Origin of the sequence: Porphyromonas sp. COT-108 OH1349, from assembly GCF_000768755.1 — a bacterium.
Lineage (GTDB): Bacteria > Bacteroidota > Bacteroidia > Bacteroidales > Porphyromonadaceae > Porphyromonas_A > Porphyromonas_A canoris.
This window is the reverse complement of record NZ_JRAH01000013.1, coordinates 1-115,343: the sequence shown is the minus strand read 5'-3', so window position 1 is coordinate 115,343 and position 115,343 is coordinate 1. Positions and strand designations below refer to the sequence as shown.

Sequence of the window (115,343 nt, the reverse complement as noted above, 5' to 3'; positions counted from 1 at the left end):
CGGAAGAAGATATCTACCTCATGGACAAGACCACACTGGACGATCTTCTCACTGAAGAGAAGCAAAAGCTGATGTACGTCTTCGACATGATGGGCAATAGAGCATTCTTTGTAGAGCTGAGAGAGATCATCTTCGAGAAAGAAAAAGGTCTGCCCAAAGTGGTACGCTCCGAAGGAGAACCTCCTCGACAGGGCGAAGATATAGAAGCGCTTCTTGCCGAAGAACCCACCAAGAAGGGAGCCAAAGCATCACGAGAAGATGAGTTTGGCTTTAATGATGAGTTCGACGACTTTGAAGGCACCGAGTTTGCATCACTTGACGAGCTGGACGAAGCCGGTTTCGGATTGGATGAAGACTCGCTCTACTGATAAACATTTGCCTGCTCTCATCGTCCTTTTAGGACCGACAGGAGTGGGCAAAACAGCTTTATCCATAGCCCTTGCCAAGTGGTTGGGGAGCGGTGTGGAGATATTCTCGTCCGACTCTCGCCAGATCTACAAAGAGATGACCATAGGCACGGCAGCTCCCACACCCGAAGAGTTGGCAGTCGTACCGCATCACTTCATCGGGTTCAAGAGCGTAACGGACTATTTCAGTGCCTCTGCATTCGAGGCTTTGGCGATGGAGAAGCTCTCCTCTTATTTCAAGCAGACACCCGTGGCTATCCTTTGCGGAGGTTCCATGATGTACACGGATGCACTCTGTTTCGGGATAGACGAGATCCCCGATGTAGATCCGGACATCCGCCGAGAGCTGTATGAACGATACGACAACGAGGGTATCGGATTTGCCTTAAAGCAACTCGAAAAAGCAGATCCGGAGTATCTGACCAAAGTGGATCGGAACAACTACAAACGCATCCTCCACGCCTTGGAAGTCTATCTCACCACAGGTCTCCCCTTCTCCTCGTTTCATCGCCGGAGTGCCAAGCAACGCCCTTTCCGAATCATCCGTATAGGGCTCAACCGGGACAGGGCAGAACTCTACGACAGAATCAATCGGAGGGTGGACGAAATGGTTCGGAGCGGACTGGTAGACGAGGTCAAAGCTCTTTTGCCCTACCGCACACTCAATGCCCTGAACACGGTCGGGTATAAAGAGATATTCGAGTATCTCGATGGGATATGTACATTGGAAGAGGCTGTGGCAAAGATGAAGAAAAACACCCGAACCTATGCCCGAAAACAGCTGACATGGTACAGAAAAGCAGAAGATATAGTATGGTTTTCTCCGGAAGACTTGGAGGAGATAAAATGTTACCTCTCTTCCCGGCTCGAAATAGAAGTATAAAAGAAAACTGAAAGAGAATATGAAGATTTTGACAGCAGAATTTGTTAAGAGCTGCAGCGCTCCATCACAAACGCCCAACAGCGACGGCAGACCGGAGTATGCCTTCATCGGCAGATCGAATGTGGGAAAGTCCACACTGATCAATATGCTCACCGGAAGAAAAGGGCTTGCCAAGACTTCACAAAAACCCGGAAAGACACAGCTTCTCAACTATTTCAACATCAACGACAGCTTCTACATCGTAGACCTTCCGGGCTACGGCTATGCCAAGACACCCAAAAACATCCGAGAGGGATTTCGTAAACTGATAGAAGGCTACATCTTAGGCTCGGAAGATCTTACCAATCTCTTCATCCTCATAGACTGTCGTCACGAACCGCAGAGTATAGACATCGCTTTCATAGAGCAGATGGGCGAGCATGGCATACCATTCTCCATCGTCTTCACAAAGAGCGACAAACTCTCCGAGACCAAGCTCCGGCAAAACATAGAGAACTACAAAAACGAACTGCTGAAAAGCTGGGAAGACCTCCCTCCCATCTTCATCACATCCGGCGAAAAGCTAAGAGGAGCGGACGAACTTTTGGAGTATATCGAAGAGATCAATCAAAGCATAAAGCAGAGGTAAAAAAGGGCGCTTCGGAGCGCACTTTTATATAAAAACGGACTCCCTGAAAATGCCTCCGAAATCCTCTTCTCCGAACCGGTTTCAGCTCGGAAAAATTTCTTTATTCTCCTAAATCTTTACATCTCAACCGAATACGAGAAATCGCGAATTCGGAAAAAATTTTTTCTCAGTCCGTTTCATGGGCGTTTTTCGCGTTAATTGGTGTAAATTTTAGCACCCAAACCTGTAAACGTTTCCTAATAAAGAAATCTTCCTTTTCAGGTGCTTTTTAGGGTAAAAACAGGTAATCGGTTGACATTTAGCGTTTTGATGATTTCGACTAAACACTTTAATCGAATCCGGTAAACGTATTAAATGAAATCAGTAAACGTGTTCATTGAAAAATTAAACACGTTAAGCCGAAACAATATGCTCGTTTAGCGTTTTGGGTGAATATGTGTCAAAAATAATGTTAATAAAACGGGGTGATTTAACAAATTCGGCACCCCTCTGAAAACACCACCTTCAATCAAAATAGAGAGAGCATTTCGAGAGGGGAAGCGATCGGGATGGAATATATAAAAATGAGCAAGAGGAGGTTGAATGAAAAAGGAAGAAAAGGAGGGGAACAGGATCGTATGGCTAATTGAAAAAAAAGTCGTACATTTGCAAGCCGATTATTATCAACCGGGACCCTATGGGTCTCTTTGTATGAACCGTTAGACCGGAGCAGATTTGCACAATGAGTGTGTCCGCTCGATGGCAAGAGAGCAAAGGTCGAACATTTTATTTACCAACAAAAAAGTTTATAGAAAGTGGATACTTTAAGTTTCAAGACCATTTCTGCAAACAAGGCAACTGTGACAAAAGAGTGGGTCGTTGTAGATGCAACAGGCCAATCTCTCGGAAGACTATGCTCTAAGGTAGCAAAGCTACTGCGTGGCAAGTACAAGCCGAACTTCACTCCACACGTTGATTGTGGTGATAACGTTATCGTTATCAATGCAGACAAAGTAGTTCTGACCGGAAACAAATGGACAGGTAGAGAGTACCTATCACACACCGGATACCCGGGAGGACAGAGAGTAACGACTCCAAAACGCCTCATGGATAAGGGTGCGGACAGACTTTTCAGAAAAGTAGTAAAAGGTATGTTGCCTAAGAACCGTCTTGGCGACAAGATTATTAAGAACCTTTATGTGTATAGCGGAGAGGAGCATGCTCATCAAGCTCAACAACCTAAAAGCATAGACATCAACACTCTTAAGTAATTATGGAACAGATAAATGCTATAGGCCGTAGAAAAGCTGCAGTGGCACGTGTTTACGTAAAAGCAGGCAGTGGAAAGATTGTTATCAACAAGAAAGAGCTGGAACGCTATTTCCCTTCTTCTATACTACAATTCGTAGTAAAGCAGCCATTGGCTAAGTTGGAGGCTCTGGACAAGTACGACATCAAAATCAACCTTAAGGGTGGTGGTTTCAAAGGTCAAAGCGAAGCAGCTCGTCTGGCTATCGCAAGAGCTTTGGTGAAGATCAACCCGGAAGACAAACCAGCACTACGTGCAGAAGGATTCATGACTCGCGACCCACGTTCTGTAGAACGTAAAAAACCGGGACAACCTAAAGCTCGTAAGAAATTCCAGTTCAGCAAGCGTTAATATTACGGTACATTTTCCGAATATCAACCTTGGAAAACGAACTATTCAGTACAAAAATTATTTATTCAACCGTTTAGTATCTAAACTTGCAAGACATCGACCGAAAGGCAATCTACTTGCATGTTGAAAGTGTTAAACACAAAAAGAAAGTAAACGCAATGTCAAGAGTAACATTTGACCAACTATTAGAGGCAGGTTCGCACTTCGGACACCTCACAAGAAAGTGGAATCCTGCTATGGCGCCCTATATCTTTATGGAGCGCAACGGTATTCATATAATCGACCTACACAAAACAGTTGCCAAAATAGACGAGGCTGCTGAAGCCTTGAAAAAGATGGCTGCACAAGGCAAAACAATCCTTTTTGTAGCCACAAAGAAGCAAGCCAAAGAGACCGTAGCTCAATACGCTGAGTCTGTAGAGATGCCATACGTAGTAGAAAGATGGCCGGGCGGTATGCTTACCAACTTCCTTACTATCCGCAAGGCTGTAAAGAAGATGGACTCTATAGATAAGATGACAAAGGACGGTACCTTTGACAACCTTTCTAAGAGAGAAAAGCTCCAAGTGGAAAGACAACGCGCAAAGTTGGAACGCACTTTGGGTTCTATCTCAAACATGAGACGTCTTCCTTCCGCTCTATTTGTAATAGACGTTCTTAAAGAGCACATTGCCATACGTGAAGCTCAACGCTTGGGTATTCCTGTATTTGCAATCGTGGATACTAACTCCAATCCCGGAAACATCGACTACGTAATCCCCGCGAATGACGATGCTAAAGACTCTATCAGTGTTATCCTCAATGCAGTTTGCGAGGCTATCAAGGAAGGAAGTCTTGAGCGTAAGATCGAAAAGGCAGACGAGAAAAACGAAGAAGAAGCAACTCCGGTAAAAAGAGAAAGACGCACTCGTAGCGGAGCTCGTAGAGAGCGCACAAAACAAGAAGATAGCGAAGCACTTAACGCTCGCTTGGTAGATAAGTACGCTAAGAACAACGACGAAGAGTAATTTCAGACCCTTTCGCAGCAAAGCTGCAAGACTTAGACACTAAATAATCTTTATGATAGACGTACCTTTTCTACCGCCAACCGAGCAACAGAAAGGTACGTCTATCTTTTTCAAATAACGCTAAGAGCTTCCCCTATGCTCTTACGCAACAAAAACTTAAACGTATAACCCTTAATAATAAAGAGACAATGGCAGTTACAATGGCAGATATCGCCAAGCTCCGCAAAATGAGCGGTGCTGGTATGATGGACTGTAAGAAGGCACTCGAAGAAGCCAACAACGACTTCGACAAAGCGATGGAAATCATCAGAAAGAAAGGTCAGGCTGTGGCAGCAAAACGTTCGGACAGAGAAGCATCGGAAGGTTGCGTTCTCTCTAAAACAGAAAAAGGCTTTGCCGCTATCGTTGCTCTAAAGTGCGAAACAGACTTCGTGGCTAAGAACGAAGAGTTTATTAAACTGACAGAAGCAATACTCGACTGCGCTATGACCAATAAGCCAAAGACAATGGAAGAACTTGCTGCTCTTCCTATGACCGATGGTAGAAGCGTTGCAGAGCATATAACAGATAGAATCGGTGTTACAGGAGAGAAGATGGAGATCGGTTTCTACGAGTTTGTAGAAGCTACCGGCGTATCTTCTTACATCCACCCGGGTAACATGTTGGCTACCATCGTTGGTTTCAACGAAGAGGTAGAGTACCAGGTTGGACGCAACATCGCTATGCAGGTAGCTGCAATGAACCCTGTGGGTATCACTGCAGAAGATGTTCCTGCTAAGATTGTTGAGACAGAAAAAGAGATTGCTCGTGAAAAGGCAATAGAGTCCGGCAAGCCGGAAAACATCATCGACAAGATCGTTGAAGGTTCTCTGCAAAAGTATTTCAAGGAAAACACTCTTCTTTCTCAAGATAATATCAAGGACAACAAGCAGACTGTAGAGCAGTATCTTAAGTCTGAAAGCGCAACTCTTACGGTAACAAACTTCAAGCGCGTTACTTTGAACGTAGAGTAAGCACAGTCTGACATCATAACATCGGTGGCAATACTTCTTGCTCCGATCCTGAAACAAAAAAATCCTCTGCTCTTTCCGAGCGGAGGATTTTTTTGTTTACTATTCTATGCGAACAGCTTTAGAAGTTATGTTATACAGCTTTACTTCTTGTGTTAAACGTGTATAAAATTGGGAACCAAGGTTTGATCGGGACAAATCAAGAGCCGACTGCCACAAATCAAGCCTTAAAGTTCAAGAATCAGACCTCGATTTATAGCAGTGAAAAGGTTTACCAAAACTTCTTACAGTGTATAAATCGTTTTCCAAACAGCTTCAATGAAACTTTCATTCCGGCTTACCTTATAACCATAGAGCAGAGAAAAGGTCTCGTAAACAGAAAACGGGTGTGGCAGAAACCATATCCGCCACACCCGCTAACGTTATTTGCAATCAATTTTACTACCTCACCACGGCAGTGATATGCTTTTCTCTTGCAGGAATATCACCATCTTTTCCATACTCCGGAGAGTATCGTCCGAAAGGCATATCGGCAAGGATAAACCGGTTTGCCTTTCTGGCAGCGACGATCTTATCCGTTACGGCTGTGGAGATAGCACCGGCAAGCAGATCCACCAATCCGTTACCGGAATTGACGCTAAGGTCTACCGTTACATTGGCACTCTTTTGGAAGATGATCTCATCCGTCTTGGCGGACTTCAAGATATACTCCACCTCCACATACATCTGAGATAGAAGACTCGCCTTCTCCCACTTTTTTATTCGGGTGAACAGCACTGCATCCGTTCCGAAAAAGTCAAGAAACGGTTTCATGGAGCCTTCTACAAAAACCTCTGCATCGTTTGCGCTCTCTTGTTGGAGCAGTTCCATCGAGAGAAATGGAGAGAATACGTAGTAGCCTCTCTCTGCCAAAGGCTGTGCAAGAGAGGTGAAGAAAAACTCCTTTGCTTCCACATGATTGGTCTCGTTGATAGGAGGCATGATAAGGATGGAAGCAGGTCGCTCTTCGTACATCTTCGGATAAGCGGTGCGTCTGGTAGTGGTGGTAACGCTGCAGGAGAGCATCAGCCAAGCCATCATGAGCAGTGCGGAGGCTCTTGCCATCCGCTTCGGAGAGAGGGTTATATGCTTTTTCATCTCTTCTTGTACTGTTCTACGATTCTACTTATATACTTCTTGCTCTCCGGGTATAGCTCCATCTCTTTTTCAAACATCTCTATCCCCTCCTCCACCTTATTCTGCTTGATGAGTACAAGAGCATACTCAGCATATATTCCGGGCGGCACTGTCCGACGAGATCCAAGCTGTCTCTCTATGATCTTTTTGTAGGTTGCGATCAGGGCATTCGTATCTTCTTCGGAGCGTGTCTTCATTGCCCTGTAAGAGGCATCCTCATAAGAGTACCAGCTGTAAAGGGCTCTCGATGCCTCGCAAGAGGATAGCAGAAGCACCGTTCCTGCCACGCCTGCCATGAGAGCCGGCATTTTCTTTGTCTTCATTTCGTTCGGCGGAGATTAAGGGAGCAATACGGTCTTGGAGCTTTGGGCTGAAACAAAGATTTGAAGCTCTTTGATCACCCTGCCGGAAGAAAGTGCACGCAACACCAACGTGTGTCTTCCGGGCTTGATGGCTATTCCGGCTTTTTTCTTGCCCACGTGCTTCTCTTTGAGAACCTCGACATTGCCCACGTGAACGCCATCCACCTCTACAACAACCGTCTCTCCCACATAGTTTTGAGCCGCAGCCACCACGACGTATGCCACATCGGCACGTCCGCCATGTATGGAAGAGGTAGAGCCGCAACCCGATAAACCCAATGCTGCCACTGCTACGAAAAGAGTGGCAAAAAGAAGTCTTATACTTTTCATCATCTTTGATATTTACTCTTTATCCTGTTCCTGAACGTAATATTTATCGAGGGAGTTGAAGTCGAATGCGCCCTCCACGATGGTTACAATGGCAAACTCCGTCATCGGCGTATCTCCTGCAACCATCTCCACCTTTATAACGGCTGTCTTCTTGCCCGGAAGCTCGAACTCCACACCCGTTTGAGGGTTCTTGACTCTCTTACCACGAGTATAGACATCAAACTTATCGTTCACCTTCAGACCCTGAGAAGCTCCGCCGGCAATAACGATGGCTTCGTTGTCCGCACTGATGAGATAGGTCTTCCAAGGCTTATCGGTACACTTGTTGATGATGTTCTCGACCAACTGATCTATGGCTCCGGATATTGCCTTGTCGCTAAGAGTGGCATCGTATCCGGCTTTCCCTCCAAATCCGAGCGTGGTCTTGGCTGTGGTTTCTGCGTACCCCTTGCCCTCTTCGGAGTAGATCACCATTCCTGTGGAGACGTCCACAATCCTGATACTTACGCCTGCCTCCACGATCTGACTCTTTTCGTTGGAAAACACCCCATCTTTACCGGTTACTTTACGACCAAACTCCGTGATGGAACCAAGTATCAGATAGTCCGCCCCAATCTTATGAGAGATGTTTCCCTTCTCTATCTCCGCCTGCACTTTGTCTATATCGGAGCGTTCGAGTAAGATGAACTTTTCGGAAGCCGTGAGCTTTGTGCTGAGGATGTCGAGCGCTTGCTTCGCCATGGGATCGTTCTCACGATTGTAGAAGATGCCCTTGCCGTACTGCGTTTCATTGGAAAAACGACCGATGGCAACCTTCCACTTGAGGCTTCTTTCCGGCTTTTCCATACTCTTTTCACGGGTTGTCTCCTGCACTTGTGCCGCAAGAGGCATTATACTGCTCCCGAACATGGGGATCAACATCAGTGATACCCACAAGACTAATTTCTTCATGATATTATCGGTATAAAAGTTAAGTGGGAATATACAGCGGTCTGCATATTCCCTGCTTGGTAAAAAACTTAAACGTTTACTGTTTCAACATCAATAGATATGAGCGTCTTTGTCTTTCATCTCATCCTTTGTGATCTTGTGGAAGTCCAGCTGTCTCCATGCGTAGAAGATGTACGCAAAGACAAAAGGAACCGCTATGGAAACATAAGCCATCACTTTCAGAGTGAACTCCGATGACGAACTATTGCCCAAATGAAGCGAGCTTTGACGATTCGCCAAAGAGGGATAATAGGCTGTATTGTTCCATCCGGCAAGCAAGAAAAGAACGAGCACCGTCAGCACCACACCCACTCCCTGATACCAGATACCCTTGTTGAAGCTCTTATCAAGTGCAGAACGACCGATGCCGTAAAGCACCAAGACCACTCCGATAAGGAGAGCAACGATCAAGGCAGGTAGGTCCAACAGGTTGTGAAGATACTTATACTCTTCGGGTTTAACAACTCCCGTCGTCGGATCCACAGCCCATCCTGTCGTTGTAAGAAGGAATGCAAGGAATGCAAGGAACGTGGCAAGGAAGATGACTGCATTGGGCAAGATGCTCTTGCGAGCACGAGCACGGAGAGCGTCATCGTCGATATTGTTGATGAAATAAAGCAATCCCGTAACGCGTGAAAGGAACAGCACCGCAATACCAAGGATGATATTCCATGGGGAACTCCAGATCGCCTCTATTCCATGAAAGCTATTGGTCCAGTAGGAAATGGTCGAGTTACCGATATTAACAAGATTACCCTTTTCCACTATAAAGTTTGCTCCGGTAAAGAATGTACCCACAGCAGTACCGATAAGCAATGGTCCCATAACGCCATTGATGAACAGGAAGATCTGGAAAGTCTTAGATCCCCAGACATTACCCCGCTTGTTCTGATACTCATACGATACCGCCTGAATCACAAAACAGAGCAAGATGAGACTCCAAACCCAATACGCACCACCAAAACTTGTGGAGTAGAACAGAGGGAAAGAGGCAAAAAACGCTCCTCCGAAAGTTACCAACGTAGTAAATGTAAACTCCCACTTGCGTCCGACAGAGTTAATCAGCATACGTCTGTTGATAGGTTCTTTGCCTATCGTGAATATGAACGACTGCCCACCTTGAACGAACATAAGGAAGACAAGAAGTGCTGCAAGAAGCGAGATTACAAGCCACCAATAGTGTTGAAGAAATATATAAGAATCCATATTAGTCCTTTTTTCTGAATGATACGATAGGGTTTACTTGTTCTCTTGCTTATCTTCCAAGTTTGGTCCTTGCTTTATCGCCTTGAACATGATACCGAGTTCGGCAATGAGCAAGATACTGAAAAGGACAAGGAAGAGCGTAAACGTAACCTGAACAGATGTGGTAGAGAGTTTGGATACTGCGGCTTTCACCGGCAAGATATCCTGTATCGCCCAAGGCTGTCTTCCCAGTTCGGCTACGATCCATCCTGCTTGAGAGCAGAGATAAACCAAAGGAACGGAAATGATGGCTGCGTATCCGTACCACTTCACATGCTGCAAACGATTCTTCCGAATCATCCACAAAGAGAATGCAAACAGCAACAGGAACACAAATCCGAGTGTTACCATCACACGGAAGCTGTAATACAACAACGGAACATGTGGGATAAGCTCACTCGGAGAGTCGAAATAGCCATATCCGAAATGCTTGAAGTTCTCTTCCAAAACAGCTCTATGCTCTGCCGCAGCGGCATCATCACGCTTTGCTTTTGCCTCTTTGTAGTGAGCCAAAGCGGTGATAGCCATCTTGCCTCTCTCTATACGTTCTGCCGCGGACGGGATCACCTCTCCGGTGTTGGAGGTATATCCTTCTATAATATCCTTAATGCCCGGAACGTAGCCGGAAGCAGTATGTGTACCGAGAATGGAGAGTCCGTAAGGTATCTCTATATTGAAAAGGAAGGGATCCACATTATCGTTATAAGCTTTCTTGTTCGGATTTACGATTCCAACGGCACTGAGAGGCGCTTCGGTACGACCTTCATAATAGTTTTCCATGGCTGCCAACTTCATCGGCTGGTATGTTCCGACCTGAACAGCGGATGTATGACCGGTGATAACGGTAAGAATCACAGCCAATGAACCGAACCACGAAGCGATGCGGATGCTCTCTATCGCAAAACGTTGCTGACGCTTGCGAAGAAGATACCAGCCCGAAATACCCACTACAACAATAGCACCCAATATCCAGGAAGATATAACGGTGTGCAAGAACTTGAACACTGCAACAGGCGAAAGTGCCACAGCCCAGAAGTCGAGCATCTCATTGCGGAAAGTATCGGGATTGAAGTGCATCCCCACAGGGTATTGCATCCAGGCATTAGCCACCAAAATCCAGTAGGCGGAGAGCGTTGCTCCTATGATGGTAAGCCATGTGGAAGCGAGGTGAAACCGCTTGGAGACCTTGTCCCAACCGAAGAACATAACGGCAATAAAGGTAGCTTCCATGAAGAAAGCAAAGATCCCTTCAATAGCCAAAGGCGCTCCGAAGATGTCTCCTACGAGCCAAGAATAGTTGCTCCAGTTTGTACCGAACTGAAATTCCAGGATAAGCCCGGTAGCAACCCCGATAGCGAAATTGATTCCAAAGATTTTTTGCCAAAACTTGGCGGTTTCTTTCCAAAAGTTGTCTCCGCTTCTGTAATACTTCGTCTCGGCAATAGCCATGACAACACCCATACCCAAAGTGAGCGGAACAAACAACCAGTGATAAATGGCAGTAAGAGCAAACTGAGCCCTTGACCAGTCTATCAATGATGTGTCTATCATTTCCATAAATTAAAATATATTAAATTGATTACTATTAGTCCTTCTGATTCCGTGTCATCATCACCGTCTGTTGATAACCTCTTCGGTTACAAACTTGGCTTTTTCCTCAGGAGTCTCTGCTTTTCCGGATAGATAATTGGGGAAGAAAAACAGTTTAAGCACAAAAAACATGATGAACAGCTTGATTCCGATAATCATCCACAGGGTCTTGCCTAAGGTCATGTTTCGGAACCCATCCACATAAAACCGATACACGCGAGTGAAAATATTTCTTTGCTTTGCCTCTCTCTCTTTTTTCATTCTTTGTTTAAGCTATTGTTAGAACACAAGTGCTAATTTATAAATACTCCACCATTCCTCCAAATATTAGTGCCCTGATATTCTGCTTTTTCGCTATTATTTGACCTTCCATCCCTGCCATCGGATGCTTTAGTTGTTGCCACTCTCTATTTCAGCCCCAATGGTTAAAGGCAAAAATGCTTTTTTCGGCACACCCAGACCACCATATTTTCTCTCCGAATCTACTCCTTTTTCCGGCAAAAAGGATGGGAGTAGGGATGGGATGTTTTATATAAAAATGGAGTCCGGGAAAGTTGCCGGATGATGCTGGTTGTCAAATCCGTTTTCAAGCCACTCCGATGAGAGAAAAGAGCAACACACTAACAATCAGTAGGATATAAAAATCTCGTTTTCGGGCACAACTCTCCTCTCGATCGGTTTCACACGTTAATCGAATCCGGTAAACGTGTTTAATGAAATCGGTAAACGTGTTCATTGAAAAATTAAACACGTTAAGCCGAAAGAATATGCTCGTTTAGCTTTTTTGCTTAACAAGTATCGAAATTTATATTAATAAAATAGGGCAAATTTAACAGTTCGGTCGCGCTCTGAAAACACCCCTTCCGAGCAAGATAGAGAGCGAGAAAAAAGTGAGCATTTTTCGGGATGGAATATATAAAAATAAGATCCCCGAAAAGGAGAAATCACACTCACTTTTCGGGGATCCGTATTGCCTTAAATCTTTCGGCTCGTAGGGTTACTCTTGTGCATATTCTGCCATTCCCTGCTCGTAGCTGTTGTTGCCACGAGAGTCTATTGCCACTATCACGGGAAGCTCTTCCACGTAAAGTTCTCTAATGGCTTCCGGTCCGAGATCTTCAAAGGCAATCACTTTGGCACTCTTTACACTCTTTCCCATCAGTGCAGCCGCACCGCCTATTGCAGCGAAATAGACACCGGTATACTTCTTCATGGCATCCACCACAGAGTGATGACGAGATCCTTTGCCTATCATCACCTTGAGACCTTTGGAGATCAGGAGTGGAGAGTAAGCATCCATACGTCCGCCGGTGGTAGGACCTACCGAACCGATCGGCTGCCCCGGCTTGGCAGGACATGGACCTGCATAGTAGACGGCTTGCCCGTTAAAGTCGAACGGCATATCTTCTCCCCGATCTATCATCTCGCATAAACGCTGATGAGCAGCATCGCGTGCCGTGTAAATAGTCCCTGTAATGTAGTACATCTCTCCTGCTTTCAGGGATGCCAGAAGAGCGTCCGTAAACGGAGGTTCTATAATCTTCTTCATCGCTTTGATATATTGCCGGGTGCGTCGTACACCCTTTGGTTTCCATATATAACCCATTGCGCCCCGGAGCTATCTCACGATATCTCGCACCCAATGTCTTATCGCAGGAACAAAGGTACAATTTATCCCTCAGAGGATAACCGTAGGAGGAGACACTTTTTTTTCCTACTTTTGTGGTTGCATCTTTATACGGCAGCACAAGGTTACCCATGAACAAAGGCACACCATATATCATCTTGGTAGGTTGTATAGTCCTCGCTCTTACGCTTCTCTCCATTCCGGCAAGAGGAGCAAAGGGAAAAGAGGGCAGGCCTTATACATCCTATCGCTGGGAAGATAGTGTAAAGCAGGAGGACACAATGGCAAAGATCACGGCTCGCAAAGCGGACTCTCTGCCCGTTAAAGCCATAGAAGGCGACTCCTCTGCACGGCAGACCGCTCCGAAAGACAGCCTCCCGAAGATCTCTGTGGCAAAAGATAGCACGGGATCATCGGCTAAAGAGAAAAAAGATAGCGTGGCAGCCGGGAAAGCCGTATCTACCCGAAAGAAGAGAGGACCTCGTCCGCAGAGTGCTCCATCCGATACCACCGAGCAGTCCGAAGAGACATTCACGGCTCCGATAGAGTTTGAGGCATCGGACTCCACGATAGTATTTCCTAAAAAGAACATGGCTCGTCTGTACGGTAACGCGCAGGTGAAATACACCGAACAGGAGCTAACCGGAGACTATATCCGTATGCTCATGGACAGTGCCTCGGTCTACGCCACGTACAGAGACGTTCCCGACTCCGTGAAAACCAATACGGAGATCAACTATCCTAAGTTCAAAGATGGCGAGCAGAACTATGAAGCCAAGACAATGAACTACAACTTCCGTAGCAAAAAAGGGTACACGACAGACATCGTAACCCAACAAGGCGAAGGCTTCATCATCGCAAAGAAAACCAAGAAGCGGGAAGACGGCAGTATGTTCATGCAGGGAGCAGAGTACACAACCTGCGACAATCATGACCATCCTCACTTCTACGTCTCCATCACAAACTCCAAAGTGAGACCTCAGAAGAACCTCATCTCCGGACCGTTGTACCTTGTCATCGCAGACGTTCCGCTTCCGCTGTTTCTTCCGTTCGGGTTCTTCCCGTTCTCCAAATCGTATGCAAGCGGTATCATCATGCCCTCTCCGGGAGAAGACTCAGAGCTTGGATTCTATATGCGAAACGGGGGATACTACTGGGCTATCAACGATTACGTGGATCTCCAAGTAACGGGAGACATCTACTCGTTAGGCTCTTGGGCTGTGAATGCACAGTCCAACTATGCCAAGCGATACAGATACTCCGGCAGCTTCGACGCAAGCTATCTCAACACCGTACGTGGAGACAAGCTCTCAGGAGACTATAACAAGATCAACAACTTCCGTATATCTTGGCAGCACAGACAGGATGCCAAAGCGAATCCATACCGTACACTGAGTGCAAACGTCAACTTCTCGACCTCCACCTATAACCATAACAATCTGGATGCGCTGTATAATCAGGCAAGAATGGGAGAGAATACGAAAAGCTCCAGTATCAGTTTCACGCAACGTTTTCCCAATAGTCCCATCACCATAAGCGGGTCTATGGATATTGCTCAACGCTCGCAGGACAGTACCATATCGCTTACACTGCCCAACATATCCATAAGTATGAGCCGTATCTATCCGTTCAAGCGCAAAAAGCCGATAGGGAAAGAACGTTGGTACGAAAAGATTCAGCTCTCTTACGATGGTCGCATACGCAACTCGATCACCACGAAGGAGAATAAACTGTTCCAGTCCAGCCTGGTGAAGGATTGGAACAACAGCTTCGAGCATTCCATTCCGATAAGTGCATCATTCGACTTGTTCGATTACATTAAGATCAGTCCCTCCTTCAGCTATAAGGAGCGTTGGTTTACAAGAAGGATAGAAAAAGCATTCGATCCGGCTAAACAACGTGTCGTGGTATCCGATACAACGTATGGTTTCAATCGTGTTTACGACTTCAACACTTCGATATCCGCCTCCACAACGATATACGGATTTTGGAAGCCTCTTCCGTTCTTGGGCAAAAAGCTGGATATGATACGGCACAGGCTCGAACCCTCTATCTCTTTCTCCTGGCACCCGGATTTCGGAGATCCGTTCTTTGGATTTTGGAAACCTATACGCTATCAGACTCCGGATGGTAAGCAGATGGAGGAGTTTTATTCGCCATTTGAAGGACAGGGTGTTCCCAATAGAGGAAAGTTCGGAGGCATAAGTTTCAATCTCTCTCAAAATATTGAAGCGAAACTGCGAGACAGCAAAGACTCCACCTCTTTCTATAAACGAAGCATCATAGATAACCTGTCTACCGGAATAAGTTATAATATGGCAGCGGATTCGCTAAACTGGAGCGACATCAATGCCTCAATAGCTTTAAGGTTTACAAATACCATAGCTCTCCGTCTCGGTGGTAGCTTTGAGACTTATCTCTACGACTATGAAAAGAATGGAGATAATATCCGTCCGTACAAGACGAATAAGCTACGTATCCTCAATGGTAAAGGCTTTGGGCGTTTCAGGGGAACCAGTACTTCGTTCTCTTACAACCTGAATCAGGATACGTTCAAAAGTATTGCCGACTTCTTCTCCGGCAAGAAAAAGGACAAAGATGACGGAGATAAAAAGGGAGAGAGCGGCAGTTCGAGCTCCCGTGAAAGCGGTATGGACAGCATGGGATCGGGTATGGGTCGAGGTCAGGAACAGGATGGTTCTCTCAAGCGATCACGCTCCAACGATCTGGGCGAATACGACTCCAACGGCTATCTGAAGAGTGATATGAAGTGGAATCTCGGCTTCAACTACTCCATCAGCCTCGGTTACAGCAACGAGTTCGATACTCGGATCAAAGAGTTTAAGTATCAACTCCGGCACGACCTCTCGCTTAACGGACAGTTTAACCCGACCAAGAACTGGAACTTCAACTTCTCGGCGAACTACAATTTCGAGTTGAAGAAGATCACCAACATGTCTTGCAACATCACGAGAGACCTTCACTGTTGGTCGCTTACAGCAAGTTTCATTCCGATAGGGCCGTATAAATCGTACAACTTTACCATTCAAGTAAAATCAAGTCTATTACAAGATCTAAAATATAAACAGAGTGACACCCCAAAATTCAACACCGCAGAATCCTGGTATTAACCCGGATGAACAACTTCCTATTCAGCAAGAAGAACATCTTTATACCATTTATCCTCCCACTCCTTACCCGAAAAACAAAAACCTTGCACCCGTATGGGTGGCATTGGTTACACTTGTAGGAGTTTATCTGATACTTACTTTCCTCGCTGCTCCACTCATAGTCGGGCTGGATTTTATACTCATGGCGAGTATAACCTCAACCCTGTTGGACAATATCATTGTAGCTATCGGTTCTTTCCTTTTGCCCGCAATTGCCCTGAACTATCTTCACCTTAAAGGCTATGGCAATAAGATATTCACCGCCAAGCATGAACAGAAAAAGGGGATGCTTCGGACGGTAATCGCCGCCATAGCCTTAACGATTATTATATCCACTCTTCTGGCTCAAACGATAGAGAAGATCCCTATTCCCGAATCGCTTAAAGCCATACAAGAGTTTTTATCGGAGCCGAATAAGCTGATCTCCGAAATGGCATCAGCGGCCAAGAAGAGCCCTTTTGCCGTGGATCATATTATGTTTTTTGTACTCATTGTAGTACTGGCAGCAGTGGGAGAAGAGTTCTTCTTCAGAGGGATATTGCAGGGTTACTTATATAAAAAGAGCGGAAGAGTACACATGGCTGTCTGGGTTACGGCTGTCATTTTCAGCATCGGGCATCTCGAATATGTAGGTTTCCTCTCTCGTATATTACTCGGAGCCGTTGCGGGCTATACGGCTGTGTACGGTTCTCTGCTCCTTGCCATTCTGGTGCATGCCATCAATAACTTTATCGCATGGATGGCTCTCTATACTTTACCGGAAGATTTCGACTTCTCACCTCTACCGGAACAGCCTCTCCTCTACTACTCTCTACTGGTCGTGGCGGCTATAATATTGATGTTCCCTCTATACCGAGTGATCAAGCGAATGCAAAGAATATCGCATGATTCTTGCATTTCCGGGAAAGAAAAAGTAATTTTGTAGTACAAAGAGGTCATAGATAAACCCTTAGGGGTAAAATATAAGCTGCGTCGGGCGATCGGGAAACTCATCAATTATTACAAATTCCGAGATAAGCAGTATATCGTAATGGCGGGCCGCACCTTCGGGCATTGCTTGCAATGATAACAGCGGATTACAAAGCGTTTACTGCCCTCAAATCCTATCTTTCGGAGTTTTTACGTTATCCTCCGGCGTGGCTTTTTTATATACCAAAGGGGTGTACCGAGTCTCGGACTTGGTACACCCCTTTGTTGTATTGCGTGCGAAGGTTCGCCCACCTACTATATGTGATCTCCGTACATTCGTCGGATATAGTTCTGATACTCTCCGGATGTTATGTTGCGTAGCCATTCGGTCTGCTCCAGATACCACTCCACCGTATAGGCGATGGCTTCCTCGAAAGAGACGGAAGCACTCCACCCCAGCTCTCTTTGCAGCTTTGAGGAGTCTATTGCATATCTGGTATCGTGCCCCAACCTGTCGGGGACGTGAGTAATCAAGCCGAGCGACTCACCCTCTGCTCTTCCGAGCTTACGATCGACCAGAGCAACAAGAAGCCGAACCAGCTCTATGTTGGTCTTTTCATTCCCTCCGCCGATGTTGTATGTACTTCCGGGTTTTGCGCTGTGCAGTATCAAGTCCAACGCCTTGACATGATCCACCACAAAGAGCCAATCCCTTATCTGCTGTCCGTCACCATAGACAGGGATCTTCTTCTGCTCGACAATGTTATTGATCACAAGGGGGATAAGCTTTTCCGGAAACTGGTATGGTCCGTAGTTGTTACTGCAATTGGATATTGCCACAGGCAGACCATAAGTGTCTGCATAAGCACGGACGAAATGGTCGGAAGAGGCTTTGCTGGCAGAGTAAGGAGAGTGAGGCTCATACCTGTTCTCCTCCGAAAAAGCAGGATCCGACGGCAACAGCGAGCCGTAAACCTCATCTGTGGAGACGTGCAGAAAGAGACGGGAAGCATCCTTAATATCTTTCCACGCTTTGCGAGCGGCGTTCAGAAGCGTTACCGTTCCCAGAACATTTGTCCGGACGAATGCCAACGGGTCATGAATACTTCTGTCTACATGGCTTTCGGCAGCCATATTCACCACATGAGTGATGCCGTACCGGTCAAACAAGCTGTCAAGCAGCGAAGCATCCTCTATACTTCCATGTACGAAAGTGAGATTGGGCTGCTGCAACAGCGGCTCTATGTTCTGTAAATTTCCTGCATAGGTGAGAAGATCCAAACATACAAAATGATACCCCGGATATTTGGGTATCATGTAGTGCAGAAAATTGGATCCGATAAATCCGGCTCCACCCGTAAGGAGAATAGTCTTCTTGTCCATATTCCAAAGTTAAGCATTATCTTTGCATCCGCATATAGAACGAGCTATTTGGCAAAGCCCTTTTGCCGTGATGCTTTTCCGGCTCCGATGGTCAGAGCCGCCTGTTCTACAGTTATTCCTAACATTGCAAGAGAGAATGTCTGGTCCGAGCAAGCTAAAAGAGAAAGATCTCACAACCGGAGACAATATCGCTTCACAAATCGTACGTTTGGCTCTACCCATATTGGGTACATCTTTCGTACAGATGCTCTACAACTTTACGGACATGGCTTGGCTGGGGCGTCTCAGCAGCGAAGCAGTATCTGCTGTCGGGGCTGTGGCTCTCTATGGTTGGCTGGCAGGCTCTTTGGGACTGCTGACAAAGGTCGGAAGCGAAATCACGATAGCTTACTTCCTTGGCAAAAAGGAGTTCAAAACCGCCTCTCACTACGCCTCTACGAACAGTACCATAGCTTTCTTGTCGGGAGCGTTGGTAACGATTCTCTTCCTTCTCTTCACTCCCCCCCTTCTATCCATATACACTCTCGGAGACAGCATAGCCCGGACGGCTGCCGAGTACATGAGGATATACTCTCTCGGATTTCCGTTTTTCTTCATGACGTATGCCTTTACCGGTGCTTACAACGCTTGCGGACACAGCAAACGTCCGTTCATGATCAACTCCATAGGGCTTATAGCGAACATCATTTTAGACCCGATATTCATCTTTGTACTCGATCTCAAGACCGATGGAGCGGCTTATGCCACCATCATTTCCGAGATCTTGGTTTGGGTTCTCTTCTACTACTTCCTCCGCGAGCGGGATCACTTGCTCGGACGCTTCCCTTTCGTCACCAAGCTGAAGTGGGAAACCTGCCGGCGCATCATTAAGATAGGAGCTCCTCCATCGGCTCAGAGTGCGCTGTTTGCCTTCATCAACATGTATATGGGTCGCATTGCCTCTCTTACGGCAGGGCATATAGGGGTTCTCTCCATCACTTCCGGCGGACAGATCGAGGGTATCACTTGGAACACGGCACAAGGCTTCTCTACCGCTTTGGGGGCATTTATCTCCCAAAATTATGCGGCTCAGGCGATGGATAGAGTGAAAAAAGCGTTCCGCTCCACACTGATCATAACCTCCCTGTTCGGGGTGTTCACCACCATTCTGTACGTCTTCTTCGGAGAAGAGATCTTTGCGATAATAGTCCCCGACCCTGTTGCGTACATTGCCGGAGGGGTCTATCTGAGGATCAACGGCTTCTCGCAGCTCTTCATTATGCTGGAAATCACAACGCAGGGATTCTTTCACGGCATCGGGCGAAGCACGATACCTGCCGCCGTGAGTATCTTTGGCAATCTTGTCCGTATCCCGTTGGCATATACCATTCTCTACTTCTATCCGAGCATAGAGGGCTTATGGTACGCCATAGCGATCTCCACTACACTCAAAGGGCTAACCCTCTTCTACATCCATCTCAGAGTGCAACGCTCTCTTGTTGCACCCGAATAAACGCTCCTTTTTCCTGCTTCCCGGAGGGACTCTAACGCCATGACATCTGACGTGTTGTGTGGAAAGAAATGCGTCCGAATGCTTTTACAACATCTCCTGAACGGGATAAAAAGCTTCTCTGATGCTTTATGAAATGAGAAATCGAGGCTTGATTGGTGTGGTTCAAGATTTGATTTGTGCGGTTCAGGGCTTGATTTATAAAAATCAAGAGTCGGTTTTCACCAATCGCGCTTTGAATGAAAGTTGTCGATAGGTTTAGCGGAACTATTTAACAGGTATAGCCACTCTTTTATACCGCTTTATCCTCTGTTCCAAACAGCCTTTCGAGATTCGGACTATATATAAAAACCCCATCTTACGCTTCTCTGTCGGATGTACACAAGGTACAAGAAGTATAAGATGGGGCTTTTTGTATCGAGCTTCTAAAAGCTCATCGGAAAGCAGCATTAGGTTCTCTCCGATAAGCTCTACAAAGCCTTGTATCAGTCTTCAAGAGGTCTGAAGTCGCTCTTTTCGGCTCCACAGATAGGACATACCCAATCATCGGGAATATCTTCAAAAGGAGTGCCTGGAGCGATACCTCCGTCAGGATCACCTATCTCCGGATCATAAACCCAGTCGCAAGGCTGGCAAACATACTTTTTCATTTTCATTTTTGTTATAAAAGATTCAACATAGATGCACCGATAGTGCACTTTAGTAATACAATCAACTTTCGGCAAAGATATAGAAAATCTATTGCTTGTACAATATACAAAGAGAGACGACACCGTCGCCTCTCTCTGTGAAAATCTTTACCAAACCAATACCCTCTTCTCAGGGGCAAGATACATGGCGTCGCCCTCTTTGATTCCGAAGGCTTCGTAGAATGCCGGGATGTTTTTGAGTGTTTGGTTCACTCTCCATTTACCAAGGCTGTGAACATCGAGCTTGGTGAGCCTCAAGATCTCTTCCTTTCTGATGTTTTGTCCCCACAGACGAGCGTAAGCAATGAAGAAGCGTTGATCCGCGGTTTGTCCTTCTATGAGAGGATCTTTTTCGGGCATATTGTTCTTCATTGCCATGTGTGCCACCAAAAGTCCTCCCTGATCCGCGATGTTTTCTCCGAGGGTCAGCTGACCATTTGCACGCACATCGTCCGCAACGACAATCTCATCAAACTGCTTCACAAGCTCTACGGATGCTTCCTTGAACTTCGCTTCATCTTCCGGCTGCCACCAGTTGGAGACATTTCCATCCTTATCGAAGTTGCGTCCCTGATCGTCAAATCCGTGAGTCATTTCATGGCCGATCACAACGCCTATTGCACCATAATTCACCGCATCATCCGCTTCAAGACTGAAGAATGGAGGTTGAAGAATACCTGCCGGGAAGCATATCTCGTTTGTTGCGGGGTTGTAATAAGCGTTCACTTCATGCGGATTCATCAACCAGCGCTCCTTATCTACAGGAGTACCGAAGTCTTGATCGTTCTTTCCCTTTTCAAACATAGCTATATTCTTGATATAGCCATAAAGAGAGCCGGTATCTTCTTTTATCCCCTCATAAGTGTCCCACTTTTCGGGATAGCCTATCTTCACACGGAAGGTGCTTAGCTTTTCCAAACCCTTTTGCTTGGTCTCTTCGGTCATCCATTCGAGGTTTTGGATGCGTTGTGCAAGCGATTCTTTCAAGTCTTCCACGAGGTTAAGCATACGCTCTTTTGCCTTCGGAGGGAAGTAGGTCTTGGTGTACTCTTGAGCCACAACATGTCCGAATGAGGAGTTTACCAGCTGAACAGCACTCTTCCAACGAGGCTGCATCTCTGTACGTCCCCCCAAGATGCGTCCGTGAAACTCAAAAGAGGCTTTGCGGAAATCGTTGCTCAAGAACGAAGCAGCGTCATCCAAAAGAATCCCTTTGAGGTAAGTGATCGCTCTATCCAAAGGAAGCTCTTGGAACCACTTGTCGAAGCTGTTGAAGTAACCCTCTTGAGCCACATTGATGGTCTCGAATCCGGCAACGGCTTCACGAGGAGCAAAGTAACGCTCGAAAGGGAATTGGAAAGAGGAGATGAGCTTCTTTCTGGTGTACTTGTTGTAGTTCTTGTGAGTGTCTCTAAGCTCTATGCTGCTGTAATGCATACGTGCAAGCTCTGTCTCTACCTCCAATACCGTTTTGGCTTTCTCCTTTGCAGCTTCCGGCTCTATGCCTTCTGCCAACACGAAAAGAGAAGAGAGATAGTCTATATAAGAGTTTTGAAATTTATCCAGACTCTCTTGTTCGAGGTAGTAGTCCCTATCCCCCATTATGAGTCCGCCTTGAGTAAGATGCAGGATATTGGTGTTGCTGTCTTCATTATCCGCATAGACATAGTCCGAGAAGAACGGATTGTCGCCATGAAGATTGGCTTCTGCAAGATAGGCAACAAGATCCTCCTTGGAAGAGAGAGCATTGATCTTTTCAAGATCCTGCTGTATGGGAGCGGCACCATCGGCATTGAGCTTTGCGCTATCCATAGCCATATTGTAAAGGAGTGCCGCTTTATAAGCGTCCGTTCCGGGCTGAATATCTCCACTGCTCATACTTGTGATGATGCGGCGGACAATATTTTGCGCACTGTCTCTGAGTACATCAAACGTGCCGTAGCGACCATATTCGGGTTTAAGCGGATTTGCCTCCATCCACTCCGTATTCACGAAGGCGTAAAAGTCTTCTTGAGGTTCCGGCGTGACTTTCTTCTTGGTGCATCCTGTGAGGATAAAAGATGCAACCACTCCTGTAAAAAGAATCTGTTTAAGGTTCATGATTTTTCTGTTTAAGTTATCTGAATGTAGAAAATATATTTGTGCTCTTTTCAATATAAGCAATTTACGTTTCAAAAGTACAAAAAATAGTCGCAGGCTATAACTGGTATCTTTAAGAATAACAACCCTTTTTCAGTAATAAAATGCCATTCAAGAGAACATTTATATTTAATTACGATATTCTTTGTTAATCAAATATCTTTTTGTATATTAGGGGCATCACCAAAAGTTATCTGCTATGAAAGTGCATGAGACATCGTATAGAGAAGAGTTTCTATTGAATCATGTTTCTGTAAAGAGCCTATGGAATCAGATCTCTACATCTAAAGGATTAGCAGATTGGTTTGCGTACAATGTGGAGAGGAATGCGGATCAGTTTATATTCTTTTGGGATAAGAAGAACATGTCAACAGCATTGCTCATAGTCTCCGATCCCGAAAGATTTATCTCCTTTCAGTGGGAAGACGAAGCTCCGAACAGTCAAGAAGCGCGTTATCTGTCCTTTGAGATCATTAAGGCAGAAATATCCGGAGCGGTCTCTCTGCTCGTAAGAGATGATGCTCTTTCCACAGAAGATCCAAGTGCCGATGCTATCTGGAGCAAGCACATATCACAATTGAAGAAAAGCCTTGGCTTGATGTGATTACTCTTCGAAAGTATCTCTACCGGAGATAAAAAAGAAACAAACAAACGGCTGATAAGAGCCAAAACAGACCGCCGAGACTTTTACGAAAAAACAATGATCTTATGCAAAAAAACCGATACAGATGCAACCACATCCGTATCGGTTTTCCTATTATTCTTCGAGAAGCTTTCGCTTCCGGTCCGAATTACTTGCGAACTACTCTCTTGTAGCCATACTGAGCAAGTTCACCAAGCTCTTCTTCTATGCGAAGAAGCTGGTTGTACTTAGCCATACGGTCCGAACGGCTGAGAGATCCGGTCTTAATCTGTCCGGAGTTTGTAGCCACTGCGATGTCTGCAATGGTTGAGTCTTCAGTTTCGCCCGAACGGTGAGAAGTAACGGTAGTATAGCCGTGACGGTGTGCAAGCTCTATGGTATCCAATGTTTCGGATAGCGTTCCGATCTGGTTCACCTTAACAAGAACAGAGTTAGCGCATCCCAACTCGATACCCTTGCGTAGGAACTCTACGTTGGTAACGAACAAGTCATCACCCACAAGCTGTACCTTATCACCTATTTCGGCTGTAAGCTTAGCCCATCCGCTCCAGTCGCCTTCGTCCATACCGTCTTCGATAGAGTCGATAGGATACTTAGCCACAAGCTCTTTAAGGTATGCCACTTGTTCGTCAGAGTTACGCTTGGCGCCTTGAGGGCCTTCAAACTTAGAATAGTCATATACACCATCTTTGTAAAACTCTGAAGCCGCACAGTCCAAAGCGATACGAACATCTTCCCCCGGCTTGTAACCTGCCTTGCGGATAGCTTCCATGATAGACTCGAGAGCATCTTCCGTACCGGAAAGAGCAGGAGCAAAACCACCCTCATCACCTACTGCGGTAGAGAGGTTACGGTCATGAAGCACTTTCTTAAGGGCATGAAAGATCTCGGCACCCATACGCAAACCTTCACGGAAAGAAGGTGCGCCCACAGGACGAATCATAAACTCTTGGAATGCGATAGGCGCATCGGAGTGAGAGCCACCATTGATGATGTTCATCATAGGTACAGGCAATACATATGTGTTAGTACCACCGATGTAGCGGTACAACGGCATACCGAGATACTCTGCTGCTGCTCTGGCCACTGCAAGAGACACACCAAGCATGGCGTTTGCTCCGAGTTTAGACTTGGTCTTAGTGCCATCGAGCTCCAGCATTACGCGGTCTATCTTTCTTTGTTCAAGTACAGAGTAGCCTATAATTTCCGGTGCAATCACAGTATTGATATTCTCTACTGCCTTAAGTACACCCTTTCCGAGATAGCGGTTCTTGTCTCCGTCTCTAAGCTCAAGAGCTTCATTCTCACCTGTGGATGCTCCCGATGGAACAGCTGCACGTCCCATTACGCCGCATGCCAAGTGTACATCTACCTCTACTGTTGGGTTACCTCGCGAGTCTAACACTTCGCGTCCGATTACTTTGATTATTTCCATAAAAATGTTTTTAGTTTGAACTACGACATTTATCTCTTTTATATCTGTTCAAAGATAGTAATATTTGTCGAGACTCTCCCTATTATTTACTTTATTACACCCATCTCTTTGCCCACTTTGATGAAAGCGGCGATGGCTCTGTCCAGTTGCTCTTGAGTATGAGCAGCAGAAAGTTGCACACGGATACGTGCTTCGCCTTTCGGCACTACCGGATAGTAGAATCCTGTTACGTAGATACCCTCCTCCAACAGACGGGCTGCGTAGTCTTGCGAAAGCTTGGCATCGTACAGCATGATGGCACATATCGCACTCTGTGTAGGCTTGATGTCGAAGCCGGCATCCACCATTCTTGTGCGGAAATACTCTACATTGGACATCAGAGTGGTGTGTAGCTCATCGCTTTCGTTCAGCATCTTGAACACTTCCAAAGATGCTCCCACCACTGCGGGAGGTATAGAGTTGGAGAAGAGATAAGGACGGCTTCTCTGGCGAAGCATGTCTATGATCTCTTTAGGACCGGTTGTAAACCCTCCGATGGCACCTCCGAATGCCTTTCCGAGCGTACCGGTGTGGATGTCTATACGTCCGTAGCAGTCGTACTTCTCTGCCACACCTCTACCGGTGGCACCTACCACTCCGGCGGAATGACACTCATCCACCATCACAAGAGCATCGTACTTCTCTGCAAGATCGCATATCTTGTCCATAGGGGCTACGTTTCCATCCATCGAGAAGACACCGTCCGTAACGATGATGCGATGGCGTTGGGCTTGAGCCTGTTTGAGGCACTCTTCCAGCTCTTCCATGTTTGCATTGGCAAAGCGATACCTTTTGGCTTTACACAAGCGCACTCCGTCGATGATGGAAGCGTGGTTGAGAGAGTCGGATATGATGGCATCCTCTTCTCCGAAAAGCGGTTCGAAGACACCTCCGTTGGCATCGAAGCAGGCAGCATAAAGGATTGTGTCTTCTGTCTTGAAGTAGCGAGCGATCTCCTGTTCCAGCTCTTTGTGAAGATCTTGCGTACCGCAAATAAAACGTACGGAGCTCATACCGTAACCGTGGCTTTGGATAGCCTTGATGGCTGCATCCTCTACTCTTTTGTTGTTACTGAGTCCGAGATAGTTGTTTGCACAGAAGTTGAGTACGCTCTTTTCTGTTCCGTCCGCGCCTTGAACCTTAATTTCAGAATACTGAGGAGTGGTGATGATTCTTTCATTCTTGTACAGACCTGCAGCTTTAATCTCAGAAAGCTCACCTTGCAAGTGCTGTTTCATTTTTCCAAACATAAATCTTAGGTTATTTTAGGTAAATATTATTTTGCATCAAACTTGCTTCCCGCCTCCTGCACCTCTGCATAAGAGGGGATGGAGCGGAGCATCTCGAACGGCTCTTCCGGCGTAAGACGGCGAAAGCAGGCTATCCTCTTCCCATTGGTAATGATGATGTAGAGCACGCCCAACGTGGCATTGTACCGCAATGCCTGCTCCAAAACCTCCGGCGTAAGGGCTACGCTCTCCGCCTTATACTCTATCAAAAGAAGCGGACGAAGGGAGTTATGATACACCACCGTATCTGCCCGGCGAGAGAGTTTTCCCACCTGCAACGACACTTCATTCGCCATGAGAGCGGGCATATAGCCATAGGAGGAGATGAGCAGATGCACAAACCTCTGCCGGACATACTCTTCCGGGGTGAGAGCAACGTATCTGCCACGAAGGCGGTCAAAGATCTCTCTTTTTCCATCCCCGACCGGCCGGATTCTCGGCATTGTCTCTTCACTTCGGCTCATCTTCTTATTCTACGCTCCGCAGTTGGTAAAAAATACTCCGTTACGAGTACGAAGTTAGGAAAAAACATTGTAACAGACCTGCTTTGAGAGAGTAGATTCTTCTCTCTTGAAAGGAAAGAAAAAGCACCGGACTCAAATACCCCGAAATGGAGCAAAATAAGACCGATCAGGGTCGGTATGTTTTATATAAAAACAGTGTTTCGGAACGGTTCCGAAAGCCTCTTCTCTTTTTCCGCTTTGGAGGCTCATCTGTTCAGAGAAAAGCCATAATAACCTATCAATGAAAGAAATAGAGAAAATCTCAAATTCAGAAAAAATTTTTTCTCAGTCCATTTCATGGGGCTTTTTCGCGTTAATAGCTGTGAATTTTAACACCCCTACCTGTAAAGAAAATCTAATAAAGAAATTTGCCTTTTCAAGGTCTTTTTAGGGTAAAAATACTTAGTCGGCTGATATTGAGATCTTTAATGTTTTTGGCTAAACACTTTAATCGAATCCGGTAAACGTATTAAATGAAATCGCTAAACGTGTTCGTTGAAAAATTAAACACGTTAAGCCGACAAAATATGCTCGTTTAGCGTTTTGGCTTAACAGGTATCGGAATTTGTGTTAATAAAACAGCCCGAATTTAACAGTTCGGTCGTGCTCTGAAAACGACCCCTCCGATCAAAATAGAGAGCAAGAAAAAAGTGAGCATTTTTCGGGATGGAATATATAAAAACAGCCCTCCGAAAAGAGAGCCGAAAGAGGATATTTTTCCCCGTAAAAGGAGAAAGGGATAAAGCACAGAAGGGCAAAACGAATACGAGGTAAAGAATTTTCATCCTCTACCTCATATCGGGGGAGCGAGAGGATTGCTCCATCTCTCTCCAAGTTTTAACTTTAATCTTGACGCAAAGATAGAAATATTTTTTCACAAACACAAAATCCACAACAAAATGAATGCGCAAGATATAGACCTTTCGCACAGAGAGAAGCGGAGGTTTTCACTATATTTGTTGGGGAATAAAAGATTTATCTCAAACCTCAAGAGATATGCCATATATTGAAGATTACGAAAAAGTGATGGCTCTTATCTCCCCCGAAAAGAGTCCGAACCTCTACATACTCGGAGGAGAAGAGATCTATCTGACATCGAGAATAGAGAAAGCGATCCTGAACAATCTGCTGGACGAAGCGGAGAAGGACTTCAATCTCTCCATCCTTTACGGCGCAGACACTTCGCCGGGCGAGATTCTGAGCCATGCCCTTCGCTATCCGATGATGGCGAAACATCTGCTCGTGGTGGTGAAAGATGCCGGTAAAATGCACAGCCTTGATGGTATGGAGAGCGTGATAGAGCGACTCCCTGCAACCACGATACTGGCAATGAACTTCGAGGGAAAGAATCTGGACAGGCGAAAGGCTTGGATAAAGGCGGCGGAGAAGAGCGAAAAGAGTGTGGTGTTCAACTCTCCGAAGCTGACACCATACAAGATTCGAAAACCGCTGGAGTGGCTTATGAAAGAGGCAGGAGTGCTCCTCAGCGAGCCGGGAAAAGAGTTGCTGCTGGAGAATAGCGGTACAGACCTCACTCGCCTGTACCAAGAGCTGCAGAAGCTATCCCTGACATCGTATGCGAAAGAGGGCGTGGTGATTCCGCCCACTGCGGTAATGGAGTACATCGGTCTCTCCAGAGAGTTTACCATATTCGAGTTCCAAAAAGCTCTTGCCTCCAAAGATGCAGCAAAAGCACTTAAGATAGCCAGAGCGTATGCGGCTGATCCGAAAAATCATCCCGTACAGATGATTCTCTCGATGCTGTTCAACTTCTTTTCCAACCTGCTCATTGCTTTCGATGCGCCTTCCAAAAGGGAGGAAGACCTGGCTAAGTTTTTGGGACTCAACTCCGCTTTTCAGTCGAAAGACTACCAGTATGCCCTGCATCATTTCCGAAGACCCAAGGTGATGAACATCATCTCCCTCATCAGAAGATGCGATGCACGCAGCAAAGGGCTCTATACAAACGATACGGATCCGGCGCCGATACTTACGGATCTGGTATTCTATATTACCTCTTGAGATCTTGAGAAGCATTATGACACACGTTTTGTCTCACTTCCGGTTCTGTCCTCACTGTGGCAGCGACCGGTTTTTCCCAAATAACATCAAGAGCAAACGCTGCGATCATTGCGGATTTGTCTACTACCTGAACCCCTCTGCGGCTTGCGCTGCAATCATACGGGAGAAAGGGTCGGGGCGTATCTTGGTGGCAATAAGAGCGAACGAGCCGGCAAAAGGTATGTATGACCTGCCGGGCGGATTCTCTGACCTGAATGAGTGTTCGGAGGAGAGCATCCTGCGTGAAGTGGCAGAAGAGATCTCCCCTAAGCTGGTAGAGGATGCAGCCGACACGCTTCGCTTTCTCTTTTCACGCCCTAACCTCTACCTCTATTCCGGCATGACCATCCCGACAATGGACATGATCTATCTTCTTGAAGTGGAAGATCTCTCTCCTTATGTCGGAGAAGGAAGAGACGATGTGGAGTCCCTCATCGCTCTGCATCCCGATGAGATAGATCCGAACAAGTTTGGCTTCGACTCCATACGCCGGGCATTCGTCAAGTATCGGGATATGGAGAGACATTCATAGCAGAATGATCTCCAGGCAAAAGACTCTTACAGTAGTATAAAAGGTTCGTCAAAAGGGAAATCCTTTGACGAACCTTTTTTTTGTAGCAGAGAAGCTTCAATTAAGAGCATAAAAAGTCGCAGGACAAACCCGACTAATGTCCGAGCTGTCCTGCGAAAAATATATGCCTGACTATTCTCTATAAATATTTTACAGAATATTAGTCATTGGTTTCCGAGTAGGTTATAGTTACCGGTGGGTGTCCACTTTCAAGGTCTATTCTATAAGTTCCGTCAGAATTTCTTCTGATTATACCCACTCCGTAGTCTCCTTGACGTGACCAATGTCTTGTCCTTGAGGTAATTCTACTTCCCAAATAAACTGTATTCATGAAGAATCCCGGTGTTGATGGTCCGGAAGGATTCAAGTCACTCCGAGAAATAACCTCTCCGATACCCGGTATATTGATAGTTGCCATTGCAAAGCCATAAGTAAGCTTCAAGGCTTCTTCTTTTGAATAAAGCTTCGGATAGACATACTCTAACTGCTTTCCGCCATGACCGACAAGAGTTCCCACCAGCATGACTTCTTCCGGCATACGTGTAAAGTCCATTCCAGAGTAGTCCCATTCTCCCTTCACACCTAAGAACAGATCCGGGATGTTAGGATTTGAATTTTTCTGAACTTTGATCAGTTTGAGACTCTTTAATGTAGGTCCGATTTGGAAAGGTTCCATAAATGCAACGCCTTCCCAAGTTACCTTTGCACCATAATAAGAAGTATGCTGTGTCACAGTGAAATAGTCTTTCTGACCCGGTTGCCAATTTGTAGCATATCCAGCTTTTCTCCCAGTATGGTGGGGCATGATATATCTATTGGCACGAATCTCGAAGATTCTATCCGTACGGAAGCCCTGAGTGCTATTCCCCATGTCTATGGCTTTATTGATAGTTCCCACAGGATCCAAATGGTCGGTTACCGGATAGGGAATAAACTTTATCTCTGTTACCTTAGGCAGATAGTTCGGCAGGTCTTCCCATTGTTTACCCGGATCTACTTGTCTAAGTATTCTAAAGAACAGCCTAACATGGTCGTATATCACAGGTCTGTGGGGTGCCACACTCTCTGCCAATACGAGCTTCATCTGCATCTGATTAGGAACGTATGTATTGGTAGCAGACTGCTTTGTCATTCCACCTATAGTAACCTCTTTAACATATCCCCAACGCTTTTCAACTTCAGGAATTAGAGGAAGGTCTTCACGAGGGATCATGAATTCTCCCTTATCATTTGCTTGGAAGGTCTTGTCCGCAGGAAGACCCGGCATACCTTTCACAGTAGCAAAAGGAGCCAGGTTTCCATTATCATCATAAACCTTATAAAGCACTCCTCCATCTTCTGTACGTACATATTCTCCGAAGTCTTTTTGAGAATACTGTGCAATAACGTTTGGAATACCCTTTATGATCTTAACAATCGCTCCCGGTTGTCCCGGTTCTCCCGGTTTACCATCGGACCCATCATCACCATCACGTCCACGCAAGTATTCAAAGAAGTGATCTATGGTATCGTCCCCTTCGGGCCACTCTTCGCCTGTTCTATGGTTGCGCAAAGGATCTGCCGTACCGGCACGAGCCTTAAGTTCATCGTACCAAAGCTTATAGGCAGAGATACCGGACTTTCCATTTGGACCTGTGAGGTATCTGAAGAAGTCATGCTCACTCACTTCACTGGCAGGCCAATTTTCTCCAGGTTTATTAGGATTTTTGATCTTACCATCAAGCACGTCTCTCTTCCAAATCTCATAAGCAGAAAGACCATCTTTGCCATCGTCTCCCTGATCTCCTTTCTTTCCCTTAGCTCCACGAAGATATCTCCAGAAGTCTGCAATAGTATCTTCATTCTCAGGCCATGGATTACCGGTCTTATGATCTATGATCTTTCCCGCTTTAAGATCATCAAACCAAAGCTCGTATGCAGATTTTGCATCGCTTCCGTCCGCTCCCTTCTTACCACGTGCAGGAATACTGGTATCAACATCTCCAATCCACCAATTGCCATTCTCTCCAATGCGTGGAGAAAGCCCATCTTTGCCATTTTTACCATCCTGTCCTCTGGCTGGCACTCCGGTATCTTTATCGCCAAACCACCAGTTGCCATTCTCGCCAATGCGTGGAGAACGGCCATCAATACCGTCCTTGCCATCTTGACCTGCCGCAGGAACACCGGTGTCTTTACCGTCAAACCACCAGTTACCATTCTCTCCTATTTCCGGAGAGATACCATCTTTACCATCGGCTCCATCTTTACCATCCTGACCTTTGGCCGGTATGCCGGTGTCTTTATCACCAATCCACCAATTGCCATTCTCGCCAATGTGTGGGGTAGTACCGGCAACACCGTCCTTACCATCTTGACCTCTGGCAGGTATTCCCGTATCTTTATCACCAAACCACCAGTTGCCATTCTCACCAATATGCGGAGTGACTCCGTCTCTACCATCTTTACCATCTTTACCTTTAAGGTATTGGAAGTAGTCGACCAGTTCCACTTTATCTTTTGGCCAATCTATGGTTCCGTCAAGGACTTCTTTCTTCCATATTTCATAAGCAGAGACACCGTTCTTACCGTCTTTACCTATCGTACCATAAGCATATACTCCAGTGTCCTTGCTACCGATCCACCAATTGCCATTCTCGCCAATATGTGGAGTCTTACCATCTCGACCGATAATAAAATCCCAAAAGTCTGCTTCTGTATTTCTTTCTGCAGGCCACATCTCTTTTGGATTGTGAGGATTAGGAGTCTTACCATCCGCTATCATCTCTTTCCAAAGCTCATAGGAAGACTTACCATTTTCTCCCTTATCTCCTTTCTGACCCTTGATGTAAACAAGAAAATCTGTTACATCAATTTTATCTTTAGGCCAGTTGATTTCTCCGGCATTCACTTGTTCGACCCAGACTTCATATGCAGATCTACCGGTAGGACCTTGAGGTCCGTCGGGAAGACCAAAGTTCATATTCCCGCAAGATGATACCGATAAAGTGAACAAGAATACCCAGAAACCGAATATTGCTTTCTTGGTCATAAGCATCATTGTTATTGTTGTTTCTTTAATTATACACCAAGCACTCTCGAAGTAAACTCTTCCGAAAGAGTGCTAATACCTGTGTTTGAGATTCCAAACCTCAAAGTAAAGACCGGAGCACTTGAGAGAAGCACTCCAAGTGCTCCGTATCTTGTAATATGTCTGTTATCTCAAAACATCACTTTGTTTTCAGAGGATAGTATTACTTAAGGTAGTTCCAATAGTCCATATTGATAACTCTCTCGATAGTAACCTTACGATCACCTCTACGAGTGTTATCCGGAGCACTTTCCTTAACGTAAGCAACCTTCTTACCCACTCCTCTGAACTTAAGCATCTCACGAGGAATATTTCTCTGAATAAGAGCATCTACAACAGCTTTAGCGCGACGCTCAGATAGACCGAGATTATAGTTTGAAGAACCAACAGCATCTGTATAACCAATAATAAGATACTTGCGGTTAAGATCTCCTCTCAATATATCTGCAATTCTATCTATAACTTCCTGAGAGTCTTGTGTAATAGTAGCCTTATCAAACTCAAAGAATACATAGTTGAAGAGTTCGCAAAGAGTTTCGTCACGCTCGATTACCGGAGTAGGAACAATCTTCTCTATAATGGTAGGTTTTTCTACAATGCGCTCAATAACTCTTTCGGTATGTCTGATTTCAGGAGCAGGTTTCTTAGACTTGCCTCCGATACGCCACATCAGTCTTGCAGTTCCCTGCCAAACATTTGCAACATTTTTATGAGGCATGTAGAGATAGTCAGCCTGCAAACCTATACCAAATCCATTGGAAAGCCACATATTGATACCGGTACCAAAAGATACAGGAAAGAGTTGCTTTTGGTCTGCACCACTCTTGTTGTGGTCAAGATCAAAACCCCAATTCATTTGGGATCCGTCGTAGTTCTCAACACCATTGTACAACTGAGTAAATGTCTTATACATATAATTGGCTCCCACACGGAAGAAAGGATCAATGTATTTGGATTCAAAATATTCACCCAAGCGCCATTGAAGTCCAAGGCCTCCCATATACAAGAAACGATCTTCTGTTTTACCTTTTCCGATCGGATCCTTTGCGTATCCTACCGTCCCTTGCAAATCCAAATAGAAGTAAGGATTAAGTTCTCGGGCAATGTAAAGATTTCCTCCAAAAAGAAGATCTCTTTTATTTACCTTGATCTCATGACCTACGGGAGCCTTTTGGAAATCCAAAACGCTCATGCGAGTCATGTGCATACCTGTCCCGCCAATTCCTATTTCCCATGCTCTCTTATGCTTCTTCTCTTGTTCGGGGCGAACTTCAGACTCCGTGTATGTTTGAGCCACTACTTGAGGAGCCAAAAGCACAAACGACAACCCAAGAATATATTTAGAAAATTTATGTATCATAATTTTATTCATATCTGATTGATTCAAACAAGAAATTAGTTTTCGTAAGTGACAGTCACTTTAGGCAAACTAGCCTTTGCATTCTGTACATGGTATCCGGCAGAACCCTTCAACAAGACTCCCAACTTTGTCTCAGTTGGATGCAAATGCAAAAAGTCTTTGTCAATATCCTTGGAGTTACGAAGAGTCTTCACAAATATTGTAGAGCCTAAATATACTGTACTGGAAGTATACGATGTTTGATTTGGACCTGCAGGATTCTTATCACTACCACTTGTTTGTTTTCCCGGTATAGCCTCATAGTAGAAATATGCATAAGATGGTTTTAGTGCTTGAGCTTCAGCTTGTGGCATTTTGTCCGGAGTGACATAGTCCACATCACCAACTGCATTGTACAATAGGTTTCTTCTATAGAAGCCATCCAACTTAATATCCTCATAATTAAACTGTCCACGTACACTTGAGAAGAATACTTCATTGTGAAGATTCTTATTTTCGGTCTTCAATGTCAAACACTTGATTGTAGGAGGAGCTTGATATGGAGCCATTTCACAAACACCATTCCACTGAGGATTCTCTCCGTAGTAAGATGTCTTTAGCTTCACTGAGAAGTACTTCTTTGTTCCATCCCAATAATTCGGATAGTTGTTCTTAAACTCATACTTGTTGGTCATCACATAACGTTTTGTTGGAAGTAGCACAACATCTGTAGCACGAGCAATAGAAGCCAATTCTTGATTTGTAATGGTATTCGGATCATTTCCATTTGTTAAATAAGATGCAATGACGATATTAGTCAAATCAGGCAAATAACTTGGAAGATCCACCCAAGCTCCATTAGGATCGACTTTTCTTTGAATACGGAATCCTAAAATATGGCTATCCGACAAGATTGGTTTATTAGCCTCAGAGGCAACATTCGGATTTTCAAATATTATTCTTGTTCTAATTCTGTTAGGAACATAAGTATTAGGAGCAGATTCTGCTGCCGGTTGTCCTTGTATTGTAACGGACTTAACTTTACCCCAACGTGCTTGGACATCTTGGATCTCCGGAAGATCTTCTTTTTCTACGGTAAAGTAACCTTCATGATCGGCTGTATAGCTCTTGGTCTCAGCCATACCAGGAAGACCTGTAACGACAGCCCCCGGAGCTGGTTTCCCTTCCTTATCATACACTCTATACTGAACACTGCCATCCTTAACACTGACATATTCACTATAATTGATCTGAGTGTATTGAGCAATAACGTTAGGAGCTCCTGCCAAAATAGTTATTTCAGCACCTGGTTTACCCGGCTCACCCGGCTTACCATCTTTACCGTCTTTACCATCTTTACCACGTAGATAGTCAAAGAAGTCATCCATGCTGTTCTTTTCTTTTGGCCATTTTTCTCCTGTTCTGTAGTTCATCAATGGCTTAGGACCATCAAATCTTTCTTCCAATTCTTTCTTCCAAAGAGCGTATGCAGAAAGACCATCCACTCCGTTCTTACCTGTAAGGAATTCCCAGAAGTGATTTTCGTCCACCTTTGTCTTTGGCCAATTTTGAGTAGGATTATTAGGATCTTTTATCTGATCCTTAAGAACCATTTGCTTCCAGATTTCATAAGCAGACAATCCATCTTTTCCATCATTACCTTTCTCTCCCTTGTCTCCCTTAGCACCGCGAAGGTATTTCCAGAAGTCCGTAAGAGTAATTTTATCAACCGGCCATGGATTCCCTGTTTCAGGATCTGTTATTTTACCTGCCTTAACATCTTTAACCCACAACTGATATGCACTTAGACCATCGGCTCCATCTTTACCCTTTTCTCCTTGGGCAGGCACTCCGGTGTCTTTGTCTCCAATCCACCAATTACCGTTATGACCAATATGTGGAGACGTTCCATCTTTTCCATCCTTTCCATCTTTACCCTTGGCAGGTACGCCGGTATCTTTGTCGCCAATCCACCAGTTACCATTCTCGCCAATGTGTGGAGTAACCCCGTCTTGACCATCTTGACCATCTTTACCCTTGGCAGGTACACCGGTATCTTTGTCGCCAATCCACCAGTTACCATTTTCTCCAATATGTGGAGTAACACCATCTTGACCATCTTGGCCATCTTTACCATCTTTACCCTTGGCAGGTACACCGGTATCTTTATCACCAATCCACCAGTTACCATTCTCTCCAATATGTGGAGTAACGCCGGCAACTCCGTCTTTACCATCTTTACCCTTAGCAGGTACACCGGTATCTTCGTCTCCAAACCACCAGTTACCATTAGGACCGATATGTGGAGTAACGCCATCCTTTCCATCTTTACCATCTTTACCTTTCAGGTATTGGAAAAAATGGGAGATTTCTACTTTATCTTTTGGCCAATCTATTCTTCCTGCCAAGACCTCTTGTTTCCAAAGTTCATAAGCAGAGAGACCATTCTTGCCATCGATTCCATCCTTACCTCTTGCAAGCACTCCCGTATCTTTACCGCCGATCCACCAGTTGCCATTTTCGCCAACATACGGTGTATTACCGTCTCTACCGGTGATAAAGTCCCAAAAGTCTGCCTCTGTATTCCTTTCTACAGGCCACATTTCAGAAGGATTGTGTGGATTTGGGGTATTTCCTTTTGCTATAAGCTCTTTCCAAAGCTCGTATGCAGATTTTCCATTTTCCCCTTTATCTCCCTTTTCTCCTTTTATATAGATAAGGAAGTCAGCCATAGAAACTCTGTCCTTTGGCCACTTAACTTTTCCAAGTTCAACTTGTTCTTTCCAGATTTCATAAACAGACTTACCATCTCCTCCCTTAGGACCCGGAGGCAGATGGAAGTTCAGGTCGCTACAAGAATACACAGTCAGTGTAAGCAGCAACGCAAAGAAACCAAATAATGTTTTTCTTACCATAAATGTTTGTAAATTAAGTCGTAAAAGCTACGAGGTGTCTTGCGGAACAACCCTTTCCGCAAGATGACAGAAAAATACCTCGAAAACTCTCTACATTGAATTTATACTCTAAAATCTTATATACCCTCGAAACTATTTATAATCTTATTCTAAATCTCTACTGACGAGTGAAATAAAATAAACAATCCGGTTGCACAAAGATACGACCTTTTATAATAAACATAACAAGAAAGGGTGCTTTTAACTACCATTAAAAATAAATATACAAATCAAACAAAATACACACAAAAGAGATAAGATGCCGGAGTTATTTGAACAGCCGATTATCAGAATAATATTACCTAAACTCAGAAACAAAATAAGAAATTGATTTTATGAAAAATAAATCTCAACCATCAGACTAAAGATTCTGCTTTGATGACCTTACCATCTATTGTTTATTCTTTTTCACTTCCAATGTGGGAAGATCCCTAAAACTTATCATAAAGAAAACACTTTTAGAAAGTAAAGAACTTCTAAAGTTTGAAAACAACAATCTTTTCTAAGTAATATCAGCCCGTAGGGCATTTTCATTTTCAAGGTAAAATAAAGGAAGAAAACCTTTTCAGGGGTGCTTGATTTTACCAATACAATCAGAAGAGAGATATCCTCGAAAAGATTGCAAAAAAAGAAAGTAAAAGCCCTATCCCCGGAATAAACTTTCTGTTTACACTCTCTAAAAGTGTGCAGAATACTTTTACTTCTCCTTCTTGATATGGTTAAAACCGGAAACAAGGAGATAATTCCCTAAAAGCAAATGTTGGTTTGCAAAAAACAAAACGTGAATCCCTAAAAGCAAATCTTGGCTTACAAAAACAAAAACATGAACTCCGAAAAGCAAACCTCGATTTCAAACATTCTTAGGTATCAGCTTACTTTCGCAACAGGTTAAAAGGACTTTTTCAACAGGTTCTTTCTAAAAAATGTCTTCCTTCCGGTCGTATGTTTCAATATCACAGCTTTGTCTTATCTCCGAAAGAAAAAAGACTCCTCCCGAATAGTTCCGCAAGGGCTACCGGGAGGAGTCTCAAGTTAAACACTAACACTTATCGCTTATTTCTTTTCTTGCTGTGCCGATTTTATCTTGGCAGTAAGGATAGGTACGACCTTATGAAGATCTCCTACAACGCCTAAGTCTGCCACTTGGAATATCGGAGCATATTTGTCTTTGTTTATGGCTATGATGTATTCGCTCTCTTCCATTCCGGCCAAGTGCTGTATAGCTCCGGAAACACCTATTGCCATGTAGACATCGGGGCGAACAGTCTTTCCGGTCTGCCCTACTTGTCTTTCGTGTCCGACAAGACCGGCATCTACCATAGCGCGTGAAGAAGCGATCTCTCCATTGATAGTCTTAGCAAGTTCCGAGAGCTTGGAGAAGCCATCGTGAGTTCCCACTCCACGACCACCACAGACGATAAAGTGCGCCTCGGTAATGTCTATCATGTTCTTCTCCTCTTTTTCTCTCTTAAGTAAACGCACACGGAATTTGGATGTATCGAATGGTACGGAGATTTTTTCCACCTCCCCTGTACGATCATACTCCATGGCTTTGCGTCTCATCACTCCCGGACGAACGGTGGACATCTGTGGGCGATGATTCTTGCTGATAATCGTTGCCATGAGATTTCCTCCAAAAGCAGGACGAGTCATCAAAAGATTACGATCATCCCCTATTTCGAGAGAGGTACAGTCTGCTGTAAGTCCGGTCAAAAGGCGAGCAGAAAGACGAGGACCAAGGTCTCGCCCGATAGTTGTGGCACCAAGTAGCACAATCTCAGGCATTTTGCTGTTGATAACGTGTGTTACGGCTTGTGCATAAGGCTCTGTCACGTAGTGTTCCAGATGCTTATCATCTACAACGAGAACAGTGTCTGCACCTGCTGCTATCAACCCCTTTGCTTGGTCTGCAACATTATAACCACACAAAAGTGCTGTGACTTTTTCTCCTAAAGCCTCTGCTAATTCACGAGCCTTACCTATCAACTCGTAAGCAACATTCTGAATGACTCCTTCGCGTTGCTCTGCGAAGACCATTACTCCTTTATATTGTTCTTTATTCATTGTCTTTAGTATGAGGGGTTAGGAATCAGATGATAAATTTCTCTCTCAACTTATTAAATATGATATCTGCAGCTTCTTCCGCTGTAATATCCTCGTGCATGGCTCCCATCGCTTTTGCACCTTTGGTGAACGAACGCTTCACGTTGGTCGGAGATCCTGCCAAACCGATACGGGTAGGATCTACTTCTATCTCGTTTGTACCCCAAACTTCGATAGGCTTATCGTAAGCTTCCATAATACCTCTTACACGCATGTAGCGGGGTTTGTATGCAGAGACAAGGAATGTAAGCATACAAGGCAGATCTACTTCGAGTATCTCGTGTCCTTCTTCTGTTCCTCTACGAACGGTCAAAGTCTTGCTGCCGTCATAGTCCACACTTTCTACATAAGTAATCTGAGGAAGATCCAGCTGTTCGGCTATCTGTGGTCCTACCTGTGCAGTATCACCGTCTATCGCTTGGCGACCGGCGAAGATCACATCACACTCGATCTTTGCCAAAGCTCTTGAAAGAGTATAGCTGGTAGCCAAAGTATCGGCTCCTCCAAACTTCTTATCGCTTACAAGAATAGCCCTATCTGCTCCCATGGCATACGCTTCCCTCAAAATGGCTTCCGCTTGAGGAGGTCCCATGGTTACTACCGTTACATGTGCATTATACTTGTCCTTGAACAAAAGCGCCTGTTCCAATGCGCCCTTATCATCAGGATTCATTATACTTACCACTCCATCACGGATCAGTGTTCCTTTTACAGGATCCAGCTTTATCTCCGTAGTATTTGGCACTTGCTTTATACAAACAACTATTTTCATGATCGGCGATTATTTTAGTAGGTTAGCAGCAATAACCATGCGTTGCACTTCGCTGGTTCCTTCATATATCTCGGTAATCTTGGCATCACGCATCATGCGCTCTACTGGATATTCACGGGTGTAACCGTATCCTCCATGGAACTGTACAGCCTTTACTGTCATATCCATAGCCGTTTCTGCAGCATAAAGTTTTGCTTCTGCAGATTCCATGCTGTACGGCATGCCCATATCTTTCTTCCAGCTTGCCAAGCGCACAAGAAGACGTGCGGCATCTATGCGACATTGTAGATCTGCCAACTGGAATTGTGTGTTTTGGAACTTGGCAAGGCTCTTTCCAAACTGCTTACGCTCTTTAGTGTACTTCACGGTCTCATCCATGGCACCTTGTGCTATACCCAATGCTTGAGAAGCAATTCCGACACGACCTCCATCAAGTGTCTTCATAGCCACTTTGAATCCTCCTCCGACACGTCCCAAGAGGTTTTCTTTAGGAACGATACAGTTTTCAAATATAAGCTCGCATGTTGCAGATCCACGGATACCCAACTTCAACTCTTTCTTTCCGATAGAAAAACCGGGGGTTCCTTTCTCTACGATAAAGGCAGTGATACCTTTTGTCCCTTGCGACTTGTCTGTCATAGCAAATACGATATAGACATGTGCATACTCCGCATTTGTAATGAAGATCTTGTTACCATTAAGGACATAGTGATCACCTCTATCTTCCGCAGTAGTCTGTTGAGCTGCAGCATCTGTTCCGGCATTAGGTTCTGTAAGGCCAAATGCTCCTATCCATTCTCCGGAACATAGCTTGGGAAGATACTTGTTCTTCTGTTCTTCTGTTCCATGCTCATATATAGGAGCCACACAAAGAGAAGTGTGTGCAGAAAGGACTACACCGGTGGTAGCACATACGCGAGATAGTTCTTCTACTGCCATAGAATACATCTGATTGGTAGCTCCTGCTCCTCCGTATTCTACCGGAATGGGAATACCCATCAGCCCTATCTCTCCCATCTTTTTTACCGTTTCGATGGGGAAACGTTCTTGTTCGTCAATCTCAGCAGCCAGAGGGAGTACTTCCTTCTGAGCAAACTCTCGGATCATCTCAAGGAACATTTGTTCTTGTTTGGTTTGAGAAAAGTCCATAAATCTCTGTTTGTATTAGTTTATTTAACATTATGTCTTTCCAATATAGCTCCGATACACTTCTTTATCAGAAAAATGTATCCGGGATGCTACAGGAGTGGCGTATTGCAAGAAAAAAATCTAAGACAATGGTTCTTCGGAACAAATGTAACTCTTTTTCTCCATCTGCAAAGCCTTATTTGGGAACAAAGCTACCCGGGGCTACCACACAGAGATAGCCCCGGAACCTTACAGTATAAATTATAAAACGACGATTCTATTTATGCCCAAATCTCTTCGTCTGTTGGGACTTGGATCCTCGCAGAGATAGGAGCTACTCTTGTGATATTGAGCATGTGCTTGTAGGTAAAGTTCTCCGAAATAGAGTTATTCCCCCAAGTACCACAACCCAAAGTGTTGGTTACTGCCAAACCATTTTGGATAGAACCTCCCGCTGTTGTAGCACAAGAAGCATTGACAATAACTCTGGAAACAGAGATTTCTGAACCTGCCTTGATGATGTTTGCCTGATTATTGGAGTGAACACCGGCTGTGTGTCCGCTACCTTCCATGAAGAGGTTGGCTTTCATCATCTCGATACCTTCTTCAAAATGAGTATAGCCATAGCATCCAAGCACCGGACACATCTTTTCTTTACAGATTTCATCTTCTTGAGCTATACCGTGTGCTTGAACTATAAGTACGCGAGCATCTGCAGGCACCTTTATTCCCGCCTTCTTCGCAATGAACTCTACACTTTGACCTACGATGTCTCTCTCAAGCTTTCCATCTTTGAAGATAGCTCCGACAACAGCATCTCTGTCTTCTTCAGGAACGATATACCCACCATGACGTTGGAACGCAGCAAGCACTTCCTCTTTGTCTTTCTTCGGATATACAAAGAACTGCTCTCCGGAACATATAATACCATTATCAAATGCTCTACCGGTAACCACCTTTTCAGCAGCATCATCATAGTCGATATGACTATCCAAAATTACCTGAACATTGCCGGCTCCTACACCAAAAGAAGGCTTTCCTGAAGAATAAGCGCTATGCACCATAGGCATACCCCCGGTGGCAACAACCACGTCTGTTGAAGCCATCAACTCTTGCGTCTTCTCAATAGATGGTTCTTCTATCATTTGAATCAGATCTTCAGGAACACCAAGTGGTTTTACGGCCTCTTTGATTAGCTTTACAGCCATCCCTGAACACTCTTTACTTCTTGGGTGAGGAGCAATGATGATAGCATTCTTTGTCTTAAGAGCAAATGCAATCTTAGACATTGGTGTTACAATAGGATTGGTCATCGGAGTGATACCGGCAATAACACCGATAGGCTTAGCTATCTCAATAAGACCGGTGCGCTCATCTATACCAATAATGCCCATAGATTTCTTGTCATGAAGATTATACCAAACACCCTTAGACTTGTTACGATTCTTTGCAACCTTATGTTCATAAACACCCATTTCTGTTTCATTCACAGCCAAACGGGCCAACATTTCTGCATTATCGTAGATTGCTTTTGTCGCGGCTTTTACCGCCATGTCTGCAGCTTCTTGATTAAAAGCTTGCTCATACTGCCCCTGTGCAACACGAGCGCGCTGCACCATCGTTTTAATGTCCATGTTTTTTGTTTAATATGTTATTGTTGTGATTTTCCTATATTTCAATTCAAGATCTTACGATAAAAAGGTCAAGATCATATTAGTAAAGCTTTCTATATATCTCTTCTATCTCATCCACAGATAGCTCTACATAGTTATTAGCCAATAGACGCTGTTGTGTCTTTATAACAGCTTCTGCAAAGCCTCTCACCTCTTCATCTTTCATTCCATATTCTCGAAGCGGCTTCTTATCTATAAGACAGCCCAAAAGCTCATCCAAGCAAGGATAAACTTCTTCCGGCTGGCATCCGAGAATGCGAGAGAGCTTCCAGTTGACTTCCACTATTGCGCCAAAAGGATTTTTCTTCTGATAAGCCTTGAATACTTCTGTAAAGAATTGGTAGTTGGCCTCTCCATGTGGTACGTGATAATTTCCTCCGAGAGGATAAGAAAGGGCGTGAACAGCACCCACTCCGGCATTGCCAAAAGCTATACCTGCAAAGTTGCTTGCCATGATCATCTCTCCCATCTTTTCAAAACGATATTCAGGACCATGCTCTCTTATCTTCTTGAATACCTCTAAAACAATATTCCAAGCCTCTTCGCTAAAGATCCGAGTAAATGGAGTGGCCTTAGGCGAAACATACGCTTCTATTGCATGAATAAGAGCATCTATTGCACTGCAAGCATAAAACTTAAACGGCAGGCCACGCAAAAACTCAGGAATGATAACGGCATCATCTGCCAGGATTGCATCATCTGCCAATCCCATCTTTGTATGTCTGCTCTTGATCTCTGCGATAGAAATATTGGTAACCTCACTGCCTGTACCACAAGTAGTAGGAATAATAACCAGCTTTTTCTCTTTTATCAGAGGGATGGAGCGATCGAATGCTTGCAGAACATCTGCCATTCCTTTTAAGACAAACAACTTGGAGATATCTATCACAGTACCTCCACCTATTGCTATAACCCGATCATAATCTACACCACGAAGATCAGACAGGATGTTATTCATCATCTCATCCGAAGGTTCTCCGAGACCATACTTCTCCTGCATTACGAAATGGCAAGGAAGATTAACCTCTTTCATGAACGGTTCATACAAGAACTCATTTGTGATGACCAAGTCTCTCTCTCCAAGCTCAAATGCTTGAGCAAACTCTCTGAAAGAATCAAAGCTATGAATAGTGGTCTTTAGTTTGAAAAGTTGCATAATAGAATATAAATAAGAAATATTAATATCATCCAAATCGTTTACTGTAATAGCTCAAAAGTTCCTCACGGAAGTCGGGATGAGCAATGCTGATCAAAGCCTCCGCTCTTTCTCTTAGCGACTTCCCTTTCAGACGCGCTATACCATACTCCGTTACAATATAATCCACATCATTTCTGAGGGTCGTCACGGCAGCACCATCTGCTATCTTGGGGACAATTCTTGAAGCCGTACCCTTGCTGGCTGTAGAAGGCATAGCCATAATGCTCTTACCATTTTTAGACCAAGTAGCACCACGAACATAGTCCACTTGTCCCCCGGTTCCGCTAAACTGCTTAGGTCCTATACACTCCGAGACCACCTGTCCCATGAGATCCACCTCTATACAGCTGTTGATGCTTATCATATTGTCATTTTGTGCAATAACTCTCGGATCATTCACATAGTCCACAGAATAGAGCTCAACATCGGGATTGTTGTTGACAAAGTCGTATACATCCTGAGTTCCCATCAAGAATGTGGCAACCATCTTACCCGGATGTAAACTTTTCTTGGCTCCTGTAATCACACCCCTTCTTACCAATTCAAGGACTCCATCTGCAAACATCTCTGTGTGGATGCCCAGATCCTTTTTATCCTTCAAGAACTGAAGCACAGCATCCGGAATGGCTCCGATGCCCAGTTGAAGAGTGTCGCCATCTTTTACAAGTTCGGCACAGTTCTTCCCTATCGCCTCTTCCACTTCTCCGATCTTAGGTTGAGGTATCGTGTAAAGAGGATAATCTGCCTCTACGATAAAGTCTATATCAGAAAGATGTATAGTATTGTCTCCTCCGACAAAAGGCATTTGAGCATTTATCTCTCCGATAACAATTTTAGCCTCTTCCGCTGCCGGCTTGGTATAGTCGCAAGAAATACCAAAGCTGCAATACCCTTCTTCATTGGGAGCAGAAAGCTGTACAATCGCGACGTCCACAGGAAGAAGCCTCTGTCTCATCATGCTCGGAACTTCATAGAAAAATCCCGGAATGAAATCGGCACGATTTTCAGCCACGGCTGCACGCGAGTTAGCTCCCACAAAGTTGGTTATATGTCTGAAATGAGAAGCCATTTCAGGAGCCATGTACTTACCTTCACCAAGGCAAAGCATGTGATAGATCTTCACATCTTTGAATTTCTCTGCATTTCTTACCAATGCATCTACACACAGCCTTGGTACTGCGGCTGCATGAGAAAGAACGACTAAATCTCCGTTCTGGATATGCTTAACGGCCTCATCTGCTGTTACGACTTTAGACTTAAAAGGCGTTAGGGCATCTCTGTTCATAACTTGCTGTTTTTTCTTAATATTCTCTTAGCTTCGTTCAGAAGGTCTTCACTTACTCCACTTTCCAGACAGAGATACACGTCTTCTGTTTCCAAATGCTCTCTTAATGCAGCCTGTACCACTTTCTCAAGGGTCTCATTTGCCGCAGGACAGAATCTACATGCTCCCGTAAAACGGACATGTACCGTGCAATCATCTATCTTTACAAGCTGCAAATCGCCCCCATGACTACGCAACAAAGGACTTACCTTGTCGCGTAGTATGGGTTCGATCTCTTCTGCCAAAAGTGTCTTTACCATTTATAAATATAAAGAATATCGCTTACTTGTCTTTAGACACATCCACTTTGGCTATAGCACGAGCCAACTCTTTCTTTGCCTCCAAGTCTCCTTGTCTTGCAATCATGATGCGTTGAGCTTGAGGAGATCCGGCTCCGTGCATAGACTCTGTACGATATCCTACTGCTGCAGTACCAAGAGTGATATTCTCTATAAGGCGTAGTATTCTCATGCGATTCTCTGTGTCTTTGCCTGTTGCTCCCACAAAATACTTCTTAACGATAGGACCAAGTTCCGGATGACGGAGATCCTGTTCCGAAGGCATCGTAACCATAAGACCGCCTGCAATATCTTCGGCAAGACGTGCTATTTCGTATGGTAATCTTGTGATATTTTGTTTACATACATTCGCAAGAAGAAGATCTATCATATAGTTGCCTGCATCCATTTGAGTTCCTTCGGATGAGCAAGCTATACCACAAGAATATAGAGTTTCATTCAAGTGAATCATCTCTATCAGTTTGTCTTTGATGTGTGTTGCTTTAGGCACGCCATTATAGTCCGCAGCGAGAGCAGCAGCACCGATAAGGACATCCCCGACTCCTACCTTACAACCACCATAAGACTGTCTGTGGTAACCGGCAAATCTTTCTACCATCATACCAGCATACTTGTACTCCTTACACATGAATACGCGTTCGTTCGGTACAAATACATCGTCAAAGACAACAAGAGCTTCGTGTCCGCCGAACTCAGAGTTTCCAAGGTCAATCTCTGCTCCAGGCTCCATTTTTCTTGTATCACAAGATTGACGTCCGTATATCATTATCACACCTTCGGCATCACTTGGCACAGCAAAAGAGACTGCGTAATCCGAATCTTCTGCTTTCATTGCGATAGTAGGCATAATCAAGTGTTCGTGAGAGTTCACGGCCCCTGTTTGGTGAGCCTTAGCACCTCTTACCACAATACCATCCGGACGCACTTCTGTAATGTGTACATAGAGATCCGGATCGGGTTGCTGAGAAGGAGACAAACTTCTATCACCCTTAGGGTCAGTCATAGCACCATCCACCACAAGGTCATTCTCTTGCACAAACTCCATGTACTTCACAAAACGCTTGTGGTACTCTGTTCCCAGCTCTCTATCCATTTCAAACGTTGTAGAATAGATTGCATTGAATGCATCCATACCCACACAACGTTGGAAGCAAGAAGCTGTCTTCTGTCCCAAGAGACGTTGCATTTTCACCTTATTCTTAAGGTCTTCTGTACTTTGGTGAAGGTGGCAAAATCTATTTATTCGCTTGCCTGTAAGATTACTTGTGGCAGTCATGAGATCCTTGTACTCCTCCATTTCTGCCAGTTTGTAAGTCATTGCTACTGAGTTCATCGAAGGTCTTATCATTGGGTGATCCACAGGATTATCGATCTTTTCTCCCATAAAATAGACCTGAAGATTCATTTTTCTCAGACTTTCTACATACTGTTCGCTGGTCATCATAAGCTGTATTGAGTTTTATAAGTGATAAAACATTAGTTCCCGTAGCAGAGAAAGAAAGCTCCTTTATCTTGTTGAGTAAGTATGACTATAGGCAGTAGTCCCATAAAAGATATCTTCCATGTGGTTTTTGCTTTGCCATCCACAATCCTGCTAAAAAGTATTTCAATTCGTCTCACCTCATGCATTGGACAAAAATCATAGAGACTTTTTACTTTGGCAGGAACTTGACAAGTGTCAAAAACTCTCTTTCTGAATCTATTTTTATAATGTTAGTAATATAGTTTTCTGTTCCGGATATGGCTCTCAAAAGATTGCACGAAAAAACCACTTAAAGTCGTAACTCTAAGTGTCAATTTGTGCCAATCTGACATGGAATCTTTAGTGCTGTAAGCACCGATACTCTCTTGCATATTCCTTGAGAGCGCATATCGCATGTAGTTTTTTGTTGTAGTGTTTGAAAATGTTATTCTATTTCGCTACAAAAATATGTAATTTGTTTGAACCTACCAACAGATGACTATAAAATCCTCTTTAGAACTTGTTTTTAAGATAAAAAATCTGAAGCAGCCTCTCCTCTTTATCACAAAACGAAGTATCATGATATAAGAAAATATCAGCGCAAAATTATATTTACACTCACACTCAAAATAAAAAATCTCAACTATTTTGATAAATAATTTGGTCCCCAAACTATTTATCACTAAAATTGCAGGTTGAAAAGAAATATTTAAGAGCCTGTTACTATGAGATGTATATCTTTTAGTTACCGATACGACTCGTTAAAGATAGAATAACAGTAAGCGATTTTTATCATAAATAGAAAATACAAACACAGAAAAATGAATCATTTGATTTACGACTATGAGTAAAAACAGTTTTCTCTTCAAGGGATTATTTCTTTTGTTGCTGCTAATTGTAGGATTAACAGCATGTGAAAAAGTAGACTTTATACTTCCCGAAGGACCTCAAGGAGAAAGAGGGCCTCAAGGAGAGGCAGGGTTATCAGCTTACGAAATATGGAAGCGACAGGTAGAAAAAAAGATTATTATCTGGAATGGAGGTACAAATATTCCCGACTTCTTTCTCTACCTAAAAGGCAAAGACGGGAAAGATGGTAAAGATGGGGTCTCTCCACACATCGGCACAAATGGTAACTGGTGGATTGGTAGCAAAGATACGGGCATTCCTGCCAAAGGTAAAGATGGTAAAGACGGTAACAATGGCAAAGATGGAGAAAACGGACAAGATGGTGTCTCTCCACACATAGGCTCGAACGGCAATTGGTGGATAGGAGACAAGGACACAGGTGTCCCTGCCAAAGGTGAAGACGGTAAGGATGGTAAGGATGGCAAAGATGGAGAGAATGGACAAGATGGTATCTCTCCGCACATTGGCAAAAACGGAAACTGGTGGATAGGAGACAAGGACACCGGTGTCCCAGCCAAAGGTAAAGACGGTAAGGATGGAGAGAATGGAGAGAATGGACAAAACGGTATCTCTCCACACATTGGCGAAAACGGGAACTGGTGGATAGGAGACAAAGACACAGGTATTCCTGCTAAAGGAAAGGATGGTAAAGATGGCAAGGATGGTGCAAAAGGTAATAACGGAGACTCTGCTTATGAAGTCTGGAAGAAGTTCATCTCTTCCGGCAATGTACCGCATCCACATAAACCGGGAGAAAAATGGCCACCTGAAGCCAATTCAGAGGCAGACTTTTGGGCTTTCCTAATGGGAGCTAAAGGAGAAAATGGATCCAATGGTAAGGATGGGAATGATGGAAAAGACGGGGAGAATGGACAAAATGGAAACAATGGTCTTTCTACCTATGAGCTTTGGAAAGAAGATCTTGCCAAAAGATGTGGAACGACAAATCCTATCAGAAACAGAAACACAAACGAGCCGTGGGATTGCGAAAAGAACTCTCTTGACGACTTTTACGAGTTCATAAGTGCTTCTTGTGAGTGTGGCAATACCGACTTCGTACCTCCTGTACCAGGAACTCCCGGAGCAGAGACTCCCATTATAGACAATATGTTCAACGTTATTGCACAATTTTCTCTTGCAAACTTCAGTGAATACAGTCATCCCGATGGGGTTCTTTATAAGGTCTATGATAAAAATGGAGAGTTGGCTCCGGAAAGTATTGTCACGGGAATGCCCGGATTAGATCCGGCTTTAGCTTTTGTGGCAGATACCAACGGAGAGTTTCGCATACCTCTGAACCTGTTGCCATTCAAAGACATGGCATCATTTGGGGCTCCATTTGTTAAATATAAAGGTAAAACAAGAAGAGCTGCTAGAAACACTTTTGTTCCAAACAGAATTCATGCAAGGGTTAGGCTTCGTTCCATTTTTTATGTTATGGGACATAATATTCTTCAAATCAATTCTGCTATAGAAATTCATCGCAAGCCTGGCTCTCCTTGGGAACCCGTTCCGGCTCATCTCATAGACGATAGTCGACCACGATTTGGCAACTATGCTACCGGATACAGAATATCGAATCCTGAAGATCCGACTTCATTTATTTTAGATGGTGGTGGACATAAGATTTCGGTACCATTTACCATAGATCAGATGTTTGGCAACTTTACCATTAAGAAGAAAATAGTAGACTCGGATCTTATCCTCGACAAGAGTAACCTTTGGGGAGGAGAGAGAGAGTATTACACCGTAGACTTTGACTTAGGTAAGTATTTGGGAGTTTTGGAGGGAATAATTATCGTTGAAGTGCCGCCGGTACAAAATCTTCCTCAGATAAAAAAACTTGTATTGCATAAAAAGATCGTACAAGATGATGATACCGTATTGTTTGAAAGAGTAACAGGAGAGCTTGATACGAGTACCATAAATCTTGATGCTATATTCCCTCAAAGCAAGAGAAAGGTAGCCATTAAACCGGAAAGAATGACCGTACTTTATCCGCCATTCACACAAGAAGAAGCAAAAGCACAAACAGTACTCTTCGTCAAAGCCAATTATGGAGGGGAAGATTATGCAGACACATCCGAAAAACATCCGACTCTTGGTGCACCAACATTTGAGCTAAAGAATGTCCGGTTAGGATCCAGAATATATGTCTCATACAACTGGTCTGTTTCTTCCGGCAAAAGTGGAAACATAGCTTGGAATGGCTTGGACAACATACACAGAGAGCTTATTGAAGATCCGGCTCACCCGGGTCAATACAAACTAAAGATTAACCCTCTATATGAGGGGAAAGTGGCTCCGATCGAAGTAACTTATAGCGAAGAATAATCATGAAGACAATACTACGGATACTTCTTTTTACCCTTATCGTGAGTGGAGGTTACGCACAGCAATCCGTAAAGAAAGCATGGGAAATCTCCCTTGGGGGTAATGCTCTCGGACTTTCCAGAATAGATATTGCAGAAGCTTCCAAAAAAGCTCATCACTACTTTATCTCTATGGATAAGAGGAGCGTGCTCTTCGGAGGACATATAGGCATCGGAAAAGAGCTTGGGCGCCATTGGGCTGTGGATCTTACCCAGTCGGTAAGTTATGACAAAGAGTTTGCATTCCTGACCAATTTGGGAATACGCTATAGGCTCGGAGAATATTTTCGTCCGAATCCACTATTTGATCCTTATCTGACAATAGGGACAGGATACTTCTACAATGGTTTTTCTAAGGGAAACCCAAAGATTCAAATTGATGGAAAAAGTGTTGAATACAAGACTCCTCATCAGATACAAAGAAAACATCTTATACCCATACACGGAGGTGTGGGTATCAATCTTTGGTTTAACGATCATTGGGGGCTAAATATGGAAGGCGGTTATCAGGCATTTGAACACATGGACAGATCCGGACTTTGGTATGCTCGTGTAGGTATAAAGATGCGTATCGGTGGAGAGCCTAAGATAATGCAGCCCAAAACGGAGGTAAGATACGTGGAAAAAGTGATAGAGAAAATCGTCGAAAAAGAAGTAAAAGTTGCTCCGGCATCTCTCCCTTCAACCTCTATCCCTATGCTTCTGGAAGGAATCTTCTTTGCATTTAACAGCAGTGTTATAGACGATACTTCTAAGCAGTCTTTGGATCAAACGGCGGCTTTCATGCTCCAGAATAACAATAAACGATTCCTTATATCCGGGTTCACCGATAATGTGGGTAGCGATGAGTACAACGATAAACTTTCCAATGAAAGAGCGAAAGCTGTTGTCAATGCCCTTATCTCCAGAGGTGTTCCTCAAGATAAACTGAAGTACAGAGGGCTTGGTAAGAGAGTGGCATTGGCTCCGAAGGAGAAGCCGGACAGCACTCGTAAGCAGGATAGAAAAATCATGATCGAAATTATAGAGTCCGACGACTATTGGAGCTCTCTATAATTGTTCGTCCCTGATGTGTTATAACTCAAAACGGAGGTGTGTTTGCGCAACACATCTCCGTTTTCATTAGTTCTCCTTTCATGAGCGAAGGCAGGAGTGAAAACACAATTTCGAGCGGAAATGGTATCTTTGTGAGAACTCTAATGACCATTTGATAACAAATGACACAGAAAAAGAGCGTCAAGACTCTACTCTTGCAGCCGCAGAGCATCTTCTTCTTCGGATTACTGCTTACCTTGATTTTCTCCACTACCGAGCTGGTCTCCCTAAAGGCAAACAACTTTCAGATATTTGCCTATGGGTCTAAAGATTTCTGGGCAGGCATCAATCCCTATTCCGGTTGGGATCATACCGGGGTTGCCGGAAACGGGCTCGACAGATACTTGTACGGTCCGCTCTTCTCGATGCTTTTCACTCCGTTTGCCTTCCTTCCTTGGTGGCTGGGAGCTTCTCTCTGGAATCTCACAAGCTATTCGGCATTCTTCTACTCCTTGTATAGCTGTAAAGTTTGGAATAGTAAGCGACTTGCCGTAGTCTTCTTCCTGCTTGTGGGAATTATGGTTTCATCCATCATGTCGTTCCAGTTCAACCTTCTCACCACTGCTATGTTTCTCTTTATTTACAAATGGATGGAAGAGGGGCGATACCTTCCGGCAGTGCTTCTGTTGGTCATAGGGGCTTTCACAAAAGTGTATATCGGCTTTGCCGGAGTACTACTCTTTTTCTATCCTCGTTTTTGGAAAAACATCGGACACGGAATGGTATTTTCGGTGATAGCGTTACTTCTTCCTGCTCTAAAGGTTGGAGTGGACGGACTTCTGCCTTACTACCGCTCATGGTTTGAGGCAATCTCCATACGGGAAGCTCCCGAACGTTTTGAAGTAGCCTACCGCTTCATTGCTAAAGCCGGACTACCGGAGATCTACGAATATACACTACCGATACTCATTGTTGCTACACTCTTACCGACAGTCTGTATAGCTCTCTGTCTGATGCAGACAAAAGAGAGGGAGAGAAGAGACAGCCTGCGCCCGATGCTGGGAGCAATGCTGCTCGGAACGGTAATGATGACGCTGATGGTGTGGGGGAACTCCACCGAAAGACACACCTATATAATAGGTATGACGGGGTATCTTCTTTGGGTGTATGCCAAAGGATACATGTCCAAAACGGATAAGATATTCACAGCTCTCTTTTTCTTCTTCTATGTCATCTGCCCCATAGATGTGATATGTCCCGTAAAAATCCGAAGAATAATACTTGACCACAATAATCTTGGAGTTATCTTTGCCCTCATCCTATGGGCAAGAATGACCCTTGAGCCACTTTTGATATGCAAAAACAGACGTTAGACATCATTCTCCCGGCATATAAACCGAAAGGAGAGTGGGTGAAAGCAGTGTACACGCAACTCTCTTCTATCTCCGAGCAATACTCGGACAGGTTGGAGATCTCTCTTATTATATCTCCGGATGGATCGTTTTCTTATTACAGCGAAGAGGTGAAACAACAGATTGCCGATCTGCCTTGGCCCGTGCGGTATGTCTCTTACGAGGTCAACAGGGGTAAAGGTTTTGCTCTCCGTTCAGGTGTAGAAATGTCGGACTCAGACCTGATCCTGTACACAGATTATGACTTCCCTTTCGAGTCGTTTTCTTATACCAATGTTATCGAAAGCCTTCTTTCGGGAGCTGATGCGGTGATTGCCATCAGGCGGAAAAGCTATCAGCATCGTCTGCCTGCCTTGAGAAAACTGCTCTCATACGGTTCTCATCTGGTCAATAGAGTACTGCTCGGTCTTCCATATACAGACACACAAGGCGGTCTGAAAGGATTCAACCGGAAAGGGAAAGAGGCTTTTCTGGAAACGAATATAGACTCTTTCCTCTTCGATACACAGTTCATCTCGATAGCTGTGAAAAAACGCCTGAAAGTGGAAGGCGTTCCGGCAAAGGTAAGAGATGAAGTAGTTTTATCCCGAATGGGCATGAAAGTCCTTCTTAAGGAGCTTCGTGTCCTTCCTAAAGTATTCCAATCAAGATGGTTTTCTTAAGTTTCGATATAGAGGAGTTCGATGCTCCCGTAGAGTTTGGTCATCCGATACCATTTGAAAAGCAGATAGAAATATCGGCTCGCGGTACTGAAGCTATCCTTTCTCTACTAAAAGAGAAGGATGTAAAAGCAACATTCTTTTGTACGGCAACGTTTGCAATGGAACGTCCGAATCTGGTTCAACGCATCACGGAAGAAGGACACGAGCTGGCTTCACACGGCTATTATCACTCCTCTTTCCATGTAGATGATCTTCTCTCGTCCCGCTTAAAGCTGCAAGAGATTACCGGATACGATGTGGTAGGATTCCGTATGCCTCGTATGCAGAATGTATCGGGGTATGCGCTCAAAAATGCAGGTTATAAGTACGATTCCTCTCTGAATCCGACGTGGATGCCGGGACGGTACAACAACTTAGGTAAACCGACACGTCCGTTTATCTCACCCGAACAGCTGTTGGTTCTGCCTGCATCCGTTACACCAATAGTACGTTTTCCTCTCTTTTGGCTCTGTTTTCACAATCTCCCGATGGATATATTCAACGATCTCTGCATCTACACGTACAGAGACAAACAGTACTTCAATATCTATTTCCATCCTTGGGAATTTGTACACCTGCCATCGGATCCTCTGATTAAGCTACCATTTTATATGAGACAAAATACCGGAGAAGAGGCATTGTTCAGGCTATCTGCTCTGATAGATCGTCTGAAAAGACAGAATGCACAGTTTGGCAGATGTAGAGAGATGCTCGAAAAGGTCTTTTAGAATACGCTGCAACACATTGCCATAAATAAAAAATCCCCGATTTGGATTCAAATCGGGGATTTTCTTTATTTCTTCAGATGTCTCGTAGCAAAGTTTAAGGCAAAGAATCCGACAAGAGCGGAGACTATGGTACCGGAGAATACTCCGATCTTTGCTTGGTTTAGAAGATTTACGCCTTCTGCTGTTTCGGGAGAGTAAGAAAGAGAGGCTATAAAGAGCGAAACCGTAAAGCCGATGCCTCCAAAAATAGATATAGCGATAAGATTTCGTGTCGTCATTCCCTCAGGATATTTCAATATCCCGATCTTGTTCGGTATATAAGTAAAGAGAGAGATACCCAACATCTTTCCCATAAAAAGCCCGCAGAATATTGCAATAGGCAGTCCCAAAAGATCCGACATGGTAACTCCTCCGAATGTTACACCGGCATTGACAAAAGCAAATAAAGGTAAAATAATATAGCTTACCACCGGACTTAAATCGTGCTCAATGAACTGAAGCGGAGAGATAGAACGCTCCACTTTTTTTTCCAAAAGACGCAAACGAACCAGCTGACGGTGAGAAAGCTTCTGAGCACGCTCGGCTTCTATCTCGTACTGACCATTGAAATCTTGAACAAAACCCGATAGACTCTCCTTGAGTTGAGGCAGGCGAACTGTACACTTAGAAGGTATGGTAAGCGCCAACAATACTCCGGAAATGGTGGTGTGAATACCGCTATGCAAGAAGAAAGTCCAGACAATGAAGCCAATGAAATAGTAGATATATGCCTTGTCCATCCCTTTACGTCCCAAGATATAGGTTACCACCAAGAGACCAAGCCCTATCAACAGAGAGGTTAGATGTATCTGTCCGCTGTAAAAAAGAGCGATAATGATGATACCGCCAATATCATCCACCACAGCCAAAGACATCAAAAAGACTTTCAGACAAGGAGGGACATGCTTGCCGACTGCCGCTAAAACAGCCAAAGCAAAAGCTATATCCGTTGCCATAGGTATGGCTGCACCTCTCATTGCCATACCTCCATCGTGAACAAATGCGTAGAAAACAAGTACCGGTATTATCATTCCTCCTATGGCTGCAACCACCGGAAGCATCGCTTTTCTAATGCTTGAGAGCTGTCCTATAAGAAGCTCCATCTTAATCTCCAGGCCTATTACGAAGAAGAATATAGCCATAAGAGCATCGTTCACGAACTCTTGCAGCGTCATCGGTCTCCCGTGATGTTCAAAGAGTCCGTAATCTCCGATATTTACTTTGATCGGATTATTGAGAAAGCTGAAATACTGTGCTTGCCAGGGAGAGTTGGCAAAAATGATAGCAGCCAAAGCCGCCAAAAAGAGAAGCAAGGAGGGATTGATACTCTGCACCACCTTACTTATCCGGAATTGTGCTTGTTCTTGTTGCATTGCGATAAGTATTTGTGTTTGTGTTATTACTTGCGCGTCACTTCAACTTTCTTCGTTGGAGGGAGAGTCGTGTTACGTTCCTCTACGCTCTCGATTACCTTGGCAGCCAATTCGCGGAACGCCTGTCCGACAATGCTATCGGGATTGGCAGCAATGGGTACACCGCTGTCCCCCCCCTCACGAATGCTTTGAACGAGAGGTATCTGTCCAAGAAGATGGGTTCCGACCTCTTCTGCCAAGCGTTTACCTCCCTCTTTACCGAAGATGTAATACTTATTCTCCGGTAGCTCTTCGGGTGTAAACCATGCCATGTTCTCTACCAAACCCAAGAGCGGAACATTGACTTTTTCATCCAAAAACATATTCACCCCTTTTCGTGCATCCGCAAGAGCCACATCCTGAGGCGTGGTAACCACTATTGCGCCCGTGATGCCGAGAGTCTGTATAAGTGTCAAATGAATATCGCTGGTACCGGGAGGAAGGTCGATGAGAAAGTAATCCAACTCTCCCCAATGCGCTTCTGTTATAAGTTGATTCAGGGCATTGCACGCCATGCTTCCGCGCCAAAGCACCGGAGCATCTTTATTAACAAAAAATCCTATCGAGAGCAGTTTGACGCCATGACTCTCTTCGGGGATGATAAGATCCCTACCATTGATATTCTCCAAGCAGGGTCTTGCCTCTTCGCAGCAAAACATCTTAGGCATGCTTGGACCGAATATATCTGCATCCAACACGCCCACCTTATAGCCCGAAGCGGCAAGGGCAACAGCCAGATTGGCTGTAACCGTACTTTTCCCCACTCCTCCCTTACCGGAAGATATGGCAACGATATTCTTCACACCGGGAAGAAGTTGAGGCTTCTCCTCTTTCACCACTTTAGGGAAAACGGCTGTTACATTTCCTTTTACCTCTACATCCGGAGAGATATAAGTATTGACGGCTGTTTCTGCTGCCCGAACAAGAGACTTTGCAAAAGGGTCATTCTCTTTCGGGAAATGTATTTCAAACGAAACCTTATTACCAGCTATGTGTATGCTGTCAGCCTGTACCATTCCTGCGCTGACAATATCTTCGCTCTTGCCCGGATAGCGGACATTCCGCAAGGCATCCAATATTAGATTGGGGTATAATTTAAGTGTCATATATTCGATTTTAAGTTAAGAGAGCCTCTTCTTTCCCGGTTAAAGCTACGGTAACTATCCGGCTCTATTTCTATGTCAGGGTCTTCGGAGTGATCGGTGAGCAGTGCCGGAGAGAGTACGATATACTTTATCGTCAATCCTCGTTCTCTCCATTGGCTTTCGTAGTAGGTACGAATCTTTCTCAACGGATCTTCTTCGTCCACCTCTTTGTCTATGTCTTCTATGGAACGGATCACTTCCAAGCCGTTGTGCCGAGCCATTGCGGATGTGAATGTATAGAGAAACCGGCTGTCCGTCTTCAGGTGTACCACTCCGTTGGAAGCAAGGATTCTCTTGTACATCTGCATAAACCGGACAGAGGTAAGTCTTTTCCGCACCTTTTTCATCTGCGGATCAGGGAACGTGATCCATATCTCATCCACCTCTCCGGGAGCAAAAAATGTCTCGATAAACTCTATCTCCGTCCGGAGGAAAGCCACATTGGAAAGCTCCTCTCTATGGGCTGTGGTTGCTCCCGTCCACATACGATTTCCCTTGATATCCACTCCGATAAAGTTCTTATCCGGAAACATCCGTCCCATTTCCACGGTATATTCACCTCTGCCACAGCCCAATTCCAAAACAATGGGAGCATCATTCTCAAACACTTTGGCTCTCCACTCTCCACGGAAAGGGAACTGCACGCCGGTACGAAGCACTCCGAAAGGATATTCATACACGTTGGGCAGGGCAGCCATATCGGCAAACTTGGCAAGCTTATTCTTTCCCATTCTCTCTACATCTTTAGCGGGCAGAGACCGTATCGCCCGGTTTGAGGTTCAGTATCCAGTAACCGCCTTGGCGTTTAGCCGAACCTTTTCCTTTCACTTGCAGTCGGAGTGTCTCCAATCCCTTGTCCGCTTTCAGCTTATGAGTATAAGGAGCAGAAGCCGTCAGCGTAAAAGCAACGATCTTGGCATCCTTCCACTCGGCAGAGATAAGGGCATCTCCCACCACTTTGATATTGCGGAAGCTTCCGCTCTTACGCCATGAAGAGGGCAGTGCAGGTATTACCTCTATCACACCGGACTCGCTCTGCAACAGCATCTCCATGATACCTGCTGCTCCTCCGAAGTTTCCGTCTATCTGGAAAGGCGGATGCGCACTGAAAAGATTAGGCAGCGTGCCGCTTCTGTACCCCTTATAGTCCATACCCTGCACACTGCAAGGGCGAAGAAGTTCGGTAATGAGCTTGAATGCCCTATCTCCCTCGTGCAGTCTTGTCCAGAAGTTTATCTTCCACGCCATAGACCAACTCGTACTCACATCACCACGTGCATCAAGGCTTTTCTTTGCGGCTGCCGCCAGATCCGGCGTGTGTTCCAAGCTGATTTCACTGCCCGGATAGAGTCCGTAAAGGTGTGAGACGTGGCGGTGATGCGGCTCTGCCTCTCTGTATGGCTCAAGCCATTCGAGTATTCTGCCGTCTTCACCTATTGTCGTAGGCATCAAGCTGTCTCTCTTCTGAGCCATTGTTTTCAGTAGCGGATCTTTGATACCGAGTATCCGAGCCGCCTCTATGGTATTCCCGAACAGCTCGCGTATGATTTGGTTGTCCATTGTGGATCCGGCAGATATGTGTACGACCTCCCCTTTCGGTGTGTAGTATGAATTTTCCGGAGAGGTTGTGGGGGCTGTTACAAGGTAGCCGTTGCGAGGATCTTTCACCAACATATCCACAAAGAAGCGCGATGCTTCGAGCATTGCAGGGAATACCTCTCTCAGATAAGCCTTATCGAGGTTGTATCTGTAATGTCTGAACAAGTGTTGGCAGAGCCATGCCGCAGATGTGTTTGTGGCACCCCATGAAGGGTGTTCTCCCGGTGCGGTGAACTGCCATACGTTGCCAAGAATGTGAGTAACCCATCCCTTTGCTCCGTAGAACACTTTTGCAGTCCGCTTTCCACTCTCTACCTGATCCAGTGTCCAGTCCGAAAGAGTCCGGTGAAGCGGAGAAAGATTGCCTGTTTCTGCCGGCCAGTAGTTCATCTGCAGGTTAATATTCAAATGGTAGTCTCCGTTCCAAGGCGTTGCTATGGTGCTTGCCCAAAGCCCCTGTAAGTTAGGCGGCAAACCGCCTTCACGTGTCGAAGAGACCAAAAGATAGAGTCCGAACTTCTGATACAACGCAACCAACGGAAGGTCTTCATGGTTTTCATGGAACAGTCTTAATCTCTCCGGCATCGGAAGTTGTTCGTTGGGATGCTCTCCGAGAGACAGGTCTGCCGTCTGTCCGAACTTCTCTCTGAATGCTTTCGTATGCGCTTCTCTGAGAAAGTCGAGCGAGGCTTTTGCTGCCACTTCATCCAGTCTCTTGGTGACCCTCTCCTTTTCGTTCACTCCACCATAAGAGGTGTTCATTGCAATGAGGATGAGTACGGAAGTGGCTTGACGTACTTCCAAAGAGCCGTTGTTGGGGAAGATGCTTCCACCTTCGGGCAGAACGACACGGGCTTCTCCGAAAAATCTGTTACCATAGCCGCCTGCACCATCCGGAAGAGCTCCTTCTATCACGGCACCATTCTTGGTAAGACGAAAATGAGCATGCTGTGGACGGCTCCAGACGAGGTCGAAAGAGAGCTTGCCCGACTCCGATGCCGTCAGTTCGATGACTGCAACATCGTCTGCAAAAGAGGTATAGTATTTTCTGCTGTACTGCACTCCTCCGGAGGAGAAGGTGGTTTCAGCCAGTGCGTTGTCTATGTCCAGTGCTCTCTTGTAGTCTGTCACTTGGGGTTCTATCCCGTAGTGGCTCAGATGCAGACGTCCAAAGAGCTGATAAGATCCGTATGGGGCAATATCTCCTCTCCCGTAATTGCTCCCCTTTCCTCCGCAAACAAAGGTGCGATAAACGAGTTCTTCAGCTTTCTTATTCTCTCCGGCAAAGAGCAGACGACGAATCTCTTCCAACGACTCCAAGGCTTTGGGGTTATCCGTATTCTCTTTAGAGCCGGACCACATCGAAATCTCGTTCAGCGTGATAGTCTCATGGCTGAGGCGAGAATCGGTCATGAGTCCGATCCGTCCGTTACCCAACGGCAGCTGCTCCTCCCATACTTTTGCAGGTGAAGTGAAATAGTAGTAGTTCTTGGAAGCTGCATCTACCCCGCTTATCACTCCAAACGAGAAGAGCAGACACAGCAATATTTTTCCGGATAGTCTTGTAATAACCGTCATCTCAATTATCTATAAATAATGGGTAAAGATACTAATATTTTTCCGGATAGCCGGGAAGCAGACCCCTAATGGGAACCGGCAAAAAAGAAGAAATAATAGCTTCCTGACAGAGAGGCATTTTTATATATTCCATACCGATGGATACCTTCCGTTTTTCCCTCTCTCTATTTTGATCAAAGGTGTCGTTCTGAGAGCACGACCGAATTGTTAAATTCAGGTCATTTTATTAACACAAATTCCGATACCTGTTCACCCAAAACGCTAAACGAGCATATTGTTTCGGCTTAACGTGTTTAATTTTTCAATGAACACGTTTACCGATTTCATTAAACACGTTTACCGGATTCGGTTAACGTGTTTAGCCAAAACGGCTAAAACATTAATAATAAACCACCTACGTGTTTTTACCCCAAAATACCTCTGAAAAGGCAGATTTCTTTATTAGGAAACGTTTACAGAAGAGGGTGTTAAATTTCAGACTTATTAACGCGAAAAAGCCCCATCAAACGGACTGAGAAAAAATTTTTTCCAAATTCGCGATTTCTCATATCTGACTATTATAGAGCCGATTAGAAGAATAGAGAAAATTATCCGGACAAAATCGGAAGAAAAAAGAGAGCGATTTCGGCGGCAGATCGTCCGGCCGTTTTTATATAAAAGCTCCCGAAAAGAGCTACTTTTTCACCTGTTTTGAGAGTGCTTCGAGGGGTACCTCCGCCGCTCTTTCGATATATCCGCTGTAACCTCTGCTAAGCGACAGTATCTCTCTGTTTCCCAGCAAAATCATCTGATGTCTGGCTCTTGTGAGTGCCACATTGAGCTTGCGGTCTATCTCTTTTCCGGCTTCATCCCGAAACGAAGAGGCGGAAAGGAAAGAGATCTGAAACGGTTGATTGGTGCAGACAGAGTATAGAATGATGTCTCTTTGCGAGCCTTGAAAACGCTCCACCGTATCTATCACAAGATGATCGAGCAGATACTGCAAAGAGTCTTTACCTACCATCGAAACCAGCAACGCATCATCCGAAAGCGAACGAAGCGTCTGTCTGATGGTCAGGATCTGACGGCGGTATGGCGTGATGATGCCAAGACTCAAAAGCCGGTCTGTAGCCTCTTTGGGATGAGTAGGGACAATGCGCTTACCTGCCGTGTGAGCCATGACAAGAAGCGTCTGTACCAGATTTTTGACCTGCTCCGCCTCTGCCCGGTTCTCCTTATGTTCCGTGTGCTGTTCTCTTGGGGTGTCGAGATAGAGTACTCTCTCCCTTTTCAGTATGGCGGTGAGGCTCTCCTCCTCTTCCGACAGAGCAAACGGCAGCAGTGCTTCTCGCTGGTGTGGCAGCCCCAATGGTTTCAGCAGAGAGTCGTAAAAAGCGGATGAGGGATAAGCCTCTATCTTCGGGTGCATCCTCCCTTGAAGGGTCAAGGCATCGTACAGATGGGTATGGTTGTTGCGCTTGGCATGCTCCAGCAGTCTCTGAAAAAGCGAATGAGAGAGCTGCTCCATCCGGTGCTCTTTCAGCAGTGGATCTATGCTTGTAAGCCCTTCATTGTCCTGCGCCACTACCGCAGGGAGCTGCTTGTGATCCCCGATGAGAATGAACTTTTTGAACGCTTCTCTTCTCTCTCCATCCTCATCGACAGTGGCGGTAAGCAGACCCAAAAGTTGAGGTTCCAATAGTTGGGCAGCTTCATCGACGATAAGCACATCGAACGGTTTCCTGCTCCACAGCAGAGCGTGTCCCAGAAGAGAGAGCGTCGTGCCCACAAAAACGGGGCAACTTTCCGTAATATCGAGAATCTCTTTTCGGGATCGGCAGTGAGCCGTACGCTCGGAAAGAAGATGCGGTTTTACGGATTGGGGTGTGATGCTTTCCCTGCCTACCTTGATGTATCCTGCCGCTTGCGGTATCTCCTCTAAGGCAAAACAGATTTCGTCCACCGCTCTGTTGGTATAGGCTGTCAGCACTATCCGTTTACCTTCGGCAAGCAATCTTTCGACCATCGTCCGCAGTGCATGAGAGGTCTTTCCCGTACCGGGAGGTCCGACAAGCAGGAAGTACTCTTCTGCCCGAAGTGCTTTCTGTACGATTCTGTCCAAGTCGTTTTTACAGGCAGACGGCTCCGTGCTCCGTCCCAAACCTGCTGCACGAGTAAGGATAAGGTCTCTGCGCCGTGAGGTGGTGCGCCCCAAAGCCATTATTGCTCTGTACTGGTGCGCCACTCCGATATTTTGACCTCCGATGCGTTCCAAGTGATAGCTGTTTCCTTCTCGCAGTTGCAGAAGTTCGGCATCGGGTTGAGCGTACAACAGTCTTACCGTCAATCCTTCCGGCGAAGTATCGGCAACACTGCAACGCAAACAGGGATAAGCCTCCGCTCCGGAAGATACGGGATAGAGCCTTAGAAGCTCTCCTGCTTCCGGTACAACCTCCGGCATTGTCCCTTTATCGCCGCCCCACGAGAAGATAAGCAGAGGATGATCGGCATCCGTACAGCTGTTCTTCATCAATATAAGGTTAGTCCACGCTTCTCCTTCCCTTTCATTCCACCACTGCGGAAGCGAGTGAGGGGGCGTGTGTGTGCCGTCGGGAAGCATATTGCTGTGTTGATTGGTGTAAGCAGCCATCTCTTCCCGCATCAAAAAACCGAAATAAGCTCTCTGATAGGCGTGTAAAAGCGGATCCCGACTGCCTCCCATGGAAAGCAACAAACCTCTGCATTCGTCCCGGACATAGGGAGGATTTTCCGAGGAGTCGGTATTCAAACGAAGGTATTGCTCCAATATCTCCCAAAGTTTTTGCCCGCCTGTTTGATCTTTTGAACCGAGAAGCAGGATGCCGACCATCTTATTACGAAGTCCCATTGCAAGGATTGCACTCTTTCGGGTAGCCGGTATCGGGAACAGATCGCCTGTAGTGGCGTACAAAAGGTAACTCTGTCTCTGCTCCGGAGGAAAGTCGAATGCCTTTTCGCTCATGAGGTTATAGAGGATGGTCTGAATGGCATGAGGCGGTTGGGGATGCCCTCCCCTTCCGGGCTTTCCGCTCTTTAACTCCAGCAGCCTGCTGCCGTCTCTTGAGAGCATATCTATACGTCCCCTCATTCCGAAAAGGGGTGCATGAATCTCTGCTTCCAAAGCAACGCTTTCAAACTGCTCTTTCCGCAAAAGCCGGATGCTCTTACGGATGTTGTCGTATTGGCTTTGTGCCTCTTCACCAAATGTTACGGGAAGCCGGGCATAAGCAAATCCGAGCGCATTTGCACAGAATGCAGCGTGAAAAGAAGAAGTGAATGAGACACTCTCCGAAGAGGTCGCAAGATCATCGAGAAACTTATTCGCCACAGCTCCCCGAAGCAGATACCACGGGTGGCTTTGCGGTTTGAGCCTTGCAAGCAAGAAGAGCATAGGATCGGAGAAATCGTGTGAGACGAAACATTCGGCTATGGAAGTTACATCCAGAATAATATCCGGTCTTACGACTATAAACAGTGGTACCAACCCCTCCGCCGTTTCCCGAATGTCGTAAAGATGTATCACACTGCCTCTTTCTACCTGTGCGCCCAAACGGTCATAAGCTCCATGCTGGTAAGTATGACGGTAAAGAAAGGTGAGATAATACTCTTCCCACACACCTTTATTCTCTCCATACGCCCAGCCATTCACACTCGTCTCTCCGATCTCTTCTACTACCAGATATAAAAAAGAGGGAAGCGAACCCGAAGGAAGTACATCGGGTACTTCCTGCGAGTTCGCTTCCTTATCCATAAAACCCGTTCCGAGAGCTGTCTCTCCGCAATAGTGCCCTATGAATGCAGCTAATGCACGTCGCTCCGTATCTTCAACAAGTTCGGACGGATCTCTTTTCAAAAAATTGATATACCTGTTCACGATGCGTCTGCAAAGCTGTGAAAAGCCCTTAAATACCGGGTCATGACGAAGGTATACAAGCCTTACGTAATGCCCTTCAAAGGTCAGACCGCTGTCGATAGTGGCGATCTCCAAAAAACCGGACAGGCACAACAGCCAATCCTTAACGGAGATCTCTCTTGAACCATCGCCCGATAACTCCTCCAGCAATGTCCTGACGGCATCATGGTATCTGCTATCTATGCGATCGTTCAACGAGGTATAAGGTTTACTTCAAAGCGCACCCCTCACACTTTTGGGAGATCACTTTGAAAAAGTCGTTGCCTTTGTCGTCCACGAGAATAAAGGCCGGAAAGTCTTCTACTTCTATCTTCCAGATCGCCTCCATACCCAATTCCGGATACTCCAAACACTCTACTTTCTTGATGCTATCCTGTGCCAAGATTGCAGCAGGACCGCCAATACTGCCGAGATAAAAGCCTCCGTACTTATGACAAGCATCTGTAACCTGTTGGCTACGGTTACCTTTCGCAATCATGATAAGGCTTCCGCCATGACTCTGGAAGAGATCCACATAAGAGTCCATACGCCCTGCCGTTGTAGGTCCGAAAGATCCGGAAGGCATTCCTTTCGGGGTCTTTGCCGGTCCTGCATAGTATATCGGATGGTTCTTGACATATTCGGGCAATCCTTGACCGCTGTCTATGCGCTCTTTCAACTTCGCATGAGCGATGTCCCGACCCACGATGATGGTACCCGATAAAGAGAGTCTTGTGGAGACCGGATAACGGCTAAGCTCTTTCAGGATCTCTGCCATCGGTCTGTTCAAATCTATTTTCACCACTTCTCCTTCGTGTCCTTCGCGCATCTCTGCCGGGATAAGACGTTCCGGATGAGTCTCCAACTTTTCGATCCAAATACCTTCACGATTGATCTTTGCCTTGATATTGCGGTCTGCCGAACAGCTTACACCCATTCCCACAGGGCAGGATGCACCGTGACGTGGAAGCCTTATGACACGAATATCATGCGCGAAATATTTTCCGCCGAACTGCGCTCCCAAGCCGAGTTTATATGCTTCTTGCAGCAAAGTCTTCTCCAACTCTATGTCGCGAAAAGCTCTACCGCCTTCGTTTCCGCTGGTCGGAAGCTCGTCATAATACTTTGCACTTGCCAGCTTGACGGTTTTAAGGTTGGTTTCTGCCGATGTTCCGCCAATCACGAAAGCTATATGATAAGGAGGACAAGCAGCTGTACCCAAACTCTTCATCTTATCTACAAGAAACTTCACAAGCGTATCCGGATTGAGAAGAGCCTTGGTCTCTTGATAGAGGTATGTCTTATTAGCAGAACCGCCACCCTTGGCTATACAAAGGAATTTATACTCTCCGCCTTCCGTTGCCATAAGGTCTATCTGAGCCGGCAAATTGCATCCGGTATTGACCTCTTTGTACATATCCAACGGCGCATTTTGGGAATAGCGAAGATTATCTTGGGTATAGGTATTATACACACCGCGAGAAAGATACTCCTCATCGCATACACCGGTAAAGACATTCTGTCCTTTCTTGCCGAGGATCACGGCTGTACCTGTATCTTGACAGAATGGGAGCTTTCCTTTGGCACTTACCTCTGCATTGCGAAGAAATGTAAGAGCGACAAACTTATCGTTCTCCGAAGCCTCCGGATCCGAAAGAATAGAGGCAACACTCTCTTGATGCTCCGGGCGTAAAAAGAACGAAACATCATGGAAAGCCTGTTGTGCCAAGAGTGTAAGGGCTTCCGGATCTACCTTCAGCATCTTTGTACCTTCAAAATCTACCTCTTGCACGTACTGATCTGTCAGTTTATAATACTCGGTTTTCTCAGGTCCGAGCGGGAACATCGCCTGATACTTAAATTCTGGAACTGCCATAGTAATACATTTAGTGATAATATTTATTTCTTGCTTACCGCTTATTAAGTTACAAGAAATAATTGAATCTTCTACTTTTAGCCGAAACAACGAAAGCCGTTTACTTCTTCTTATATGTGTCCCAAGAGATCACCTCTTGCTCCGGCTTCCTTTTTCTTTGTGAGAGTTTATCATTACTTTTCCCCAGAGCCACTACAAGGGGAATATCTTTTCCTTTTGGGACATTCAACAGACGCCTTAGTTTGCCTTTATCCAACCAGCCTATGATACAGCTTCCCAAGCCTTCATGCTCTGCTGCCAAGGTGAGAAAGCCCACGGCTATTCCTATATCGAAAGAGCTGTAATCCGTACTCTTGATCACGGCACCTATACCGGCTGCGATGTTGGTACGCTCTTGTACCACAACGATAAAGGCAGAACAGTCCGTGGTAAACTTATTCATACCCGGAGCGAGAGGTGTCCGCAGTGCGTCGCTGACGCTTTTCCTCAACTCCCGATCCTTGACAACGACAAAGTGCCACGGCTGTCCGTTGCAGGCAGAAGGTGAAAGCCGTCCTGCCTCAACGATTCTGCCAAGCACCTCATCGGGGATCTCAAATTCGGGGTCATACTTTCTATGACTCTTCCGTTCCCGAATGAGGGTATAAATATCTTTACTCATACTGTCGGGGGATATTACTCCAGAGAGCGCAATCTTGCCAAATACTTTCCGATGATGTCGAACTCCAGATTCACTCGATGCCCTTCGGCAAGGGTGCAGAAGTTGGTATGCTCCTTGGTATAAGGGATGATGGCTACACGGAACGAGTTCGGAGTGGAGTCGCACACTGTCAGCGAAACGCCATTGACGCACACCGAACCCTTCTCTACCGTCATGTAGCCTTGAAGAGCCATATCTTTGGGTACGCTGTATGTTATGGTATAATAAGTACTGCCGTCTGCCTCTTCCACTGCACTGCAAAGCCCGGTGGTATCTACGTGTCCTTGTACGATGTGTCCGTCAAGACGTCCGTTCATCAGCATGGATCTCTCCAAGTTTACCAAGTCTCCGGGACGAAGATCACCCAGATTGCTCCGTTTGAGTGTCTCGCTTATGGCTGTTACCGTATAGGTCTCATCCGTAAGCTCCACCACTGTAAGGCAAACGCCGTTGTGGGCAATGCTCTGGTCTATCTTCAGTTCGTTTACGAAAGAACACGCTACGGTGAGGTGTACATTCTCTGTACCTGTTTCGTGGACAATATCAACGATGCGTCCTGCCTCTTCTACTATTCCTGAAAACATCTTTTCTCTTTGCTCTCTGTATAATTGTTTCACTTACTCTTTCAGTATCACATCGTGCGCACCGCCTTCCACTATCGAAGTAGAAGATACCAGCGTAATCTTGGCATGGTGTTGAAGGTGCTTGATGGTAGTGGATCCACAGCTGCACATCGTGGCTTTCATCTTGGCAAGAGTCTTATCCAGATTGCTCTTCATCTTACCGGCATAAGGCACATAGCTGTCCACGCCCTCTTCAAACTTTAGATTTTCATCACCTCCGGCATCATAACGCTGCCAGTTTTTAGCTCTGTTGGAACCCTCTCCCCAGTACTCTTTCACGAAGTTGTTACCCACCTTGAGCACTTTGGTAGGGCTCTCATCGAAGCGGGCAAAGTATCTTCCCATCATCATAAAGTCTGCACCCATTGCAAGAGCAAGTGTCATGTGATAGTCGTGTACGATACCGCCGTCGCTGCAAATGGGAACATAGATACCTTTGGAAGCAAAATATTCGTCTCTTGCCTCAGCCACGTTCATCACGGCAGTGGCTTGCCCCATACCTATACCCTTTTGTTCGCGAGTGATACAGATGGATCCGCCACCGATACCGACCTTGATAAAGTCCGCACCTGCTTCCACGAGATAGAGGAAACCCTCTTTATCCACGATGTTTCCGGCACCTACCGGCACATCGTATCTGCTCTTGATCCACTCCAGACACTCTTTCTGCCATTCGGAGTAGCCGTCGGACGAGTCGATACACAGCACATCCACTCCGGCTTCTACCAGTGCAGGCACTCTCTCTTGGTAGTCGCGAGTGTTGATACCGGCACCCACAAGAAGTGTTTTATCTTGTTTGTCGGAGAGTTCATTAGGATTTTGATGATGGTTATCGTAGTCTTTGCGGAAGACGAAGTAGCAGAGTCTGTTCTCGTCATCTATTATAGGAAGTGTATTGAGCTTGTGTCCCCAGATGATGTTATTGGCATCGGAGAGCGTGATACCGAGCTTTCCCACGGTGAGCTGAGAGAATGGTGTCATGAAGTCTGCCACTTTCTTGTCTCTCGGATCCACCGATAGTCTGTAATCTCTGCTGGTTACGATACCTTTGAGGATACCATTGGGCGTACCGTCATGAGTGATCCCGATGGTGGAGTGTCCTGTTTTGGCTATCAGGTTCAAGACATCTTGCAGGGTGTGATCGGGTGTAAGGTTGGAGTCGCTGGTAACGAATCCTGCCTTAAACTTCTTTACCTTTCTCACCATTTCCGCTTGAGACTCTATCGGTTGGGAACCGAAGATGAAAGAAAGCCCTCCGTTGCGAGCCAACTCGATGGCAAGCGTATCGTTGGAGACAGACTGCATGATAGCCGAAACGAAAGGGATGTTCAGGTTAATCTTGCTCTCTCCATCCTCTTTCCGATATTTCACAAGAGGAGTACGCAGGGATACGTTGTCGGGTGTACAGGTCTTTTCTGTCAATCCGGGGATAAGCAGATATTCGCCAAACGTGCGAGAAACTTCTTGGTGTATAATAGCCATAACGATATGATATAGGTTACTGTATTTGGGTACAAAAATAACGTTTTCCGTACAGCTATCCAAAGGAGAGACGAAAAGAGTATCTCTCTTCCCGGAGCAGGCTATTCTCAAATCCATTTTGCGGGAATTTTTATATAAAAACAGTCGGTCTGTCTGCCCCCTAAATCGCCTCCTTTTTTCGCCTGATTCAGTCCGGATAATTTTCTCTATTCTTATAACCCATTAGACAACAGACAAATATGAGAAATCGCGAATTTGGAAAAAATTTTTTCTCAGTCCGTTTCATGGGGCTTTTTCGCGTTAATTGGTGTGAATTTTAGCACCTCTGTCTGTAAACATTTCCTAATAAAGAAATTCACCTTTTCAAGGGCATTTTTTGGGGAAATAGGTAATCTGTTGATATTTAGCAGTTTGATAATTTTGGCTAAACACGTTAATCGAATCCGGTAAACGTGTTCATTGAAATCGGTAAACGTGTTTACTGAAAAATTAAACACGTTAAGCCGAAAGAATATGCTCGTTTAGCGTTTTTGCTTAACAGGTATCAAAAATGGTGTTAATAAAATGGGCTGATTTAACAAATTCGACACCCCTCTGAAAACACCCCCTTCGATCAAAATAGAGAGCCGAAAAAAAGTGAGCATTTTTCGGGATGGAATATATAAAAACGGCTCTTCCGGCAGAGCCGTTTTCAGTCTCCCCAATATCGGCAAAGCAGTCTGAAAAAAGACAGACACCGCAACCATTTCGTGTTGCAGTGTCTGTGTCTGTTATAAGCCTTTATGTCGTGAAGCATCGGCAAGATCGCCTAAGCTCCGTAAACGGCTTTCTTGGGAGAGAGCCTTGCTCAAAAGCGATGTCCCAAAGGGTCTCTTCGCTGTCGGGGTCTCTATCAGATGCCGAACTCTTTGAGGATCTGAGCCACCCAGTCCGAGATGCGCTTTTCGTTGAGAGCTTCCTGGTTTTCAAAATCGAGAGCCAAGCCCATGAACTGACCCTCTTCTTCTGCTTGCGAACGCTCGTACTCGTAACCCTCCGTAGAGGTATAACCTACGATCTCACCACCGCAATGCTTGACAAGATTTGCAAGCAGACCGATGCTGTCCACAAAGTTTTCCGGATAGCTCGCCTGATCTCCAAGACCATAGATAGCCACCTTTTTTCCTTTCATGGAGAGTGTCTCCACGTCCGGCAGGATTTCGTCCCAGTAAGATGGAAGTTCGCCATCGAACCATGTAGCACCTCCCATGATGAGATACTTGTATGGGTTGAGGTCTTCTTTGCTTGCAGTCTCCACAGGGACAAGGTCTACCTTGTCTTTTCCTATCTTTTCTGCCAATATCTCAGCTACCTTGGAGGTCTTTCTGGCACTCTTTCCGTAAAATAATCCTATCTTTTCCATAACTTGTTTCTGTATTAAAATTCAATGAGACGCTTAGCTTCACGATAGATGCCATTCGCATTGGGCAAAACGGCTCTCTCCAAAATAGGGTTGAAGCCAACCGGTGTAAACGTAGAACCCAAACGAGATACCGGAGCATCCAACAGCGTGAACATCTCGGATGCAATAGTAGCTGCGATCTCAGCTCCAAAGCCTGAGAAGACCTTGTCTTCGTGTACGATGAGGACTTTGCCGGTCTTCTCTATGGACTTGCGAACCATCTCTTTGTCCCAAGGAACAAGAGAACGAAGGTCTATCACCTCGACAGTTCCGACACCTTCCTCCTTTAGTCTCTTGGCTGCTTGCAGAGAGAGAAGAAGAGTGTTGCCGTAAGTAACGATGGTGAGATCCTTTCCTTCGTGACGGATACGCCCTTTACCGAACGGCACTTCAAAGTCTTCCGGCACGTGTGCCTGTGCTTCGACAGAGTTGTACTGCGCTTTAGGCTCCATGAAGACAGTCAACCCTTCGGAGCGCATGGAGGTACGCAAAAGTCCGGCAGCATCGTCCGCAAATGTCGGATAAACGATTCGCGTTCCCGGAAGAGTGGATAGAGCACCTTCGATGTTCTGGGAGTGGTAGATACCTCCACCGATATATCCGCCGGAGGCAAGGCGTATGGTAACATTCGGGGAGAACTTTCCGTTGCTTCTCCAATAGTCGTGAGTGGTGTCCACAAACTGCTCCATCGCAGGCCAGAAATAGTCTGCAAACTCTGCTCCTTCGATAACCACACGGATGTCTTTACGGAAACGGCTCATGCCGTTAGCTGTTCCGACGATAAAGTCTTCGCAAATGGGAGCATTGAATACACGCTCTTCACCAAACTCCTGCTGCATACCCTTGGATACGTTGAATACGCCTCCCTTGTCTTTATTAGCCATATCCTGTCCGAAAAGGAACGTGTCCGGATTGTGGCGGAACTCTGCTTTAAGGGTTTGATTGAGCGCGGTAACAAGGTTGATCGGCTCGCCTTCCGTGCTGTTGTGAAGACCTTCGGGGTATTTTGTGGACTCGTATGCAGGAGGCAGTACAAAGTCATGGATGGATGCCGGATCGGGATCGGGAGCACGGAGAGCCTTTTTGTTGGCTTCTTTTACATCCTTTTTGACCTGCTCTTCAATCTCCAACAGCTCCTCTTCGGACACTCTCTTATATCTAAGGAGCATGCGTCTGAACTTCTGTATAGGGTCTGCCGCCTTTACGTATTCAAGCTCATCTTCATCGCGGTATAGTGTATGCTTGTCAGAGTTAGAGTGTGCACCGATTCGTACACAGTTGGCTTGCACAATCACCGGACAGCTTGTTTCGAGTGCATGATTCTTTGCCTCTGTCATGGCATTCATGGAATCGAAGATGTCTTTACCGTTGCAGTGAATGATGCGAAGGTGCTTCATGCCGGTGAAGTTATCCGCTACTTTTCTGTTGGCAGTCTGATCTTTCTTCGGAACAGATATGCCATAGCCGTTGTCCTGAATAACGAATACGACCGGGAGTTGCTCCCTTGAAGCTCCGTTGATAGCCTCATAAACGTAACCTTCGGAAGTGGAAGAGTCACCATGAGAAGTGAATGCCACACCTTTCTGTCCGTAGTACTTCATCGCTCTTGCCACACCTACGGCATGAAGGTCATGGTTTGCAACGGCAGAAGAAGTGTTTTGGATGTTCCATTCCGGCTTGGCAAAGTGGTTGGACATATGCCTTCCGCCGCTGCTCGGATCCGTAGCCTTGGAAATCCCGTTCAGGATAATCTCTTCCGCTGTCATACCTGCGGAGAGAGCGGAGAGCATATCTCGGTAATAGGGGAAAAAGAAGTCCTTCTCTTTGTCGAATACTTGTCCCATGGCAAGTTGAATGCCATCGTGTCCGGCGTAAGGCGCATGGTAAGACCAGCCGAGCGACTGCAAAAGGTAGCTTGGAGCCTTATCGTCCAAAGCGCGACCCAGCATCAGGAGGTGATACCACTTCTTTAGAAGCTCTTTATCAGTATTGGTTATAGTAAAATATTTCTTCATGGTTATGATCTGTTATGCGTTCCACTCTTCAAGGTATTGCCCTATGCGGTAAAGGAAATTACCTCCGAGCATACCGTCTATTACTCTATGATCGTAAGAGAGAGCAAGGTACATCTTGTCTCTGATTGCCATTACCGGTCCGTCCGGAGTCTCCAAAATGGAAGGTTTCTTCTCTATCGTTCCCACGCCGAGTATGGCTACCTCAGGCTGGTTAATGATTGGCGTTCCGAAGAGACTCTTGAAAGATCCGAAGTTGGAAATGGTAAATGTTCCACCTTGAATCTCATCCATTCCGAGCTTATTGGCTCTCGCTTTGTTTGCCAAAGCAGATACTTCGTTCGCCAAGCCCGGAATGCTCATGCGGTCTGCGTTCTTAATCACCGGTACGATAAGATTTCCGTCCGGAAGAGATACCGCCATACCGATGTTGATAGACTTACGCTCGATGATGTTATAGCCATCCACGGAAGAGTTGACACGTGGATAGTCTTTCAAAGCCTTGGCTGTAGCTTCGAGTATAGGTGCCATAAATGTAAGGCTGATACCTTCTCTCTTCTTGAATGCCTCTTTCTCCCTGTCTCTCCAACGCACCAGATTGGTAACATCGACCTCTATAACGTTGGTAACGTGCGGAGATATGTGCTTGGATTCGGTCATTCTGTCCGCAATGATACGACGTACAGGATCCATAGGGATAACGGTATCTTCCGGGCCTGCCACTACCGGAACAGATGGTGCTGCCTTTTGCGGTGCGGCGGCAACAGGTGCGGCAGGAGTTGCAGGCTTGGTAAAAGAAGGAGCCGGTGCGCCTTTCTTCTTCTCTATGAAGGCAATGATATCATGCTTGGACACTCTGCCTTCGAATCCTGTTCCCTGAATAGCGTCCAGCTCTTCGGCAGATACCTTACCCTCTTTTGCCTTTTGAAGCACAACGGGAGAGTACCAACGATCTCCGCTCTTCTTGGCAGGCTTTTCGGCTTTCGGGCTTTCGGGCTGAGAAGATGCGGACTTTGCCTCTTCTGCAGGAGCGGCAGCTTTGCTCTCTTCTCCTACTACGGCTTCGCCCGAAAGGTCTATACGTGCCACGATATTACCTACTGCCACGGTATCGCCCTCTATATGAAGAATTTCTTTTACTACTCCGGCTACGGGAGAAGGGATTTCGGCACTTACTTTTGCAGTGTTCACCTCAAAGAGGATATCGTCTTCCTCCACGGTGTCGCCCACTTTCACATTCCAAGTGAGAATAGTACCCTCTGTGATACTTTCGCCCAACTTGGGCATTTTTATATCAAATAGAGACATAATAAATTGAGTTTTGAGTGTTAATATAATTTGCTTATCTGTTTTTGGTTCTGCTTTGATCTTTTGTCCCGAACATGACCCAAGAGCGGTCTTGATACTTTTCTCTTTCGAGTGCCAGCAGGTCGGATTTTTTTAGCAGAGTGCTCAGGTCTGTCTCTTTACAGCCAAGATCCGACAAGAACACCCGGTATTGTGTTTCAACCTCCGTTATCGTATAGCTTTTTCCGGAGTTGGTATAGATATTTGTGACGGGAGAGCGATGACTCCGGACACTTGGGTGCGGATCGCTTTCCGTGCTTGAGTTTTCAGGGCGAAGCATCTCTTCCAGCTTGCAAAGGTCTGTCTCGACCAGAAGAGTAGCATGAAAAATCTGCCTCTGCTTATATACAGCCTGCGCCGAGCCCGATATTTTACGGTCTTCGATAAACAGACTTCTTCTGTTATCTGCCTTGGCATCCACGCCGAGACGGTGCAAAAAAGAGAGCTGAAGGAGCACCGCGTCATCAAAGGTAAAGGTCTCGCACGACCCTATAACGCTGATGTTCACATTGCCTTCGTCGGTAAAAACCGCTCCACCTCCCGTAAATCTTCTGTACAGACTCACCCCTCGGCTGTCGAGGATAGCCTTTCGAGTCTCCCTCTCTACGCTCTGATACTTTCCGAGCACAACAGAAGGGTGAGTCTGCCAAAGAAGTATGATGTTAATCTCCGAATGCTTCACCAACCACTCTTCCAGAGCAAGAATGAGCGACGGCTCTGATCCGCGCAGCAGTGCAAACTGAAAACGGGAAAACTTGTGAGGCATCCGTGTGCGATCTGACTCCTCTTATCTTAGTCGTGCAGCACTTCGTGGATAATCTCGGCAACGGTCGGGTGCGGATAGACATGCTTTCCGAGAGAAGAGAGAGTCTCTCCGTTTTCGATGGCAATGCCCATACCGAAGATGATTTCCGATGCCGGGTTACCAAGCATATGGCATCCGAGTATGGTCTCATTCTCGTCTACCAACACCTTGCAAAGTCCGTTTCCGGTCTCGTTTTCTGCCACAAAGCGACCGGAATAAGCCATAGGCAGCTTCAATACACGGAAATAGGTTCCGCTCTCACGAAGCTCCTCTTCGGTCTTGCCCACTCCGACGATTTCGGGATTGGTATATACAACGCCCGGAATAGCCTTGTAGGACATCGGAACATTCTCTCCAAGGATATGTCCTATTGCCACTTCTCCCTCGCGTATGGCAGTGTGTGCCAACAGAGAGAAGCCTGTAACATCTCCGGCGGCATACACTCTCGGATGAGAGGTCTGCATATACTCGTTCACGGCAACACCGCCACGGTTGGTCTCCACCGATATATTTTCGAGGCCGAAGCCCTGCAAACGTGCCTTACGTCCCACGCTTACAAGGATCTTTTCTCCCTCTATGGTGAAAGTCTCTCCATCTTTTTCTACTTTGACACCTCCGTCAAACACTTCGACAACTTTCGTATTCAAGTGGAAATTAACGCCTCTCTTGGCATACTCATCGCGCAACATTGCCGAAGTCTCCTTGTCCATCGCTCCAAGTATCTCCGGCATCATCTCCACTACAGACACTTCAGAACCCATGCTGTTGAAGAATGAAGCGAACTCCATACCGATGACACCGCCACCGATGATCACGATAGAACGAGGCTGTTCTTTGGATTCGAGCGCCTCTCTGCTGGTCCAATACTCCACGCCATCCAAGCCCGGAATGGGAGGGATAAAGGTGTCCGAACCCGTACAAAGCAACAGATACTTTGCGTGATACTCCTGTCCGCTTTCGCTCTTGATGATAAACTCATCGCCCGACTCCCCTGCAATGGTTGCCAACTCCTTTACGACCTCGACGCCCGAAGAGCTCATCTTGAACGCCACACCGGCTGTAAGCTTCTTGACGACCTTGTTTTTGCGAGCGATGATTCGCTTATAATCGAAAGAGATTTCCCCGTCTATCTTGATGCCGTACTTGAGAGCAGACTTTGCGCTCTCCAGTGTCTTTGCAGAGTAGAGAAGTGTTTTGGTCGGGATGCAACCCTCGTTGAGGCAAACGCCTCCAAGCTCACTCTTCTCAAAGAGTACGGTCTTAAGACCTCCGGCGGAAGCCTTTGCAGCGGCATTGTAACCGGCAGGACCACCACCAATTATTGCTATGTCAAAGTTCATTTATTATATAAGATTTATTCGTTATACTTTTCTCTTTTTCTCTCTAAAAATACAACAAATATTTGATATATAGGCAGATCTAACCATTATTGAGTATATCATTTTGCCCCAAAACGGAGAAGAAAATGGTTTATCTAACTATAATCAAGTATTATTTATATATTTCCATAACGGAAAAGCCCATCAACAAAACATCTTATACAAGAAAAAGAGAACCGACAAAAATGTATCGGGAGAGATTTTGCCTTGTTCATCCAAAACGCTAAACGAGCATATTCTTTCGGCTTAACGTGTTTAATTTTTCAATGAACACGTTTACCGATTTCATTTAATACGTTTACCGAATTCAATTAAAGTGTTTAGCCAAAACCATTAAAACACTAATAATCAACTATCTACACATTTTTACCCCCAAATGCAGCTGAAAAGGCGAATTTCTTTATTAGGAAACGTTCACAGAGATAAGTGTTAAAATTCACTCCTATTAACGTGAAAAAGCCCGATGAAACGGACTGAGAAAAAATTTTCTCCAAATTCGCGATTTCTCATACTCGTCTGATAACAAACGAATTAAAGACTCACGGATTTGAAATGACACAAAACAGAAGAGAAAATCATCGGCATGGAGAGAGAATCTTACCGCTCTGTTTTTATATAAAACATCCCCAAAAAACGGGTCAAAAACAAGGGCTGTCGGAGCCGAGAGAATAACATTTTTATCCCATGAATCCGACACCTTTCGGGGAAGAAAAAGAAAAGAGAAGCAGACCATAAGGAAGCGCTTCTGGCTCAAATGCACCGGCGACACTTTGGAGAGCATCCGGAAGGGGTGTCATGATGAATAGAGAGAAAAACATAGAGTATTATAAGGTACAGATCACTGCGTTGCTTGCGATATTCGGCATCGGTCAGGTACTCCGGTATGCTCTGTCGAGCCTCACCCCTATCGCCTTGAACTCTACGCATTTTAATGTATGCGAAAAGGGGCTATGCCAAACAAATGCCGGCACAGCCCCTTCTCTAATTTATGATTAAAATCAAAGCATCAATGTCGTCTCGACATCTTTTTATTTTGCGTTTACTGTTGCCATGTGTGCGATAAGGTCGAGCACTCTGTTAGAATAACCGATCTCGTTATCGTACCAGGAAACAATCTTAACGAATGTATCTGTTAGAGCGATACCCGCTTTAGCATCGAAGATAGAGCTGCGAACGTCTCCAAGGAAGTCTGAAGATACCACTTCTTCGTCTGTATAGCCAAGGATGCCCTTGAGTTCGCCCTCAGAAGCCTCTTTCATAGCCTTGCAGATCTCATCGTACTTCGCAGGTTTTGCGAGGTTTACAGTAAGATCCACTACGGAAACATCGAGTGTAGGTACACGGAAAGACATTCCGGTAAGCTTACCATTGAGTGCAGGGATTACCTTACCTACTGCCTTTGCAGCTCCTGTAGATGATGGGATGATGTTGCCGGTAGCAGCACGACCACCACGCCAGTCCTTTAGAGACGGACCATCAACGGTCTTTTGTGTTGCAGTAACAGAGTGTACTGTGGTCATGAGACCATCTACGATACCAAACTTATCGTTGAGAACCTTTGCCACCGGAGCCAAACAGTTGGTTGTACAAGAAGCATTGGATACAAACTGAGTACCTTTCACATACTCTTTATGATTTACTCCGCAAACGAACATAGGAGTATCGTCCTTTGAAGGAGCCGACATCACTACATACTTTGCACCTGCATCAATGTGTCCTTGTGCCTTATCTTTGCTTAGGAAAAGACCGGTAGATTCTACTACATAATCTGCTCCCACTTCTGCCCATCTAAGGTCTTTAGGATCGCGTTCCGCTGTTATGCGAACCTCCTTACCATTCACGATAAGAATGTTCTTATCCATGTTGAAGTCTATTGTTCCTTCAAATGTTCCGTGCATAGTGTCGTATTTCAACATATATGCCAAGTAATCTACCGGCATAAGGTCATTGATGGCTACAACTTGAATGTCTGTTCTTTTTTGAGCAGCACGGAAAACGAAACGTCCGATACGGCCAAAACCGTTAATACCTACTTTAATCATTTTCAGTTATCGTATTTTTTGAATGTAAAAAAATCTATTAAAACCTCATATATCTGCATTACAATAACGGAGACCCCCTTTGGGGTCTCTCGTCTAAGGCAATACAAATATATGAATATTTTTCCAATCCATACTCCCTCTATGGTCTCCAATATCTGCTTGAACTACTTCTTTTTGCGACCAAAAGGAAGAGAAAGAATTTTGCGTACGGCTTTCAATCCCAGATTGAAAGCCCGACCCTGTATGTAACCGGCTGCCAGAGGAAGGATAGCACTTAGCATCGGGCTGCTGACCACTCCGGAAAGAAGCGAAGAGAGTGCAGAGGGTTGTTGCTGCTCCTCTTGCCGGGCATCGGGATCTATGGTCCGTATGCTGGTTTTCTCTCTCGAACGGTCGAACAATCCAAGGAAGCCGAGCAGCTTGCCACCTCCCGGGACTCTCTCGGCTACTACTCCTTTGAGCTCTTCAAAGAGCATCCATCCAATGTTTTGGGAAAGATAGCCTATATTATTCTGGAGACGCATCTCGGCAGAACGAATTTCATTCTTGTAAAATCCTCTTTTGATTCGCAGCCTTTCTGCGGAAGAGACTTGTATCGGACGGCTACGGTTCATGCCTTACCTCCTTTCTCCTCTATGGCATCCTTGATGGCATCTTGGGCATTCTGCTCATCCAAATGATCCAGAACGACATGGATATACTTCTCGGAATATCTATCCGTGTAGTGTCTCCACCGAAAAGCCATGTAAAGAGCCGGTATGAGGAATATCGTACCTGAGATGGTGAAGCCAAGAGAAAGTGCTTTGAGCAGCTCGGCATAAAGCTCCGTGAAGAGCAGACTCAGTGCAAAAGAGGCCGCAGCCAGATAAAGCGTGGTGGACACAAGGAGAAGTGTGAGCACGATAGTGGCGTAAACGGCAATGACACCCACAGGCACTCCTTTCTCCACAGCCGACAGCTTCATAAGCTCTATGCGAGAAAAGATCAGAGCCAAGAAGTCCTCTTTTGTTTCCTCTATGATCTGTAAGAATGTTTTTTGCATTTCTTTATAACTCGACAAATTTATAACTGAAGACCTGCCCCTATCCCCCGGAAAGTACAGACCTAAAAAAATATGGCTTTGAGAAGATCTGCCCCACCAAGACGAGCGTAGAGCTCGCACGCTCTCCGCAACGACACGATGACCACACCTCATCTCAAAGCCACACATAACGCAGATCATTGAAGACCTACCCGACGATCCGAAATTTGCCGGATCTGAAAATATCTTCGGTATATGCCGGAAGTTAAGACTTCATAGCACGGAGAGCCTTGTCCTTTACCTCTTCATACATCCCTTCCGCAGAGTCCTTCACATCTGCCAAGTAGCGTTGAAGATCACGAGAAGCCTTTCTTCCTCTTATGCGAGCTCCGTAGTAAGCATCCTTCACTCCGCTCTTTACAGAGTCTGAAAAGTCGGATACATCATCTATAAAGTCATTACGTTTCTTTTCATCAGAAAAATATGCAGCGGCAGCACCTACTGCTGCTCCAATTGCAAAACCGATAAGGAATTTCATTCCACCATTGCCTTTCATGCTAACGTCGTATTTAAGTTAGTTAATAACATTACTTTCTCATCTGAGAAGTGTTCTCCACATCCCCTCATTACAAATATACAAAAAAGTTTCGGGATAAGAAATTCTATGAAAGCAGACAAATGCTATTCGAGGAACATTCGCCATTTGGGGTGTCGCCACCTCTCCCGTATAATGAAAAGTGAACTGAAGACTCCTATTATAATATAGTACACCACCTCGACGGTAAAGCACCAGTGAACCGGAGCATTCAAGTAGTAAGTCAATACCCAAGCCATTCCGAGATAGATAAGGATGGTAGCCATCTCTATCTGCATCGCCTTCTTGGTTGCACCCGTAGCGGAGACTGCAGCAAAGAACATATTGGCAACGGAACTGCCAAGCAAAGCTATGGTAATCACTCTTAGGGTCGGGACGGCATCGGCGATAAGAGAGAGATCGTCCGTAAAGATCTCCGTGACGATATGCGGAAAAAGATTGATGATGACGACAAACACACTCATCGTAAGCAGGGAAAGCCTTGCAATCTTGAAGACCTGACCCGGAACTTTATCCTCCTCTTTCCGTCCGATGGTCTGCCCCACGATGGTGTGGACAGCGGTAGAATATGAACTTATCGGTATATACAGGAAGATGTAGATACTCCTTGCGACAGCCGCGACAGCCAGTGCTCGCTCTCCCAACTTCTCTATGAAGATGAAGAAAACCGCCCAGACCATGAGGCTGACGAGTCCTTGCAACATGAGATAAAAGGATAGTCTGAAAATCTGCCGGATCAGCTTTATATTCAGACGTATGGCGGTGTAGTGGAGAGAATACTCCCCCGTATGACCGCTCAGCCTTGAATAGAAATAGTAAAACAGCAGAGATGAGCCCTCAGCGATGACACTTGCCAAAGCAGCCCCCTTTACACCCAATGCCGGAGCACCAAAGTGTCCGAAGATAAGGACGTAATCGAGCACAATGTTTACCACTGCCATGATGAAGGCATTATAGGTAAGCACTTTCGTTTTCCCTATACCTATGTAAAATGCACGATAGGTGGTGGACTGAAAAGCAAGGACAAAGCCCCAAATGCGCCACTGCCAATATTCGGTGGCAACGTCTGCAACGTCCGGACTTTTAAGGAGCGCATAAAACATGGACTCCCCAAAGATGTAACAGATAAAGAAGGAAAGCTGAGCAGCAATAAGAAGCAAAAGGGAGCTTTGTCCGAATACTCTTCCTATCTCGTCCCGCCGACCTTCTCCGAATCGCTTGGATACCAAAATCTGTGTTCCGGCTCCAAGTCCGAAGCCTAAAGTGAATACGCAGTAATATGCCATGACTGCCATGGCAGATCCACCCATAGCTACTTCGCCTATTCGACCCATAAATGCGGTGTCGGTGATCCCTACAATGTTTTGCGCAATAAGGGATACAAATACGGGGGATGCAATCTTTAGAATATGCTTTACGGAAGCCATCTACTCTCTATTCGCAATCTCCCGGTGATACAACTCCAATATCTGCTCGGCACATTCCTGAACCTCTTCTGCCGTTTCCAGCTTGCCGACATCCACCCGATACTTTGCCCGAAGATAGACAGGCTCTCGAAGTGCAAGTTTTTCTTTCACAAACAGAGAGATCTCCTCGGCAGTTTTGAGTGCCACCGCGGGTCGGGTGTGGCGATAACGGTACAGACGGGCAGAAAGAATATCCAAAGGACACTCCAGATAAACCACCACCCCGCTGTCCAATAGCTGTTTCATGCAGTCCTTATAGCAGGGAGCCCCCCCCCCGGTCGCTATCACAGAACACTCATGCGCCATCACTTCCTGCACGATGGCGTATTCTCTCTCTCTGAAATAAGTTTCTCCATGGGAGGTTATGAGGTCTGAAATGGTTGTCCGAAAGCGATTCTCCAAAAGAAGATCCGTATCCATAAATCGGTAAGAGAGCTTTTCTGCTAAGACCCGACCCAATGTACTCTTGCCTACTGCCATAAATCCGACAAGGATCAATGGCGGAAGTGGTTGATATCCTTTCTCTTCCGAAACATACTTTGCCATAGCTCTATTCTTCACAAAAAGAGCTACAGCTAAGCAATCTTAGAGATTGCAACCGTAGCTCTTCTTTTCAGGTAGAAATCTTTTCAGTAAAGACTCAACCTTGTTAACTTAAATGGTATTGCTCTATATATAACAAATGTCGCTTCAAACAGGTACTTACGCCGTAATACGCAACGCTCTACCAATCTTGAGAGTTGTTTTTGGCGTTATACCGTTAAGCCTACAAATTTTATTTACTGACGTGCCGTACCTGGAGGCTATCTCGGATAAAGTATCTCCGTTTCTCACTCGGTGTACGACAATATTCTTGCTTGTAGAGGATGCCGAAGACTTTCGAGATGAAGCCAAAGCATTACCTCCCGCTTTATGTCTTCCTTTTACAAAAGTAAAGACATCACTATGAGGGATTCCCGTTGAGAAGTCTATGATAAGCTCCGGATTGATAGGAATACCCATGAAACGTGTTTCAAAGTGCAAGTGAGGACCTGAACTTCTTCCGGTATTGCCTCCAAGAGCTATCACATCTCCTGCTTTCACCACTTGATCTTCCGTTACAATGGCACGAGAAAGGTGTCCATATACAGTTTCCAAGCCATTAGGGTGTCTTACCACAACGTAGTGTCCGTATCCTTTCCTTTCATAGTTCACCATGCGAACCTTTCCATCGAATGCAACACGAACAGAGTCTCCAATACTGAGACCAATATCTATTCCGTAATGCATACGGCGGTATCTTTTACGATATCCGTAGCGTGAAGTTACACGCATACTTTCGTTTCCTAAAGGAGAAGTGAATTGGGTACAATCTATGTCGTACGTATCGGGAATTGCCGTAATGGCCGTTCCGATTATTGGATTTACAGACTTCGAGTGCCAAGAATTTTCACCGTAAATATCTATTGCGGGAAAATCGAGTCGTTCTCTTTCAAGCTCCATCGCGATAGATTCCTCTATGGCTTTATTGAGCTCTTTTGTTCTTCTAATGTCTTTAGTTTTAAGGTTATCTGCCATTGCGAGAGAATCTTTTCCCATCTGCTTTTGAATGGCAGTCTCGATAGATTTTATCGGATCCTGATTAACCTTATTTCCTCCCGGTGGCGCTTGAGCCGAAACAAGTCCATGGAATGAAAGCCATGCCACGGCTGTAAGGAGACATCGGTAATTCAAATGTCGCATACAAATTTGTGCTGTTAAACCATCTATTTATAATCACGAAAGCAGAGCCATTCCAAGCCATGTCCTTACTTTAACCGACTTCAAAAGCACTACTTTTTCGACAAATATACCTTTTAACTGCAAAAGAATCAAACAATTCCGCTCCAAAAATCATTATTTAACATGACAAAAGGGGACGCCCAAAATAAAATAAACCACCCCAAAATACTATTAGTAAAAACGTTACAAATGATTTCTATATTGAGCAGAGATTACAAGCAAACAATCTTTAACACTCCGAATACCAATATGTAAATAGGAGAGTATCTCCACCGAAAAGTTTCTCCAAGAGCAGACAAAGCGACAGTCCGAAAGAACGGAGCGACAAAAAGACTCCGGAACACCCTCAAACACCTTTGAAATAGCACCAAAAAGACAAAAAGGAACAGGCTAAAAGCATTATTTTTATAACATTAGACTGAGTTTAAGAAGTAATTATTATCTTTGCGTCAAGGTATAGCATTTTCAAAACCAAGATGGACAATGATTTTGCCTATATCTATTGGGAAAATACAGAATATATTATCGCCTAAAAATAGATAAGAAGGTAGTAAATAAACAATAACTTTTTAACATCACAAAGTAATGAGAAAGATTGGACTTTATCTTGCTCTTCCGTTGTTTTTAGCAGTAGGTGCTCAAGCACAGACAAAAGAAGAACTTATTAAGGAAGAAGCTCTAAAGATTAAAAAAGAGATTAAGCAAAACTACTCTAACTGGAGTATAGGTATCTATGGTGGTTTACCATTTACTCAAGGTGGAGATATGGCAACACTTGCTCATGACAAAATCCACTTTGGTTACATGGGGGGCTTGCAATTGGGTTACCAATTCAATCCATTCTTCGGTCTTAGCCTTACAGGTCAGTACGGAAACGCTCCTGCAGGCGCAAAGAAAGAGGAAATGCAATACAGAGTAATGCCTAACGGTCAGACATTCTATGGCGATATGAGCAAAGCTCCTGCTGAGTCTATGCTTTTCAAGGATGTTTATTCTAAGATCGTACACATGGGTGGAGGTTTGCACTTTGACTTCAACGTGGCTCCTCTATTCGCCCCTGGTGCAAACCGCAAGGTGGCTCTTATCCTAAGCCCTGCTGTTTATGCTTACAAGTTTTCTCCTACACTTCACAAGGTTAGCGACAATGCGAAGTTCAACACTTCGGATCTCAAGAACGACCTCACTCTAGCTCTTGGTGGAGATCTTGACTTCCGTGTTCGCGCAAGCAAGCATGTAGACGTAATGCTTAAGGCAGGTACTGCTTGGATCCAAAACAACAACAACTTCGACGGTATCGACAATACAGGTACCAAGCTTCGTTATGGTGTTGTAGGTCAAGTGGCTCTTGGCGTTGTTTACAAGATCGGTAACACAAACAAGGAAGACAATATCCTTTACGCTCCTGTTGGTTCAGCTATCAAGAAGATGGCTACAGACAGAGTGAACGAACGTCTTGAAGCTGAGCGCATCGCTCGCGAAAAAGCAGAAGCTGAACGTTTGGCTCGCGAAAAGGCAGAAGCTGAAGCAGCTGCTCGTAAGAGAGCTGAAGAAGAAGCTGCTCGCAGAAAGGCAGAAGAAGAAGCTCGTTTGGCAGCTCTTGCAGCAGTTAAGTTTGACCTTCCAACAGTACACTTCAACAGAGGTTCACACAGAATCGATGTTAGAAAGTACAAGAACGAATTGGCAACAATCGTATCTACATTGAAGGAAAACCCAACTGTAGAATTTGTTATCACAGGTTTCTGCGACCACACAGGTACTGAAGCTCTTAACAACAAACTTGCTATCAACCGTGCAGAAGCCCTTAAATCATATCTTGCTAAACAAGGTGTAGATGTATCTCGTATCACTACTGCAGGTCAAGGTAAAGACCCTGTTCTTACTGGCAAGGACGCTCTTTCTATCAAGGCAAGAAGAGTTGAGGTGAAGAACTAATACTTCTTCGATCCCGACTAAGTAAATAAAACGAACGGCGGTAAGTGGTTTCACTTACCGCCGTTCCTCTTTTTTATATATCCTCCGACACGCATAGAACAGACTCGCGTTCTCCCATATTTATAAAAATTCTGCCGTTAAAGCATAGGAAACAACTGAAAATAAGAATAGGCATTTCGCAATCGAACAAAAAAGAGAACACTACTATAAAGACAAGAGAGAACCGAGAAAAGAAGCAGACAACCCTTAACCCAACATACAAAATCTACCATTGAAAGGCAAAACAGAGCTAAAGAGAGAAGAGCGTAATCATTAGTCCAAGACAAAAGAGCATCTATCAAAGGAAAAGAGACAACCGAAAACAGAAGCGGACAACCCTTAACCCAACACACAAAATCTACCATCAAAAGATAAAACAGAGCTAAAGGGAGAAGAGCGTAATCATTAGTCCAAGACAATAGAACATCTAATCAAAGGAGAAAAACAACCGAGAACAGAAGCGGACAGCCCTTAACCCAACACACAGAATCTATCATGAAAAGGTAAAACAGAGCTAAAGGGAGAAGAGCGCAATCATTAGTTCAAGATAAAAGAGCATCTATCAAAGAAAAAGAGACAACCGAGAACAGAAATGAACAACCCTTAACCCAACATACAAAATCTACCATTAAAAGATAAAACAGAGCTAAAGAGAGAAGAGTGCAATCATTAGGGTAAGACAAAGGAGTCTCCATCAAAGAAGAAAACACAACCGAGGACAGAAACGGACAACCCTTAACCCAACATACAAAATCTACCATTGAAAGGCAAAGCAGAGCTAAAGAGAGAAGAGCGTAATCATTACTCCAAGACAAAAGAGCATCTATCAAAGAAGAAAGCATTATCGTAAAGAAAAATGGAGAAGCCTCAACCGATGGAGAGCAACCTTGTTAAAGAGTAAAATGTTACCGAAGAGCAGAACAAATAACCCCAAACCGGTGATAAACACAACACATTAAGGGAGATATTGACTTGTGAAAAATCCATTGCAATCTCCCCTTTTAGCGCACTGCACTACCATTATTGAGCCTCCTCTTAAAAGCCAAGAATGGTGCCCCAACCAGATCTGTTTCTTGGAAAAGCCATCTCAAAATCTCCAAACGAGACGAAAAAAGAGAGCCGTTTCGCACATCTCGATACCCGGACTGTCGCTTTCAATCTTGTGAAGCTTTGTAAGCAGTGGCAAGACCTTGCACCTCTCAATATCCGGTCTATTCCTTCCAATCTTTTAAGATACTGCTATCAACAGCAAAGCCTCCCTCTCTCCTATATCTCGATAGCACCTCAAGCAGGGTCGATTAACACAAAAAAGCCCTCTTTTTATACCTCTCGGCTCTTCACTCTTGGCATCAAAAAATATCACACTTTCACAGCCGGGCACTAAGACTCATATAACAACCCCTCATCCTTTCCATCGCAAGCACTTTTCCCACAAGAATAGAAAGGGTGAACAGAGGATGTTTTATATAAAAATGAATCTGCCAAGAGAAGAGGATTTGAGCCACTCCAAGATGATCTTAAAACAGAAATAATTCCACAACCAGCCATAACGTACTATAAGATAAGCCATTACAAAAGAGCCCGAATTTGAGAAAAAATTTTTCTCAGTCCATTTCATGGGGCTTTTTCGCGTTAATTGGTGTGAATTTCAACGCCTACGCTCGCAAATATTTCTTAATAGAGAAATCTGCCTTTTTAGGTGCTTTTTAGAGCAAAAACAGATAGAATGCTGATTATTAGAGTCTTAATGATTTTGGTTAAACACGTTAATCGAATCCGGTAAACGTGTTTAATGAAATCACTAAACGTGTTCGTTGAAAAATTAAACACGTTAAGCCGATAAAATATGCTCGTTTAGCGTTTTGGCTTAATAGCTATCGGAATTTGTGTTAATAAAACGACCCAAATTTAACAGTTCGGTCGTGCTCTGAAAATGACCTCTCCGATCAAAATAGAGAGCAAGAAAAAAGTGGGCATTTTTCGGGATGGAATATATAAAAATAGAGAGCCGTCCGCCCTCTATCCGGAACAATATTTTTGTCGTTTCTTTTCGGGAAATTTTCTCAATCCGGAGAAGCATTTTATCCCCCACATCTTCCTCTCCGACGAAGCGAGTCTGACAACACTTACTCCTCTATCTCGAACAGCAGCTTACTCGGATTGACAAAGTAGAGATGCCCCGTAGCTCTCGTTACAGCCGTATAGAGCCAACGGTAGAAATCCAGCGACATCATCTCCTCTGTGAGATAACCGATGTAGACATAGACATCCCTCCACTGCCCTCCCTGCGATTTGTGGCACGTCATGGCATAGGCATACTTCACTTGCAGAGCGTTCAGATAGGGGTGTTGTCGCATCACCGGATAGAGTTGTGCCTTAGTGGTCAGCTCCGGATAGTCTTGCCGCACTTCATCGAACAGCTCCTGTCGCTGTTCCGGAGAGAGTGCGGGAGAAGCATTGAGCAGGCTGTCCATGATCACTTTTGCTTCAAACTGCTCTTCCATTTCGGTTTCGAGCGTCACGTCTGCAAAGGTAAAGTTGTAGAGTTCTCGCACTTTGCCCAGCCGTTTTACGGTAAGCACCTCTCCATTTGCAGAGAATCGGGTGGGGGTTCGTCTCTGTTTTTCCTCTTCGCATCCGGGGAAATAGAAGTAGTTGTTCCGCGCCACCATGAGACGCTCACCCTGAACAAGAGCGGTCTCATAGTCGAACTGCCGACGGCGTATCTCTACATTAAACGCTTCGGCATCCTTATTGGAGCGAGTAACGACCACTACATCGTCCACCGAATGATCCCTCATGGAGCGATCCAGAGCCTCAGGCAGCTCCTCCCCTCTAAGTATTGACACATCTCCATCTTTCTGTGGAACGAATGGTATAGGCGAGAGTGGCGAAACGTGTTCCGTGCTTCCCGTAGCCGAAAGCTCCTGTTGCAACAGCAAGATATGATCTCTAAGCAGTGCGCCCAAACGGACAATATCGCTCTGCTCAGCCTGACGAACGATGTCCGTAAGCACGGCGGAGTGAATCTCCGAACAGTAAGCCTTCAAAAATTCGACATCCAAAGCCGGACTGATGGTAGTACCCACCGGAGGAAGCTGAGCATCATCTCCGATGAAGACAACCTTTGAACCGGGTGTGGAGAATACAAAATCCAGAAGATCCTCAAGCAGTCTGCCCGATCCGAACATCCCGGACACATCCTCTTCGTTCCCTATCATCGAAGCTTCGTCTACGATAAACACCGTTCCCTCCGGATAGCTGTTTCTGTCTTTGTCAAACCTTTCTTCCAAAAACGAAACCCTTTTCTGCCTGTATATAACCCTGTGAATGGTGTATGCCGATACAGAGCAATATCCTCCGAGCACCTTTGCCGCCCGACCCGTCGGAGCCAGTAAAACCACCGGTTTATGGTAGAAAAGCAGCGTCCTGCAAAGGGCTCCCACAAGACTGGACTTGCCTGTCCCCGCATACCCTTTGAGAACAAAAAGAGCGCCATCCGGCGCATTCTCAAAATAGGAAAGCAGTGAGGAAAGAGCCTTTTTTTGAGAAGAAGACATCTCATGTCCAAAAAAATGGTTAAATTGGAAGCCAAAACCGGAAGGCAAAATCATAGGATACTATTTTTTAATTCAAGACCCTTTAAGGATTGGAATAAGTTTACTACTTTTGTCTTTGGATGTCAAAAAAAGAGACTCCTCGGAAAGAACAAAAATAAACAATATACACGCCGCATGAAAGTAATAGTCAAAATTTTATTGGTAGCCGCCATCGTTGGCTTGGCTTACGTGTCTGCTATGAGTATTCTCACGCCTATCAACTTCAAAAAGAAAAAGACCGAACGTGAGAAACCTATTATCGAGAGACTGATAGACATTCGTACAGCACAGATCTCTTTTAAGACACAATACAACAGACATGCCGCTAATTTTGCGGAGCTGGAAGACTTCCTGAACAATGGACGTATTCCTACTGTTTTGAAAGAGGGTGAACTTACAGAAAAACAACGTGAAGACGGTCTTACAGAAGCATCTGCAGCCGCCATCACAGCCAAAGCTCGTGCAACAGGAAACTGGAAAGAAGCAACAGAAAAAGGTCTTGTGTATGGAGAAAACAAGTATTTCCTTCGTGATACCACTTGGGCAAATGCGAAGCTTGCTCTTTTCGGAGAAAATTTTGACGTCTCTTCCATCGGCATAGTTCCGGGAACAAACGCCAGCTTCAAAATGGATACTGCAAGTGTTAAAACTGCTTCCGGTTTCGACATCCGTATCTTTGAAGCCTCTGTGGACTACGATGTATACTTGGGAGACCTCGATAAGCATCAGCTTAAGAACCTTAAAGACAGAACTGAAAAGTTGGAAAAGTTCCCCGGTCTAAAGGTTGGTTCTCTTGTTGAAGTCAACAACTACGCAGGAAACTGGGAAAAAGAATTCTAATGAGATTGCTTATCACATACATTGGTATATGGTAGAGTTAGCGGATATACATCCACAAAAGTCTCAACAACTTCATACGTCCATCCGCATCACAACGGATGGACTTTCTTTTTATGCGAGAGACAAAGAGAGCTCGGCTCTTTTGGTCTCTTTCAGCACTCCTTTTCCCGAAAGCACGCTATCGCTCTCTCTTTCGGAGCAAGTAAAGGAAGTGCTGTTCCTGCACACTCCCCTCTCACTGCCTTTCCACTCCACAAAAATCTTCGTGGAGCCTTTAGAGGTAATGCTGATGCCGGAAGAGCTGTCTCAGAAAAGCACTTTGGGCTTTACTCAACACGCTCTGACGGAAGACGCAGAAGAGAAAAAAGAGCTGATCTTACGCATACCGCACAACGGCGGAATGGCGATGAGCTTCTCCATGGACGAACCTCTTTACAGCCTCGGACTGCGCTCTTTTTCCAATCCAAGCTATCATCATATCCTTGCGGAGCTTATCCGACAATCGGTGGAAGCCTCTCTGACGACAGGTTCAAAGGTGGTATATGCTGCTTTTTCCGGCGGTAGTCTCAACATTGCAGCCGCGGAACAGGGGAAGTTGCTACTTGGAAACAGTGTCATTGCTCCCCATGCAGAAGATGCCATATACCATCTGACACGAATATGGAGAGGCTTGGGAATGAATGCACATAACGATTCGCTGACGCTTTGGGCGGAAGGAGCGGATAGCCCGACCCTTTCTCTCTACTTCGGCGAAAGGATAAAAGAGTACACGACATACACCTCTCCCGAAGAGATGTACCACCTTTATCTGCAATAAGAACATGAGAATAATACGCGGAAAATATGGCAAACGTCGCTTTGAAGTACCTTCCGGGTTCAAAGCTCGTCCTACAACGGACTTTGCCAAAGAGAATTTGTTCAATGTTCTGGAGAATATCTTCGATTGGGATGGAAAGAGTGTTTTGGATCTCTTTGCAGGTACGGGGAGCATCGGATTGGAATTCCTGTCGAGAGGATGCCGCTCCGTGGTGGCGGTCGAAAAGGATAAGCGACACTATCTCTTCCTTCAGAAGCTCGCCGATACCCTGAAAGACCCTGCGTATCGCCCGATATTATCCGATGCTTTCCGCTTCATCGAGAGCAGAAGAGGGAGTTTCGACATCGTCTTTGCCGATCCACCTTATGCCCTTGACAATATAGAAGAGATACCCGACCTGTTGATAAAGCATGGGATAGTGCACAGCGGGAGTACCATTATTATAGAGCATCCGGGCACAATCTCTTTCTCTTCTCATCCCTGCTTTTACAGCCATAAGGTGTATGGGTCGGTCAATTTCAGCATACTGTTTGTCCCATGAAATAACAGAGTAGAGCGCGTATGAGTTACTTTTTATTTGATACGAATAGTTCGTTGGATCTATTTTGGCAGCTGTTCTATTTCTTTCTGGTTCTCGGCGTCATTCTTGTCATCATCAGCCAAAACCGCCAGCCGTTAAAGGCGGTAAACTGGATTCTTGTGCTTATACTCGTGCCTCCCGTGGGTCTTTTTCTCTACTTCTTTTTTGGGATAGAGTTCAGGGGGAAGCCTCTTATTCCGCTCCGTCGCTTTCAAAGAATAATGTCTATGGACTACCCCGGAAGAGGGGAACTCCCTCCGCAGGTAGAAGTAGACAACGACTCCTACAAAAGTATCTTCTCTATTCCGGAGAAGCAGTTGGGCGTACCTCTCACGACCATCTCGGATATTAAGTTTTTCACTCAGGCAAAAAACAAGTACGAAGCACTTCTGCAGGACATCAAAGAAGCCAGGCACCACATCCATATCCAGTATTACATCATTGTGGATGACAATATCGGGCATCGTCTCAAGGAGGCTCTCATCGCAAAAGCAGCCGAAGGCGTCATGGTGCGAGTCCTTTACGACCACCTCGGAAGCCTTAAAACCAAAAGAGCTTTTTGGAAAGAATTGAAACAGGGAGGCGTGGAAGTGGGAGCGTTCTTACCCGTAGTCTTCCCCTTCTTAACCAATAAAGCCAACTACCGCAACCATAGAAAGATAGTGGTGATAGATGGTAAAACAGGCTATTTCGGGGGAATGAACGTTGCCGACAGATATATACATGGCACAAAATCGGGCGTGTGGAAAGACTCCCATTTCAGGATAGAGGGAGACGGTGTAAAGCTTCTGGAGAATGCTTTCATGGTAGACTGGTACATCGCAACACGGCGACTCCTCCCGAAAAGCATCTACGACACAGAAACACAAACGGACTCATCGGCTTCCGTTCCAAGCATTCCGGCTCTCTTCTTCCCCACTTCTCCCACCGATCAGTGGTTCATCTTGCAACAAGTAATGACAAAAGCACTTCTGACGGCAAAGAGAAGCATACACATCGTAACGCCATATCTCCTTCCTCCGGAGCCTCTCAACAGAGCACTCATAGGAGCGGCTCTTGCCGGCGTAGAGGTAAAGATCCTTATACCGGACATTGCGGATGTACGTTTTGTTACTCCTGCGATGCTCTCCTATACGGAAGAAATGGTCAAGTCTGGCATCAAAATCATGAGATACACAAAGGGTTTCAACCACTCCAAGATTATGGTAATAGACCAAGAGATATGCATCGTCGGGTCTGCCAACCTGGATGCCAGAAGCCTTGAACACAACTTTGAAATAACAGGTATCATATACAACTCCGATCTTGCCTCGTCTCTCGTGGCGGATATGGAGAAAGATATGAAAAATGCCTATAAAGAGCCGCTAAACAGATGGAGCCAACTCTCTATATTCAGAAAGATGTGGTGTTCTGTCTGCAGGCTCATTGCCCCACAACTATAATATTCACTACTTATGACATCTTCAATTTCCCAAATCCCTTTCGAGGAATATCTGCTAAGTCTGATCCCTGAAGAAGAACCTCAAACCCTCTTCCTCCCCATCTCATACACTCTGGAAGTACCCGGAAAACGCATCCGTCCGAGACTTGTACTGCAAGCCTACGAAATGATGGGCGGCAAAAAACCGGACACGGAAGCCTATCCCGTGGCAGCTGCAGTGGAAGTGTTTCACAACTTTACCCTCCTGCACGATGACCTGATGGACGATGCCGCCACACGAAGACACAGACAAACCGTCTGGAAAAAGTGGGATGCCAACACCGCGATCCTCTCCGGAGATGCCATGTTGGTATTGGCATACGAAATCTTAGCCCGCTCTCAAGCATCCGACTTCCGCCGTTTGCAGGAGATGTTTTCCCGGACAGCCAGAGAGGTGTGCATGGGTCAGCAGTACGATATGGACTTTGAGAGAAGAGACGCAACCGAAGTAGGTGTAGACGAATACATGGAGATGATCCGGCTTAAAACATCCGTCCTCTTGGGAGGCGCACTCGGCTTGGGTGCAATAGCCGCCGGAGCATCCGAAGAAGATACCCGGCTTCTTTATCAAATAGGAGTAACCACCGGCCTTGCCTTCCAGCTCCAAGACGACTATCTGGACACTTTCGGAGACGAAGCAACCTTCGGCAAACCGATAGGTGGAGACATCATAGAGCGCAAAAAGACGTTCTTGATGATTCAGACGGCAAAAATCGCAGAGTCGAGAGGAGAAACCAAAGCATGGGAAGCTGCTCTTGCAACCGAAGATAAGAGCAAACGGATAGAGCGTGTAAAGGAATTTTATGTGCGTTATGAGGTAGACAAGCTGATCCGAGACATGATACAAGGGCTCTCCAAGCAGGCAGTCTCTCTCTCCGAAGAGCTTGATGTACCCAACAGAGCACCTCTTGATGAATTGATAAAGATGATCCGATCGCTTTCGGAGAGAAATCACTGATCCTCTTGGAGAGCCTCCGAATGAACACCATCGGGAATCCGTCGAGACAGAGAGAACGACAACGCATTTTCCTCCATAAGCCCGAAACCGGATCTGAACAGGTTCAAATCTTCTTTTTAACCTGTTCAAATCTTCTCTTAAACATAAAAAAATTTTGCAATCAAGACTCGATTTCCCGAAATCGGGCTTTGATTTGCAAAATTCAGCACTTGTTTTTCAGGATTCAAACTTTGAATACAACTTTTTAACCCGTTCGGTGCAGCTTTCATCAACGTTCAGAGCAAAAAATAAACAGGTTCGGCAGATGTCTCAAAGCCTCATCTTTTGAGAAGTAAACAAAAGCCTTATTACCAATGAACACCCTGCACCAAGACTCAGCAAAAGCATAGATATAACAATGCAATCATCTCGCATAATAGATACACACACGCATCTCTACGGAGAAGCATTCAAAGAGGATCTTCCCGATGTCGTAGAACGAGCGATGCGGTCGGGCATCGGCCGGATGCTTCTTCCTAATATAGATAGAAGTTCATTCCCCGAACTCGAAGAGTCTGTAAGGCAGTTCCCGGAAGTTTTACTGCCGATGATGGGTCTTCATCCCACATCTGTGGATGAAAACTACAAAGAAGAGCTGGCATTTGTCCGGGCAGAGCTTCAAGTTCCAACCCTGTCCCGCTACTACGGAGTGGGCGAAGTGGGACTCGATTACTATTGGGATACCACCTTCAAACAGCATCAACAGGAAGCATTTGCCACACAGATCGAATGGGCTAAGGAGTACAACCTGCCCCTCAGTATCCATACCCGAAGTGCGGTGGAAGACGCCATAGATATTTATAAAGAGGCAGGAGAAGGGAGATGCACCGGTGTGTTTCACAGCTTTACCGGAACTGCCGGAGAGCTGAAACGGATAGACAGCAAGACCAATGCCTTTGTCGGAATAAGCGGAGTGGTAACATTCAAAAACTCCGACCTGCGCGACTTTCTCTCTCGCTCCATTCCGCTCGAAAGAGTGGTAATAGAAACGGATGCGCCATATCTTTCTCCCGTTCCGTTCAGAGGCAAACGAAATGAGCCTTCATACTTACATCGGATTATCAGTGAGTTATCAATAATATACCGAAAACCGGAAGCAGAAGTATCCGCACAATTATTGGTCAATTCGGTTAAATTATTTAACTTAGAGACTTGACAACACTGTTTTGATTTGGACTTGTTTAACACTTCCTCTTCAGAAGTGAAAGAAATAATAGCCCAAAATAGTGCGTATGTCAATTAAAAAACATAGATTTGTACTCTGTATGGTGTGAGACATCACACAGATAACAAGGAGAGGTGCTCGAGTGGCTGAAGAGGCACGCCTGGAAAGCGTGTATACGCAAAACGTATCAAGGGTTCGAATCCCTTTCTCTCCGCAAAGGGTTGAATGAGTAAACCCACAGTGAAATAAAGGAATAAACAACAAATAATTTAAATCTCTAATCTAAAAACAAACGCACAATGAAAAGATTTTTAGCTAGTATCGCATTGATGGGTTTCTTTACTCTAGCCCTACCTCAGGTAGTAAGTGCCCAAGATCAAGTAGCACAGGAAACCACTCAAACTGTGGATACTCCAACAGAAGATGCCGCTCCTGCTACTCTTGAAGCAGAAATGGTAGAAGGCGGATTTCACCAAGAGCTTAAGACAAAGTTCATTGAGGGTGGTCCTGCATTTATGTCATTGGTAATCATCACTCTTATCCTCGGTTTGGCATTTGTATTGGAAAGAATCATCTATCTCAATCTTGCCGACACAAACAATGACAAATTCCTTGCAGAGGTTGAATCGGCTCTAGATAAAGGAGATGTAGAAGCAGCTAAAAATATTGCTCGCGACACTCGCGGTCCTGTTGCATCTATTGCATATCAAGCACTTCTTCGTATCGACCAAGGTTTGGACGTAGTAGAACGTTCTATCGTTTCTTACGGTGGTGTACAAGCAGGTCTTTTGGAAAAGAACCTTTCTTGGATCACACTCTTCATCGCAATGGCTCCATCTCTTGGATTCTTGGGTACAGTGGTTGGTATGGTTCAAGCATTCGACGACATCGCTAAGGCCGGCGACATCTCTCCAACAGTTGTAGCTTCCGGTATGAAGATCGCTCTTATCACCACTATCGGTGGTCTTGTAGTAGCTCTTATCCTTCAAGTATTCTACAACTACCTTCTTTCTAAGTTTGAAGGCATTGTAAACAAGATGGAAGATGCTTCTATCCGTATTGTTGACTTCATCGTGAAGTATAACCTAAAGTTTAAGAGATAATATAATAGACCGTCATGGCAGTAACTAAAATAAGAAAAACATCGAGCATAACTCTCCTTGTAGTGGCAGCTATCTCGGTGATAGTCATGGGGCTATTCTACTTCGGTGGATATGTTGACCCTGCGGCTGCCAAACCGGAGCCCGTCTATACCGGAGCTTTGCTGTATTGGACATACGCGTTGGCTATCATTGCCGTGCTTGCAACACTACTATTCGGGTTAGCAGCGTTCTTTAGCAGTTTCAAAAACTCACCCAAGAAAGCAATACGCACAGTAGTTATATTGGTACTCTTTGCAGCGCTATTGGGTATCACTTATGCAGTAGGTAGTGCAGATCCGCTTCCTTTGAGTCAAGACTTCCAACAGTATAACATTCCGACTTGGTTGAAGAGAACCGATATGCTTCTATACTCTACGTATGCACTTATCTGCCTCTCTATCCTCGGAGTATTATTTGGTGCTATCAAGAACCTATTCATAAAGAAGTAAGACGTAACATATAAAGCAGAATAATTATGGCAAAAAGAAAAACTCCCGGAATTAACGGATCTTCTTCCGCCGACATCGCTTTCATGTTACTTATATTCTTCCTGGTAACAACATCTATGGGATCGGATAAAGGGATCTTGCGTTCGCTTCCGCCTGCGCTTCCCCCTGATCAAAAAGATATAGAGTTGGACATCAACAGAAGGAATATGCTTAAAGTATTGGTGAACACAGACGGACGTGTTCTCTGTAACGGTGAAGAGATCGAGCTTAGCCGTTTGGGAGAAAAGGTAAAAGAGTTCGTCCTTAACGTCAATGATGATCCTACTCTTCCTGAAAGAGAAGACAAGGAGATCCCATTGCTTGGCGTTATGAAAGTAACCAAGAGTCATGTGATATCGGTAACTAATAATGTGGACACAAAGTATGCGGACTACATCACTGTTCAGAACATTCTTGTGAGAGCCTATAACGAGTTGCGTGCGGACTTTGCGCGTAACAAGTGGGGCAAGACACTTGAAGAGCTTTCTCCGGAACAGCTTGATGCTCTTGTAGAACTCTATCCACAAAAAATCTCCGAAGCAAATCCGAAAGAGTACGGAGGCAAGAAAAAATAAATATCTAAGTTATGAGTAAATTTCTAAAAGGTGGCGGGCGAGAAATGCCCGAATTGAACACTGCGTCATTGCCTGACTTGGTATTTGCATTCCTATTCTTTATCATGATGGTAACTTCTATCCGTGAAGTAACTATGATGGTTCAGGTGAAGCTACCTGCTGCAACAGAAATAACAAAGTTGGAGAAGAAGTCGCTTGCAACATACATCTACATGGGTAAGCCTATGTCTATGTATCAAGCAAAGTACGGTACTGAAACTCAAATTCAGCTGAATGATGAGTTTGCTTCTCCAAGTGATATCTTCGACTTTATTGCTCAAGAAAAAGCAGCAAAGAACGAAGAGGATGCAGCTCTTATGACGACAGTCTTGAAAACAGACGAGTCTACTAAGATGGGTATCGTAACTGAGGTAAAACAAAAGCTAAGAGAGGCTGATGCGCGTAAGATTATCTACGCAACCGTTCAGCAGACAAAATAGTTCTGAAATATAGAACAAACGATGAGAAGGTCTCAGAGGAATTTCCTTTGAGACCTTCTTATTTTTTATCCCAAAAAGGTTCGGAAAAAGAGAGAAAATGCAGGTCTTACCAGAGGGAGCTTTTATATAAAAATGGAGCCGGCAAAACCGGCTACCGAGAAGGAGAGATTTTGTCCTGTCGTCCATGTCCAGCGATCAGAAAAACTCCTATCCTACTATATATTAAACTATTATGAAATATCGCGAATTTCCGAACTTTTCTCCTCCCGATCGTTTTCATGCCTTGTTTTCGCGTTAATTGGTGTGAATTTTAACACCCCTATCTGTAAATGAATCCTAACTTGTTTTTCAGCCGAAAAATGACAAAAACAGGGCAAAAAGACTCAAAATCCTAAGAATCAACACCATAAGCAAAAATTCTAAACACGTTAATCGAATCCGGTAAACGTGTTTAATGAAATCACTAAACGTGTTCATTGAAAAATTAAACACGTTAAGCCGAAAGAATATGCTCGNAAACACGTTAATCGAATCCGGTAAACGTGTTTAATGAAATCACTAAACGTGTTCATTGAAAAATTAAACACGTTAAGCCGAAAGAATATGCTCGTTTAGCGTTTTGGCTTAACGAGCATCGGAATTTGTGTTAATAAAATGAGGCGAATTTAACAGTTCGGTCGTGCTCTGAAAATGACCCTTCCGATCAAAATAGAGAGAGCGAAAAAAGTGGGCATTTTTCGGGATGGAATATATAAAAACACTCTTTCGAGAGTCCCGAAAAATGGGGTAAAAAAGAGAAAAGATCGTCCACGAAAAATGGTTATCTTTATTGGAGAATATCACTTTTAGAGTTTGGGAAAAGAGTAAATCATATGCGGTAAAATCCGAAATATATTTCCACCTTCTGCAGAACATCATCCCGTGAAGACCTGTTTCGGTCTCGTAAAATCCGAAATATGTTTCCACGTTCTGCAGAGCCGTCCCCTCCTCTCCCAAACAGCATAAATAAATTAAAATAATGGAAGCATCTTACATTACGATCACCAAAGAAAATCTCCCCACCGAACACATCTGTTGCGCGTTTTCCGATAAGAAGTGCGAAGAAGGGTACAGACTGAAAAAGATGTGGCTGGAACAGGAGCTGGAACGAGGCTATATCTTCAGAAAGTTAGACGCCAGAGCCAAAGTGTTTATAGAGTATGTGCCTGCCGAGCAAGCATGGTTACCCGTGAGTGCAGAAAACTACCTCATGGTAAACTGTCTGTGGGTATCGGGGCAGTACAAAGGGCAGGGACACGCCAAAAGACTCCTTCAGTCCGCAATAGATGACGCAAGAAAGCAAGGCAAATACGGATTGGTAACGGTGGTCGGAACTAAAAAGTATCACTTCATGAGCGATACAAAGTGGTTGCTCAAGCAGGGCTTTAAGACCGTGCAGACACTTCCGGAGGGTTTCTCTCTCCTTGTCTTGAAAACAGATGATACCGCTCCCGATCCTTGCTTCAAGGAGTCTGTAAAGAGAGGATTACCGGATGACGAACGCACCGGACTGGTTGCCTATTACAGCAATCGCTGTCCTTTCACCGAGTATTATGTGGCTACGGTATTGGCAGAAGAGGCAAGAAAGGAGGGCATACCGTTGAAAATCGTCAAGCTCGACACCCTTCAAGAAGCACAAGACGCCCCTTCTCCTGCCACCATATTCTCGCTCTATTGGAATGGTAAGTTTGTTACCACAGACATCAGTAGCTGTATGGGAAGCAAGCTGATGAAGATTGTAAGAGCAGCAAAAGAGGAGTAAGCAACTTACGGGAGGGATTTATTTTTGCAGCTGGAAGAGAAACTCCAGTCCGCCTCCTTTTCTGTTCTTCACCGTGATACTTCCTTTGTGAAATGCTATGGCGTTCTTCACGATCGAGAGACCGAGTCCGGAGCCTCCCGTATCTCGTGTTCGCCCCTCCGATATACGGTAAAAACGATCGAAGAGACGAGGAAGATGCTCTTCGTTGGATATGCCGCAGCCATTGTCCGAAAACGAAAAGTAGTAGAAGCGATCGTCCTCATTGTAGAGAGAAATGATAATCGTGGTCTCTTCTCCTGCGTAGTTGATGGCATTATCGGTCAGGTTTCGGAAGATGGAATAGAGGAGATTTCGAGAGCCGTAGACGGAGATTTTTCCCGGCAAAAGCAGCTTCACCGACATTCTTTTCTGCTCCAGAGCAGAAGCCAAATCGCTCTGCAGCCTCTCCAACAAGAGATTGAGATCCACCTCTTCCTGCTTGAAGAGCTGCGGTGCTTCCTCCATTTTGGTGATCAGACTGATGTCCTGAATCAGTTCGGACAGCACCATCGCCTGCCCAAAAGCGCGAGAGATAAAGTAGTGTCTCCTCTCCTCGTTCGGGTTTTGCTCCATTACCGTTTCCAGATAACCCCGAATGCTTGTAACGGGAGTACGCAGTTCGTGAGCGATGTTTGCGGTCATCTCCTGCTTCAATTGCCGTGTCTTCTCCTGTTTGGTTATGTCATTCAGTATCACTTCAAAGCCTTCATCATCAAATCTGTTAAGGCGCAGAGCAAAGCTTTTACCCTGTTTTGAGAGCTTCTGTTCAAAGTAGTTTTCGGAAAGATTCTCATTCAGGAAGCTCTGCATTCCGGCAAACTCCGGAGCCGTAAACAGGATGGATGGTTCGCCCGTAGGTTCATCCGTCAGGATGTTGAGGTATTGGATGAAAAGTCCGTTAAAGAATTGCACTTTCCTGGCAGGGGTAAAAAAGCATATCCCTTCCTTTGAACTGTAAACGTGTTGAAGCAGTCGACTTCGTTCCAAATCTATTATCTCCTTTCTCTCTCTCAGTTGGCGGTAGTTTTCCGTTATCTTACTACCGATCTCTCCAAGTTCATCATCCGGGAAGTTGAGCTTTGGAGCGGCACCTTTATCGCTTTCCGTCATGAAGTCTCTTAGGCGACGGATGGATGCCCCAAAGCGATTACTCACCATATTGACCCCCACAAGGGTAACGACAAAAAGCAGCAACACAAAGTAGAAAAAGGTGTGATCCGCCTGCATGAACTGCTCCACCTCGATGTCGTAAGGCAGTGCCACTCTGATGTATCTATCGCCAAACCTTTTGGCGTAGTAGAGATACTTCCGGCTGTTAGAGGCAGAAGTGCGGAGATCCGTACCTGTTCCTTTCTCTTTTGCCTGCGCTATCTCCGGTCGGGAAAGGTGGTTTGTCAGTGTGGAGAGATCTGTAAAGGAGTTGTCGTAAAAGAGAGTCCCCTCCGAGTCTATCAGGCTGAGACGAATGGTTTGAGGGAAAAGAGCAAGCAGCGAATCGAGCCGGCGAAGATCGCTGTTGCCATCCGCCACAAGGGCTGAATTGACTACTTCCGTGTAGGTACGCAGTCTCTCCTGCATCGCTTCCGTTCTAAACTTCCGGTCTCGTGCCTGCTCAAAGAGAATCACTCCCGCAGAAAAGAGAAGAAAAAGAACGGATATGTAGAAGAACAGACGCTGTTTATAGGTCAGTTTCATAAGACAACTCCGGTATTAAATCGGTATCCATACCCGGAGCGATTCACTATTACGGCACCATATTTTCCCAGCTTCTTTCTCAGCCGGGTGATATGCACATCCACCGTTCGCTCCGTTACGTAAGTCATTTCATGCCATACAGTATCTATGATATCCTCCCTTGAGAAGAGTCTGTCAGGCTTTTGCGCCAATAGAGCCAATATCTCAAACTCCGTCTTGGTTAGCGATACCGCTTCGCCCTCGATAGAGACCTCTTTTGTGGCGAGATCTATTACAAGCCGGTCGAAAGAGAGTTTATTCTTCTGCGTAACCGTCGCTTCCGGTTTCGTCTTGGTGCGTTTGAAGACTGCTTTTATGCGGGCTATCACCTCCTTTATGGAGAATGGCTTGGAGATATAATCATCGCCACCGACAGAAAAACCCGTAAGCATATCGTTCTCCGTATCCTTTGCGGTGAGGAATATGATAGGGATAGGATTGCCTTCGGAGCGTAGCTTCTCTGCCATCTTAAAGCCGGACATCCCTCCCATCATCACATCCAGAAGGATCAGCGAACAGCTCCCGTCGGCGAGCTTTTCCAGAGCCTCCTCTGCCGAGTAAGCGCATTCCACGCCAAAGCCTTCACTTTTGATGTTAAATTCAAGGATGTCGCAGATGTCTCTATCGTCATCCACTACGAGTATTTTCTCTGTCATAAACAACTTTTTTCTCCTTTCAAAGTTAGCCTTTTTCCGCTATACAAACCGGATTGTATCACTCCTCCGAGAATCTTTGACCGCTATGTTTCAGCACCTTTGCATCTACATAGAAAACGAGTTCCTCGACAATATTGCTGCAATGATCGCCTATTCTTTCCATTTTACGTATCAGCAGGAAGAGCTTGAGACCGCAACGGGCAAAGTCGGGTCTTTTCCGAATCTCCTCTGCAAGGCTTTCCAGAGCGTTCTGATAGATAGCATCCACCGCCTCATCCTGAGCAAGGATTTTGCCGGACACCTTCGTATTTTCGGACTCCAGTATCACATAGCTGTCGCTAAGCATTCCGATAAGAATGTCAAACATCTGTTCCACCTGCAGTTCATCCAATATTTTCGGAGCCACATCACTGCAATCATTATCTATGACATGCTTTGCGATACCCACCGCAAAGTCTCCTATGCGTTCGAGAGTATTGCTGATCTTTATCAGAGAGAGTACAAGACGAAGGTCTATGGCGACCGGACTGTAAAGAGCAATATAGTTTTCGCAGTCGCTATCTATCTTCAGGTCGAACGCATCCAACCTTTTCTCCCTGCTCATAACCTCCAGAGCGGTCTCGATATTACTGTTTAAGAATGCCGCTTTAGCCTTTTCAAGCTGCGACAGTGTCAGTCTCCACATCTGCCTCACCTCCTCTTTCAGGGCGAGCATCTCCTGTTCGGTATGTTTCATAGCTGTTATTCTCTTTCTGTTTAACCAAAACGCCCTGTGATATAATTCTGTGTAGCCTGTTCCTTAGGGCTTAGAAACATCTTCTTTGTCTCGCTGTACTCTATCAGCTTGCCCAGCATGAAGAAGCCGGTCATATCGCTTACCCGTGCGGCTTGTTGCATATTATGCGTTACGATCACTATCGTGTACTCTCTCTTCAGAGAGTGTATAAGCTCTTCGATTTTTGAGGTAGAGATAGGGTCCAAAGCCGATGCCGGTTCATCCATAAGCAGGATAGAGGGCGACACCGCCAAGGCTCTTGCGATGCAGAGACGCTGCTGCTGTCCGCCCGATAGCTCCATGGCAGACTTTTTGAGTTTATCCTTCACTTCGTCCCAAAGGGCTGCAGCTCGGAGCGACTCCTCTACACGCTGTTCGATAAACTTCTTATCTCCCATGCTGTTTACCCTCAGCCCATACGCCACATTCTCAAAGATAGACTTCGGAAACGGATTAGGTTTCTGAAATACCATGCCTACATTCTTCCTCAACTCGTCTATGGACAGAGACTTATCGTATATATTCTTCCCATCTATAAGGCATTCGCCGGTGAGGCGAGTATCGTCTATCAGATCGTTCATGCGGTTGAAAAGGCGAAGAAAAGTAGATTTACCACACCCCGAAGGTCCTATAAAAGCGGTTACGGTATTGGATTCCATCTTCATGCTTATCCCTTTAAGGGCATGGAAGTCTCCGTAGAAAAAGTCTATGTTTTTTGCTTCAATCATCGTTATTGTCTTGTTTCTTTTAGTTGGTTTTTACTTTTGCCCCGAAATGTTTTCTCAAGAAAGAGGCAAGGAGATTCATGCACACCACTATCGCTATAAGCACCAAAGCCGTACCATAAGCTATCGGGCGAGAAGCCTCAAGGTCTGTACCGCTCGTTGCTATCACATACAGGTGGTACGGCAGTGCCATGACCTGATCGAATATCCCGGTCGGGAGCTTGGGAAGAAAGTACGCAGCCACCGTAAAAAGTATGGGCGCAGTCTCTCCCGACACCCTTCCGATAGAGAGGATAAGACCGGTAGATATATTGGGAAATGCAGCCGGAAGCACAATCTTCCATATCGTTTGGAGTTTGCTTGCCCCTAAAGCAAGGCTACCGGTGCGATAAGAGTGCGGAACAGCCTTGAGTGCCTCTTCCGTAGTGCGGATAACCAAAGGCAGTACCAGCAGTCCGAGCGTAAGCGATCCTGCCAAAATGGAGTCTCCGAAACCGAGAGTGTTCACGAACAGAGACATTCCGAACAGACCGAATACGATGGAAGGAATACTGCTAAGGTTATTGGTCATGATCCGGATGAACTTCACCACCATTCCGTTTCCGGCATACTCCGTTGTATATATCGCAGACATCACACCGAGAGGAAAGGAGAAAATCATGCTCCCGACCACCAAACAGAGTGTCCCCACTATCGCCGGGAAGATGCCCCCTTCGGTCATACCCTCGGCAGGAGCAGTGGTCAGAAACTCCCAGCTTATCACTCCCAGTCCGTTGTAAACAAGAAAGCCGAGAATCCAAAATAGGGTGAAGACCACCAGCAATCCCAACAGTCTGAATATCAAAAAAGCTATACGCTCCGTATGTTTCTTATCCATTCTCATACGCTTTTATGTTGTTTCTTGGATATTACTTCGGCTGCCACACTGATAATCATGGTGATGACAAACAGAATAGAGCCTAACAAAAAGAGCGACCGGTAGTGTGCCCCTCCGGCAGGCGCTTCTCCCAGCTCTGCCGCAATGGTTGCCGGAATAGTTCGTACCGACTCCAACAGAGAGGCAGGCATTACCGCCGCATTGCCCGTAACCATCAGTACCGCCATGGTTTCTCCTATTGCGCGTCCGATACCAAGCACCACCGCAGCGGAGATCCCCGATACAGAGTAAGGCACCACCACTTTGTAGATGGTCTGCCAGCGGGTTGCCCCAAGAGCAAGACTCGCTTCACGCATCGCTCCGGGGGTGTTTCGCAGAGCATCTTCCGCCACTGTGATGATGGTCGGAAGCGCCATAATGGCAAGGATGATGCTTCCCGTAAGCGCGGTTTCTCCCACCGGAAGATTGAGCGTATCCTGTACAATGGGAACGAGAACCACCAATCCGAAGAAGCCATATACTACGGAAGGGATCCCGGCAAGCAGCTCTATGGTCGGCTTCATAAGCTTTCGCACTCGTTCTCCTGCCAGCTCCGAAAGGTAGATAGCCACACCAAGTCCGAGAGGCAGAGCTATAAGAATAGCCACGATACTGACGAGCAACGTTCCCAACAAAAGCGGTAGCACACCGAACAGAGGCGCAGGAGTTGCCGTAGGCATCCACTCTTTTCGGCCAAAGAAATCGGATAGAGAGATGTTCTTATAGGGTAGAGCTTTAACCTCCGACACGTTTACGGGAGCATATTTTTCGGGAAGAAAAGCTATGATATTGGGGTTCTCACGGATCACTTGAGCCAGTTTGTCTGGAAGATGTTCGTAGTTTTCGCCCAGCTCTTCATCGGAATAGAGCGAAAATATTTCGTCAAATCTGAAGATCATAATCTCTTCGTCCCTACCGCCCAACTCTGCCCAGGAGACCACTTCGGAGTCGAAAATATTCTTTATGTCCGTTACGGAAAGATCCTTTACGCCGTTGGACGAGTGAAGATAAAGCGCATACCCTTTCTCCACAGAGGGCGAGGAGAACAGCCCCAACCCCTCTTTGAAGAGAAAGACCACTATCAGCACAATAGCGATGCTTGTGATAGCACTGCTAAAAGCCAGTATTGTCTCTGTTACTTTCTCAAAAAATCGTCTCAGTTGCTTCATATTCATGCTGTAAGCTATACGATCTTGCCTCTTATTTTACGGGGATGAAGCCCACTTCGGATACGATCTTCTGTCCATCGGCAGAGAGCACATAGTCCACAAAAGGTTTCAATGCCGTGGTAGACTTCGCTTCGTAATAGTAGTAGAGCGGACGCACCACTGGGTAAGACTTGTTCTTGGCATTCGCTACCGTGGGAGCGGTGAATGTCTTGCCCTTGTCGTAGGAGATCCGAACCGGCTTTACATCCTTGTTCAGATAAGCCAACCCGATGTAGCCGATAGCTCCTTTGGTCTGGCTTACAGACTGTACGATGGCTCCCGTAGCGGGCATACTCATGATGCCGTTCATGTAGTTTTTGTTTTTCAGAACGCTCTCTTTGAAAAACTCATAAGTACCGGAGGATGTCTCACGAGAGTATGGCACGATCTTCAGATCTTCTCCGCCGACCTCTTTCCAGTTTTTAATCTTTCCGGTAAATATCCCTTCGAGCTGTTCACGAGTGAGCCTGTCTACCCTGTTGCCCGGATGAACAACCACCGCAAGCGCATCATAAGCGATAATTACCTCCTTTGCACTCTTACCCCCTTCTTGAAGTTTTTGTTTTTCATCAAACTTAATCCTGCGTGATGCTTGTGCTATCTCCGTAGTACCGGCAAGAAGAGCGGATATACCCACACCGCTACCTCCACCGGTTACAGATATTGTGGCAGATCTGTTTTGCTTCATATATTGTTCCGCTATCTTTTGGGATAGGGGAAGTACCGTGTCCGATCCTTTTACTCGTTGAGCATTGGCACTCCATGAAAACGCTAAAAGCGCAAGAGATGCTAAGATTGTTTTTTTCATGTCTCTCTGTTTTTTGAATTTGTATATATATCACTGTTTCCACTGCAAAACTACCGAACGGATGTTACGCACCATCTGCCTTTCTGTTACATTTTGGTTAAGCCGTTCGGAGTGAAGTAAAGAGAAAAAAACGGAAGCCGTTCGGCTGTGGTTAAAAGACCGATCACAAACAGATTTGAACCGGTTTATATCTTCTCCTAAACAGATTAAAAAGTCGCTTTGAACGTTTATGATATTCCAAATCGGGGCTTGATTTGCAAAAACCGAGCCTTGATTTCCACACCTCAAAGCGTGATTTCTGCACGGCAAGCCTTGAAAGATGTTTCCGAAGCCGTTTGGAGAAAGATGTGAACGGGATGAACAAAACTTATAAAGAGGTTTACACCAAGTTTCAGAAGAGGGAATAAAAAACATCGGCAGCATACGGAATGTATGCTGCCGATGTTCGAGCATGAAACCGAGAGTCGTAAGACCCTCAGGTATCAAAACCTATATTGCAGTCTGAGCGTAAAGACGTTGTCTTTTCTATCCTTTTCGTATCCGGCGAGGGCACTGCTCACTTCGTTGCTCACCATATCGTAGTGAGCCTGCATACGGATATTGCCGGTGATCTTCCAAAGCAGACCGGCTCCAAAGGTGGTGTAAGCAAGATCTGCCCGACTGCTGTTACCTTTTCCTATTTCGTTGCCGGAGATTCGGGTGTTAGGGTCATACCATTCGTACTTTAACACAGCCGACAGAGGCAATGAACCAAAATCCTGTACCAGCACGGCGTATCCGCCCCTGAATGTTCTAATGAATGTGTCGTGGCTTGGAAGTGTCGAGGCGTTGGGACTTTGCGAGCTTAACGCCGATCCCGGCTGTGTTCCCATGAGATACTCTGCACGCAAATGCGTCATCCCGAGTGGAGAAAGCAGGAGAAACTGACCATCCACACCATAATATTCGCGCTTGGCAAATCTGCCTTTGTTAGCGTTGTTTTGATTCAGCTCAAAAGCTCCATTCTTAAAGGTGTACACCTTATCCGTTCCTTGATAAACACCTCCATTGTAGTAGGATACCCCTAATCCCACACGGAGGTTATCGCCTAAATCTTTCGTCATGGAGAGGTGTCCGATAAAGTCTTTTCGGCTATCCGTCTCCTGCTTAAGACCATTCCCGGCAAAAAGTCCGGCGTCCAACTTCAAGAAACTAAGCGGAGAACCCTTCGGAGCTTGCAGGGTAAGCATGGCTCCCAAATCTCGTCCGTCCGGGAAGAGAGTATTGAATATCAGCGAACGTTCCGGGGACTCTCTCCTTGCGGAAGAGTATCCGATCTCATCCCCAAACGGACGGTCGAAAACCCCGAAGCGCAACGAGCTGCTCTTCATCCAAGGATCTTTGAGATTGAGATAAGCATCCTTGACCCCGACACCCTTTTCCGTAATATCGAGCTGAAATACTGAAGAGGTAAGCCCGGTATCGTATGCAAACTTGATGCGACCGCGACGTATTCCGATGCGATCGAATGTATCTTCTTTCTGTTCGTTTTTGGCTCCCACTTTTAGAGCGGCATCTTTCTCTCCGTGTTGCCATTGGGTCTGTACATATCCTGTTACTTTCAGCTTCTTCAAAAGTGTAAGAGCTTCTTCCTGCTCCTGCATCTTTTGTTCGACTTTCGCTATGCGAGACTGCTCCGTTTCTTGCTGCGCCATACTCACGGAGTATAGAGACAAACAGGCAAGTAAAATAGAAATCTTTTTCATCTTAGTTATTGGTTTTATTTTTCCTCGATCACGTCGCAAAGTTAGGGCAATGAAATTAAAAAGTCTCTAAGATATGGTTACAAAAATGTTAATCCTGAAAGAGATAGCTGTATAACCACAGGACTTTTTCGCAAAGCTGTTCCGTGTCTCTGTTTTTTATTCTAAAAGCGGTTGCAAAACGGATAAAAGAGAGCGTGAAAACGGGAACAAAAAAGGGGTGTTTCGGGGTCTGTCTTCTCCTTATCAATTCCTCTGTATTAGCTGTGTTACGAAGAGGCTTCGAGACAAAAAAGCGCAAAATGAAACAAAATTTGGGCATTATCAAAATAACCCCTATATTCGTACTACCTAAAGACGAAGACCACATGACAAATGCCCCCTTGGCGGAGCGACTCCGTCCAAAAAACCTGCAAGACTACGTCGGTCAGAAGCATCTTGTAGCCCCGGGATCTCCTATAAAAGAGATGTTGGAGGCGCGTTGTCTTCGTTCATTTATTTTGTGGGGACCTCCCGGAGTGGGTAAGACAACCTTGGCTAATATTGTTGCAAACGAATTGGGGCTGCCTTTCTACACACTCAGTGCAACCTCTTCAGGCGTGAAGGATGTACGGGAGGTGGTAGAGCGTGCGCGTCAGAGCGGAGGCCTTTTTTCCAAAGGCACTCCCATACTGTTCATAGATGAGATACACCGCTTCAGCAAAAGCCAGCAAGACTCCCTGCTCCATGCGGTGGAGACCGGTGTGATCACACTTATCGGAGCCACTACCGAGAATCCTTCGTTTGAAGTGATAAGACCTCTGCTGAGCAGATGCAGGGTGTTTGTCATGGAACCTCTTGGTAAAGAGGACATGGATGCTCTCATAGATATAGCCATCACCAAGGATAAGGAGATGGCAAAACACACTTTCGATATACGGGAAAGGGATGCCCTGCACACCTATGCCGCCGGAGACGGACGGAAGCTCTTGAATATTCTGGAGCTTTTTACTACCATGCCGGGGATGAAAGAGGATGAGGTCATCGTCATAGACAATAACCGCGTTACCTCTTATCTGCAACAGAATCCAGCAGCCTACGATAAGGGAGGAGAGCTGCACTACGACATTATCTCCGCATACATCAAAAGCATCAGAGGGAGTGCTCCGAATGCTGCTCTCTACTGGCTTGCACGGATGATAGAAGGGGGTGAAGATCCTCGCTTTATAGCTCGCAGACTGGTGATTGCAGCCGCTGAAGATATAGGATTGGCGAATCCGAACGCTCTGCTCATAGCACAGTCGGCTTTTGATGCAGTGGAAAGGATAGGATGGCCCGAAGGTAGAATCCCTCTGGCAGAAGCGACCATATATCTTGCGACAAGCCCCAAAAGCAACAGCGCATACGTTGCAATAGACAATGCCTTGGAGTATGTTCGCACACATGAACCGCATCCGGTGCCGATGCATCTGAGGAATGCCCCCACGGCTCTGATGAAAGAGATAGGGTATGGTAAGGGTTATCACTATCCGCATGCCTATGAGGGAGGATTTCATAAAGACAGCTATGCTCCGCCCGAAGTGGAACAAGCCGGACCTTTTTGGACACCGGGATCTAATGCTAATGAGCAACGTCTCGTGGCTCAACAACCCACTAACTGAGATCTGACAGAGAAAACAATAATTCATTTACAAACTTATAACACAAACAAAACGTTATGAAAATTCACAACTTTTCAGCAGGTCCTTCTATCTTGAACGAGAAGGTGATTGAGAATGCAGCAGAAGCAGTAAGATCTTTTGCAGACACAGGTTTGTCTCTTATCGAGGTATCTCACCGTGGCAAACAGTTTACTGCCGTAATAGAAGAGTGCCGCAAGCTGTTCCTTGAACTTATCGAAGCTCCGGCAGGATACGATGTAGTATTCCTTGGTGGCGGTGCAAGCTTGCAGTTCTACATGGCTCCTCTCAACTTCTTGAAGACAAAGGCTGCTTATATCGATACAGGTACATGGGCAAGCAACGCCATCAAGGAAGCAAAACTTGTGGGCGATGTCGAAGTGCTTGCAAGCTCTAAGGCCGATACTTATACTTGGTACCCTGAACTTGGTAAGGACTACACCGTACCTTCTGACGTAGATTACTTCCACGTTACTTCCAACAATACTATCTACGGTACACAGCTACACAAAGACCTTGATGTAAATGTACCTCTTATTGCGGATATGTCTTCCGACATCTTCTCTCGTCCGGTGGATGTGTCTAAGTATGACCTTATCTATGGTGGTGCTCAAAAGAATCTTGCTCCTGCAGGTGTAACATTCGCAGTGGTTAAGCTTGATGCTCTTGGCAAGGTGGACAGACCTCTTCCTACAATGCTTAACTATAAGACTCACGTGGACAAAGAGTCTATGTTCAATACTCCTCCTGTATTCCCTATCTATGTTGCTCTTCAAACCCTTAAGTGGTACAAAGAAATGGGTGGAGTGAAAGGAATGCAAAAGATGTGCGAAGAAAAAGCAGCCGTTCTGTACAATGCGATAGACAGCTCCAAGATCTTCCGCGGCACTGTAAGAGAATGCGACAGATCGCTTATGAACGTTTGCTTCGTGATGAAGGACGAATACAAAGAGCTTGAAGCAGAATTCCAAAAGTTTGCAACTGAAAGAGGTATGTCCGGTATCAAGGGACACCGCTCTGTGGGAGGCTTCCGTGCTTCTCTTTACAATGCTCTTCCTCTTGAAAGTGTGAAGGCTCTCGTGGATGCCATGAAGGCTTTTGAAGCTAAAATCTAACCCATCAAAATGGATAAAGCAATGAATAAAGTACTTATTGCAACAGAAAAACCTTTTGCAGCAGCTGCAAGAGACCGTATCGTAGGTATCCTTAAAGAGAATGGTTTGGAGCCTGTTGTACTGGAAAAGTATGCCTCAAAGCAAGAACTCTTAAACGCAGTGAAAGATGTTGCTGCTATCATCATCCGCAGTGATGTCATAGATAGCGAAGTGATGGATGCTGCACCAAACTTGAAGACAGTGGTACGTGCAGGTGCCGGATTCGATAACGTAGACTGTGCAGCGGCAACAGAACGCAACATCTGCGTGATGAATACTCCGGGACAAAACTCCAACGCTGTGGCTGAGCTTGTAATGGGTATGATGGTGTACGCTGTTCGTAACAAGTTCAACGGTGCATCGGGTACAGAGCTTATGGGCAAGACTCTCGGTATACATGCTTATGGCAATGTGGGTCGTAACGTTGCTCGTATAGCTAAAGGCTTTGGCATGGAGATCTCTGCTTTCGATGCTTTCTGTCCGAAAGAAGTGATAGAGAAAGATGGCATAAAAGCTTTGGACTCTGCCGCAGATCTATATAAGAACTGTCAAGTGGTATCTCTTCACATCCCTGCAACAGCCGAGACAAAGAAGAGCATCAACTATGATCTTCTTAAGAGTATGCCTAAGAATGCCATGCTTGTGAACAGCGCACGTAAAGAGGTGATCCACGAAGAAGATCTTCTAAAGATCCTTGCCGAGCGTCCGGACTTCAAGTACATCACAGACATCTGCCCGGATCGTCACGAAGAGTTCATGAAGTTTGAAAGCCAATACTTCACAACACCTAAAAAGATGGGTGCACAAACAGCAGAGGCCAATAACAATGCCGGTATAGCTGCAGCGAACCAAATCGTGAAGTTCCTCGCTACGGGAGAAGCTCCATTCAGAGTGAACAAGTAAGATTATATCCTATATCTTACGGTACATATATTATAAAGAGAAGAGATAGAAGCGACCCCATGGTGGCTTCTATCTCTCCCCGTTAAAGCAAACAATACAAAAACATCAAGATATTATGGCAAGAATAAGACCTTTCAAAGGCATCAGACCTCCAAAATCAATGGTCGAAGAAGTGGTATCTCGCCCTTACGACGTACTCAATAGCGATGAAGCGCGTGCAGAAGCTGCCGGTAACGAAAAGTCTCTTTACCGCATCATCCGTCCGGAGATAGACTTCCCTATCGGTACAGACGAGCATGAAGAGAAAGTCTACAACAAAGCCGCTGAAAACTTCAACCTGTTCCAAAAGAACGGATGGCTTGTGAAAGATGAAAAGCCTATGTACTACATCTACGCTCAAACGATGAACGGTAAGACTCAATATGGCTTTGTCGTTGGTGCACACGTAGACGACTATATGAGCGGTAAGATCAAAAAGCACGAGCTTACCCGCAAAGACAAAGAAGAAGACCGCATGAAGCACGTAAGAGTAAACAACGCGAACATCGAGCCGGTATTCTTCACCTTCCCCGATAATGCGGAGCTTCAAGCGATATTGGACAAGTACTCCGCCAAGACACCGGAGTATGATTTCGTGGCAAGCCTTGACGGATTCGGACACCACTTCTGGATCGTGGACGATGCGAAAGACATCGAGACCATCACAGAAGCATTTGCGAAGATGCCTGCCCTTTACATCGCAGACGGACACCACAGATCGGCAGCGGCTGCACTTGTGGGAGCAGAAAAGGCTAAGCAGAACCCGAACCACACAGGAGACGAAGAGTACAACTTCTTCATGGCGGTCTGCTTCCCGGCTTCTCACCTTACCATCATCGACTATAACCGTGTGGTAAAAGACCTCAACGGCCTCACTCCGGAGCAGTTCCTCGCAAAGATTGGCGAACACTTCGTTGTGGAAGAGAAAGGCACAGAGATCTACAAGCCTGCCGCACTGCACAACTTCTCCATGTACTTGGGAGGAAAGTGGTACTCGCTTACTGCAAAGCCCGGCACATATAACGACAACGATCCCATCGGTGTGCTCGATGTTACGATCTCTTCCGACCTTATTCTGAGAGACATTCTTGGTATAGACGACCTCCGCACCAGCAAGAGGATAGACTTCGTGGGCGGTATCCGCGGACTCGGAGAGCTGAAAAAACGCGTAGACAGCGGCGAGATGGTAGTGGCTCTTGCGCTCTATCCCGTATCCATGCAGCAGCTCATAGACATTGCGGACACCGGCAACATCATGCCTCCGAAGACTACGTGGTTCGAGCCGAAGCTCCGTTCCGGACTTGTTATACACTCTTTGGAAGAAGAACAATAAGGGAGGGATTCATCATGGCTGATACAAAGAAAACCAGAATAGAGTCCGACCTTTTAGGCTCAAGAGAGATCGAAGAGAAACACCTCTACGGTGTACAGACACTCCGTGCGATAGAAAACTTCAACATCTCCACCTTCCGTCTCAACGAGACACCCGACCTCCTCAAAGGTCTTGCCTACACAAAGATGGGAGCTGCCATGGCAAATGTCAAGCAAGGCATCATCACCCAGCAGCAGTTTGACGCCATCATGCAGGCGTGCAGAGAGATCCTCGACGGCAAGCACACCGAAGCCTTCCCCATAGACATGATACAGGGAGGAGCCGGCACATCTACCAACATGAACGCCAATGAGGTGATAGCCAACAGAGCATTGGAAATCATGGGACACCGCAGAGGAGAGTACAAATACTGCTCTCCCAACGACCACGTCAACGCCTCCCAAAGCACCAATGATGCTTTCCCCACCGCCATTCACCTCGGCATCTACTCCATGCACCTCCGCCTCATCGAGCACCTCAAAAGCTACATAGCCTCCTTGCAAGAGAAGAGCCGTGAGTTTGCCGACGTGCTCAAGATGGGACGCACCCAGCTTGAAGATGCCGTGCCGATGACGATGGGACAAACCTTCGGCGGCTTTGCATCCATCCTCGAAGAAGAGATCGCCAACCTCGACCATGCGGCCGGACAGCTCCTCACCGTCAATATGGGAGCAACGGCGATAGGAACGGGTATCTGTTCCGAGCCGGGCTATGCCGAGCTGTGCGTCGAAGCCCTTCGCGAGATCACCGGATGGGACATAAAGCTTGCACACCACTTGGTAGGTGCCACCTCCGACACCTCGCACATCATCGGCTACTCGCAAGCGATGAAACGCCTTGCCGTCAAGCTCAGCAAGATAGCCAACGACATCCGCCTGATGGGATCCGGTCCTCGTTGCGGACTTGGCGAACTCGATGTCCCCGCACGCCAGCCCGGCTCCTCCATCATGCCCGGCAAGGTGAACCCCGTCATACCCGAAGTGATGTCGCAGATCTGCTACAAAGTGATCGGCAACGACGTCTGCGTAACCATGGCAGGGGAAGCCGCCCAGCTCGAGCTGAATGCGATGGAACCCGTCATGGCACAATGCGCCTTCGAGAGCGGGCACTACCTCATGCGGGGGATGGACACCATGCGCGACTTCTGCATCAGAGACATGAAAGCCAACCGCGAAAAGTGTCTCGCTCACATCCACAACAGCATGGGCATCGTTACCGCACTCAACCCGATCATAGGCTACAAAAACTCCACCAAGATTGCCAAGAAAGCAGCCGAAACGGGTCGTGGCGTCTACGAGCTTGTGCTCGAAATGGGCATCCTCACCAAAGAAGATCTTGACACGATCCTTGCTCCGGAAAACATGATCAAGCCGGTGAAGCTGGACATCAAGCCGCTCAAAGATCTTCCCGAAGCCTGACATCCTCACCGCTTTATGACATCCGATGGCAGCCTGCACCTCCAAGTGCAGGCTGCCATTTTCATATCTCCGCAACGCCAAGCCACCTACCCCACTTGCGGCAACCCAAGCGGTCTCCTCCCGACCCTTTTCGGGGAAAATTTCCGTCCGCATGAAATTTTATTTCCTTTCGCACAAAAATTTTCTCTTTTTCGGACAAAAATTCCCTCTTTTTCGCACAAAAATTTTCTCCTTTTCGGACAAAAATCTCCTTTCTTTGGTACAGAAAGATTTTTTTGTGCGCAGACAAAAATATGCTCTTTAGCATAAAAAATATTTTTCATGATGATAAAAAATTATTTTTTCACTCACAAAAATATGTTTTTGCGCCTATAAAGCCGCGACTCTTATGCTAAAGAAAATACTTTTTCTGTGTACGCAGATATTTTTCTGTCCGCACACAGATATTTTTCTGTCCGCACGCAAATATTTTTTCTTGGCCACAAAAATTTTTTTTCTTGGCCACGAAATTTTTTTTCCTTACCTACGAAAATTTTTTTCCTTACCTACGAAAATATTTTTTCTTACCGAAAAATTGAGATAGAACTATCTTATTGAAGAATAGTGTGTTACCGACGAGAGAGCAGTAGATAGGTAACGATTTGGCAATGAGCGAGGTGCTTTTTGTTGCTCGGGTTTGTACTAACAAAGAACGCTCACTTTATCTTCAACAAAGATACTCTTTTGCGTGAGAAAGAGAGCGTTCCGTCATGACTTTCTTTTGGGAAGGGAAGTCTCTGTTCCTACATTCCTCGTCCCCGTTTCTTTTTCTTGTTAGCTTCGTGGCGCAGTCTTCGCTGAAAAGCGGTCTCAGCATAATCCTCTCCATGGACTTGGAAATCCAGCGCACTGCCAACTCCTGATGCAATCCCTTCTGCAACATCTACCACGCTTTCAACAAGGCTTGGTTCAAGGCTTGGTACTGGTTGTAGCTTTTCTTCCTGTACAACTTCTTTCGGCTGATAAATCGGAACTGAAGAGTGATAGGGAGTGGCATAGGAGAGTCCGAATTGTTTCAACAGTGAGTTGTATCCGAACTCTCGTCCTATCTCCGAAGCCTTGAAAGTCTGCCCCTCAAAAAGAAACTTCAGACCATATATTCCCCCTTTCTTGTTTATCATCTGTTCAACGGTTACTCCTTGTCGTCTCAATTCATATCGAAAGGAAGCGTAGCCATTCAGTCCGCCATTTGCATACTTTCCCAACAGTCCGTAAGCCATTGTACGCAGTTTATCCTTGCTCGCCTCCCGTGTCTGATTGGCTTTCGGCTTTTGATACCGTTTCTCTGCCCGTATCTTATTGGCAATGATTAGACCGTGCTTGCGACTCAACTCTTCCGCGACTCGTGCAGCCCGATTGCTCACAAAGGTCGTATCATAGACAACTCTATCCATACTGATTCGATTGGCGATGATATGAATGTGCAGATTGTCCGTATCCTTGTGCGTAACGGCAACAACTTGATGCCTTTCCAATCCCATGATTTGTATAAATTCAGACACCAGATGTCGGAGCTTCACAGCGTTCATCTTTGCCTCATCTGCGGGCGCAATGCCGATTTCAATTCTCAAGAACTTATTGCGACAACGACTATTGTAATCACTCAATAAACACATCTCTTCGTATATCCCTCGTGGTGTGTCTGAACAAAGCTCTTGAAACAAGAGCCTGTTCTTGAGTTTCGCTTCCTTGAAAATATAGTCCAAGGCTACCTTACCATGTGCTATGGCTTTGCACTTAGCGATCATTGCGCTCTATCTTTAAGATGTCATACACCTCGTCTACAACTCGATGGCGAGGATTATAAAACCGCTTAAAAGCCTCCAACGAGACGAGCGAAAGATTCTTGGTCATCACTACCCAAGAGGCATCCTTCGTCTTAATCAAGTTGGAAATATGAGTAAAGAAATGGGAGATGCGTTGCAAAATCCGAACAGCTTCCTGTTCGTTTGCCTCCAACTTCGGGATGGCGATGACCTCTCCCGTCAGAAGCATCTCACGAGAGAATTCGGATAGTTTCTTTCCCGATTGCTCTGCACGCTTTTGTATCTTTCGTTGTTCCTCTTCAGANATGACCTCTCCCGTCAGAAGCATCTCACGAGAGAATTCGGATAGTTTCTTTCCCGATTGCTCTGCACGCTTTTGTATCTTTCGTTGTTCCTCTTCAGAACAACGTATCCGAAGAATGCGGGTCTTATTATTTCCCTTGTTTCTTCTCTCTTTATCTGTTTTTGGTTTCATCTTAACTTGCTTATTAAGGCATCCCAGCCGATGAGAACGAAGTGATTACGGCT

93 protein-coding genes and 1 tRNA gene (1 of these 94 running past the window's edge) are annotated in these 115,343 nt (G+C 45.5%); 37 read left to right on the top strand and 57 right to left on the bottom strand.

Annotated elements, in window-relative coordinates:
- The 7 genes from JT26_RS02485 to tsf all read left to right on the top strand — a co-directional run.
- Positions 1–368 carry the 3' portion of a hypothetical protein gene (locus JT26_RS02485; RefSeq protein ID WP_036845692.1) on the top strand. The gene continues 208 nt to the left of window position 1, outside the view, so the window shows 368 of its 576 coding nt (coding positions 209–576); the start codon falls outside the window, past its left edge; its stop codon occupies positions 366–368.
- The gene (gene miaA, locus JT26_RS02480) at positions 349–1,290 is read left to right on the top strand and encodes a tRNA (adenosine(37)-N6)-dimethylallyltransferase MiaA (protein WP_235300007.1); all 942 of its coding nucleotides are present in this window, start codon (positions 349–351) and stop codon (positions 1,288–1,290) included. Before JT26_RS02485 ends, miaA begins: the two co-directional genes overlap by 20 nt.
- A 19-nt stretch (positions 1,291–1,309) precedes the next feature.
- A complete protein-coding gene (gene yihA / locus JT26_RS02475; RefSeq protein WP_036845690.1) occupies positions 1,310–1,918 on the top strand; it encodes a ribosome biogenesis GTP-binding protein YihA/YsxC in 609 nt (202 codons plus the stop codon).
- A gap of 794 nt (positions 1,919–2,712) precedes the next feature.
- Positions 2,713–3,168 carry a 50S ribosomal protein L13 gene (gene rplM / locus JT26_RS02470; RefSeq protein WP_036791587.1) on the top strand — a complete coding sequence of 152 codons (456 nt, stop codon included), beginning with the start codon at positions 2,713–2,715 and terminating at the stop codon, positions 3,166–3,168.
- Positions 3,169–3,170: 2 nt separating this feature from the next.
- Positions 3,171–3,557, top strand: a complete 387-nt coding sequence (gene rpsI, locus JT26_RS02465) for a 30S ribosomal protein S9 (protein WP_036791584.1) — start codon at positions 3,171–3,173, stop codon at positions 3,555–3,557.
- 158 nt (positions 3,558–3,715) lie between these two features.
- Positions 3,716–4,564: a 30S ribosomal protein S2 gene (gene rpsB, locus JT26_RS02460; RefSeq protein WP_036792721.1), complete on the top strand. Its 849-nt coding sequence runs from the start codon at positions 3,716–3,718 to the stop codon at positions 4,562–4,564.
- Positions 4,565–4,752: 188 nt separating this feature from the next.
- Complete coding sequence (gene tsf / locus JT26_RS02455) at positions 4,753–5,577, top strand: translation elongation factor Ts (RefSeq protein ID WP_036791581.1); 825 nt, start codon at positions 4,753–4,755, stop codon at positions 5,575–5,577.
- Between the two features lie 438 nt (positions 5,578–6,015).
- On the opposite strand, the gene JT26_RS02445 is transcribed toward tsf, so the two are convergent.
- From JT26_RS02445 to JT26_RS02410, 8 genes are all read right to left on the bottom strand, one after another.
- Positions 6,016–6,711: a GNA1162 family protein gene (locus JT26_RS02445; RefSeq protein WP_052079431.1), complete on the bottom strand. Its 696-nt coding sequence runs from the start codon at positions 6,709–6,711 to the stop codon at positions 6,016–6,018.
- Complete coding sequence (locus JT26_RS02440; protein ID WP_036845683.1) at positions 6,708–7,073, bottom strand: DUF4810 domain-containing protein; 366 nt, start codon at positions 7,071–7,073, stop codon at positions 6,708–6,710. Before JT26_RS02440 ends, JT26_RS02445 begins: the two co-directional genes overlap by 4 nt.
- A gap of 15 nt (positions 7,074–7,088) precedes the next feature.
- A complete protein-coding gene (locus tag JT26_RS02435; RefSeq protein ID WP_036845680.1) occupies positions 7,089–7,445 on the bottom strand; it encodes a hypothetical protein in 357 nt (118 codons plus the stop codon).
- 9 nt (positions 7,446–7,454) lie between these two features.
- A complete protein-coding gene (locus tag JT26_RS02430; protein WP_036845677.1) occupies positions 7,455–8,393 on the bottom strand; it encodes a CsgG/HfaB family protein in 939 nt (312 codons plus the stop codon).
- A 90-nt stretch (positions 8,394–8,483) separates the two neighbouring features.
- The gene (locus tag JT26_RS02425) at positions 8,484–9,638 is read right to left on the bottom strand and encodes a cytochrome d ubiquinol oxidase subunit II (RefSeq protein ID WP_036845675.1); all 1,155 of its coding nucleotides are present in this window, start codon (positions 9,636–9,638) and stop codon (positions 8,484–8,486) included.
- Between the two features lie 33 nt (positions 9,639–9,671).
- Complete coding sequence (locus tag JT26_RS02420) at positions 9,672–11,234, bottom strand: cytochrome ubiquinol oxidase subunit I (protein ID WP_036845672.1); 1,563 nt, start codon at positions 11,232–11,234, stop codon at positions 9,672–9,674.
- Between the two features lie 54 nt (positions 11,235–11,288).
- Positions 11,289–11,528 carry a DUF4492 domain-containing protein gene (locus JT26_RS02415; protein ID WP_036791565.1) on the bottom strand — a complete coding sequence of 80 codons (240 nt, stop codon included), beginning with the start codon at positions 11,526–11,528 and terminating at the stop codon, positions 11,289–11,291.
- Between the two features lie 736 nt (positions 11,529–12,264).
- Entirely contained in the window at positions 12,265–12,816 is a 552-nt protein-coding gene (locus JT26_RS02410) for a Fe-S-containing hydro-lyase (RefSeq protein ID WP_036845668.1), read from the bottom strand.
- A gap of 209 nt (positions 12,817–13,025) precedes the next feature.
- Between JT26_RS02410 and JT26_RS02405 the strand changes: the two genes are divergently transcribed.
- The gene (locus JT26_RS02405; RefSeq protein WP_036845664.1) at positions 13,026–16,025 is read left to right on the top strand and encodes a putative LPS assembly protein LptD; all 3,000 of its coding nucleotides are present in this window, start codon (positions 13,026–13,028) and stop codon (positions 16,023–16,025) included.
- Positions 15,985–16,989, top strand: a complete 1,005-nt coding sequence (locus JT26_RS02400; protein WP_036845661.1) for a CPBP family intramembrane glutamic endopeptidase — start codon at positions 15,985–15,987, stop codon at positions 16,987–16,989. The genes JT26_RS02405 and JT26_RS02400 overlap by 41 nt, the downstream gene beginning before the upstream one ends.
- Positions 16,990–17,288: 299 nt before the next feature.
- Here JT26_RS02400 and rfbB read toward each other — a convergent pair whose 3' ends face one another.
- Positions 17,289–18,356, bottom strand: coding sequence for a dTDP-glucose 4,6-dehydratase (gene rfbB, locus JT26_RS02395; protein WP_036845656.1), 1,068 nt, complete (start codon positions 18,354–18,356; stop codon positions 17,289–17,291).
- A 136-nt stretch (positions 18,357–18,492) separates the two neighbouring features.
- Here rfbB and JT26_RS02390 point away from each other — a divergent pair, with 136 nt between their 5' ends.
- Positions 18,493–19,848 carry an MATE family efflux transporter gene (locus tag JT26_RS02390; RefSeq protein ID WP_036845653.1) on the top strand — a complete coding sequence of 452 codons (1,356 nt, stop codon included), beginning with the start codon at positions 18,493–18,495 and terminating at the stop codon, positions 19,846–19,848.
- A gap of 482 nt (positions 19,849–20,330) precedes the next feature.
- Here the strand turns inward: JT26_RS02390 and rd are convergent, their stop codons facing one another.
- Positions 20,331–20,495 carry a rubredoxin gene (gene rd / locus JT26_RS10395; RefSeq protein WP_081966359.1) on the bottom strand — a complete coding sequence of 55 codons (165 nt, stop codon included), beginning with the start codon at positions 20,493–20,495 and terminating at the stop codon, positions 20,331–20,333.
- Between the two features lie 147 nt (positions 20,496–20,642).
- Entirely contained in the window at positions 20,643–22,634 is a 1,992-nt protein-coding gene (locus JT26_RS02380) for a M13 family metallopeptidase (protein WP_036845649.1), read from the bottom strand.
- 238 nt (positions 22,635–22,872) lie between these two features.
- On the opposite strand from JT26_RS02380, the gene JT26_RS02375 reads away from it, so the two are divergent.
- Entirely contained in the window at positions 22,873–23,277 is a 405-nt protein-coding gene (locus tag JT26_RS02375; RefSeq protein ID WP_052079433.1) for an START-like domain-containing protein, read from the top strand.
- Positions 23,278–23,464: 187 nt separating this feature from the next.
- On the opposite strand, the gene eno is transcribed toward JT26_RS02375, so the two are convergent.
- The 3 genes from eno to JT26_RS02360 all read right to left on the bottom strand — a co-directional run bounded on the left by eno (position 23,465) and on the right by JT26_RS02360 (position 26,543).
- A complete protein-coding gene (eno, locus tag JT26_RS02370; RefSeq protein ID WP_036791543.1) occupies positions 23,465–24,751 on the bottom strand; it encodes a phosphopyruvate hydratase in 1,287 nt (428 codons plus the stop codon).
- An 86-nt stretch (positions 24,752–24,837) separates the two neighbouring features.
- A complete protein-coding gene (gene kbl / locus JT26_RS02365) occupies positions 24,838–26,040 on the bottom strand; it encodes a glycine C-acetyltransferase (RefSeq protein ID WP_036791540.1) in 1,203 nt (400 codons plus the stop codon).
- A 26-nt stretch (positions 26,041–26,066) separates the two neighbouring features.
- A complete protein-coding gene (locus JT26_RS02360) occupies positions 26,067–26,543 on the bottom strand; it encodes a type I restriction enzyme HsdR N-terminal domain-containing protein (protein ID WP_152566965.1) in 477 nt (158 codons plus the stop codon).
- 1,035 nt (positions 26,544–27,578) lie between these two features.
- On the opposite strand from JT26_RS02360, the gene holA reads away from it, so the two are divergent.
- A complete protein-coding gene (gene holA / locus JT26_RS02355; RefSeq protein ID WP_036845643.1) occupies positions 27,579–28,604 on the top strand; it encodes a DNA polymerase III subunit delta in 1,026 nt (341 codons plus the stop codon).
- Positions 28,605–28,620: 16 nt separating this feature from the next.
- Positions 28,621–29,175, top strand: coding sequence for an NUDIX domain-containing protein (locus JT26_RS02350; RefSeq protein WP_036791534.1), 555 nt, complete (start codon positions 28,621–28,623; stop codon positions 29,173–29,175).
- A gap of 199 nt (positions 29,176–29,374) precedes the next feature.
- Here the strand turns inward: JT26_RS02350 and JT26_RS02345 are convergent, their stop codons facing one another.
- The 11 genes from JT26_RS02345 to JT26_RS02290 form a co-directional block, all read right to left on the bottom strand.
- Positions 29,375–32,245 carry a hypothetical protein gene (locus JT26_RS02345; protein WP_152566964.1) on the bottom strand — a complete coding sequence of 957 codons (2,871 nt, stop codon included), beginning with the start codon at positions 32,243–32,245 and terminating at the stop codon, positions 29,375–29,377.
- A 202-nt stretch (positions 32,246–32,447) separates the two neighbouring features.
- Complete coding sequence (locus JT26_RS02340; protein ID WP_036791532.1) at positions 32,448–33,644, bottom strand: OmpA family protein; 1,197 nt, start codon at positions 33,642–33,644, stop codon at positions 32,448–32,450.
- A gap of 35 nt (positions 33,645–33,679) precedes the next feature.
- Entirely contained in the window at positions 33,680–36,538 is a 2,859-nt protein-coding gene (locus JT26_RS02335) for a hypothetical protein (protein ID WP_036845639.1), read from the bottom strand.
- Positions 36,539–37,630: 1,092 nt separating this feature from the next.
- Positions 37,631–38,641, bottom strand: a complete 1,011-nt coding sequence (locus JT26_RS02330; RefSeq protein WP_036791527.1) for an electron transfer flavoprotein subunit alpha/FixB family protein — start codon at positions 38,639–38,641, stop codon at positions 37,631–37,633.
- A 25-nt stretch (positions 38,642–38,666) separates the two neighbouring features.
- A complete protein-coding gene (locus tag JT26_RS02325) occupies positions 38,667–39,452 on the bottom strand; it encodes an electron transfer flavoprotein subunit beta/FixA family protein (RefSeq protein ID WP_036791523.1) in 786 nt (261 codons plus the stop codon).
- Between the two features lie 9 nt (positions 39,453–39,461).
- Positions 39,462–40,601, bottom strand: a complete 1,140-nt coding sequence (locus JT26_RS02320) for an acyl-CoA dehydrogenase (protein WP_036791519.1) — start codon at positions 40,599–40,601, stop codon at positions 39,462–39,464.
- 260 nt (positions 40,602–40,861) lie between these two features.
- The gene (locus JT26_RS02310; protein ID WP_036845632.1) at positions 40,862–42,214 is read right to left on the bottom strand and encodes an aldehyde dehydrogenase family protein; all 1,353 of its coding nucleotides are present in this window, start codon (positions 42,212–42,214) and stop codon (positions 40,862–40,864) included.
- Positions 42,215–42,293: 79 nt separating this feature from the next.
- Positions 42,294–43,409, bottom strand: a complete 1,116-nt coding sequence (locus JT26_RS02305) for a 4-hydroxybutyrate dehydrogenase (protein ID WP_036845629.1) — start codon at positions 43,407–43,409, stop codon at positions 42,294–42,296.
- A gap of 28 nt (positions 43,410–43,437) precedes the next feature.
- A complete protein-coding gene (locus JT26_RS02300; protein ID WP_036845625.1) occupies positions 43,438–44,736 on the bottom strand; it encodes an acetyl-CoA hydrolase/transferase family protein in 1,299 nt (432 codons plus the stop codon).
- The gene (locus tag JT26_RS02295; RefSeq protein ID WP_052110299.1) at positions 44,733–45,035 is read right to left on the bottom strand and encodes a NifU family protein; all 303 of its coding nucleotides are present in this window, start codon (positions 45,033–45,035) and stop codon (positions 44,733–44,735) included. Before JT26_RS02295 ends, JT26_RS02300 begins: the two co-directional genes overlap by 4 nt.
- A gap of 22 nt (positions 45,036–45,057) precedes the next feature.
- Positions 45,058–46,518 carry a 4-hydroxyphenylacetate 3-hydroxylase family protein gene (locus tag JT26_RS02290; protein WP_036845622.1) on the bottom strand — a complete coding sequence of 487 codons (1,461 nt, stop codon included), beginning with the start codon at positions 46,516–46,518 and terminating at the stop codon, positions 45,058–45,060.
- A gap of 861 nt (positions 46,519–47,379) precedes the next feature.
- On the opposite strand from JT26_RS02290, the gene JT26_RS02285 reads away from it, so the two are divergent.
- The 5 genes from JT26_RS02285 to JT26_RS02265 all read left to right on the top strand — a co-directional run bounded on the left by JT26_RS02285 (position 47,380) and on the right by JT26_RS02265 (position 53,693).
- Positions 47,380–49,779: a hypothetical protein gene (locus JT26_RS02285; RefSeq protein WP_036845619.1), complete on the top strand. Its 2,400-nt coding sequence runs from the start codon at positions 47,380–47,382 to the stop codon at positions 49,777–49,779.
- A 2-nt stretch (positions 49,780–49,781) separates the two neighbouring features.
- Complete coding sequence (locus JT26_RS02280; RefSeq protein ID WP_036845614.1) at positions 49,782–50,873, top strand: OmpA family protein; 1,092 nt, start codon at positions 49,782–49,784, stop codon at positions 50,871–50,873.
- 161 nt (positions 50,874–51,034) lie between these two features.
- Positions 51,035–52,225, top strand: coding sequence for a glycosyltransferase family 87 protein (locus JT26_RS02275; protein WP_036845611.1), 1,191 nt, complete (start codon positions 51,035–51,037; stop codon positions 52,223–52,225).
- Positions 52,207–52,926 (top strand): glycosyltransferase, encoded by a 720-nt coding sequence (locus tag JT26_RS02270; protein ID WP_036845608.1) that lies wholly within the window; start codon positions 52,207–52,209, stop codon positions 52,924–52,926. Before JT26_RS02275 ends, JT26_RS02270 begins: the two co-directional genes overlap by 19 nt.
- Positions 52,914–53,693 carry a polysaccharide deacetylase family protein gene (locus tag JT26_RS02265; protein ID WP_036791490.1) on the top strand — a complete coding sequence of 260 codons (780 nt, stop codon included), beginning with the start codon at positions 52,914–52,916 and terminating at the stop codon, positions 53,691–53,693. Before JT26_RS02270 ends, JT26_RS02265 begins: the two co-directional genes overlap by 13 nt.
- Positions 53,694–53,758: 65 nt before the next feature.
- Here JT26_RS02265 and nhaA read toward each other — a convergent pair whose 3' ends face one another.
- The 14 genes from nhaA to lpdA form a co-directional block, all read right to left on the bottom strand.
- Entirely contained in the window at positions 53,759–55,105 is a 1,347-nt protein-coding gene (gene nhaA, locus JT26_RS02260; protein ID WP_036845605.1) for a Na+/H+ antiporter NhaA, read from the bottom strand.
- Positions 55,106–55,131: 26 nt separating this feature from the next.
- Positions 55,132–56,250, bottom strand: coding sequence for an Mrp/NBP35 family ATP-binding protein (locus JT26_RS02255; RefSeq protein ID WP_036845602.1), 1,119 nt, complete (start codon positions 56,248–56,250; stop codon positions 55,132–55,134).
- Positions 56,247–57,020: a tRNA (guanosine(46)-N7)-methyltransferase TrmB gene (gene trmB, locus JT26_RS02250; protein WP_036845599.1), complete on the bottom strand. Its 774-nt coding sequence runs from the start codon at positions 57,018–57,020 to the stop codon at positions 56,247–56,249. Before trmB ends, JT26_RS02255 begins: the two co-directional genes overlap by 4 nt.
- A 13-nt stretch (positions 57,021–57,033) precedes the next feature.
- Positions 57,034–59,466: a glycoside hydrolase N-terminal domain-containing protein gene (locus JT26_RS02245; RefSeq protein WP_036845596.1), complete on the bottom strand. Its 2,433-nt coding sequence runs from the start codon at positions 59,464–59,466 to the stop codon at positions 57,034–57,036.
- Between the two features lie 673 nt (positions 59,467–60,139).
- On the bottom strand, positions 60,140–63,592 hold the full coding sequence (locus JT26_RS02240) for an AAA domain-containing protein (protein WP_036845592.1): 3,453 nt from the start codon (positions 63,590–63,592) through the stop codon (positions 60,140–60,142).
- 13 nt (positions 63,593–63,605) lie between these two features.
- Complete coding sequence (locus JT26_RS02235; RefSeq protein WP_052079437.1) at positions 63,606–65,252, bottom strand: fumarate hydratase; 1,647 nt, start codon at positions 65,250–65,252, stop codon at positions 63,606–63,608.
- A 100-nt stretch (positions 65,253–65,352) separates the two neighbouring features.
- A complete protein-coding gene (locus JT26_RS02230; protein ID WP_036845577.1) occupies positions 65,353–65,913 on the bottom strand; it encodes a nitroreductase family protein in 561 nt (186 codons plus the stop codon).
- Between the two features lie 14 nt (positions 65,914–65,927).
- Positions 65,928–66,536, bottom strand: coding sequence for a riboflavin synthase (locus JT26_RS02225; protein WP_036846297.1), 609 nt, complete (start codon positions 66,534–66,536; stop codon positions 65,928–65,930).
- Positions 66,537–66,569: 33 nt separating this feature from the next.
- On the bottom strand, positions 66,570–68,057 hold the full coding sequence (locus JT26_RS02220) for an IMP dehydrogenase (RefSeq protein WP_036846294.1): 1,488 nt from the start codon (positions 68,055–68,057) through the stop codon (positions 66,570–66,572).
- A gap of 892 nt (positions 68,058–68,949) precedes the next feature.
- Positions 68,950–69,459 (bottom strand): flavodoxin, encoded by a 510-nt coding sequence (locus JT26_RS02210; RefSeq protein ID WP_036791463.1) that lies wholly within the window; start codon positions 69,457–69,459, stop codon positions 68,950–68,952.
- 14 nt (positions 69,460–69,473) lie between these two features.
- The gene (locus JT26_RS02205; protein ID WP_036845571.1) at positions 69,474–71,513 is read right to left on the bottom strand and encodes a thiamine pyrophosphate-dependent enzyme; all 2,040 of its coding nucleotides are present in this window, start codon (positions 71,511–71,513) and stop codon (positions 69,474–69,476) included.
- Positions 71,514–71,525: 12 nt separating this feature from the next.
- A complete protein-coding gene (locus JT26_RS02200; protein ID WP_036845569.1) occupies positions 71,526–72,818 on the bottom strand; it encodes a dihydrolipoamide acetyltransferase family protein in 1,293 nt (430 codons plus the stop codon).
- Positions 72,819–72,852: 34 nt separating this feature from the next.
- On the bottom strand, positions 72,853–73,623 hold the full coding sequence (locus tag JT26_RS02195; protein WP_052110298.1) for a hypothetical protein: 771 nt from the start codon (positions 73,621–73,623) through the stop codon (positions 72,853–72,855).
- Between the two features lie 26 nt (positions 73,624–73,649).
- On the bottom strand, positions 73,650–75,002 hold the full coding sequence (lpdA, locus tag JT26_RS02190; RefSeq protein WP_036845567.1) for a dihydrolipoyl dehydrogenase: 1,353 nt from the start codon (positions 75,000–75,002) through the stop codon (positions 73,650–73,652).
- A gap of 834 nt (positions 75,003–75,836) precedes the next feature.
- Here lpdA and JT26_RS10595 point away from each other — a divergent pair.
- The gene (locus tag JT26_RS10595) at positions 75,837–76,037 is read left to right on the top strand and encodes a hypothetical protein (RefSeq protein WP_036791452.1); all 201 of its coding nucleotides are present in this window, start codon (positions 75,837–75,839) and stop codon (positions 76,035–76,037) included.
- 32 nt (positions 76,038–76,069) lie between these two features.
- Here the strand turns inward: JT26_RS10595 and gap are convergent, their stop codons facing one another.
- The 7 genes from gap to JT26_RS02155 all read right to left on the bottom strand — a co-directional run bounded on the left by gap (position 76,070) and on the right by JT26_RS02155 (position 81,887).
- Complete coding sequence (gap, locus tag JT26_RS02185) at positions 76,070–77,083, bottom strand: type I glyceraldehyde-3-phosphate dehydrogenase (RefSeq protein WP_036791450.1); 1,014 nt, start codon at positions 77,081–77,083, stop codon at positions 76,070–76,072.
- Positions 77,084–77,247: 164 nt separating this feature from the next.
- Positions 77,248–77,697 carry a hypothetical protein gene (locus JT26_RS02180; RefSeq protein WP_036791447.1) on the bottom strand — a complete coding sequence of 150 codons (450 nt, stop codon included), beginning with the start codon at positions 77,695–77,697 and terminating at the stop codon, positions 77,248–77,250.
- Positions 77,694–78,125, bottom strand: coding sequence for a phage holin family protein (locus JT26_RS02175; RefSeq protein ID WP_036791445.1), 432 nt, complete (start codon positions 78,123–78,125; stop codon positions 77,694–77,696). Before JT26_RS02175 ends, JT26_RS02180 begins: the two co-directional genes overlap by 4 nt.
- 244 nt (positions 78,126–78,369) lie before the next feature.
- Positions 78,370–78,660 carry a YtxH domain-containing protein gene (locus tag JT26_RS10085; RefSeq protein ID WP_052079439.1) on the bottom strand — a complete coding sequence of 97 codons (291 nt, stop codon included), beginning with the start codon at positions 78,658–78,660 and terminating at the stop codon, positions 78,370–78,372.
- 125 nt (positions 78,661–78,785) lie between these two features.
- Positions 78,786–80,126, bottom strand: a complete 1,341-nt coding sequence (locus tag JT26_RS02165; protein ID WP_036791442.1) for an MATE family efflux transporter — start codon at positions 80,124–80,126, stop codon at positions 78,786–78,788.
- Positions 80,127–80,711 (bottom strand): shikimate kinase, encoded by a 585-nt coding sequence (locus tag JT26_RS02160; protein WP_052110297.1) that lies wholly within the window; start codon positions 80,709–80,711, stop codon positions 80,127–80,129.
- Between the two features lie 156 nt (positions 80,712–80,867).
- A complete protein-coding gene (locus tag JT26_RS02155; RefSeq protein WP_036845565.1) occupies positions 80,868–81,887 on the bottom strand; it encodes a M23 family metallopeptidase in 1,020 nt (339 codons plus the stop codon).
- 624 nt (positions 81,888–82,511) lie between these two features.
- Here JT26_RS02155 and JT26_RS02150 point away from each other — a divergent pair.
- The gene (locus tag JT26_RS02150; protein WP_036791435.1) at positions 82,512–83,861 is read left to right on the top strand and encodes an OmpA family protein; all 1,350 of its coding nucleotides are present in this window, start codon (positions 82,512–82,514) and stop codon (positions 83,859–83,861) included.
- Positions 83,862–86,026: 2,165 nt separating this feature from the next.
- On the opposite strand, the gene JT26_RS02130 is transcribed toward JT26_RS02150, so the two are convergent.
- A complete protein-coding gene (locus tag JT26_RS02130) occupies positions 86,027–87,460 on the bottom strand; it encodes an ATP-dependent RecD-like DNA helicase (protein ID WP_235300005.1) in 1,434 nt (477 codons plus the stop codon).
- A 174-nt stretch (positions 87,461–87,634) separates the two neighbouring features.
- On the opposite strand from JT26_RS02130, the gene JT26_RS02125 reads away from it, so the two are divergent.
- The 12 genes from JT26_RS02125 (at position 87,635) to JT26_RS02070 (ending at position 97,863) form a co-directional block, all read left to right on the top strand.
- Positions 87,635–88,339, top strand: coding sequence for a hypothetical protein (locus tag JT26_RS02125; RefSeq protein ID WP_036791422.1), 705 nt, complete (start codon positions 87,635–87,637; stop codon positions 88,337–88,339).
- Between the two features lie 28 nt (positions 88,340–88,367).
- Entirely contained in the window at positions 88,368–89,156 is a 789-nt protein-coding gene (locus JT26_RS02120; protein WP_036845555.1) for a DUF3822 family protein, read from the top strand.
- 4 nt (positions 89,157–89,160) lie between these two features.
- A complete protein-coding gene (locus JT26_RS02115; protein ID WP_036845553.1) occupies positions 89,161–89,697 on the top strand; it encodes an RsmD family RNA methyltransferase in 537 nt (178 codons plus the stop codon).
- Positions 89,698–89,717: 20 nt separating this feature from the next.
- Entirely contained in the window at positions 89,718–91,178 is a 1,461-nt protein-coding gene (gene cls, locus JT26_RS02110; protein ID WP_036845551.1) for a cardiolipin synthase, read from the top strand.
- 12 nt (positions 91,179–91,190) lie between these two features.
- On the top strand, positions 91,191–92,174 hold the full coding sequence (locus JT26_RS02105; protein WP_036791412.1) for a polyprenyl synthetase family protein: 984 nt from the start codon (positions 91,191–91,193) through the stop codon (positions 92,172–92,174).
- Positions 92,175–92,571: 397 nt separating this feature from the next.
- Positions 92,572–93,369: a TatD family hydrolase gene (locus JT26_RS02100; RefSeq protein WP_036845549.1), complete on the top strand. Its 798-nt coding sequence runs from the start codon at positions 92,572–92,574 to the stop codon at positions 93,367–93,369.
- Between the two features lie 137 nt (positions 93,370–93,506).
- Positions 93,507–93,592: transfer RNA gene (locus JT26_RS02095), tRNA-Ser, on the top strand.
- An 85-nt stretch (positions 93,593–93,677) separates the two neighbouring features.
- The gene (locus JT26_RS02090; RefSeq protein ID WP_036791408.1) at positions 93,678–94,481 is read left to right on the top strand and encodes a MotA/TolQ/ExbB proton channel family protein; all 804 of its coding nucleotides are present in this window, start codon (positions 93,678–93,680) and stop codon (positions 94,479–94,481) included.
- A gap of 14 nt (positions 94,482–94,495) precedes the next feature.
- Positions 94,496–94,969, top strand: a complete 474-nt coding sequence (locus JT26_RS02085; RefSeq protein ID WP_036791406.1) for a hypothetical protein — start codon at positions 94,496–94,498, stop codon at positions 94,967–94,969.
- Between the two features lie 23 nt (positions 94,970–94,992).
- Positions 94,993–95,583: a biopolymer transporter ExbD gene (locus JT26_RS02080; RefSeq protein WP_152565504.1), complete on the top strand. Its 591-nt coding sequence runs from the start codon at positions 94,993–94,995 to the stop codon at positions 95,581–95,583.
- An 11-nt stretch (positions 95,584–95,594) separates the two neighbouring features.
- Positions 95,595–96,062, top strand: a complete 468-nt coding sequence (locus JT26_RS02075) for a biopolymer transporter ExbD (protein WP_036791401.1) — start codon at positions 95,595–95,597, stop codon at positions 96,060–96,062.
- A 1,018-nt stretch (positions 96,063–97,080) separates the two neighbouring features.
- Complete coding sequence (locus tag JT26_RS02070; protein ID WP_036845546.1) at positions 97,081–97,863, top strand: N-acetyltransferase; 783 nt, start codon at positions 97,081–97,083, stop codon at positions 97,861–97,863.
- Positions 97,864–97,881: 18 nt separating this feature from the next.
- Here the strand turns inward: JT26_RS02070 and JT26_RS02065 are convergent, their stop codons facing one another.
- The 8 genes from JT26_RS02065 to JT26_RS02025 form a co-directional block, all read right to left on the bottom strand.
- Entirely contained in the window at positions 97,882–99,597 is a 1,716-nt protein-coding gene (locus tag JT26_RS02065; protein ID WP_036845543.1) for a cell wall metabolism sensor histidine kinase WalK, read from the bottom strand.
- Positions 99,594–100,292 carry a response regulator transcription factor gene (locus JT26_RS02060; RefSeq protein WP_036845540.1) on the bottom strand — a complete coding sequence of 233 codons (699 nt, stop codon included), beginning with the start codon at positions 100,290–100,292 and terminating at the stop codon, positions 99,594–99,596. Before JT26_RS02060 ends, JT26_RS02065 begins: the two co-directional genes overlap by 4 nt.
- Before the next feature lie 58 nt (positions 100,293–100,350).
- Positions 100,351–101,028 carry a phosphate signaling complex protein PhoU gene (phoU, locus tag JT26_RS02055; RefSeq protein WP_036845537.1) on the bottom strand — a complete coding sequence of 226 codons (678 nt, stop codon included), beginning with the start codon at positions 101,026–101,028 and terminating at the stop codon, positions 100,351–100,353.
- Positions 101,029–101,048: 20 nt separating this feature from the next.
- Positions 101,049–101,795, bottom strand: a complete 747-nt coding sequence (pstB, locus tag JT26_RS02050) for a phosphate ABC transporter ATP-binding protein PstB (protein ID WP_036845534.1) — start codon at positions 101,793–101,795, stop codon at positions 101,049–101,051.
- 19 nt (positions 101,796–101,814) lie between these two features.
- A complete protein-coding gene (gene pstA / locus JT26_RS02045; protein WP_036845531.1) occupies positions 101,815–102,669 on the bottom strand; it encodes a phosphate ABC transporter permease PstA in 855 nt (284 codons plus the stop codon).
- A gap of 2 nt (positions 102,670–102,671) precedes the next feature.
- Positions 102,672–103,868 (bottom strand): phosphate ABC transporter permease subunit PstC, encoded by a 1,197-nt coding sequence (gene pstC, locus JT26_RS02040; protein WP_036792689.1) that lies wholly within the window; start codon positions 103,866–103,868, stop codon positions 102,672–102,674.
- Positions 103,869–103,908: 40 nt separating this feature from the next.
- Positions 103,909–104,724 carry a PstS family phosphate ABC transporter substrate-binding protein gene (locus JT26_RS02035; RefSeq protein ID WP_036845528.1) on the bottom strand — a complete coding sequence of 272 codons (816 nt, stop codon included), beginning with the start codon at positions 104,722–104,724 and terminating at the stop codon, positions 103,909–103,911.
- Positions 104,725–105,206: 482 nt separating this feature from the next.
- Entirely contained in the window at positions 105,207–106,469 is a 1,263-nt protein-coding gene (locus tag JT26_RS02025) for a hypothetical protein (protein ID WP_036845522.1), read from the bottom strand.
- A 365-nt stretch (positions 106,470–106,834) separates the two neighbouring features.
- On the opposite strand from JT26_RS02025, the gene JT26_RS02020 reads away from it, so the two are divergent.
- The 5 genes from JT26_RS02020 (at position 106,835) to JT26_RS02000 (ending at position 113,010) form a co-directional block, all read left to right on the top strand.
- Complete coding sequence (locus tag JT26_RS02020; protein ID WP_036846281.1) at positions 106,835–108,106, top strand: replication-associated recombination protein A; 1,272 nt, start codon at positions 106,835–106,837, stop codon at positions 108,104–108,106.
- A gap of 56 nt (positions 108,107–108,162) precedes the next feature.
- The gene (gene serC / locus JT26_RS02015; protein ID WP_036791373.1) at positions 108,163–109,239 is read left to right on the top strand and encodes a 3-phosphoserine/phosphohydroxythreonine transaminase; all 1,077 of its coding nucleotides are present in this window, start codon (positions 108,163–108,165) and stop codon (positions 109,237–109,239) included.
- Between the two features lie 21 nt (positions 109,240–109,260).
- Positions 109,261–110,181, top strand: coding sequence for an NAD(P)-dependent oxidoreductase (locus JT26_RS02010; RefSeq protein ID WP_036792684.1), 921 nt, complete (start codon positions 109,261–109,263; stop codon positions 110,179–110,181).
- Positions 110,182–110,296: 115 nt separating this feature from the next.
- Positions 110,297–111,553: a DUF1015 domain-containing protein gene (locus JT26_RS02005; protein ID WP_036845519.1), complete on the top strand. Its 1,257-nt coding sequence runs from the start codon at positions 110,297–110,299 to the stop codon at positions 111,551–111,553.
- A gap of 14 nt (positions 111,554–111,567) precedes the next feature.
- A complete protein-coding gene (locus JT26_RS02000) occupies positions 111,568–113,010 on the top strand; it encodes an aspartate ammonia-lyase (protein ID WP_036791366.1) in 1,443 nt (480 codons plus the stop codon).
- An 86-nt stretch (positions 113,011–113,096) separates the two neighbouring features.
- Here the strand turns inward: JT26_RS02000 and JT26_RS01995 are convergent, their stop codons facing one another.
- Together JT26_RS01995 and JT26_RS01990 are read right to left on the bottom strand one after the other, a co-directional pair.
- The gene (locus JT26_RS01995) at positions 113,097–113,333 is read right to left on the bottom strand and encodes a hypothetical protein (protein ID WP_152566962.1); all 237 of its coding nucleotides are present in this window, start codon (positions 113,331–113,333) and stop codon (positions 113,097–113,099) included.
- Positions 113,334–113,792: 459 nt separating this feature from the next.
- Positions 113,793–114,797 (bottom strand): relaxase/mobilization nuclease domain-containing protein, encoded by a 1,005-nt coding sequence (locus tag JT26_RS01990; protein WP_036845512.1) that lies wholly within the window; start codon positions 114,795–114,797, stop codon positions 113,793–113,795.
- Positions 114,798–115,343 lie beyond the last annotated feature (546 nt).

Excerpts from the sequence above, each read along its gene's own strand:
- kbl (WP_036791540.1), bottom strand. The coding sequence starts at position 26,040 with ATGTTTGGAAAAATGAAACAGCACTTGCAAGGTGAGCTTTCTGAGATT.
- JT26_RS02165 (WP_036791442.1), bottom strand. The coding sequence starts at position 80,126 with ATGGCTTCCGTAAAGCATATTCTAAAGATTGCATCCCCCGTATTTGTA.
- JT26_RS02100 (WP_036845549.1), top strand. The coding sequence starts at position 92,572 with ATGCAATCATCTCGCATAATAGATACACACACGCATCTCTACGGAGAA.
- JT26_RS02085 (WP_036791406.1), top strand. The coding sequence starts at position 94,496 with ATGGCAGTAACTAAAATAAGAAAAACATCGAGCATAACTCTCCTTGTA.
- JT26_RS02115 (WP_036845553.1), top strand. The coding sequence starts at position 89,161 with ATGAGAATAATACGCGGAAAATATGGCAAACGTCGCTTTGAAGTACCT.
- JT26_RS02160 (WP_052110297.1), bottom strand. The coding sequence starts at position 80,711 with ATGGCAAAGTATGTTTCGGAAGAGAAAGGATATCAACCACTTCCGCCA.
- JT26_RS02405 (WP_036845664.1), top strand. The coding sequence starts at position 13,026 with ATGAACAAAGGCACACCATATATCATCTTGGTAGGTTGTATAGTCCTC.
- JT26_RS02415 (WP_036791565.1), bottom strand. The coding sequence starts at position 11,528 with ATGAAAAAAGAGAGAGAGGCAAAGCAAAGAAATATTTTCACTCGCGTG.
- JT26_RS02255 (WP_036845602.1), bottom strand. The coding sequence starts at position 56,250 with ATGACACTTAAATTATACCCCAATCTAATATTGGATGCCTTGCGGAAT.
- JT26_RS02300 (WP_036845625.1), bottom strand. The coding sequence starts at position 44,736 with ATGAACAGAGATGCCCTAACGCCTTTTAAGTCTAAAGTCGTAACAGCA.
- JT26_RS02120 (WP_036845555.1), top strand. The coding sequence starts at position 88,368 with ATGGTAGAGTTAGCGGATATACATCCACAAAAGTCTCAACAACTTCAT.
- eno (WP_036791543.1), bottom strand. The coding sequence starts at position 24,751 with ATGGAAATAATCAAAGTAATCGGACGCGAAGTGTTAGACTCGCGAGGT.
- JT26_RS02125 (WP_036791422.1), top strand. The coding sequence starts at position 87,635 with ATGAAAGTAATAGTCAAAATTTTATTGGTAGCCGCCATCGTTGGCTTG.
- JT26_RS02325 (WP_036791523.1), bottom strand. The coding sequence starts at position 39,452 with ATGAAAATAGTTGTTTGTATAAAGCAAGTGCCAAATACTACGGAGATA.
- JT26_RS02035 (WP_036845528.1), bottom strand. The coding sequence starts at position 104,724 with ATGAAAAAAACAATCTTAGCATCTCTTGCGCTTTTAGCGTTTTCATGG.
- JT26_RS02380 (WP_036845649.1), bottom strand. The coding sequence starts at position 22,634 with ATGAACCTTAAACAGATTCTTTTTACAGGAGTGGTTGCATCTTTTATC.
- pstB (WP_036845534.1), bottom strand. The coding sequence starts at position 101,795 with ATGATTGAAGCAAAAAACATAGACTTTTTCTACGGAGACTTCCATGCC.
- holA (WP_036845643.1), top strand. The coding sequence starts at position 27,579 with ATGCCATATATTGAAGATTACGAAAAAGTGATGGCTCTTATCTCCCCC.
- JT26_RS02000 (WP_036791366.1), top strand. The coding sequence starts at position 111,568 with ATGGCTGATACAAAGAAAACCAGAATAGAGTCCGACCTTTTAGGCTCA.
- cls (WP_036845551.1), top strand. The coding sequence starts at position 89,718 with ATGAGTTACTTTTTATTTGATACGAATAGTTCGTTGGATCTATTTTGG.
- JT26_RS02210 (WP_036791463.1), bottom strand. The coding sequence starts at position 69,459 with ATGGAAAAGATAGGATTATTTTACGGAAAGAGTGCCAGAAAGACCTCC.
- JT26_RS02270 (WP_036845608.1), top strand. The coding sequence starts at position 52,207 with ATGCAAAAACAGACGTTAGACATCATTCTCCCGGCATATAAACCGAAA.
- JT26_RS02375 (WP_052079433.1), top strand. The coding sequence starts at position 22,873 with ATGAAAGTGCATGAGACATCGTATAGAGAAGAGTTTCTATTGAATCAT.
- JT26_RS02280 (WP_036845614.1), top strand. The coding sequence starts at position 49,782 with ATGAAGACAATACTACGGATACTTCTTTTTACCCTTATCGTGAGTGGA.
- JT26_RS02200 (WP_036845569.1), bottom strand. The coding sequence starts at position 72,818 with ATGTCTCTATTTGATATAAAAATGCCCAAGTTGGGCGAAAGTATCACA.
- JT26_RS02445 (WP_052079431.1), bottom strand. The coding sequence starts at position 6,711 with ATGAAAAAGCATATAACCCTCTCTCCGAAGCGGATGGCAAGAGCCTCC.
- JT26_RS02340 (WP_036791532.1), bottom strand. The coding sequence starts at position 33,644 with ATGATACATAAATTTTCTAAATATATTCTTGGGTTGTCGTTTGTGCTT.
- JT26_RS02180 (WP_036791447.1), bottom strand. The coding sequence starts at position 77,697 with ATGAACCGTAGCCGTCCGATACAAGTCTCTTCCGCAGAAAGGCTGCGA.
- rpsI (WP_036791584.1), top strand. The coding sequence starts at position 3,171 with ATGGAACAGATAAATGCTATAGGCCGTAGAAAAGCTGCAGTGGCACGT.
- JT26_RS02425 (WP_036845675.1), bottom strand. The coding sequence starts at position 9,638 with ATGGATTCTTATATATTTCTTCAACACTATTGGTGGCTTGTAATCTCG.
- gap (WP_036791450.1), bottom strand. The coding sequence starts at position 77,083 with ATGATTAAAGTAGGTATTAACGGTTTTGGCCGTATCGGACGTTTCGTT.
- JT26_RS10085 (WP_052079439.1), bottom strand. The coding sequence starts at position 78,660 with ATGAAAGGCAATGGTGGAATGAAATTCCTTATCGGTTTTGCAATTGGA.
- JT26_RS02285 (WP_036845619.1), top strand. The coding sequence starts at position 47,380 with ATGAGTAAAAACAGTTTTCTCTTCAAGGGATTATTTCTTTTGTTGCTG.
- JT26_RS02225 (WP_036846297.1), bottom strand. The coding sequence starts at position 66,536 with ATGTTTTCAGGAATAGTAGAAGAGGCAGGACGCATCGTTGATATTGTC.
- JT26_RS02390 (WP_036845653.1), top strand. The coding sequence starts at position 18,493 with ATGTCTGGTCCGAGCAAGCTAAAAGAGAAAGATCTCACAACCGGAGAC.
- JT26_RS02265 (WP_036791490.1), top strand. The coding sequence starts at position 52,914 with ATGGTTTTCTTAAGTTTCGATATAGAGGAGTTCGATGCTCCCGTAGAG.
- JT26_RS02305 (WP_036845629.1), bottom strand. The coding sequence starts at position 43,409 with ATGCAACTTTTCAAACTAAAGACCACTATTCATAGCTTTGATTCTTTC.
- JT26_RS02430 (WP_036845677.1), bottom strand. The coding sequence starts at position 8,393 with ATGAAGAAATTAGTCTTGTGGGTATCACTGATGTTGATCCCCATGTTC.
- JT26_RS02005 (WP_036845519.1), top strand. The coding sequence starts at position 110,297 with ATGGCAAGAATAAGACCTTTCAAAGGCATCAGACCTCCAAAATCAATG.
- JT26_RS02220 (WP_036846294.1), bottom strand. The coding sequence starts at position 68,057 with ATGGCTATTATACACCAAGAAGTTTCTCGCACGTTTGGCGAATATCTG.
- JT26_RS02235 (WP_052079437.1), bottom strand. The coding sequence starts at position 65,252 with ATGGCAGTTCCAGAATTTAAGTATCAGGCGATGTTCCCGCTCGGACCT.
- JT26_RS02360 (WP_152566965.1), bottom strand. The coding sequence starts at position 26,543 with ATGAGCCGAAGTGAAGAGACAATGCCGAGAATCCGGCCGGTCGGGGAT.
- JT26_RS02440 (WP_036845683.1), bottom strand. The coding sequence starts at position 7,073 with ATGAAGACAAAGAAAATGCCGGCTCTCATGGCAGGCGTGGCAGGAACG.
- JT26_RS02020 (WP_036846281.1), top strand. The coding sequence starts at position 106,835 with ATGACAAATGCCCCCTTGGCGGAGCGACTCCGTCCAAAAAACCTGCAA.
- lpdA (WP_036845567.1), bottom strand. The coding sequence starts at position 75,002 with ATGAACTTTGACATAGCAATAATTGGTGGTGGTCCTGCCGGTTACAAT.
- JT26_RS02105 (WP_036791412.1), top strand. The coding sequence starts at position 91,191 with ATGACATCTTCAATTTCCCAAATCCCTTTCGAGGAATATCTGCTAAGT.
- rpsB (WP_036792721.1), top strand. The coding sequence starts at position 3,716 with ATGTCAAGAGTAACATTTGACCAACTATTAGAGGCAGGTTCGCACTTC.
- JT26_RS02070 (WP_036845546.1), top strand. The coding sequence starts at position 97,081 with ATGGAAGCATCTTACATTACGATCACCAAAGAAAATCTCCCCACCGAA.
- JT26_RS02060 (WP_036845540.1), bottom strand. The coding sequence starts at position 100,292 with ATGACAGAGAAAATACTCGTAGTGGATGACGATAGAGACATCTGCGAC.
- JT26_RS02345 (WP_152566964.1), bottom strand. The coding sequence starts at position 32,245 with ATGACCAAGAAAGCAATATTCGGTTTCTGGGTATTCTTGTTCACTTTA.
- JT26_RS02335 (WP_036845639.1), bottom strand. The coding sequence starts at position 36,538 with ATGGTAAGAAAAACATTATTTGGTTTCTTTGCGTTGCTGCTTACACTG.
- JT26_RS02350 (WP_036791534.1), top strand. The coding sequence starts at position 28,621 with ATGACACACGTTTTGTCTCACTTCCGGTTCTGTCCTCACTGTGGCAGC.
- rd (WP_081966359.1), bottom strand. The coding sequence starts at position 20,495 with ATGAAAAAGTATGTTTGCCAGCCTTGCGACTGGGTTTATGATCCGGAG.
- JT26_RS01990 (WP_036845512.1), bottom strand. The coding sequence starts at position 114,797 with ATGATCGCTAAGTGCAAAGCCATAGCACATGGTAAGGTAGCCTTGGAC.
- JT26_RS02155 (WP_036845565.1), bottom strand. The coding sequence starts at position 81,887 with ATGCGACATTTGAATTACCGATGTCTCCTTACAGCCGTGGCATGGCTT.
- JT26_RS02175 (WP_036791445.1), bottom strand. The coding sequence starts at position 78,125 with ATGCAAAAAACATTCTTACAGATCATAGAGGAAACAAAAGAGGACTTC.
- JT26_RS02010 (WP_036792684.1), top strand. The coding sequence starts at position 109,261 with ATGAATAAAGTACTTATTGCAACAGAAAAACCTTTTGCAGCAGCTGCA.
- JT26_RS02130 (WP_235300005.1), bottom strand. The coding sequence starts at position 87,460 with ATGTCTTCTTCTCAAAAAAAGGCTCTTTCCTCACTGCTTTCCTATTTT.
- JT26_RS02245 (WP_036845596.1), bottom strand. The coding sequence starts at position 59,466 with ATGACGGTTATTACAAGACTATCCGGAAAAATATTGCTGTGTCTGCTC.
- yihA (WP_036845690.1), top strand. The coding sequence starts at position 1,310 with ATGAAGATTTTGACAGCAGAATTTGTTAAGAGCTGCAGCGCTCCATCA.
- JT26_RS02150 (WP_036791435.1), top strand. The coding sequence starts at position 82,512 with ATGAGAAAGATTGGACTTTATCTTGCTCTTCCGTTGTTTTTAGCAGTA.
- JT26_RS01995 (WP_152566962.1), bottom strand. The coding sequence starts at position 113,333 with ATGAAAAATATTTTTTATGCTAAAGAGCATATTTTTGTCTGCGCACAA.
- JT26_RS02075 (WP_036791401.1), top strand. The coding sequence starts at position 95,595 with ATGAGTAAATTTCTAAAAGGTGGCGGGCGAGAAATGCCCGAATTGAAC.
- pstA (WP_036845531.1), bottom strand. The coding sequence starts at position 102,669 with ATGGATAAGAAACATACGGAGCGTATAGCTTTTTTGATATTCAGACTG.
- JT26_RS02420 (WP_036845672.1), bottom strand. The coding sequence starts at position 11,234 with ATGGAAATGATAGACACATCATTGATAGACTGGTCAAGGGCTCAGTTT.
- JT26_RS02295 (WP_052110299.1), bottom strand. The coding sequence starts at position 45,035 with ATGGTAAAGACACTTTTGGCAGAAGAGATCGAACCCATACTACGCGAC.
- JT26_RS02090 (WP_036791408.1), top strand. The coding sequence starts at position 93,678 with ATGAAAAGATTTTTAGCTAGTATCGCATTGATGGGTTTCTTTACTCTA.
- phoU (WP_036845537.1), bottom strand. The coding sequence starts at position 101,028 with ATGAAACATACCGAACAGGAGATGCTCGCCCTGAAAGAGGAGGTGAGG.
- miaA (WP_235300007.1), top strand. The coding sequence starts at position 349 with ATGAAGACTCGCTCTACTGATAAACATTTGCCTGCTCTCATCGTCCTT.
- JT26_RS02310 (WP_036845632.1), bottom strand. The coding sequence starts at position 42,214 with ATGGACATTAAAACGATGGTGCAGCGCGCTCGTGTTGCACAGGGGCAG.
- nhaA (WP_036845605.1), bottom strand. The coding sequence starts at position 55,105 with ATGCAACAAGAACAAGCACAATTCCGGATAAGTAAGGTGGTGCAGAGT.
- JT26_RS02065 (WP_036845543.1), bottom strand. The coding sequence starts at position 99,597 with ATGAAACTGACCTATAAACAGCGTCTGTTCTTCTACATATCCGTTCTT.
- JT26_RS02320 (WP_036791519.1), bottom strand. The coding sequence starts at position 40,601 with ATGGACTTTTCTCAAACCAAACAAGAACAAATGTTCCTTGAGATGATC.
- trmB (WP_036845599.1), bottom strand. The coding sequence starts at position 57,020 with ATGGGAAAGAATAAGCTTGCCAAGTTTGCCGATATGGCTGCCCTGCCC.
- JT26_RS02275 (WP_036845611.1), top strand. The coding sequence starts at position 51,035 with ATGACACAGAAAAAGAGCGTCAAGACTCTACTCTTGCAGCCGCAGAGC.
- JT26_RS02410 (WP_036845668.1), bottom strand. The coding sequence starts at position 12,816 with ATGAAGAAGATTATAGAACCTCCGTTTACGGACGCTCTTCTGGCATCC.
- JT26_RS02330 (WP_036791527.1), bottom strand. The coding sequence starts at position 38,641 with ATGAATAAAGAACAATATAAAGGAGTAATGGTCTTCGCAGAGCAACGC.
- serC (WP_036791373.1), top strand. The coding sequence starts at position 108,163 with ATGAAAATTCACAACTTTTCAGCAGGTCCTTCTATCTTGAACGAGAAG.
- JT26_RS02435 (WP_036845680.1), bottom strand. The coding sequence starts at position 7,445 with ATGATGAAAAGTATAAGACTTCTTTTTGCCACTCTTTTCGTAGCAGTG.
- JT26_RS02025 (WP_036845522.1), bottom strand. The coding sequence starts at position 106,469 with ATGAAAAAGATTTCTATTTTACTTGCCTGTTTGTCTCTATACTCCGTG.
- JT26_RS02290 (WP_036845622.1), bottom strand. The coding sequence starts at position 46,518 with ATGATGACCAGCGAACAGTATGTAGAAAGTCTGAGAAAAATGAATCTT.
- tsf (WP_036791581.1), top strand. The coding sequence starts at position 4,753 with ATGGCAGTTACAATGGCAGATATCGCCAAGCTCCGCAAAATGAGCGGT.
- JT26_RS10595 (WP_036791452.1), top strand. The coding sequence starts at position 75,837 with ATGATGAATAGAGAGAAAAACATAGAGTATTATAAGGTACAGATCACT.
- JT26_RS02205 (WP_036845571.1), bottom strand. The coding sequence starts at position 71,513 with ATGAAGAAATATTTTACTATAACCAATACTGATAAAGAGCTTCTAAAG.
- JT26_RS02195 (WP_052110298.1), bottom strand. The coding sequence starts at position 73,623 with ATGCCTCACAAGTTTTCCCGTTTTCAGTTTGCACTGCTGCGCGGATCA.
- JT26_RS02230 (WP_036845577.1), bottom strand. The coding sequence starts at position 65,913 with ATGAGTAAAGATATTTATACCCTCATTCGGGAACGGAAGAGTCATAGA.
- rfbB (WP_036845656.1), bottom strand. The coding sequence starts at position 18,356 with ATGGACAAGAAGACTATTCTCCTTACGGGTGGAGCCGGATTTATCGGA.